99 protein-coding genes, 3 tRNA genes, 1 other RNA gene and 1 pseudogene (2 of these 104 cut by a window edge) are annotated in these 114120 nt (G+C 71.7%); 53 read left to right on the top strand and 51 right to left on the bottom strand.

From position 1 onward, the window contains the following. On the top strand, window positions 1-356 hold the 3' portion of the coding sequence (locus AC5L30_RS13965) for a nucleoside deaminase (RefSeq protein ID WP_327036568.1). Its footprint begins 91 nt before the window's first position; 356 of the gene's 447 nt are visible here — the last part of the coding sequence; its start codon lies beyond the left edge, outside the window; its stop codon occupies window positions 354-356. A 14-nt stretch (window positions 357-370) separates the two neighbouring features. Here AC5L30_RS13965 and AC5L30_RS13960 read toward each other — a convergent pair whose 3' ends face one another. Further along, on the bottom strand, window positions 371-1525 hold the full coding sequence (locus tag AC5L30_RS13960; protein WP_494867632.1) for a sensor histidine kinase: 1155 nt from the start codon (window positions 1523-1525) through the stop codon (window positions 371-373). After that, window positions 1522-2178 carry a response regulator transcription factor gene (locus tag AC5L30_RS13955; RefSeq protein WP_181518658.1) on the bottom strand — a complete coding sequence of 219 codons (657 nt, stop codon included), beginning with the start codon at window positions 2176-2178 and terminating at the stop codon, window positions 1522-1524. Before AC5L30_RS13955 ends, AC5L30_RS13960 begins: the two co-directional genes overlap by 4 nt. Window positions 2179-2319: 141 nt before the next feature. Here AC5L30_RS13955 and AC5L30_RS13950 point away from each other — a divergent pair, with 141 nt between their 5' ends. From AC5L30_RS13950 to AC5L30_RS13935, 4 genes are all read left to right on the top strand, one after another. Beyond that, on the top strand, window positions 2320-2832 hold the full coding sequence (locus AC5L30_RS13950; RefSeq protein ID WP_494867630.1) for a hypothetical protein: 513 nt from the start codon (window positions 2320-2322) through the stop codon (window positions 2830-2832). Between the two features lie 68 nt (window positions 2833-2900). Then, the gene (locus AC5L30_RS13945) at window positions 2901-3920 is read left to right on the top strand and encodes a peptidoglycan-binding protein (RefSeq protein WP_494867678.1); all 1020 of its coding nucleotides are present in this window, start codon (window positions 2901-2903) and stop codon (window positions 3918-3920) included. Beyond that, complete coding sequence (locus tag AC5L30_RS13940) at window positions 3917-4612, top strand: ABC transporter ATP-binding protein (RefSeq protein ID WP_494867628.1); 696 nt, start codon at window positions 3917-3919, stop codon at window positions 4610-4612. Before AC5L30_RS13945 ends, AC5L30_RS13940 begins: the two co-directional genes overlap by 4 nt. Next, window positions 4612-5811 (top strand): ABC transporter permease, encoded by a 1200-nt coding sequence (locus AC5L30_RS13935; protein ID WP_494867626.1) that lies wholly within the window; start codon window positions 4612-4614, stop codon window positions 5809-5811. The genes AC5L30_RS13940 and AC5L30_RS13935 overlap by 1 nt, the downstream gene beginning before the upstream one ends. Before the next feature lie 123 nt (window positions 5812-5934). Here the strand turns inward: AC5L30_RS13935 and deoD are convergent, their stop codons facing one another. Next, window positions 5935-6642, bottom strand: coding sequence for a purine-nucleoside phosphorylase (gene deoD / locus AC5L30_RS13930; RefSeq protein ID WP_074315244.1), 708 nt, complete (start codon window positions 6640-6642; stop codon window positions 5935-5937). A gap of 75 nt (window positions 6643-6717) precedes the next feature. Between deoD and AC5L30_RS13925 the strand changes: the two genes are divergently transcribed. Further along, a tRNA-Ser gene (locus tag AC5L30_RS13925) sits at window positions 6718-6804 on the top strand. A gap of 56 nt (window positions 6805-6860) precedes the next feature. Here AC5L30_RS13925 and AC5L30_RS13920 read toward each other — a convergent pair. Together AC5L30_RS13920 and AC5L30_RS13915 are read right to left on the bottom strand one after the other, a co-directional pair. After that, window positions 6861-7610 (bottom strand): SDR family oxidoreductase, encoded by a 750-nt coding sequence (locus tag AC5L30_RS13920; RefSeq protein WP_494867624.1) that lies wholly within the window; start codon window positions 7608-7610, stop codon window positions 6861-6863. Between the two features lie 426 nt (window positions 7611-8036). Next, window positions 8037-8972, bottom strand: a complete 936-nt coding sequence (locus tag AC5L30_RS13915) for a TetR/AcrR family transcriptional regulator C-terminal domain-containing protein (RefSeq protein WP_494867622.1) — start codon at window positions 8970-8972, stop codon at window positions 8037-8039. 182 nt (window positions 8973-9154) lie between these two features. Here AC5L30_RS13915 and AC5L30_RS13910 point away from each other — a divergent pair, with 182 nt between their 5' ends. Further along, window positions 9155-10768 carry a carboxylesterase/lipase family protein gene (locus AC5L30_RS13910; RefSeq protein WP_494867620.1) on the top strand — a complete coding sequence of 538 codons (1614 nt, stop codon included), beginning with the start codon at window positions 9155-9157 and terminating at the stop codon, window positions 10766-10768. Window positions 10769-10820: 52 nt separating this feature from the next. Here AC5L30_RS13910 and AC5L30_RS13905 read toward each other — a convergent pair whose 3' ends face one another. The 3 genes from AC5L30_RS13905 to AC5L30_RS13895 form a co-directional block, all read right to left on the bottom strand. After that, window positions 10821-13256, bottom strand: coding sequence for a hypothetical protein (locus AC5L30_RS13905; protein WP_494867618.1), 2436 nt, complete (start codon window positions 13254-13256; stop codon window positions 10821-10823). A 156-nt stretch (window positions 13257-13412) separates the two neighbouring features. After that, window positions 13413-13907: a hypothetical protein gene (locus tag AC5L30_RS13900; RefSeq protein ID WP_494867616.1), complete on the bottom strand. Its 495-nt coding sequence runs from the start codon at window positions 13905-13907 to the stop codon at window positions 13413-13415. A 77-nt stretch (window positions 13908-13984) separates the two neighbouring features. Next, window positions 13985-14554, bottom strand: coding sequence for a hypothetical protein (locus AC5L30_RS13895; RefSeq protein ID WP_494867614.1), 570 nt, complete (start codon window positions 14552-14554; stop codon window positions 13985-13987). A 141-nt stretch (window positions 14555-14695) separates the two neighbouring features. Between AC5L30_RS13895 and AC5L30_RS13890 the strand changes: the two genes are divergently transcribed. Continuing rightward, window positions 14696-15343: a DUF1349 domain-containing protein gene (locus AC5L30_RS13890; protein ID WP_494867613.1), complete on the top strand. Its 648-nt coding sequence runs from the start codon at window positions 14696-14698 to the stop codon at window positions 15341-15343. A 180-nt stretch (window positions 15344-15523) separates the two neighbouring features. Here the strand turns inward: AC5L30_RS13890 and AC5L30_RS13885 are convergent, their stop codons facing one another. Both AC5L30_RS13885 and AC5L30_RS13880 read right to left on the bottom strand, forming a co-directional pair. Next, window positions 15524-15967, bottom strand: a complete 444-nt coding sequence (locus AC5L30_RS13885; RefSeq protein ID WP_494867612.1) for a hypothetical protein — start codon at window positions 15965-15967, stop codon at window positions 15524-15526. A gap of 402 nt (window positions 15968-16369) precedes the next feature. Further along, window positions 16370-16454, bottom strand: a tRNA-Ser gene (locus tag AC5L30_RS13880). A gap of 82 nt (window positions 16455-16536) precedes the next feature. Here AC5L30_RS13880 and ffs point away from each other — a divergent pair. Then, window positions 16537-16626, top strand: an RNA gene (gene ffs / locus AC5L30_RS13875) — signal recognition particle sRNA small type. 201 nt (window positions 16627-16827) lie between these two features. Continuing rightward, the gene (locus tag AC5L30_RS13870; RefSeq protein ID WP_494867611.1) at window positions 16828-19713 is read left to right on the top strand and encodes a DNA polymerase III subunit gamma and tau; all 2886 of its coding nucleotides are present in this window, start codon (window positions 16828-16830) and stop codon (window positions 19711-19713) included. A 61-nt stretch (window positions 19714-19774) separates the two neighbouring features. On the opposite strand, the gene AC5L30_RS13865 is transcribed toward AC5L30_RS13870, so the two are convergent. Further along, complete coding sequence (locus AC5L30_RS13865; protein ID WP_494867609.1) at window positions 19775-20446, bottom strand: DUF998 domain-containing protein; 672 nt, start codon at window positions 20444-20446, stop codon at window positions 19775-19777. A 202-nt stretch (window positions 20447-20648) separates the two neighbouring features. On the opposite strand from AC5L30_RS13865, the gene AC5L30_RS13860 reads away from it, so the two are divergent. The 7 genes from AC5L30_RS13860 to AC5L30_RS13830 all read left to right on the top strand — a co-directional run bounded on the left by AC5L30_RS13860 (window position 20649) and on the right by AC5L30_RS13830 (window position 27763). Then, window positions 20649-20957 (top strand): YbaB/EbfC family nucleoid-associated protein, encoded by a 309-nt coding sequence (locus AC5L30_RS13860; RefSeq protein ID WP_007466279.1) that lies wholly within the window; start codon window positions 20649-20651, stop codon window positions 20955-20957. Between the two features lie 8 nt (window positions 20958-20965). Beyond that, complete coding sequence (gene recR, locus AC5L30_RS13855; RefSeq protein ID WP_238657997.1) at window positions 20966-21559, top strand: recombination mediator RecR; 594 nt, start codon at window positions 20966-20968, stop codon at window positions 21557-21559. Window positions 21560-21872: 313 nt separating this feature from the next. Further along, window positions 21873-23534, top strand: a complete 1662-nt coding sequence (locus AC5L30_RS13850; RefSeq protein WP_494867607.1) for an ABC transporter substrate-binding protein — start codon at window positions 21873-21875, stop codon at window positions 23532-23534. 85 nt (window positions 23535-23619) lie between these two features. Continuing rightward, complete coding sequence (locus AC5L30_RS13845) at window positions 23620-24624, top strand: ABC transporter permease (RefSeq protein WP_030328131.1); 1005 nt, start codon at window positions 23620-23622, stop codon at window positions 24622-24624. Beyond that, on the top strand, window positions 24621-25583 hold the full coding sequence (locus AC5L30_RS13840; protein ID WP_494867606.1) for an ABC transporter permease: 963 nt from the start codon (window positions 24621-24623) through the stop codon (window positions 25581-25583). The genes AC5L30_RS13845 and AC5L30_RS13840 overlap by 4 nt, the downstream gene beginning before the upstream one ends. Window positions 25584-25649: 66 nt before the next feature. Next, window positions 25650-26663: an ABC transporter ATP-binding protein gene (locus AC5L30_RS13835; RefSeq protein WP_494867605.1), complete on the top strand. Its 1014-nt coding sequence runs from the start codon at window positions 25650-25652 to the stop codon at window positions 26661-26663. Then, entirely contained in the window at window positions 26660-27763 is a 1104-nt protein-coding gene (locus AC5L30_RS13830; protein ID WP_494867604.1) for an ABC transporter ATP-binding protein, read from the top strand. Before AC5L30_RS13835 ends, AC5L30_RS13830 begins: the two co-directional genes overlap by 4 nt. Before the next feature lie 24 nt (window positions 27764-27787). On the opposite strand, the gene AC5L30_RS13825 is transcribed toward AC5L30_RS13830, so the two are convergent. Next, window positions 27788-28177: a hypothetical protein gene (locus tag AC5L30_RS13825; protein WP_387173827.1), complete on the bottom strand. Its 390-nt coding sequence runs from the start codon at window positions 28175-28177 to the stop codon at window positions 27788-27790. Then, on the bottom strand, window positions 28153-28809 hold the full coding sequence (locus AC5L30_RS13820) for an HNH endonuclease family protein (RefSeq protein ID WP_494867603.1): 657 nt from the start codon (window positions 28807-28809) through the stop codon (window positions 28153-28155). Before AC5L30_RS13820 ends, AC5L30_RS13825 begins: the two co-directional genes overlap by 25 nt. A 107-nt stretch (window positions 28810-28916) precedes the next feature. On the opposite strand from AC5L30_RS13820, the gene AC5L30_RS13815 reads away from it, so the two are divergent. Next, the gene (locus tag AC5L30_RS13815) at window positions 28917-30410 is read left to right on the top strand and encodes an MFS transporter (protein ID WP_494867602.1); all 1494 of its coding nucleotides are present in this window, start codon (window positions 28917-28919) and stop codon (window positions 30408-30410) included. A 29-nt stretch (window positions 30411-30439) separates the two neighbouring features. Here the strand turns inward: AC5L30_RS13815 and leuA are convergent, their stop codons facing one another. From leuA to AC5L30_RS13800, 3 genes are all read right to left on the bottom strand, one after another. Further along, window positions 30440-32191 (bottom strand): 2-isopropylmalate synthase, encoded by a 1752-nt coding sequence (leuA, locus tag AC5L30_RS13810; protein WP_494867601.1) that lies wholly within the window; start codon window positions 32189-32191, stop codon window positions 30440-30442. 470 nt (window positions 32192-32661) lie between these two features. Beyond that, window positions 32662-33192 (bottom strand): nitroreductase family protein, encoded by a 531-nt coding sequence (locus tag AC5L30_RS13805; RefSeq protein ID WP_494867600.1) that lies wholly within the window; start codon window positions 33190-33192, stop codon window positions 32662-32664. 84 nt (window positions 33193-33276) lie between these two features. Beyond that, window positions 33277-34065, bottom strand: coding sequence for a hypothetical protein (locus tag AC5L30_RS13800; RefSeq protein ID WP_494867599.1), 789 nt, complete (start codon window positions 34063-34065; stop codon window positions 33277-33279). Window positions 34066-34323: 258 nt separating this feature from the next. Between AC5L30_RS13800 and AC5L30_RS13795 the strand changes: the two genes are divergently transcribed. After that, complete coding sequence (locus AC5L30_RS13795) at window positions 34324-35589, top strand: aspartate kinase (RefSeq protein ID WP_151491046.1); 1266 nt, start codon at window positions 34324-34326, stop codon at window positions 35587-35589. Between the two features lie 5 nt (window positions 35590-35594). Next, window positions 35595-36656 (top strand): aspartate-semialdehyde dehydrogenase, encoded by a 1062-nt coding sequence (locus AC5L30_RS13790; protein WP_494867598.1) that lies wholly within the window; start codon window positions 35595-35597, stop codon window positions 36654-36656. A 102-nt stretch (window positions 36657-36758) separates the two neighbouring features. Here AC5L30_RS13790 and AC5L30_RS13785 read toward each other — a convergent pair whose 3' ends face one another. Next, window positions 36759-38168 (bottom strand): GGDEF domain-containing protein, encoded by a 1410-nt coding sequence (locus AC5L30_RS13785; RefSeq protein WP_494867596.1) that lies wholly within the window; start codon window positions 38166-38168, stop codon window positions 36759-36761. 225 nt (window positions 38169-38393) lie between these two features. On the opposite strand from AC5L30_RS13785, the gene AC5L30_RS13780 reads away from it, so the two are divergent. Further along, the gene (locus AC5L30_RS13780; RefSeq protein WP_494867595.1) at window positions 38394-39173 is read left to right on the top strand and encodes a phosphodiesterase; all 780 of its coding nucleotides are present in this window, start codon (window positions 38394-38396) and stop codon (window positions 39171-39173) included. Window positions 39174-39183: 10 nt separating this feature from the next. After that, the gene (locus tag AC5L30_RS13775; RefSeq protein ID WP_494867594.1) at window positions 39184-39834 is read left to right on the top strand and encodes a histone deacetylase; all 651 of its coding nucleotides are present in this window, start codon (window positions 39184-39186) and stop codon (window positions 39832-39834) included. Window positions 39835-39879: 45 nt separating this feature from the next. Here AC5L30_RS13775 and AC5L30_RS13770 read toward each other — a convergent pair whose 3' ends face one another. Further along, the gene (locus tag AC5L30_RS13770) at window positions 39880-40677 is read right to left on the bottom strand and encodes an alpha/beta fold hydrolase (RefSeq protein WP_494867592.1); all 798 of its coding nucleotides are present in this window, start codon (window positions 40675-40677) and stop codon (window positions 39880-39882) included. A 279-nt stretch (window positions 40678-40956) separates the two neighbouring features. Between AC5L30_RS13770 and AC5L30_RS13765 the strand changes: the two genes are divergently transcribed. After that, window positions 40957-42684, top strand: a complete 1728-nt coding sequence (locus AC5L30_RS13765; RefSeq protein ID WP_494867590.1) for a bifunctional metallophosphatase/5'-nucleotidase — start codon at window positions 40957-40959, stop codon at window positions 42682-42684. Between the two features lie 180 nt (window positions 42685-42864). Here AC5L30_RS13765 and AC5L30_RS13760 read toward each other — a convergent pair whose 3' ends face one another. Next, entirely contained in the window at window positions 42865-44148 is a 1284-nt protein-coding gene (locus tag AC5L30_RS13760) for an MFS transporter (RefSeq protein WP_494867588.1), read from the bottom strand. Window positions 44149-44298: 150 nt separating this feature from the next. Here AC5L30_RS13760 and AC5L30_RS13755 point away from each other — a divergent pair, with 150 nt between their 5' ends. Further along, the gene (locus AC5L30_RS13755) at window positions 44299-44772 is read left to right on the top strand and encodes a hypothetical protein (protein WP_494867587.1); all 474 of its coding nucleotides are present in this window, start codon (window positions 44299-44301) and stop codon (window positions 44770-44772) included. 81 nt (window positions 44773-44853) lie between these two features. On the opposite strand, the gene AC5L30_RS13750 is transcribed toward AC5L30_RS13755, so the two are convergent. From AC5L30_RS13750 to AC5L30_RS13740, 3 genes are all read right to left on the bottom strand, one after another. Next, on the bottom strand, window positions 44854-45678 hold the full coding sequence (locus AC5L30_RS13750) for a class I SAM-dependent methyltransferase (RefSeq protein WP_494867586.1): 825 nt from the start codon (window positions 45676-45678) through the stop codon (window positions 44854-44856). 180 nt (window positions 45679-45858) lie between these two features. After that, a tRNA-Pro gene (locus tag AC5L30_RS13745) sits at window positions 45859-45935 on the bottom strand. 84 nt (window positions 45936-46019) lie between these two features. Next, window positions 46020-46913, bottom strand: a complete 894-nt coding sequence (locus AC5L30_RS13740; protein WP_494867584.1) for a metallophosphoesterase — start codon at window positions 46911-46913, stop codon at window positions 46020-46022. Between the two features lie 25 nt (window positions 46914-46938). Between AC5L30_RS13740 and AC5L30_RS13735 the strand changes: the two genes are divergently transcribed. Next, the gene (locus AC5L30_RS13735; RefSeq protein ID WP_030328082.1) at window positions 46939-47394 is read left to right on the top strand and encodes a GatB/YqeY domain-containing protein; all 456 of its coding nucleotides are present in this window, start codon (window positions 46939-46941) and stop codon (window positions 47392-47394) included. A 115-nt stretch (window positions 47395-47509) separates the two neighbouring features. On the opposite strand, the gene AC5L30_RS13730 is transcribed toward AC5L30_RS13735, so the two are convergent. Next, window positions 47510-49939, bottom strand: coding sequence for a penicillin-binding protein (locus tag AC5L30_RS13730; protein ID WP_494867583.1), 2430 nt, complete (start codon window positions 49937-49939; stop codon window positions 47510-47512). A 407-nt stretch (window positions 49940-50346) separates the two neighbouring features. Between AC5L30_RS13730 and AC5L30_RS13725 the strand changes: the two genes are divergently transcribed. Further along, window positions 50347-50667 carry a WhiB family transcriptional regulator gene (locus tag AC5L30_RS13725; protein ID WP_030328078.1) on the top strand — a complete coding sequence of 107 codons (321 nt, stop codon included), beginning with the start codon at window positions 50347-50349 and terminating at the stop codon, window positions 50665-50667. Window positions 50668-50673: 6 nt separating this feature from the next. Here the strand turns inward: AC5L30_RS13725 and bagB are convergent, their stop codons facing one another. The 3 genes and pseudogenes from bagB to AC5L30_RS13710 form a co-directional block, all read right to left on the bottom strand. Beyond that, a complete protein-coding gene (gene bagB, locus AC5L30_RS13720; RefSeq protein WP_494867581.1) occupies window positions 50674-51825 on the bottom strand; it encodes an ATPase BagB in 1152 nt (383 codons plus the stop codon). A gap of 53 nt (window positions 51826-51878) precedes the next feature. Beyond that, on the bottom strand, window positions 51879-52856 hold the full coding sequence (gene bagA / locus AC5L30_RS13715; protein WP_494867579.1) for an ATPase BagA: 978 nt from the start codon (window positions 52854-52856) through the stop codon (window positions 51879-51881). A gap of 26 nt (window positions 52857-52882) precedes the next feature. Then, a pseudogene (locus tag AC5L30_RS13710) lies at window positions 52883-53470 on the bottom strand (Rv0361 family membrane protein); the annotation flags it as partial. Between the two features lie 577 nt (window positions 53471-54047). Between AC5L30_RS13710 and AC5L30_RS13705 the strand changes: the two are divergent. From AC5L30_RS13705 to AC5L30_RS13675, 7 genes are all read left to right on the top strand, one after another. After that, window positions 54048-54530: a hypothetical protein gene (locus AC5L30_RS13705; RefSeq protein ID WP_494867578.1), complete on the top strand. Its 483-nt coding sequence runs from the start codon at window positions 54048-54050 to the stop codon at window positions 54528-54530. A gap of 44 nt (window positions 54531-54574) precedes the next feature. Further along, window positions 54575-54730, top strand: coding sequence for a Sp36 family protein (gene sp36, locus AC5L30_RS13700; RefSeq protein WP_007466198.1), 156 nt, complete (start codon window positions 54575-54577; stop codon window positions 54728-54730). Beyond that, the gene (locus tag AC5L30_RS13695; protein WP_145789716.1) at window positions 54727-55188 is read left to right on the top strand and encodes a RidA family protein; all 462 of its coding nucleotides are present in this window, start codon (window positions 54727-54729) and stop codon (window positions 55186-55188) included. Before sp36 ends, AC5L30_RS13695 begins: the two co-directional genes overlap by 4 nt. Before the next feature lie 123 nt (window positions 55189-55311). After that, complete coding sequence (locus AC5L30_RS13690) at window positions 55312-56148, top strand: MBL fold metallo-hydrolase (protein WP_494867577.1); 837 nt, start codon at window positions 55312-55314, stop codon at window positions 56146-56148. Then, window positions 56145-59798 carry an adenylate/guanylate cyclase domain-containing protein gene (locus AC5L30_RS13685; protein ID WP_494867576.1) on the top strand — a complete coding sequence of 1218 codons (3654 nt, stop codon included), beginning with the start codon at window positions 56145-56147 and terminating at the stop codon, window positions 59796-59798. Before AC5L30_RS13690 ends, AC5L30_RS13685 begins: the two co-directional genes overlap by 4 nt. Window positions 59799-60015: 217 nt before the next feature. Next, window positions 60016-60519 carry a hypothetical protein gene (locus AC5L30_RS13680; protein WP_494867575.1) on the top strand — a complete coding sequence of 168 codons (504 nt, stop codon included), beginning with the start codon at window positions 60016-60018 and terminating at the stop codon, window positions 60517-60519. Window positions 60520-60549: 30 nt separating this feature from the next. Further along, window positions 60550-62049, top strand: a complete 1500-nt coding sequence (locus tag AC5L30_RS13675) for a serine/threonine-protein kinase (protein ID WP_494867574.1) — start codon at window positions 60550-60552, stop codon at window positions 62047-62049. On the opposite strand, the gene AC5L30_RS13670 is transcribed toward AC5L30_RS13675, so the two are convergent. Continuing rightward, window positions 62036-62377 carry a hypothetical protein gene (locus tag AC5L30_RS13670; protein ID WP_494867572.1) on the bottom strand — a complete coding sequence of 114 codons (342 nt, stop codon included), beginning with the start codon at window positions 62375-62377 and terminating at the stop codon, window positions 62036-62038. The genes AC5L30_RS13675 and AC5L30_RS13670 overlap by 14 nt on opposite strands. Before the next feature lie 167 nt (window positions 62378-62544). Between AC5L30_RS13670 and AC5L30_RS13665 the strand changes: the two genes are divergently transcribed. Both AC5L30_RS13665 and AC5L30_RS13660 read left to right on the top strand, forming a co-directional pair. After that, window positions 62545-63486, top strand: a complete 942-nt coding sequence (locus tag AC5L30_RS13665) for a transporter substrate-binding domain-containing protein (RefSeq protein ID WP_494867570.1) — start codon at window positions 62545-62547, stop codon at window positions 63484-63486. Further along, window positions 63483-64697 carry a hypothetical protein gene (locus AC5L30_RS13660; protein ID WP_494867568.1) on the top strand — a complete coding sequence of 405 codons (1215 nt, stop codon included), beginning with the start codon at window positions 63483-63485 and terminating at the stop codon, window positions 64695-64697. Before AC5L30_RS13665 ends, AC5L30_RS13660 begins: the two co-directional genes overlap by 4 nt. Window positions 64698-64861: 164 nt before the next feature. Here the strand turns inward: AC5L30_RS13660 and AC5L30_RS13655 are convergent, their stop codons facing one another. From AC5L30_RS13655 to AC5L30_RS13615, 9 genes are all read right to left on the bottom strand, one after another. Then, window positions 64862-66025, bottom strand: coding sequence for an acyl-CoA dehydrogenase family protein (locus tag AC5L30_RS13655; protein WP_494867567.1), 1164 nt, complete (start codon window positions 66023-66025; stop codon window positions 64862-64864). Beyond that, entirely contained in the window at window positions 66022-68064 is a 2043-nt protein-coding gene (locus AC5L30_RS13650) for an acetyl/propionyl/methylcrotonyl-CoA carboxylase subunit alpha (RefSeq protein ID WP_494867565.1), read from the bottom strand. The genes AC5L30_RS13655 and AC5L30_RS13650 overlap by 4 nt, the downstream gene beginning before the upstream one ends. A gap of 69 nt (window positions 68065-68133) precedes the next feature. After that, complete coding sequence (locus AC5L30_RS13645) at window positions 68134-69735, bottom strand: acyl-CoA carboxylase subunit beta (protein WP_494867563.1); 1602 nt, start codon at window positions 69733-69735, stop codon at window positions 68134-68136. After that, on the bottom strand, window positions 69732-70928 hold the full coding sequence (locus AC5L30_RS13640; protein WP_494867561.1) for an acyl-CoA dehydrogenase family protein: 1197 nt from the start codon (window positions 70926-70928) through the stop codon (window positions 69732-69734). Before AC5L30_RS13640 ends, AC5L30_RS13645 begins: the two co-directional genes overlap by 4 nt. Further along, window positions 70925-72601: an acyclic terpene utilization AtuA family protein gene (locus AC5L30_RS13635; RefSeq protein WP_494867559.1), complete on the bottom strand. Its 1677-nt coding sequence runs from the start codon at window positions 72599-72601 to the stop codon at window positions 70925-70927. Before AC5L30_RS13635 ends, AC5L30_RS13640 begins: the two co-directional genes overlap by 4 nt. Beyond that, on the bottom strand, window positions 72598-73395 hold the full coding sequence (locus AC5L30_RS13630; protein ID WP_494867557.1) for a TIGR03084 family metal-binding protein: 798 nt from the start codon (window positions 73393-73395) through the stop codon (window positions 72598-72600). Before AC5L30_RS13630 ends, AC5L30_RS13635 begins: the two co-directional genes overlap by 4 nt. Window positions 73396-73432: 37 nt before the next feature. Then, the gene (locus AC5L30_RS13625; protein WP_494867556.1) at window positions 73433-74038 is read right to left on the bottom strand and encodes a TetR/AcrR family transcriptional regulator; all 606 of its coding nucleotides are present in this window, start codon (window positions 74036-74038) and stop codon (window positions 73433-73435) included. Between the two features lie 133 nt (window positions 74039-74171). Then, window positions 74172-74915: a metallophosphoesterase family protein gene (locus tag AC5L30_RS13620; protein WP_494867555.1), complete on the bottom strand. Its 744-nt coding sequence runs from the start codon at window positions 74913-74915 to the stop codon at window positions 74172-74174. Window positions 74916-75026: 111 nt separating this feature from the next. Beyond that, on the bottom strand, window positions 75027-75704 hold the full coding sequence (locus AC5L30_RS13615) for a Crp/Fnr family transcriptional regulator (protein WP_007466162.1): 678 nt from the start codon (window positions 75702-75704) through the stop codon (window positions 75027-75029). A 143-nt stretch (window positions 75705-75847) separates the two neighbouring features. On the opposite strand from AC5L30_RS13615, the gene AC5L30_RS13610 reads away from it, so the two are divergent. From AC5L30_RS13610 to AC5L30_RS13585, 6 genes are all read left to right on the top strand, one after another. Further along, window positions 75848-76555 (top strand): adenosylcobinamide amidohydrolase, encoded by a 708-nt coding sequence (locus AC5L30_RS13610; RefSeq protein ID WP_494867553.1) that lies wholly within the window; start codon window positions 75848-75850, stop codon window positions 76553-76555. A gap of 11 nt (window positions 76556-76566) precedes the next feature. Further along, window positions 76567-77745: a CapA family protein gene (locus AC5L30_RS13605; protein ID WP_494867551.1), complete on the top strand. Its 1179-nt coding sequence runs from the start codon at window positions 76567-76569 to the stop codon at window positions 77743-77745. 41 nt (window positions 77746-77786) lie between these two features. After that, entirely contained in the window at window positions 77787-78575 is a 789-nt protein-coding gene (gene nth, locus AC5L30_RS13600; RefSeq protein WP_494867550.1) for an endonuclease III, read from the top strand. Then, window positions 78572-79243, top strand: coding sequence for a TlpA family protein disulfide reductase (locus tag AC5L30_RS13595; protein WP_494867549.1), 672 nt, complete (start codon window positions 78572-78574; stop codon window positions 79241-79243). Before nth ends, AC5L30_RS13595 begins: the two co-directional genes overlap by 4 nt. Next, window positions 79240-79932 (top strand): NUDIX hydrolase, encoded by a 693-nt coding sequence (locus AC5L30_RS13590; protein ID WP_494867548.1) that lies wholly within the window; start codon window positions 79240-79242, stop codon window positions 79930-79932. Before AC5L30_RS13595 ends, AC5L30_RS13590 begins: the two co-directional genes overlap by 4 nt. A gap of 63 nt (window positions 79933-79995) precedes the next feature. Next, window positions 79996-81174: a MarP family serine protease gene (locus AC5L30_RS13585; protein WP_494867547.1), complete on the top strand. Its 1179-nt coding sequence runs from the start codon at window positions 79996-79998 to the stop codon at window positions 81172-81174. Window positions 81175-81192: 18 nt separating this feature from the next. On the opposite strand, the gene AC5L30_RS13580 is transcribed toward AC5L30_RS13585, so the two are convergent. From AC5L30_RS13580 to eccCa, 4 genes are all read right to left on the bottom strand, one after another. Beyond that, entirely contained in the window at window positions 81193-81900 is a 708-nt protein-coding gene (locus AC5L30_RS13580; protein WP_494867546.1) for a phosphatase PAP2 family protein, read from the bottom strand. A gap of 37 nt (window positions 81901-81937) precedes the next feature. Then, a complete protein-coding gene (locus tag AC5L30_RS13575) occupies window positions 81938-82729 on the bottom strand; it encodes a phosphatase PAP2 family protein (protein WP_494867545.1) in 792 nt (263 codons plus the stop codon). A gap of 52 nt (window positions 82730-82781) precedes the next feature. Then, window positions 82782-84122, bottom strand: coding sequence for a type VII secretion-associated serine protease mycosin (mycP, locus tag AC5L30_RS13570; protein WP_494867544.1), 1341 nt, complete (start codon window positions 84120-84122; stop codon window positions 82782-82784). A 74-nt stretch (window positions 84123-84196) separates the two neighbouring features. Further along, complete coding sequence (gene eccCa / locus AC5L30_RS13565) at window positions 84197-88177, bottom strand: type VII secretion protein EccCa (protein ID WP_494867543.1); 3981 nt, start codon at window positions 88175-88177, stop codon at window positions 84197-84199. A gap of 101 nt (window positions 88178-88278) precedes the next feature. Between eccCa and eccD the strand changes: the two genes are divergently transcribed. Further along, complete coding sequence (gene eccD, locus AC5L30_RS13560; RefSeq protein ID WP_494867542.1) at window positions 88279-89682, top strand: type VII secretion integral membrane protein EccD; 1404 nt, start codon at window positions 88279-88281, stop codon at window positions 89680-89682. Window positions 89683-89713: 31 nt separating this feature from the next. Here eccD and AC5L30_RS13555 read toward each other — a convergent pair whose 3' ends face one another. Continuing rightward, entirely contained in the window at window positions 89714-90220 is a 507-nt protein-coding gene (locus AC5L30_RS13555; RefSeq protein ID WP_109816465.1) for an inorganic diphosphatase, read from the bottom strand. Window positions 90221-90753: 533 nt separating this feature from the next. Here AC5L30_RS13555 and dacB point away from each other — a divergent pair. From dacB to tilS, 3 genes are all read left to right on the top strand, one after another. Beyond that, complete coding sequence (gene dacB, locus AC5L30_RS13550) at window positions 90754-92223, top strand: D-alanyl-D-alanine carboxypeptidase/D-alanyl-D-alanine endopeptidase (protein ID WP_494867677.1); 1470 nt, start codon at window positions 90754-90756, stop codon at window positions 92221-92223. Between the two features lie 92 nt (window positions 92224-92315). Next, the gene (locus AC5L30_RS13545) at window positions 92316-93386 is read left to right on the top strand and encodes a zinc-dependent metalloprotease (RefSeq protein ID WP_494867541.1); all 1071 of its coding nucleotides are present in this window, start codon (window positions 92316-92318) and stop codon (window positions 93384-93386) included. A 10-nt stretch (window positions 93387-93396) separates the two neighbouring features. Beyond that, the gene (gene tilS, locus AC5L30_RS13540; RefSeq protein ID WP_494867540.1) at window positions 93397-94389 is read left to right on the top strand and encodes a tRNA lysidine(34) synthetase TilS; all 993 of its coding nucleotides are present in this window, start codon (window positions 93397-93399) and stop codon (window positions 94387-94389) included. A 110-nt stretch (window positions 94390-94499) separates the two neighbouring features. Here the strand turns inward: tilS and AC5L30_RS13535 are convergent, their stop codons facing one another. Further along, the gene (locus AC5L30_RS13535) at window positions 94500-95462 is read right to left on the bottom strand and encodes a GlxA family transcriptional regulator (protein WP_494867539.1); all 963 of its coding nucleotides are present in this window, start codon (window positions 95460-95462) and stop codon (window positions 94500-94502) included. A 99-nt stretch (window positions 95463-95561) separates the two neighbouring features. Between AC5L30_RS13535 and AC5L30_RS13530 the strand changes: the two genes are divergently transcribed. From AC5L30_RS13530 to folE, 4 genes are all read left to right on the top strand, one after another. Then, a complete protein-coding gene (locus AC5L30_RS13530; protein WP_357253067.1) occupies window positions 95562-95750 on the top strand; it encodes a hypothetical protein in 189 nt (62 codons plus the stop codon). A gap of 100 nt (window positions 95751-95850) precedes the next feature. Next, window positions 95851-96426 carry a hypoxanthine phosphoribosyltransferase gene (gene hpt / locus AC5L30_RS13525; RefSeq protein WP_030328005.1) on the top strand — a complete coding sequence of 192 codons (576 nt, stop codon included), beginning with the start codon at window positions 95851-95853 and terminating at the stop codon, window positions 96424-96426. Between the two features lie 530 nt (window positions 96427-96956). Further along, the gene (gene ftsH / locus AC5L30_RS13520) at window positions 96957-98975 is read left to right on the top strand and encodes an ATP-dependent zinc metalloprotease FtsH (RefSeq protein ID WP_494867537.1); all 2019 of its coding nucleotides are present in this window, start codon (window positions 96957-96959) and stop codon (window positions 98973-98975) included. 35 nt (window positions 98976-99010) lie between these two features. Beyond that, window positions 99011-99676 (top strand): GTP cyclohydrolase I FolE, encoded by a 666-nt coding sequence (gene folE / locus AC5L30_RS13515; protein ID WP_030328001.1) that lies wholly within the window; start codon window positions 99011-99013, stop codon window positions 99674-99676. A gap of 145 nt (window positions 99677-99821) precedes the next feature. Here the strand turns inward: folE and AC5L30_RS13510 are convergent, their stop codons facing one another. Both AC5L30_RS13510 and AC5L30_RS13505 read right to left on the bottom strand, forming a co-directional pair. Continuing rightward, window positions 99822-100541: a hypothetical protein gene (locus AC5L30_RS13510; RefSeq protein WP_494867535.1), complete on the bottom strand. Its 720-nt coding sequence runs from the start codon at window positions 100539-100541 to the stop codon at window positions 99822-99824. Between the two features lie 28 nt (window positions 100542-100569). Continuing rightward, window positions 100570-103131: an FtsK/SpoIIIE domain-containing protein gene (locus AC5L30_RS13505; RefSeq protein WP_494867533.1), complete on the bottom strand. Its 2562-nt coding sequence runs from the start codon at window positions 103129-103131 to the stop codon at window positions 100570-100572. 195 nt (window positions 103132-103326) lie between these two features. Here AC5L30_RS13505 and AC5L30_RS13500 point away from each other — a divergent pair, with 195 nt between their 5' ends. Next, complete coding sequence (locus AC5L30_RS13500) at window positions 103327-103881, top strand: hypothetical protein (RefSeq protein WP_494867676.1); 555 nt, start codon at window positions 103327-103329, stop codon at window positions 103879-103881. Between the two features lie 6 nt (window positions 103882-103887). On the opposite strand, the gene AC5L30_RS13495 is transcribed toward AC5L30_RS13500, so the two are convergent. The 7 genes from AC5L30_RS13495 to AC5L30_RS13465 form a co-directional block, all read right to left on the bottom strand. Then, on the bottom strand, window positions 103888-104487 hold the full coding sequence (locus tag AC5L30_RS13495; RefSeq protein ID WP_494867531.1) for a hypothetical protein: 600 nt from the start codon (window positions 104485-104487) through the stop codon (window positions 103888-103890). Window positions 104488-104500: 13 nt separating this feature from the next. Further along, the gene (locus AC5L30_RS13490) at window positions 104501-105679 is read right to left on the bottom strand and encodes a M23 family metallopeptidase (protein WP_494867529.1); all 1179 of its coding nucleotides are present in this window, start codon (window positions 105677-105679) and stop codon (window positions 104501-104503) included. Further along, window positions 105676-106233: a hypothetical protein gene (locus AC5L30_RS13485; RefSeq protein WP_494867527.1), complete on the bottom strand. Its 558-nt coding sequence runs from the start codon at window positions 106231-106233 to the stop codon at window positions 105676-105678. The genes AC5L30_RS13490 and AC5L30_RS13485 overlap by 4 nt, the downstream gene beginning before the upstream one ends. After that, a complete protein-coding gene (locus AC5L30_RS13480) occupies window positions 106230-108161 on the bottom strand; it encodes an MFS transporter (RefSeq protein WP_494867525.1) in 1932 nt (643 codons plus the stop codon). The genes AC5L30_RS13485 and AC5L30_RS13480 overlap by 4 nt, the downstream gene beginning before the upstream one ends. Window positions 108162-108258: 97 nt before the next feature. Beyond that, window positions 108259-111675, bottom strand: coding sequence for an ATP-binding protein (locus AC5L30_RS13475; RefSeq protein ID WP_494867524.1), 3417 nt, complete (start codon window positions 111673-111675; stop codon window positions 108259-108261). A gap of 70 nt (window positions 111676-111745) precedes the next feature. Continuing rightward, window positions 111746-112108, bottom strand: coding sequence for a hypothetical protein (locus tag AC5L30_RS13470; protein WP_053654782.1), 363 nt, complete (start codon window positions 112106-112108; stop codon window positions 111746-111748). Window positions 112109-112121: 13 nt separating this feature from the next. After that, complete coding sequence (locus AC5L30_RS13465) at window positions 112122-112436, bottom strand: hypothetical protein (protein WP_074315118.1); 315 nt, start codon at window positions 112434-112436, stop codon at window positions 112122-112124. Between the two features lie 356 nt (window positions 112437-112792). Between AC5L30_RS13465 and folP the strand changes: the two genes are divergently transcribed. The 3 genes in view from folP to folK are tightly spaced (each overlapping or abutting the next) and all read left to right on the top strand, a layout consistent with a single transcriptional unit that may run on beyond the window. Continuing rightward, window positions 112793-113689: a dihydropteroate synthase gene (folP, locus tag AC5L30_RS13460; protein ID WP_494867521.1), complete on the top strand. Its 897-nt coding sequence runs from the start codon at window positions 112793-112795 to the stop codon at window positions 113687-113689. Then, entirely contained in the window at window positions 113686-114054 is a 369-nt protein-coding gene (gene folB, locus AC5L30_RS13455) for a dihydroneopterin aldolase (RefSeq protein WP_494867520.1), read from the top strand. Before folP ends, folB begins: the two co-directional genes overlap by 4 nt. Beyond that, window positions 114051-114120, top strand: the 5' portion of a protein-coding gene (gene folK / locus AC5L30_RS13450) for a 2-amino-4-hydroxy-6-hydroxymethyldihydropteridine diphosphokinase (protein WP_494867518.1). The gene runs 458 nt beyond the window's last position; 70 of the gene's 528 nt are visible here — the first part of the coding sequence; the start codon lies at window positions 114051-114053; the stop codon falls past the right edge of the window. Before folB ends, folK begins: the two co-directional genes overlap by 4 nt.

The following is a 114120-nucleotide window of genomic DNA, read 5'->3' as shown; positions in this document are numbered from 1 at the left end:
TCTACGGGCCGGACGGCACCGAGTTGGCCACCGGACGCAACGAGCGGGAGCTGACCGGCGACCCCACCGCCCACGCCGAGGTGCTGGCCCTACGCCGAGGCGCCGAGCGCACCGGCCGGTGGCGGCTGGACGGCTGCACCCTGGTGGTCACCCTCGAACCGTGCACCATGTGCGCCGGGGCGCTGGTGCTGGCCCGGGTCTCCACCGTCGTGTTCGGCGCGTGGGAGCCCAAGACCGGCGCGGCCGGATCGCTCTGGGACGTGCTGCGGGACCGTCGGCTCAACCACCGCCCCGAGGTCTACGGCGGGGTGCTGGAGGCCGAGACCGCCACCGTGCTGCGCGCGTTCTTCCGCTGACACCGGGCCGCCGCTCAGGCCGGCGGCAGGGTGACCGTGACGATCAGACCACCCGCCGGGCGGGGCTGCGCCTCCGCGGTGCCGCCGTGGGCCCGGGCCACCGCGCGGACGATGGACAGCCCCAGCCCGAAACCCCGCGCACCGACGACCCGCTCGCGCGACAGCCGACGGAAGGGTTGGAACATCGTCTCCACGTCGTAGCCGGGGATGACCGGGCCGGTGTTGGTCACCGTGAGGGTGGGTCGGCCGTCGACCAGCCCGGTGCGCACCTCCACCCAACCGTCGGCGGGCAGGTTGTGCCGCAGCGCGTTCTCCACCAGGTTGAACGTGAGCCGCTCCAACAGCACCGGGTCGCCGCTGGTCGGCGCCGGGGCCAGGGCCCGCCGAACCCGCACGTCGGGTGCCTGCTTCCCGGCCTGATCAGTGGTGTGCGCGCAGACCTCGGCCAGGTCGACCGGCGTACGCTCGGTCAGCTCGTTCTCCGAGTCGGCCAGGGTCAACAGGCCGTCGATCAGCCGCTCGTGCCGTTCGTTGACCGCCAGCAGCGACTCGCCCAACCGCCGGGTCTCCGCCGAGGCGTCCGGGCGGGTGACCGCCAGCTCCACCAGGGCGCGGTTGAGCGCCAGCGGGGTACGCAGCTCGTGCGAGGCGTTCGCCACGAACCGGCGCTGCCCGTCGAAGGAGCGGTCCAACCGTTCCAGCATCTCGTCGAACGTGTCGGCGAGTTCGCGTACCTCGTCCGGAGGACCGGTCAGCGCGATCCGCTCGTGCAGGCCACGGCCGGCGGTGTCCGCGCCCGCGATCCGGCGGGCCGTGCCGGTGATCTGGTGCAGTGGCTGCAACGCCCTGCCGGCGAGCAACCAGCCGAACGCGATCGCCACCGTCGACACCACGATCAACGCGATGCCGCCCTGCGTGAGCAGCGACTCCAACGCGTTGCGCTTCGCCTCGTCCTGCACCTCCTGCACCAGGGCGCGCAGGTTGTCGATGTTCTGCCCGCTGGGCGTCGTGGGGGTGGTCTTCGGCAGGTCGCGCAGTTTCACCCCGAACGGCTGCGGCATCCGCTGATCCACCAGCACGTACGTGACGGCGAGCAGGACCATGCCGGCCAACAGGAACAGCCCTCCGTAGATGAGGGTGAGCCGAGCGCGGATCGTCAGGCGTTTCATCGGATCTGATACCCCGCCCCGGGGACCGTCTCGATCACCGGCGGGTCGCCGAGTTTGCGGCGAAGCTTCATGACGGTCACCCGGACGACGTTGGTGAACGGGTCGATGTGCTCATCCCAGGCGCGTTCCAGCAGATCCTCGGCGGAGACCACCGCGCCGTCGGCGCGGAGCAACTCGGCCAGCACCGCGAACTCCTTGCGGGACAGCGCCACGTGCCGGTCGTCCCGGCGTACCTCGTGTCGGGCCGGGTCGAGCTGGATGCCGGCGCGACGCAGCGTCGGCGGTGCCGCCGGGCGGGACCGGCGGGTCAGCGCGTGCACCCGGGCCGAGAGCTCGACCAGGGCGAACGGCTTGGTCAGGTAGTCGTCGGCGCCGAGTGCCAACCCCGCCACCCGCTCGCGGACCGCCGCCGACGCGGTCAGCATCAGCACCCGGGTCTCCCCGCCCGCGTCCACGATCGCCCGGCACACGTCGTCGCCGTGCACCACCGGCAGGTCCCGGTCCAGAACCACCACGGCGTACTCGTTGACGCCGAGCCGTTCCAACGCGGCGTCCCCGTCGTACGCCACGTCGACCGCGAACGACTCCCGACGCAACCACTCGGCGATGGCGTCCGCCAGCACGTTCTCGTCCTCGACCACCAGAACTCTCACCCCTCCATGGTGCTCGGGGTGCGGTAACGGCGGCATAACCGCCGACGGTAACGCCGGGGATACGCCCACTGCCGTGCACTGAATGCCACGTTCGGCGAACCGCGCCGGACCTGAGCGGAAGCGGACACCATGCGACGACAGATGCTTGCGATCCCCGTCCTGCTCGCCCTGGCACTGTCCGGGTGCGGAGCGGCAGGCGACGACGGCGGCGGAGTCGCCACCGCCGGTGGGGCGAAGGCCGAGGCCACGGCGAGCGGCACGCCGGTCAGTGACTCGGACCGGCAACTCGCCTTCGCCCGGTGTATGCGGGAGAACGGGGTGGACCTGCCCGACCCGGAGCCGGGCAGCCGTCCCGGCTTCCGGTTCGGCGCGGGCGTGGATCAGCAGAAGGTCCAGGCGGCCATGGAGAAGTGCCAGGACAAGCTGCCCAACGGCGGGCAGGGACCGCAGCTCAACCCCGAGCAGGCCGAGCAGATGCGCACCCTGGCCAAGTGCATGCGGGAGAACGGGGTGCCGGACTTCCCGGACCCCGACGCCGACGGGCGGGTCCGGGTCGGGGCGGGGGGCAACGCGATCAACATCGGAGATCCGGCCATGAAGGCCGCGCTGGAGAAGTGCCGGCAGCACGCGCCGCAGTTCGGGGGTGGCCGGTGACCGGCACCATCCGACGCTCGCGGCTGCGCGCCGCCGTCACCGGCGGCGTTGTTCTGCTCGTCGCCGCCATGGGCGTGGTCGCCGCGGTGGGCTTCGGTGGCGGTGCCGACGGGGGCCGCGCCCAGGCCGGGGGCGCGCCACCCGCCACCGCAACGGTCACCCGGCAGACCCTCGCCGACTCGGAGACCGCCGACGGTGAGCTGGGGTACGGCACGACCCGTACCGCCACGGCGAAGCTCAGCGGCACCGTCACCGCGCTGGCGGCGACCGGGTCGACGGTACGGCGGGGCAAGGCGCTCTACCTGGTCGACAACGAGGAGGTGGTGCTGCTCTACGGCGGGCTGCCCGCGTACCGGACCCTCGCCCCCGGGGTGGAGGGTGCCGACGTCACGCAGTTCGAGCGCAACCTCGAAGCGCTGGGCTACACCGGCTTCACTGTCGACGACGAGTACACCGACGCCACCGCGGACGCCGTCCGGGACTGGCAGGAGGACCTGGGTCTGACCGAGACCGGTCGGGTCGAGCCGGGGCGGATCGTGTACGCCGACCGGGAGGTCCGGGTGGAGAGCCACCAGGCCGACGTCGGCGATCTCACCCAGCCCGGCCAGGCGGTGCTGACGTACACCGGCACCAGCCGGGTGGTCACCGTCGAGTTGGACGTGGACGACCAGCGGTTGGCCAAGCGCGACGCGAAGGTCAGCGTCCGGCTGCCGGACGGCAGGGCGGTGGCGGGCACGATCAGCACGGTCGAGACGGTCGTCCAGGCCGGCGCGGCCGGCGCCAACGGGCAGCCCGGCGACGCCGAGACGAAGATCGAGGTGACCGTCGCGGTGACCGACCCGAAGGCCCTCACCGGCTTCGACCAGGCCAGCGCGGACGTCACCTTCACCGTCTCGGAGCGTCGTGACGTGCTCACCGTGCCGGTGGCGGCGCTGTTGGCGCTCGCCGAGGGCGGCTACGGCGTCCAGGTCGCCGAGGGCGACGCGAGCCGGGTCCTCGCGGTGACCACCGGGTTGTTCGCCGAAGGCCGGGTGGAGGTCACCGGTACGGGTCTCACCGAGGGCACGACGGTGGTGGTGCCGACATGAGCGGCGAGGTGATCGTGCTCGACCGGGTCAGCAAGCGGTACGCCGGCGGCGTCGTCGCGTTGGACGATGTGTCGCTGCGGATCGGCCACGGCGAGTTGGTCGCGATCGTCGGCCCGTCCGGCTCGGGCAAGTCGACCATGCTGCACCTGATCGGCACCCTGGACCGACCGTCGTCGGGCAGCGTGCTCATCGACGGGTACGACGCGGCGAAGCTGACCGACCGGGAACTGTCCGCGCTGCGGGCCACCCGGATCGGCTTCGTCTTCCAGCAGTTCCACCTCGCTCCCGGCGTTCCGGTCGTGGACAACGTGGCCGACGGGTTGCTCTACTCCGGCGTACCCCTGAGGCGGCGGCGCGACCGGGCGGAGGCCGCGTTGGTCCGGGTTGGCCTGGGCCACCGGCTGGGGCACCGGCCGCACGAGCTGTCCGGCGGGGAACGGCAGCGGGTGGCCGTGGCCCGCGCGGTGGTCGGCGAGCCGGCGGTGCTGCTCGCCGACGAGCCGACCGGCAACCTCGACTCCCACTCCGGTGCCGGGGTGTTGGAGTTGCTGCACGATCTGCACCGGGCCGGCACCACCGTCGTGGTGATCACCCATGACCGGGAGATCGCGGGGAGCCTGCCCCGGCAGGTGCGGATGCGCGACGGCGCGGTGCGGTACGACTCGGCCCTCACGTCGGGCGGGGTCGGCTGATGGCGACCCTGACCCCGGCCCGACTGGGGCCGGCGGACGTCCTGCGCGTCGGCGGGGTGGGGCTGCGGACCCGTCCGCTGCGCGCGTTCCTCTCCGCGTTGGGCATCGCGATCGGCATCGCCGCGATGATCGCGGTGGTCGGCATCTCCTCGTCGTCCCGGGCCGAGCTGGACCGGGCGCTCGACGCGCTCGGCACCAACCTGCTCACCGTCGAGCCGGGCAACACCCTGTTCGGCGCGGACGCGCAACTGCCCGAGGCGTCGATCGCGATGATCGGGCGGATCGGCCCGGTGACCGAGGTGTCCGCGACCGGGCAGCTCGCCGACGCCAAGGTGTACCGCTCGGACCGGATTCCGGCGGCGGAGACCGGTGGCATCGCCACCCGGGCGGCCCGGCTGGACCTGCTCGGCACCGTCGGGGCCGAGATGGCCACCGGCACCTGGCTCAACGAGGCGACCGCCCGCTACCCGGCGGTCGTACTCGGCGCCACCGCGGCGCAGCGGCTCGGGATCACCACGGCGGACCCGCAGGTGCAGGTGTGGCTGGGTGGGCGGCCGTTCACCGTGGTCGGCACCCTCGCCGCCGCACCGCTCGCCCCGGAGTTGGACACCTCGGCGCTGATCGGCTGGCCGGCGGCGACCGAATACCTGAGCTTCGACGGCCACCCGACCACCGTCTACACCCGGGCGCAGGAGTCGCAGGTCGAGGCGGTCCGTTCGGTGCTCGCCGCGACCACCAACCCGGAGGCGCCGAACGAGGTCGAGGTGTCCCGGCCCTCGGACGCGCTGGCCGCCGCCGAGGCGACCGACGACGCGTTCACCGGCCTGTTGCTGGGCCTGGGCGCGGTCGCCCTGCTGGTCGGTGGGGTCGGTGTGGCGAACACCATGGTGATCTCGGTGCTGGAACGCCGGGCCGAGATCGGCCTGCGCCGGTCACTCGGCGCCACCCGCGGTCAGGTCCGGACCCAGTTCCTCGCCGAATCGCTGCTGCTCTCCGCGTTCGGCGGGATCGGTGGGGTGGTGCTGGGCATCCTGGTCACCTCGGGTTACGCGCTGTCGCAGCACTGGCCGACCGTGGTGCCGGCCTGGGCGATGCTCGGCGGGGTGGGCGCGACCCTGGTCATCGGCGGCTTCGCCGGCCTCTACCCGGCGGTGCGCGCCGCTCGCCTCTCACCGACCGAGGCGCTGGCCGCCGTCTGAAGCCGCTGCCTCTGCCTGACCGGGCCTGGTCAGGTGGGGTGCGAAAGAGCGGTATGACTCTGAGGCATATTTATACCTCTGAGTCATACCGCTCTCGGCAGTGACGCCGTCCGCCGGAACGGATCAGGCGATGATCGTGTCGAGGGCGATCTCGACCATCTGGCTGAAGGTCTGCTCGCGCTCCTCCGAGGTGGTCTTCTCGCCGGTCTTGATGTGGTCGCTGACGGTCAACACGGTGAGCGCGCGGGCCTTGAACCGGGCGGCGATCGTGTACAGCGCCGCCGACTCCATCTCCACCGCAAGCACGCCGTAGTCGGCGAGGGTGTCGTAGAGGTCCGGCCGGTCGGTGTAGAAGGCGTCCGCTGCCAGGATCGGCCCGACGTGCATGGTGATGCCGCGCCGCTCGGCCACCTCGACCGAGGTACGCAGCAGCCCGAAGTCGGCCACCGGGGCGTAGTCGATCAGCCCGTCGAAGCGCATCCGGTTCATGTTCGAGTCGGTGGACGACCCGATCGCCGCCACCACGTCCCGCAGTTGCAGGTCGGTGCTGAGGGCACCACAGGAGCCGACCCGGATCAGCGTCTTCACGCCGTACTCGTTGATCAGCTCGTGGGCGTAGATGGAGGCCGACGGCATGCCCATGCCGGAGCCCTGGACGGAAACCTCGACGCCGTTCCAGCGGCCGGTGAAGCCCAGCATGCCCCGAACCGTCGAGTAGCAGGTGGCGCCCTCGAGGTAGGTCTCTGCGATCCACTTGGCCCGCAGGGGGTCACCCGGCATCAGGACCCGCTCGGCGATCTCGCCCGGCTTCGCGCCGATGTGCGTACTCATGGCAAAGATCCTGCCAGGCCGGCCCGGGCGATACCGGTTCGGCGTCGGAACCGGCGGTCCTGTACCCTCGTCGGCGGTGGCGTGTCCGAGCGGCCTAAGGAGCACGCCTCGAAAGCGTGTGAGGGTTAACGCCCTCCGAGGGTTCAAATCCCTCCGCCACCGCTCTGAGATGCAGAAACGCCCGGTCGATCCGCGAGGATCGACCGGGCGTTTTCGCGTCAGAGCTGTTGCTCGCCGCCGTCGACGACGAGCTCGCCGCCGGTCATGAAGCTGCTCTGGTCGGAGGCGAGGAAGAGCGCGGCGTTGGCGATCTCGTCCGGGTGTGCCATGCGCTGCATGGGTACGCCCGAGGCGATGGTCTGGAGCAACCCGGGGGCCTCCGCGGGGCTGGGCGCGAGGCCCGCGAGCCCGGGGGTCTCGGTCGAGCCGGGCACCAGGGTGTTGACCCGGATCTTCCGGCCGATCAGTTCGGCGGCCCAGGTACGGCCAAACGAGCGGATGGCCGCCTTTGACGCGGCGTAGACGCTGAACGCCGGGGTGCCGTTGCTGGCGGCGGTCGAGCCGGTCAACACGATCGAGGCGCCCTCGTTGAGCAGGGGCAGGGCCTTCTGCACGGTGAAGATGGTGCCGTAGATGTTGGTGTCGAAGGTGTTGGCGACGTGCTCGATCGTGATCGAGTCGAGCGAACGGAACTCCCCACCGCCGGCGTTGGCGAACACCACGTCCAGCCCGGCGCCCCGCTCCTCGATCGCCCGCATCACCCGGTCCAGGTCGTCGAGCTTGCTGACATCGCTGGCGATGCCGGTGACGTTCGCGCCGATGCTGGCGACGGCCTCGTCCACCGGGCCCTTGCGGCGGCCGGTGACGAAGACGTACGCGCCTTCGGCGGCGAAGCGGCGGGCGGCGGCCAGGCCGATGCCCGTGGTACCCCCGGTGACGAGGGCGGTCTTGCCGTCGAGCTGTCCCACGATGGATCTCCTTTGTCGGGATGTGGTCGTGTGCGGCCGGCCGGGCCTGAAGCAGGTTCTGTACCGAGCGGTACATATCCGAACGTAGCAACCCTCGACGGGGTCCACAAATTTCTGTACCAATCGGTTCTGGCCGCCGATAGATGTGCGGAGAAGAGGTGGTGGGCTGTGCCACAGCGAGGGCGACCACGGGGCTTCGACGCCGACGAGGCGCTGGAGCGCGCGGTGGAGGTGTTCTGGCGTCAGGGATACGAGGGCGCCTCGGTGAACGACTTCGCCGAGGCCATGGGCATCAACAAACCCAGCTTTACGCCACCTTTGATGGCAAGGCGGAGCTGTTGCGCAAGGCCGTGGCCCGCTACGCCGAAAGGGACATGGGGTACGCGAGGGACGCCTTCGCCCAACCGACCCGCCCGGTCTGAGCGGTCACCGTTCGAGCAGCGCCGCCACCCCGTCGAGCAGTCGTTGCAGGCCGAATTCGAAGAGGCTGTCGACGTTGAGGTCGACCGCTGTCCGGCTGAGCCGGGCCAGATGCGGAAACTCGCCCGCCGCGAACAACCCATCGAACACGTCGGCCTGGGCCGCCATCCACTCGTCGTCGGTCAGGCCGGTGTCCTGCTCCGCCTCAACCCCCCGCTCCAGGTTGATGGCGGTGCCGCGAACATGGTTGGCCAGTGCGACCACCAGGTGGAGCTGGGTGTGCTGGTCCAGGCCGTGCCGGGCGAGGGCACGCAGCGCCCACTCGGTGTGCGCGACGGCGTGCGGTGCCATCAGAGGGCGGGTCAGCGAGACGACCTGGGCCAGCCAGGGATGCCGCCGGTAGATCGACCACTGAAGTCGGCTGAGCAACTCCAGTTGGGCTCGCCATCCGGGCGGGAACGTGCGCGGCAGTCGATGCGCGGCGAAGGCCGCGTCCGCCATCAGCACGAGAAGCTGCTCCTTGCCCCGAACCTGCCGGTACAGCGACATGGTGGGGACGTCCAACTCCATCGCGATGCGCCGCATGCTCAGCGCCGGTAACCCCTCGGCGTCGGCGATCGTCATCGCGGTCCGCACCACCTGGTCGCGGGTCAACCCTTGGACAGGCAGCCGCCGAACACCGGCCGGTGCTCCGCGACTCGGCGTGGTCGGCGCAGCGCCGGTCACCACCATGCCCACACCCGGCACCGCCCGGACCAGGTTCTCCTGCCGAAGCGCGGTGAGCGCCCGGCTGGCGGTCGCCATGGCGACGCCCCACTCCCGGACGATCTGCCGGGTGGACGGCACCCGATCGCCCGGGCCCAACTCGCCCGCCAGGATGCGCCGTCGCAATTCCCCGACGATGCGCAGATAAGGGGGAGTGGTCTCGCCGATCTCTGTCACGATCGCCTCCCGCCGGCCTCGCGGTGACCGTAGCGCACTAGAGCACCGGCCGGCGCCCTGCCGATGGTCGCGCCCTTCCTGCCGCGGCGTACTAGAGCTCCCTGGTCGGGTGGTTGCCAGCTCGACATGCTCAGCGCAGCCCGGTGCGTACGCCATACCGGCGTCGACGAAATGGGGAGAGCATGAGACGTGATCCGTACCCCCGATGGGCCGTCGCCTTGGGCGCTGTCGTCCTCGTCGGCCCGGCGATGGCCGTCGGTCCGGCGGCGGCCGACGACGACCGCCGGAGCGCTGCCGTCGTTCGGACCGACCAGGGCGCGGTGCGGGGGACCGTCGCGGCGGACCACCGGTCGTTCCAGGGCATTCCGTACGCAAGCCCGCCACTGGGCACGCTGCGCTGGACCCCGCCGCAACCCGGTCCGACGTGGACCGGAGTACGCGACGCGACCCGGCCCGGTGCCGCCTGCGCGCAACTGCAGGGGCTGCCGATGGACGCACCCTCGGAGTCCGAGGACTGCCTCTACCTGAATGTCACCACCCCGCGCTCCACGGCACGAACGCCGCGACCGGTCATGGTCTGGTTGCACGGCGGGGACTTCCGGTTCGGCAGCGGCGACGGGTACGGCGGGCAGCGGCTGGCGGCCGGTGGTGACGTCATCGTCGTCACGGTGAACTACCGGCTCGGCGCGCTCGGCTTCCTGGCGCATCCGGCACTGGCCGAACAGGACGGCGCCACCGGAAACTTCGGATTGCAGGATCAGCAGGCCGCGCTGCGCTGGGTACGGCGCAACGTGGCGGCCTTCGGCGGCGACCCGGGCAACGTCACTTTGTTCGGCCAGTCCGCCGGGGCGACCAGCGTCTGCGCGCAGCTCGCCGCGCCCGCCACCGCTGGCCTTTTCCACCGCGCGATCATGCAGAGCAACTCGTGCGCCAACCCGGTCCAGACCCGGGCCGAGGCGGTCCGGGCGGCCCAGGAGTTCGCGCGGCGGATCGGCTGCACCGACCCGGCTGTGGTCGCCGCCTGCCTGCGCGGACGTACCCCTGCCCGGCTGATCGAGACGGTTGGCTATCCCGGCGCGGGTGTCGACCTCGGCCCGGTCGTCGACGGCCACACGTTGCCGGTGGACCCGGCCGAAGCGTTGACCACCGGGAGGCTGCATCGGGTGCCGGTGATGACCGGGATGAACCGGGACGAGTCCCGGCTCGTGGTGTGGGGGATGGAACGGGTCGGGCTCAACTGCCCGGAGCCGCCGAAGCCGGACCAGGAACCGGAGTCGTGCCCGCTCACCGACGACCAGTACCGCGACCAGGTACGCGCCATGTTCGGTGACCGGGCCGAGAAGGTGCTGGCCCGCTATCCGCGCGACGAGGCGCAGCCGGCCAGCGCGACGTTGGGTGCGGTGCTGACCGATCACGACTACGCCGAGCCGGTCTACTCCGCGGCGATGATGTTCGCTCGGCGGGTGCCGACCTTCGCGTACGAGTTCGCCGACGAGTACGCGCCGTTCTTCACCGCGGGACCCGAGCCGACGTTCCCGGCCGGCGCGTACCACTGCGCCGAGCTGCCGTACCTGTTCACGGTCGACTACGCCGAGGCGCTCACGCCGACTCAGCGGCGGCTCTCCGACGTCATGGTCCGGACCTGGACCGACTTCGCTCGGACGGGTCGGGCGGGCTGGCCTCGACTGGGCGGCGGTTCTTCCTACGTGCGGCTGCTGACCGGTGACGGCGGGTCGGGAACGAGCGATTTCGCGACGGCCCACTCGTACGACTTCTGGCGGTCGCTCGCCCGTTGACGACGGTGTCCGGCGAGCCGGCTCTCCGAGTGAAGAGCCGGCTCGCCGCCCGTCACGCGCCGGGGTTGCTGGCGTCGCGGTGGGTCAGCTGGTACGTGGCATCGACGCCGTCCGCCTCCAGGATCACCGTGACCGGTCCGTCAGGTAGCGAGCAGGAGATGGTCCGCTCGATGGCGTAGCCGGTCGGGCCGCAGTAACGACGCCCCTCCGAGTCGTACACCGACAGACGAGCGTCACCGGTGCCGTCGGTCCGCTTCCACGTGATCGACTCCGTGGCGGCGCGTGCGTCGGCCGGGATCGAGAAACAGACCCCGAACCGGTCCGCACCCGTCGTCACCGTGGCACCCGTCGCACCCGCCGGCAGCGTCGGGCAGGCGGGTGGGCCGTCGGTACGTGCGAACGCGAGCGAGTACGGCCCGTCCGGGGCACCGTCGCGCGAGTTGAGCACGGCGAGGAACGGCGCCTGGCCGGTCAGCTCGCAGTGGTACTGGCGCAGCGCCCAGGAGGAGTCACACATGAAAGCCCCGGTGGAGTCGATCACCGTCACGTCGGGTGAGCCGGCTCCGGTGGCGTCGCCCGGTAGCAGTTCGCTGATGAGGGCGCCGGAAGGGCTGCTCAGCTGGAGGCAGTCGAACTGGGCGGGGGTGGTGAGCTGCCCCCGTACCGGTGCGTCCTGCCAGCCGGTGTCGGACACCGGCCGGCAGTCGGACGGCAACCACGGCAACACCGCGAGGTGGTACCGCAGGCTCTCGCCGATCACCGAGTCCAGGGTGCCGCCACCGAGCACGAGCGTGTACCTGCCGGCGGCGGGAACCTGACATGACATATCCGTGCACACCCGGTGTCCGGTGCTGTCGTAGACGTTCGCGTACTGCCGGTGGTTGTCTTCCCCGACGGCCTTGACCCGGTAGGCGCCCGCAGCGGGAAGATCCAGGACGCGGCAGCGGATGCCGCCGAGCGGGCCGGCCGGGGCCGCGTTGTACGCCCCGGGCGTGACCGTCGGGCAGCCGGTCGCGTCCGAGAGGCTGCGCACCTGCATCCGGTAGGTCAGGTCGGTGTCCTCCGACTCCCATCGGGAGAGGTAGGAGACGACCCGGAAGGTCCCGGTCGACGGAAGGACACAGCCGTCCTCCCCCTCCGACGTCTCGGCGCACACCACGCCGCCCTGCTCGTCGACGAGCCAGGAGGAGACGTCGTTGTACCGGTCCGGGGTCCGGTAGACCATGACCCGCTCACCGGCCTCGCCGTGGAACGGCTGGCAGTTGGTCTGCACCGCCGAGGTCTGGTGCATCGTCAGGGTCGGCTGGTCCCAACCGAGCCCGGTGGGGGCGGTGCAGCCTTCGGTCTGGTCGAGCCGGGCCACCGCCACCCGGTAGGTGACCGGTTCCCAGTTCCAGTTCTGCGCCACCAGCGTGTAGGAGCCGGCCGCCGGTGCCGCGCAGGATCGCGCCGAGTCGAACTCCGTGCACACCACCTGTCCCGCGTTGTCGTACACCCGCCAGTTGAGGTACTGGTTCGCGTACTGATCCATCCGAACGACCAGCGGGCCCGGGGTGGTGACCCGCAGCGCTTGGCAGCTGATCCCCTCGTTCGGTGGCGCGGTGCCGGTCCCGACCGCCGCGCCCGGGTCGCCGAACGCGGTCAGGGGCAGGGCCGGGCAGCCGACGGACCGCGAGAGCCGCGGCATCTTGAGGGTGTAGGCGGCCTCGTTGCCGTAGGTCTCCTGGAGGAAGAGCCGGTACGGCCCGGGCCCCTGGAGCGTGCACTCCGTGGGGTAGCGCACCGAGCAGACCGGCTGGAACTGCCCGTTCAGGATGCCGCCCTGGATGTCCTCGGCGCCGCCCGGGTCGGCCAGGTGCAGGACCGTGCCGGCGGGCTGCTGGAACGTGAAGCAGCGGGCGGCCAGGCCGGCGGGCAGCGTGCCGCTGCGTCCAACGGAGGCGAAGGAGAAGAAGCTCTCGGGCAGACTGGCGCAGGTGGAGGGGGTTCGCATCGACTCTGCCGACAGCGAGTAGGCGCCCGTGCCGGTGTTGTAGCTGAGCGCCACCGTCACCGTGTAGGTGCCCGCGGCGCCGAGCACACAGTCCGTCAGGTATGAGCTGACATAGCAGGTGTGGGTGCCATCGGCGCCCTTGACCTCGGCCCCGACCCCGTCACCCGAGATCGCTCGAAGCCGGACGTACAGGGTGTCCTGGTCAACCGTCGAGGTGATCGTCCACGTGTGCTGTGCGGCGCCTGCGATCGACGCGCAGTTCTTGACCTTGCCAAGCGGAAGCTGTCCGCCGCAGGTGGCGGACGTGCTGCCGACCTTCGCCGGAGTCTTGTTGGCCGGGGCCTGAGCCGAGGGGGTGACCGCCGCTTTCGCCGGCACGGTGGCCGGGCGCGGCTGCTCGGTCGTCACTGCCGGTCGCGCTGACGGCTCCCCTGTCGGGGCGGCGGTGGCAGGACCGGCCAGCAGGCCCGCGCCGGCGGCGCTGAGGGCGGCCACGGCCGTCCACCTCGCCAGGTGTCTCCATAGTGGATCAAGCATGGTTGTACGCACGTTCAACTCCCCGTGAGAGTCGCGCGATCTGCGCGAGCGAGGAGATAATTCCACGGAGGTCAATCGCCGACAATCGGCTTGTCAGGCCCTGTGGCTGGCGGTTCAGCAGGGGCTGACGCCCTCGTCGAAAAGGCGGCGGGCCCAGTCCGCGTACCCGGCGATGGTTTTTCGGACAGTGCGCCCGTCGTGCAGGAACAGGTACGCGCGATCGCCGCTGCGGGCGAGTAGCCCGTCGAGGCGGTGCGTCCCCTGTGGAGCGCGTAGTCGGCTGACCTCTGGATAGCGGTCCCAGACCTGGTCGACCGGTGAGCCCGCCGTTATGCCCTCCGGCGTCCGCATCGGGTCGCCGACCCAGAGCAGCACGAGTCTGTCCTCCATGAAGACCGGGCTGACCGTGTCGTGGCCGGCGAGCACCAGCCCGCAGGCGTCCAGGCTGGTACGCAGGATGCCGCGTCGGGTCAGCTCGTCCTCGGTGGCGCCGAACTCGATGTTCCGCAGGCCGTTCAGGTCAATGATCTCCACGCTGCCGGCGGGCCGGCTCTCCGGGATCGGCCCGGTTGGCGGTACGCCGCTGCCAGCGATCGAGGCAGCCGTCATCAGCATGGCAATAAACGCAAATTGTCGCAATTTCATGGAATCCCCCAGTCCCCAACGGAACGGGGGCGTTCAGGTTGCTACCGGTCCCCGTATTTTTGGTTTTCCCACTGCTCGACCAGTTCGTCCCAGTAGTCGGCGCTGAGTCGACGCCGTCCGTGCGCCAGCCAACCGTCGGTGTTCCGCTCCAGGTGCAACCCCAGCTCGGCGAACGGATCGATCCAGGTGCCGGGCTCGACACCGAGCTGGGTCAGCGCAGAGTTGATCGGCCATTGCTCGCGCGGTGCATCCAATTCGTCGTCGAAACGAGGACCCCAGGACAGCGACCCACCCAGCCACACCGCAGCCGATTGGTAGCCGACGCCGCCACCGAACTCCGCCTCCAGATAGGCCACCGGTCCCGACTGTGACCAGCGGGTCAGTAACTCAAGCAACGCCGGCGACAACACCAGGCCGAACGGGTGCTCGGCGCTGCGGTCGTCCGTCGCGAAATCCGGCAGCGACCCGGTCAGCTCCACCACCAGTTGCGGGGTGACCGGCAGCAACGCGAAGTCCTGGCGCAGCTCACCGAGGACCGCGTGATCCAGCTCGACGGTCTGCTCGCGGAGTAACTCGACATCCGCGACCACCGCGCTGAGCTGGTAACCCATGGGAACCTCCCGTCGTCCACAGCCTGTGGATAGAACATGTGTACGACGGAATGTCGGCCCGTCGGTGCCTGGCACGGTACCGGGGTCTCGCCCCACGAGCGGGGCATCGGCGAGCAGGGCGACGGTTGTACGGTCCTGACCATGGCCAATCAACTGAGCGTCTCCGGTGTGCCGTTCCCGCTCGTGCCCTCGTCCGCCGAGCTGTGGCGGGTCGATGAGGCGGCCGGCACCGTGGCGGTCGAGGCGCAGCGGCACACGGACATCTTCATCGACCCCAGCACCGGCTCCGCCGAGGCGGCCGAGACCACCACGGTCAGTGCCGGGTCGACGCTCAACGCGGCGACGCTGCTGGGGGACCTGCCGACGGGGGACTTCCAGTTCAGCGCCCGGGTCACCGTGGGCTTCGCCGCCACCTTCGATGCCGGAGTGCTTCTGCTGTGGCTCGACGACCGGCGCTGGGCCAAGCTCTGCTTCGAACTCTCGCCAGCAGGCGACCCGATGATCGTGTCGGTCATCTGCCGAGGCGTCGCCGACGACGCGAACGCCTTCGTCGTACCCGACCGGTCGGTGTGGCTGCGGGTCTCCCGGGTCGACGGGGTCTACGCGTACCACGCCTCGGTCGACGGTGAGACCTGGCAGCTGATCCGCGTCTTCCTCCTCGACCCCGACACGTCTCGTGACCGGATCGGCTTCGCGGGCCAGTCCCCGACCGGTGAGGGGTGCGGCGTGACCTTCGACGAGATCACGTTCCGGGCAGAGCGTCTGGGCGATCTCCGCGACGGCTCCTGACCTAACTGCCGCGGTGGGCGTGTGACCGGGCGCAGGTCAGGCGCGCCGGGAGAGCTGGCTGACGAACGCACGCCAGGGCGACTGCCTGAACGCGGTGTCGCTGACCGACGGGAGAGCCGGCGCCATTCGGAGTACCCACGGACCTCCGAAGCGCGCCGGCCCGCGGCCCTGTTCGTCCGGTCAGCCGTCGATGCTGGGCCATTCAACACTCGAGCAGCTTGGCTGGATCAGGTTGTCCTTCCCGTCGACCAGGCAGATCTTGAGCCCGATGACCTCGTTCTTCGCGACGTTGTTCGGGAAGATCGTGTACGGGTCGTAGATGACCGAAGTCCACGCGCCGTTGCCGTTGTACTTCGTGCCGAGGTACTTCCCGTGCAGCCACGCCCAGACCTGCACCCCGTGGCCATCGGCGGCGATGTCGCGGATGACCAGATAGTCGTCGTTGTCACCGCCGCCGGCCGCGCCGGGGCCGTAGTCGACGAAGTCGACTACGCCGCCCCCCTGGAGGGTGTAGACCGTGTAGTCGTCGTTGCCGGCGGCAGCCGCCGGGTTCGCGGTGGCCAGGATCGCGGTCAGCGCCACCGTCAACGGCAGCAGTACCCGCCTGGCAAGGGCTCGTGTCATGTCCGTCGCACTCCTCTGCATCGCTCGCTCCGGCCCTTCGATCGGTGCCGACTGGCTTGATCATTGCGATGCCGGCTTGTCCAGACCTTCGACAAACCTTGAACGCCGAGGTCACGAGATCCGCGAACGGGACGCCAACCTGGAGGTCGCCAGCCTGCGGTGGTGCACGCTGGGCGGCGCACGGATGTAACGGCTGCCAACTCCACGGCGCCAAGGGTGCGGTCATCGGTCCGGTCCTCGTTGACGAGGAAGCGACCTGGTCCATCGGCGGCGCTGAGCTGGAGGCGTGGTTCTCGGCGCAGGGCGCGGGGCACGTCCAGGTGGTGGGCTGACGCCTGCGCACAGACGACTCAGGGCCGGTCCCCGTGGGGCCGGCCCTGTCGTTCGTGCTGCTCAGGCGAGCGGAGGATACGAGATTCGAACTCGTGAGGGTGTAAACCCAACACGCTTTCCAAGCGTGCGCCCTAGGCCTCTAGGCGAATCCTCCGCGAGCCAGAATACAGGCCCGTGTCGGGCGGGCCACCCCACCACCCCCTGAAGATCGACGGGCGGTCGGGTAGGCTGGGCGTCACCTCCCGTGCGGCGGTATCTCGTGAACCTCCCCAGGGCCGGAAGGCAGCAAGGATAAGCGAGCTCTGCCGGGTGCACGGGAGGCCTTTTTGTCTGTGGGCCGGTTGATCCACTCGGCATCCATGATGTCGCGGTGTCCCGGCCACGCGGACACCGCGGTTTCCAGGAAGCCGAGTTGATCCGGCCCTGGCGGCCCGGTCGATCAGCACGGCATCCGCGGCGCCGGGGTGGTGGGTGGTCACCCGCGCCCGACCGGCGCAGAATGGCTCGGTCGAGAGGAGGCGGGACGAGTGACGCTGGCGCTCTACCGCAAGTACCGGCCGCGTACCTTCGCTGAGGTCATCGGTCAGGAGCACGTGACCGAGCCGCTGTCGCAGGCGCTGCGCAGCGGACGGCTCAACCACGCCTACCTCTTCTCCGGCCCCCGTGGCTGCGGCAAGACCACCAGCGCCCGGATCATGGCCCGCTCGCTCAACTGTGAGCAGGGCCCCACCCCCGAGCCGTGCGGCAAGTGTGACTCCTGCCGCTCGCTGGCCGCCGACGGCACCGGCTCGATCGACGTGATCGAGATCGACGCGGCCAGCCACGGCGGTGTCGACGACGCCCGCGAGCTGCGCGAGCGCGCCTTCTTCGCGCCGGCCAGCAGCCGCTTCAAGATCTACATCATCGACGAGGCGCACATGGTCTCGACCCAGGGCTTCAACGCCCTGCTCAAGCTGGTCGAGGAGCCCCCGGAGTACGTCAAGTTCATCTTCGCCACCACCGAGCCGGAGAAGGTCCTCGGCACGATCCGGTCGCGGACCCACCACTACCCGTTCCGGCTGTTTCCGCCGAAGGTGGTCCGCCCGTACCTGGAGCAGCTCACCCAGGCCGAGGGCGTCGCCGTCGAGCCGGCGGTCTTTCCGCTGGTGGTCCGCGCCGGTGGCGGCAGCATGCGGGACAGCCTCTCGGTGCTCGACCAACTCATCGCCGGTGCCGGCGCGGAGGGGGTCAGCTACGCACGGGCCGTCGCGCTGCTCGGGGTCACCGACTCGGCGCTGATCGACGAGATGTGCGACGCGCTGGCCGCCGGTGACGGCGCGGCCGCGTACGCCACCGTCGACCGGGTCGCCGAGGCCGGGCACGACATGCGCCGGTTCGCCTCCGACCTGCTGGAACGGCTCCGCGACCTGATCGTGATCCAGCAGGTGCCGGACGCCGCCGCGAAGGGTCTGATCGACGGCCCGGCCGACCAGATCGAGCGGATGGCAGCCCAGGCTTCGCAGCTCGGCTCGGCCACGCTGTCCCGCTGCGCCGACATCGTGCACAACGGGCTGGTGGAGATGCGCGGCACCACCGCGCCCCGCCTGCTGCTGGAGCTGATCTGCGCCCGGATGTTGCTGCCCGGCGCGGACGACTCCACCGGCGGCCTGCTCCAGCGCCTGGAGCGGATGGAACGCCGGCTCACCCTGGGCGGCACCGACGCGGCGTCGGCCGCTGCCGGCTCCGCGCCAGCCACCAACCCAGGGGTACGCCCACAGCCAGCCACCCCGGTCCCGGCTGCCGCCACCCCGGCACCCGCGAACGCCCCGACCTCCGCACCGCCGTGGGCGGTCGACCCGGCAGCGTCCCCGACCCAGGGCGCTGCGGCCTCGGGCACTTCCGCCTCGGCCGCTTCGGTCACCGGGGCACCCGCCTCGCCCGCTCCGACCTCCGGTGCGCCGGCCTCGTACGTCTCGGCGGCCGACTCGCCGATCCCGGCGTCCCCCGGTGCGTCGACCGCCCCCGCTGACCAGGCCGTACCCGTCTCGCCCGCCGGGCCGGCCCCGCGTCGCGTGGTGCCACCGTCGGCGGTGCTGCCCGACCCGGCCACGCCCGCGCCGCCCCGACCGGGCGCGCCGGCCGCCGCGCTGGACGCGGTCGCGGTCCGCCGTGTCTGGCCGGACGTGGTCGGCAAGGTCAACCGGACCAACAAGCGGATCGCCGCACTGATGCGGGACGCGGTGGTCCGCGAACTCGACGGCGACATGCTGGTGCTGACGGTGAAGTCCACCGTGCTGGCCAAGATGATGGCCGACCACGCGGCGGTGCTCACCGACGCGCTCTACGAGGAGTTGGGCGGGCGCTGGCAGATCCGGTGCGAGGTGGCCGGTGAGCGCGGTGGCGTGTCGCTGTCCGGCTCACCGCGCCCGCAGCCCGCCTCCCCGGCCCGACCGGCCGCACCGCCAGCCACGCCGGAGACGCCGCCCGCCGCGACCCCGGCTGCCACCACCGGCCCGACGAGCGCGCCGCCCGCCCCAGCGCCAGGCTCGAACGCCGCGCCAGGCTCGAACGCCGCGCCAGGCTCGAACGCCGCCGGGCCGGGTGGTGCCGTACCCAACGCCCCGACCGCAGTTGCCGGTCCGACGAAGGCGCTGCCCACCGCGGTGAACCCGACCGGCGCTGCCGGCCCGGCTTCGCGCGGCGGTGTCGGCGCGGGCTCCGGCGGTCACGGTGCTGGTCGGCAGGGCGCAGCGCCGTCCGCCCCGGCCGCGGACGACGAGGACGACTGGCCGGAGGCGGCCCGCCCCGGCGGCGGTGCCCCGACCGCCGAGGCGACGGATGACGAGGACTGGCCGGAGGCCGCCCTACCCGGCGGCGCGTCGGTCGGGAACCAGGCGAGCCCTGGCGGCTCCCACTCGGCAGCGGCGTCGACCGGCGCGAACGGCAGCGCCGCGAACGGGAGCGACCCCAACGGCGGCAGCGACAGCGGTGGCCCCAACGGCACCGGACCAGGCGGTTCGGGTGGCCCCGGGGCCCCGGCCGGTGGCGGTAAGCCGGGCGGGCGGGGTAACCCGACACCGGCGGCCCGGCAGCCGGCGTCAGCCGGTGGCGCGCCGGTGAGCAGCGCCATCGCCGCGGCTCGCGCGGCGGCGGCGGGGCGCGGTCCGCGTACCGGAGCGGCAGCCCGGCCTGTCGCGGACGCCGAATGGGCCGGCGAGCCGCCCTACGACCCGGACTTCGACGGTCCGGCGCGGGCCGGTCGGCCCGGCGGCGCGGCGTCGGCCCCGGCCTATGAGGGGTTCGACCCGGGCGACGAGCCGTTGGACGAGATCATCGACGAGAAGACCGCGCGGGAATCCAGCGAGGAGCAGGCAGTACGGCTGCTCCGGGAGACCTTCGGCGCCGAGAAGATCAACGAGATCGACGCCCGCTGACAACTCCGCCCCGACTCGGCGATCTTGCAGTTTCGGTCGCCGTCCTGCGCAGAATGCTGGCTTATGTCGAGGCAGAAAGTGCAAGATCGCGCGGGGAGGGGGTCTCGGCTAGGAGGACGCCGAGGTAGCAGGCCCAGAGTGGGAAGGGTAGGACGGCTACCCGTTCCATGCCGCCTACCCCGATAGCTAGGCCCTGTTGGGCGGCGAACAGCGTGGTCCCGGCCAGCGCGATGAGCCCGGCGGTGAGGGTTAGCCGTCGCCACCTGCCGAGCGCCGTGTTGCCTGGTGCGAAGCCGGCGAGGAGCAGGCCGATGTTGCCCATCCCCATGATCAGGAATGCGCCGAGGACGTGCAGGTTCTCGTCGACGTCGGCCGGGTAGAGGGCCGCGAGTGCGTATCCGCCGGTGGCCAGCAGCAGCAGTGTCTGGGCCGAGCGCACCACCGGGCCGTGGCCGAGGATCCGCCAGGTCAGCAGGAGCCCGACGGCGAGCAGTACGGCGGTGGCCAGTGTCGCGGTGTTCATCAGTGCGTGCCACGGCGAGCAGACGTAGCGGGGGCGGGTGGTGTCCCAGATGCCGCAGTGGGCGTTGCCGAGGTCGCTGATGTTGTGGGTGGCCCAGCTGTAGGCCGGCTCGCGCCACCGCAGCCCGGTGATCAGGCTGGCGACGAGGAAGATGGGCGCGGCCGCGAGCCAGCACAGCGCGCCTACCCGGCCGGTGCGGTTGAGGTTCATGCCACGAGCAGACCAGTGCGACGGGTCCGGGTGCACTACCCCCAGATGGCCGGTTCGGGGTAGGGGTAGCAGTACCCGGAAGGCTCGGCGTGGACGGACGCACCGGGCGGGGCGAGGTCGGTCCCAGCGGATAGGCTGAGCGGCGGTCGAGCAGACGAGTGCGAGAAGGAGCCATCCCGTGCGCCCAGGTGGACAGCCGAACATGCAGCAGATGCTGAAGCAGGCGCAGAAGATGCAGCAGCAGATCGCCGCCGCCCAGGCCGAGCTGGCCGAGGCCGAGCTGACCGGCACCGCCGGTGGTGGGCTGGTCACCGCGACCGTCTCCGGCTCCGGTGAGCTCAAGGCCATCAAGATCGACCCGAAGGCTGTCGACCCGGACGACGTGGAGACGCTGGAGGATCTGGTCGTCGCGGCCGTGCACAACGCCGCCGAGGCGGCCCGGGAGCTGACCGAGCGCAAGATGGGCCCGGTCGCCGGCGGCATGGGCGGCCTCGGCCTGCCCGGTTTCTGAGCCGGCAGATGTACGAAGGTGCCATCCAGGATCTGATCGACGAGCTGGGTCGGCTGCCGGGCGTGGGCCCGAAGAGTGCTCAACGGATCGCGTTCCACGTCCTCTCGGCGGATCCGGCCGACGTCAACCGGCTGGCCGGCGCACTGCGCAAGGTCAAGGAGCTGGTGCGGTTCTGCACGACCTGCTACAACGTGGCCGAGTCCGAGCAGTGCCGGATCTGCCGCGACCCGCGCCGCACCGAGGAGGTGCTGTGCGTGGTCGAGGAGCCCAAGGACGTGGTGGCCATCGAGCGGACGGGTGAGTTCCGCGGTCGCTACCACGTGCTGGGCGGCGCGATCAATCCGCTGGAGGGGATCGGCCCGGACAATCTGCGCATCCGGGAGCTGATGATCCGGCTCGGTGGCGGCGGGGTGCGGGAGTTGATCCTGGCCACGGATCCCAATACCGAGGGCGAGGCGACCGCCACCTACCTGGCGTTGATGGTGAAGCCGATGGGCATCTCGGTGACCCGGCTGGCCAGCGGGCTGCCGGTCGGCGGCGATCTGGAGTACGCCGACGAGATCACCCTCGGTCGGGCCTTCGAGGGGCGCCGCGCGGTCTGATCCCCTGACGTACGGCCGGTGGCCGGCGCCCGGATGGGTGCCGGCCACCGCTGCGTCTCTGCCCGGAAATGATCTGACACCTGTGCCCTCATCGGGGCTGTTCGACGTAACAGTTTGGCATCGCGGGTGCTGATTGATCGGTTTTTGCCGGTGTTTACCTAAGAATCGAATGTCAAGCGGCGGTTGAGGCACGATCCGATACCAACCGTCCACTCAGCGGTTTCCGGGTGGACGCATCGGGAGCTATGGTCACCGCCATCGGTGACCCCTGTCACCACGTTGTCCGTACCCCCAAGGACGAGGTGAAGCACACATGCGTGCACCCAGGCCGAAGGTCGCGATCGCGGCCATCGCGGTCGCGGCCCTCGCGGTAGCAGGCTGCGCCGAGAGCAACCGCGACGACAAATCCGGCGGTAGCAAGAAGGACACCCTCGTCTTCGGCGTCGCCGGAGACCCGAAGGTGCTCGACCCGAGCTTCGCCAGCGACGGTGAGTCGCTGCGCGTGGCGCGTCAGGTCTTCGAGACCCTGGTCCGACCGGAGGAGGGTGGCACGAAGGTCACCCCCGGCCTGGCCGAGTCCTGGACCCCGGACGCCGCCGGCACCACCTGGACCTTCAAGCTCCGCTCGGGCGTGAAGTTCCACGACGGCACCGACTTCAACGCCGAGGCCGTCTGCGTCAACTTCAACCGCTGGTACAACGCCAAGGGCCTCATGCAGAGCCCGGACGTGACCGCGTACTGGCAGGACGTCATGGGCGGCTTCGCCAAGAACGAGAACGCGGATCTCCCGCCGAGTCTCTTCAAGTCCTGCGCCGCCAAGGACGCCACCACTGTGGACCTGTCCTTCACCCGGGTCTCCAGCAAGATCCCGGCCGCGCTGATGCTCCCCTCGTTCTCCATCCACAGCCCGAAGGCGCTGCAGGAGTTCGACGCGAGCAACGTCGCGGGCACCGCCGAGGACATCAAGTACCCGGCGTACGCGACGGAGCACCCGACCGGCACCGGCCCGTTCAAGTTCAAGACCTGGGACGTCGCCAACAAGACGCTGACCCTGGAGCGCAACGAGGACTACTCGGGCGCCAAGGCCAAGCTGAAGACCCTCATCTTCAAGACGATTTCGGATGAGAACGCCCGCAAGCAGGCGCTGCGCTCCGGTGACATCCAGGGCTACGACCTGGTTGGCCCGGCCGACGTCGAGCCGCTGAAGAGCGAGGGCTTCAACATGCTCACGCGCCCGGCGTTCAACGTGCTCTACCTGGCGATGAACCAGAAGGGCAACCCGAAGCTCGCCGACATCCGCGTCCGGCAGGCCATCGCGTACGCCCTGAACCGTCAGCAGTTGGTCACCTCCAAGCTGCCGCCGGGCGCCAAGGTCGCCGACAACTTCATGCCGGACACCGTCGAGGGCTGGAACGGTGACGTCACGAAGTACACCTACGACCCGGCCAAGGCGAAGGCGCTGCTGGCCGAGGCCGGCGCGTCGAACCTGACGCTGAAGTTCCACTACCCGACCGAGGTCACCCGGCCGTACATGCCGAACCCGAAGGACATCTTCGAGTTGCTCTCGGCGGACCTGAAGGCCGTTGGCATCACCGTCGAGGCGATCCCGCTGAAGTGGAGCCCGGACTACCTGAACGCCACCACCTCGGGTAGCAAGCACGACATCCACTTCCTGGGCTGGACCGGTGACTACGGCGACGCCTACAACTTCATCGGCACCTTCTTCGACCGGCCGAAGGACGAGTGGGGCTTCAACAACAAGGCCCTCTTCGACCAGTTCAAGGACGCGGACGGCACCGCCGACATCGCGGCCCGGACCGAGAAGTACAAGGCCCTGAACAAGGCCGTGATGGACTTCCTGCCCGGTGTACCGATCTCGCACTCGCCCCCGGCGATCGTGTTCGGCAAGGACGTGACCGGCGTCAAGGCGAGCCCGCTCACCGACGAGCGGTACGCGACCGCCGAGTTCAAGTAAGTCCTGATCTGACGCAGCAAGGAACGCGGGCGGGCGCTGTCGCACAGCGCCCGCCCGCAACCCTCCGCACCCCTTCGAGGCCGCCGTGTTCCGGTTCATTGTCAGGCGCCTGCTTCAGCTGATACCCACGCTGTTCGGGCTCTCCCTCCTGCTCTTCATCTGGCTCCGCCGACTTCCCGGCGGCCCCGAGACCGCCATCCTCGGCGAGCGCGGCACACCCGAGATGCGGGCCGCGATCCGCCGCAACATGGGGCTCGACGAGCCCATCCTGGTGCAGTACGGCCGTTTCGTCCGGCGGATGATCAAGCTCGACCTGGGCACCTCGACCTCCACCAAGCGGGCGGTCACCACGGAGTTCATCGAGCGCTTCCCCGGCACCGTCGAGCTGACCATCACCGCGATGATCATCGCCATCGGCGTCGGCATCCCGCTGGGCTACCTGGCCGCCCGTCGTCGCGGCCGTTTCCTGGACCACGCGTCCGTGGGCGGCTCGCTGATCGGCATCTGCATCCCGGTCTTCTTCCTGGGCTACGTGCTCAAAGCGATCTTCTCGGAGAACCTGCACTGGTTCCCGTCCAGCGGCCGGCAGGATCCGACGCTCGGCGCGACCCGGGTCACCAACTTCTTCGTCCTGGACGGGTTGATGACCCGTGAGTGGGACGCCGCCGCCGACGCGCTCTGGCATCTGGTGCTGCCCGCCATCGCGCTGGCCAGCATCCCGCTGGCGATCATCGTCCGGATCACTCGGGCGAGCGTGCTCGAGGTGCTCAACGAGGACTTCGTCCGGACCGCCGAGGCGAAGGGCCTGACCGAGCAGACGGTCCGTCGCCGGCACGTGCTGCGCAACGCCATGCTGCCGGTGGCCACCTCGATCGGTCTGCTCGCGGGCGGCCTGCTCTCCGGCGCTGTGCTGACCGAGACCGTCTTCGCCTTCAGCGGCATCGGAGCGTTCGTCGCCGAGGCCATCGGCCAACGCGACTATCCGGTGCTGATGGGCTTCATCCTGATCATCGCGGTGGTGTACGTGCTGGTGAACCTCCTGGTCGATCTCTCCTACAGCTTCATCGACCCGAGGGTGAGGGTGCGATGACACTCAGCCCAGGCAAGAAGCGCGAAAAGATCGACCGGCTCTCCGAACTGGCTGCTCGGGACGACGAGCGGGGCGTCAGCCTCTGGCAGGAGGCGTTCCGCCGGCTGCGTGGCAACCCGGCCGCGATCGTCGGCGCGGTCATCCTGGCGCTCTTCGTGCTGGTCGCGGTGGTCGGCCCGTTCCTCGTGCCGTACGCGCCGACCGACACGATCGGCATCCGGGAAGGGCTGATCAAGCCGGGTGTCATTCCCGGCCCGACCGGCGAGCACTGGTTCGGTTACGACCACCAGGGCCGGGACGAGTTCAGCCGGATGATCGTGGGGGCCCGTCAGACCCTGCTGGTCGGCGTGGTCTCCACCCTGATCGGTCTGGCGATCGGCGCGCTGATCGGTGGCGTCTCCGGTGCTGCGGCCGGTCTCGGTGGCCGGTGGGGGCGGTGGATCGACACCACCCTGATGCGCTTCATCGACATGCTGCTGGCGATGCCGAGCCTGCTGCTGGCGGTGAGCATCGCCGCCCTGCTCGGGGCCAGCCTGACCACGGTGATGATCGCGGTCGGCGTGGTATCGGTGCCGGTCTTCGCCCGGCTGCTGCGCGGCTCGATGATCTCCCAGGCCAACAGCGACTACGTGCTGGCGGCGACCTCGCTCGGCGTCAAGAAGTCGAAGATCGCGCTGACCCACGTGGTGCCCAACTCGCTCGCCCCGGTGATCGTGCAGGCCACGCTGACCCTGGCCACCGCGATCATCGAGGCCGCGGCGCTCTCCTTCCTCGGCCTCGGCAACCCGGACACCGCCGTACCGGAGTGGGGGGTCATGCTCGCCGACGCGCAGCAGTACCTCGGCATCCGGCCGTCACTGGCGATCTACCCGGCGGTCGCGATCATCATCACCGCGCTCGGCTTCACCCTGCTGGGTGAGGCGATGCGCGAGGCCCTCGACCCGAAGCTGCGGAAGTAGGCCCGGAATGTGTGAAGCGCGAGGAGTGAGCTTGCGAGCCCCGCAGTCGCGAACGGAGGGCCGGTAATGGCACTGCTCGAAGTTGAAGATCTTTCCGTCACGTTCGCTCGCCGCGGCCAGCGGGCCGTGCACGCGGTCGACGGGGTGTCCTTCTCGGTCGACGCCGGTGAGGTGGTCGGCCTGGTCGGCGAGTCCGGCTGCGGCAAGAGTGTCACCTCGCTCGCGATCATGGGTCTGTTGCCCAAGCAGCCCGGCCTGCGGGTCGGCGGCAAGGCCGTCTTCGACGGCACCGACCTGCTCCAGCTCGACGACCGGTCGCGGCGGGACATCCGGGGTCGGGACATCGCGATGATCTTCCAGGACCCGCTCTCCTCGTTGAACCCGGTGATCCCGATCGGGTTGCAGGTGACCGAGGTGCTCACCCGGCACCGGGGGATGAAGGGCGAGGCCGCGGCGAAGGAGGCGGCGGCGCTGCTGGACCGGGTCGGCATCCCCGACCCGAAGCGGCGGCTCAAGGAGTACCCGCACCAGCTCTCCGGTGGGATGCGCCAGCGTGCGCTCATCGCGATGGCGGTGGCCTGCCAGCCTCGGCTGTTGATCGCCGACGAGCCGACCACCGCGCTGGACGTCACCATCCAGGCCCAGATCCTGGAGCTGCTCAAGGAGCTGGTCCGGGACTCCGGCACCGCGCTGTTGATGATCACGCACGATCTCGGCGTGGTGGCGGGCATGTGCGACACCGTCAACGTGCTCTACGGCGGCCGGGTGGTGGAGACGGCCCGCCGTCGTCCGCTGTTCCGCCAGCCGCGGCACCCGTACACCGTGGGTCTGCTCGGCTCGGTGCCGCGCCTGGACGCCGGGCGGGGCGAGAAGCTCAACCCGATTCCCGGTTCGGTCCGCGACCTGCTGCCCTGGCCGGACGGTTGCGCGTTCGCCCCGCGCTGCGCCCGGCGGGTCGACGAGTGTGTGGGTGAGCCGCCGGAGCTGGTGCACGCGCACGACGGACGGAGCTACCGGTGCGTCAACCCGGAGCCGGTGCCGGGCCTGGTGCCCGCCCCGCGCGAGGAGGAACCAGCATGAGCGAGAACGACATCCTCGTCGAGGTGCGCGACCTGAAGGTGCACTTCCCGATCAAGCGGGGGGTGCTCTTCGACCGGGTGGTCGGCCAGGTGAAGGCCGTCGACGGGGTCGACCTGAGCATCGCCCGGGGCAAGACGTACGGCCTGGTGGGTGAGTCCGGCTGCGGCAAGTCCACGTTGGGTCGGGCGCTGCTCCAGCTCACCCCGCCGACCGCCGGCGAGGTCAGCTTCGACGGCGTCGAGCTGACCACGCTGCCCTCCGGCAAGCTGCGCAGCATGCGTCGCCGGATGCAGATGATCTTCCAGGACCCGATGTCCAGCCTGGACCCCCGGCAGAACGTGGAGTCGATCCTGACCGAGGGCCTGCAGACCCACGGGATCGGCACCGACCGCACCGACCGTCGACGGATCATCGGCGAGACCCTGGACGCGGTCGGGTTGCCCCGCTGGGCGCTGTCCCGCTACCCGCACGAGTTCTCCGGCGGGCAGCGGCAGCGCATCGGCATCGCCCGCGCGCTGGTGCTCGGGCCGGAGCTGATCGTCGCCGACGAGCCGGTCTCGGCGCTCGACGTGTCGATCCAGGCCCAGGTGGTCAACCTGCTGGACGAACTCCAGGACAGCCTGGGGCTGACCTACCTGGTGATCGCGCACGACCTCGCGGTGGTCCGGCACATCTCCGACACGGTCGGCGTCATGTACCTGGGGGCGCTGGTTGAGGAGGCGCCGAGTGACCGGCTCTACACCGAGCCGCTGCACCCGTACACCCGGGCGCTGATGTCCGCGGTGCCGGTGCCGGACCCGGACGTGGAGGACCGCCGGGAGCGGATCCTGCTCGCTGGTGACCTGCCGTCGCCGGCCAACCCGCCGTCCGGCTGCCGCTTCCACACCCGCTGCCCGTGGGCGCAGCCCACCCGCTGCGCCGACGAACGACCGGTGCTGCGGGAGATCGGCGCCAGCCGGGTGGCCTGCCACTGGGCCGAGCAGATCGCCAGCGGCGAGCTGCGCCCGCACGGGGTCAGCGCGCAGATCGTCCGACCCGAGGGCGAGGGGGACGCGCCGGCCGTGGTCTCCGCGCCCACCGAGCCCGGCTCGTACGTCTGAGACTGGACGCGGTGCCGGCGCTCGTCAGCCCTCGGGGCGGTTCAGCAGCCCCACCGCGACGCCGTGCACCGCGTCCAGCCCAGCCGGATCGGCCAGCGTGACCGAGGTGCCGGTCACCGCGTACCACTCGTCCGCGTCCTTGTACTGCACCCGCAGGGTGACCTTGCCGTCCGCGTACTCGGTGCGCAGCGTCAGGTCACCGGTGACGACGCCGACCTCGTCGGTCATCACGCCGCCGGGGCCGGGCACGATGTCGGTGGTGCGGCTCTGCGGGCCGGCCGCGCCGCCCGAATCCGCGACCATGCCGGCACCCGGCACGGCGGCGGGGGTCTCGGCGGTGCCGTCGGCGGTCATGCCGGCGGCGGACGGGCCGCTCTCTCCGGCGGCGGTCACGAATCGCTCCCCACTGAACAGCCCTCCAACATGTCGGTCAGGGCGGCCTTCTCGGCGCTGGTCACCGTCAGCCGCCAGTGATGCTTGACCGTCACCCAGTCCTGGGCGTACTTGCACCAGTAAGACCGGTTTGCCGGCTTCCACTGGGACGGGTCCTGGTCACCCTTTGCCCGGTTCGAGGAGGCGGAAACCGCGAAAAGCTGCGGACGGGTGGTGTCGTTGGCGAAATCGCCACGCTTCGCGTTGTCCCACTCGTCGGCACCCGAGCGCCACGCGTTGGCCAACGGCACCATGTGGTCGATGTCCACGTCGGAGGGATCCGAGAAGCTGCGACCGTCGTACACGCTCTCCCAGCGCCCACCGACCACGTTGCAGCCGGAGAGCTTCACGTCCTTGCCGTCGCGCTGGAGGATGCTGTCCCGGACATCGCAGTTCTTGCCGGTGTCCCGCCAGTGCGGGAACCGCTCCCGGCTGTAGCCCTTCATCGAGCCGGCGGTAGCGACGGTGAGCTGGCTCAACTGCTCCGCAGCGTTGCCGCCGTCGTTCGGCGGCGGTGTGGTCGGCTCATCCTGCGGGACGCAACCGGCCACGCCGAGCGCCAGCGCCGCGGCAAGCGCGGCCACCGCCGCTCGCGGTCCTGATCTGGTACGCACAGACGACACCTCTCCAGCTTGGGGGCTCCCGGCGATTGCGCACAGTACCCGGGAACGGTTTCGGCGTTTCGTGGCGTCTCCCACATGATGCAAGGCAGATTGGTGGGATGACCGCACCCGTACCGGCGACCGCCCTCCGGATGGGCACCACCGCCGGCCGGGGCACGCTGCTCGCCGCCGTACTCGCCTCTGGCATGGTCTTCCTCGACAGCACCGTCGTCAACGTGGCGCTGCCGAAGCTCGGGCAGGACCTCGGCGCGAACGTGGCCGATCTCCAGTGGACCATCAACGGCTATCTGCTGATGCTGGCGGCGTTCGTGCTGCTCGGCGGCGCGCTCGGGGACCGCTTCGGCCGGCGACGCATCTTCCTCATCGGCGTGCTCTGGTTCACCGCCGCCTCCGTGCTGTGCGGGCTGGCCCAGGGCACCGGTTGGCTGATCGGGGCCCGGTTCCTCCAGGGCGCCGGTGGCGCGCTGCTCACGCCCGGGTCGCTCTCGGTGCTCCAGGCGAGTTTCCATCCCGACGACCGGGGCCGGGCGATCGGTGCCTGGGCCGGGCTGTCCGGGGTGTCCACCGCGCTGGGCCCGTTCATCGGGGGCTGGCTGATCGACGCGCTCTCCTGGCGCTGGATCTTCTTCCTCAACCTGCCGATCGCCGTGCTGGTGCTGCTGGCCGCCCTGCGCTGGGTGCCGGAGAGCCGGGACGAGAGCGCCTCCCGGACCCAGGGACAGGGTGCGGCCCGACGGCGGTTCGACGTCGCCGGAGCCCTGCTCGGAGCGCTCGCGCTCGCCGGCGTCACCTACGCCCTGATCGACGCGCCGGCCCGCGGCTTCGACTCCGCCGAGGTGCTGATCGCGGCCCTGGTCGGGGTGCTCTCCGCGGTGGCCTTCGTGCTGCTGGAGCGGCGGCGTGGCGACGCCGCGATGCTGCCCACCGGGCTGTTCAGCAGCCGACTCTTCTCGGTGCTGAACCTCTTCACCGTGGTCGTCTACGCGGCGCTCGGCGGCTTCACCTTCTTCTTCGCCGTCTACCTCCAGAACGTGGTCGAGTGGTCGGCCTTCCGCACCGGCATCGCGCTGCTGCCGATGACCCTGCTGCTGTTGGTCGGGTCCGCGCGAGCCGGTGCGCTGTCCGCACGGATCGGCCCACGGCTGCCGCTCGCCATCGGACCGGTGGTCGCCGCGGTCGGTCTGCTGCTGCTGCGCGGCGTCGGACCGGGCGCGTCGTACTGGCGGGACGTGCTGCCCGGGGTGCTGCTCTTCGGCATCGGATTGACCCTGGTGGTGGCGCCGCTGACCGCGTCGGTCCTGGCCGCCGTGCAGGACCGGTTCTCCGGGGTGGCCAGCGGCTTCAACAACGCCGCGTCCCGCGCCGGCGGCCTGCTCGCGGTGGCGGCGCTGCCGCTGCTGGTCGGGCTCTCCGGCGGCGGGTACGAGCAGAAGGCCGAGCTGACCGACGCGTTCCGGGCCGCGATGGGGTGGTGCGCCGGGCTGCTCGTGGCCGGCGCGGTGCTGGCCCTCGTGCTGGTCCACCGACCGCCCCGGCAAGCCCCGCCGTCCCAGCCCTGCCACTCGCTGCCCGCCGCGACACCCCCGAAGTAGGGAGCCACCTCGGAGGTGTCGCGCGTAGGTCAGCGGCGGGCGCGGTTGACGGCGCTGGTTACCGCCTTGATCGACGCGGTGACGATGTTGGCGTCGGTGCCGACACCCCAGACCGTCTTCCCGTCCACCTCGCACTCCACGTACGCGGCAGCCTGCGCGTCACCACCGGAGGAGAGCGCGTGCTCGTGGTAGTCGAGCACCCGCACGCCCACCCCGACCGACTGGAGCGCGTTGACGTACGCGTCGATCGGGCCGTTGCCGACCGCGGCGAGGGACCGCTGCTCGCCGCCCACACCGACCTGGGCCTCGATCTCGACCTTGCCGTCCGCCGTGCCGATCGTGTAGCCGGCCAGCCGGACCGCCGGGTCGGGCTGGTGGTCGAGCAGGTAGTGCGTCGCGAAGATCTCCCACATGGCGGCCGGGTCGACCTCGCCACCGTCGTGATCGGTGACCTGCTGCACCACCCCGGAGAACTCGATCTGGAGCCGGCGCGGCAGGTCCAGTTGGTGCTCGCTCTTCATGATGTACGCGACGCCGCCCTTGCCGGACTGCGAGTTGACCCGGATGACCGCCTCGTAGGTGCGGCCCAGGTCCTTCGGGTCGATCGGCAGGTACGGCACCGCCCAGGTGTGCTCGTCGACCGGTACGCCGGCCGCCTTCGCGTCGGCGGCGAGGGCGTCGAAGCCCTTCTTGATGGCGTCCTGGTGCGAGCCGGAGAAGGCGGTGTAGACGAGGTCGCCCGCGTACGGGTGGCGCTCGTGCACCGGTAGCTGGTTGCAGTACTCGACAGCGCGCCGGATCTCGTCGATGTTCGAGAAGTCGATCATCGGGTCGATGCCCTGGGAGAAGATGTTCAGCCCCAGGGTCACCAGGTCGACGTTGCCGGTGCGCTCACCGTTGCCGAACAGGCAGCCCTCGATCCGGTCCGCGCCGGCGAGCAGGCCCAGCTCGGCGGCGGCCACGCCGGTGCCGCGGTCGTTGTGCGGGTGCAGGCTCAGCACCACGCTGTCCCGGCGCGGCAGGTGCCGGTGCATCCACTCGATCGAGTCGGCGTACACGTTGGGGGTGGCCATCTCGACGGTGGCCGGCAGGTTGATGATCAGCGGTCGGTCGGGGGTCGGGTCGATCACGTCGATCACCCGGGAGCAGACCTCCAGCGCGTACTCCAGCTCGGTGCCCGTGTACGACTCCGGCGAGTACTCGTAGAAGATCTCCGTGTCCGGGGTGTGGATCTCCGCGTACTTCTGGCAGAGCCGTGCCCCGGTGGTGGCGATGTCGGCGATGCCGTCCCGGTCCAGGCCGAAGACCACCCGCCGCTGGAGGGTGGAGGTCGAGTTGTAGAAGTGCACGATGGCCCGCTTCGCGCCGCGCAGCGACTCGAACGTCCGGTCGATCAGGTGCTCCCGGCACTGCGTGAGCACCTGGATGGTGACGTCGTCCGGGATCATGTCGTCTTCGATGAGCTGCCGGACGAAGTCGAAGTCGGTCTGGCTGGCCGACGGGAAGCCGACCTCGATTTCCTTGTAGCCCATCTGGACCAGCAGCTGGAACATCCGGCGCTTGCGCTCCGGCGACATCGGGTCGATCAGGGCCTGGTTGCCGTCGCGGAGATCCACGGCGCACCAGCGGGGGGCGGCCTCGACGGTGCGGGTGGGCCAGGTGCGGTCCGGCAGTTCGACCCGGAACTGCTCCCGGTACGGCTGGTAGCGGTGGAACGGCATCCGGCTGGGGCGCTGCCGGGCGATCGGATCGGTCTCAGCGTCGGTGACAGGTTGAGCCATCTCAGAGTGCTCCCTGGAACATGTGGCGTCAGCAGATCGGAAGGTGTCGGCGAAGTGCCGGGCGGCGATGCGCGGCGGTGCCGAGAGGAAGTTCGGATGTGCTGGACGGCGCGATGCGACTCCGCGACGAGGTGCCGGCCGGTCAGGCCTCGTCGCGGCGGCTAAGGAGGAGAAGCGCCTGCCACATGACCAGGTCACCCTACGTGATGGAACGGGGGGTGGAAAGACAGGTCCGGACTATGGGACCGGGGTCATGGCCGGCGTCGTGGCCTCGGCAGCCAGCCGCGGCGTCCGTCAGGCCCAGGCCACCACGGGTGTGATCGCCAGCCCGACCAGCGCGAAGATCGCTCCCGTCGGTAACCAGAACGCCGGGGATGTCTCCCGGTTCCGACAGGGTCGACACGTCCTGCACCGCAGCACCGACGCCGCGAGGGCCCCGGTCCGGGCCGGCCGGGCGGGCGAGCCCTCGATCAGCGCAGCAGCAGGTCGGCGACCGGACGGCGGCGACGCAGGCCGGTCTCCCGGGCGCGCAGTTCGGCCGGGAGGGCGAACGGGTCCCCGAGTCGGCCGACGGCGGCGACCACCAACGGGCGGACGCCGCCGGGCAGGTCGAGTTCGGTGGAGAGGCCGGCCCGGTCGAACCGGGTGAGCTGGTGCACGTGCAGGCCGAGCGCGGTGGCCTGCACGGTCAGGTGGGCCATCGCCTGCCCCAGGTCGTACGCGGCCCGCTCGGTGTCGAGGCCGGTGTGGGCGCCGACCACCAGAGTCGCGGCGTGCCGGATCCAGATCTGGTCGTCGACCGGAAGGTTGATCAGGATCCGTTTCCAGGTCTCGTCGTCGCGGTGGCCGAGGGCGAACCGCCAGGGCTGCCCGTTCTCCGCCGACGGGGCCCAGCGCGCGGCCTCCAGGAGCGAGGCGGACTCTTCCGGGGGCAGCTCGGCGCTCGGGTCGAAGGCTCGTGGACTCCAGCGGTAGGCGAGCAGCGGGGTGAGATCGGCCATACGACGGATCGTCCTGTATGGGTGATTCGCCCCTCGGGTGGGGGTGGGTGAATGTGGGCAAGAGCACCCGTAACGGGACGAAGATCAGGGCGTTCCCGCGCCCGGGCTCCCCGACGGGTCGGGGGTCGGCGGCGCCGCGGTGTCGAGCGGCTCCCGGTCGACCACCACCGGGCCGGCCAGCTGCACGGTGGCCGGCGCCGGGCCGGGTGGAGCGGCCAGCCTCAGCGTCCCGGCCCCGGTCCGGACGCCGGTCGGCGTGCCGTCCCCGTCGTAGCAGTAGATGCCCACATCCAGCGGGGCGTTGAGCGACGCCGAGGTGGAGTCCACCGAGTAGCAGGTGCCGGTGAGGCCCTCGGGCGCGTTGGCCGGGGCCACCGCCAAGGGGGCGCGTCGGTCGGTGAGCACGTACAGCCAGTCGGTGAGCAGATGCTGGACCCGGGGGTCGGACCGGCGCGGGATCGCGTCGTCGCGATCACCCAGGCGTACGCAACTCGCCGACTCGGTATGACCGGTCGACGGCAGGGCGCACTGGAACAGCCCGTCGGCCGTGCTGGCCATCGAGACGTCGGCGGTGCCACCCAACGCGCCCCCCGGCACGTCCACCCGCCAGCTGCCGTCGTTCGCGCTGGTGAACACGACGGTGCGATCCGGCTGGCCCGCCTGGCTGTACACGTACTGGGCCACCAGGTGACGGTCCTGAGCCGCAGCGGCCAGCGCGGCCAGCTCATCCCGCGCGGCGTCCACCTCTACCGGCCCCGGATCGGCGGGCGGCGGGGTCGGCGGTTGCTCACTGGTGCAGGCGGCCAGGAGCGTCGGCAGGGCGAGGACGAGCGGCCCGAGCACGCGGCCGGCCGAGCGGATGAGGTCGGGCACCGGCCCATTCTGGTGGGTGCGGGCGGTTGGTGGGTGCCGACGCGTACCGGGTTCGTTCCGGCGTGTCGGGCGGGGCGTCCGCGCGTACCGCCCGACCTGGTGGGACCGGCTTGGCCGGGCCCGGGCGGGCCGGATGGTGGGATCACCTGACCCGGCCTCGTGACCTGCCGGATACCCTCATGGGGTCTGACACGCGCCGCCGGCCCCGGTTCCGGCGGCGTCGGCACGCTCAGGGTCGCTGGGAGGGAGTGCACTTTCGTGGCACTCGTGGTGCAGAAGTACGGCGGGTCCTCCGTCGCCAACGCGGAGCGGATCAAGCGGGTGGCCGAGCGCATCGTCGCCGCCCGCAAGGCCGGCGACGACGTGGTGGTGGTGGTCTCGGCGATGGGCGACACCACCGACGAGCTGCTCGACCTGGCCAACCAGGTCAGCCCGCTGCCGCCGGGCCGCGAGCTGGACATGCTGCTCACCGCCGGGGAGCGGATCTCCATGGCCCTGCTGGCCATGGCCATCCACAACCTGGGGTACGAAGCCCGCTCGTTCACCGGTTCGCAGGCCGGCGTGATCACCACCTCGGTGCACGGTCGCGCCCGGATCATCGACGTCACCCCCGGGCGGCTCAAGGGCGCGCTCGACGAGGGGTCTGTGGTGATCGTGGCCGGCTTCCAGGGCGTCTCGCAGGACACCAAGGACGTCACCACGCTGGGCCGCGGTGGTTCGGACACCACCGCCGTGGCGCTCGCCGCCGCCCTGCACGCCGACGTCTGCGAGATCTACACCGACGTGGACGGCATCTTCACCGCCGATCCTCGGATCGTGCCCAACGCCCGGCACATCCGGCACATCACCTACGAGGAGATGCTGGAGCTGGCCGCGTGCGGCGCGAAGGTGCTGCACCTGCGTAGCGTGGAGTACGCCCGGCGGGCGGGGTTGCCGATCCACGTCCGTTCGTCATACTCGACCAACACCGGCACGATGGTCACCGGATCGATGGAGGACCTTTCCGTGGAGCAGGCACTGATCACCGGGGTCGCGCACGACCGCAGCGAGGCCAAGATCACGATCGTCGGGGTGCCCGACGAGCCGGGTGCCGCCGCGCGGATCTTCGACACCGTCGCCGGTGCCGAGATCAACATCGACATGATCGTGCAGAACGTCTCCACCGAGGGCACCGGCCGGACGGACATCTCGTTCACCCTGCCCAAGGCCGACGGTCCTACCGCGATGGCGGCGCTCAGCAAGATCCAGGAGCCGGTCAAGTTCAAGGGCCTGCTCTACGACGACCACGTCGGCAAGGTCTCGCTGATCGGCGCGGGCATGCGCTCGCACCCCGGCGTGGCTGCCGGCTTCTTCGCCGCGCTCGGCGCGGCCGGGGTCAACATCGAGATGATCTCCACCTCCGAGATCCGGGTCTCCGTGGTCTGCCGGGACACCGACCTCGACGCCGCCGTCCGCGCCATCCACGACGCGTTCGAGCTGGGTGGCGACACCGAAGCCGTGGTCTACGCGGGGACGGGTAGGTAGCGCCGATGACGGCGCTGCCCACCCTTGCCGTGGTCGGGGCGACCGGTGCCGTCGGCACCGTGATGTGTGAGCTGCTCACCGGGCGGCGCAACGTCTGGGGTGAGATCCGGCTGCTCGCCTCCGAGCGCTCCGTCGGGCGCCGGGTGCGCTGCCGGGGCGAGGAACTCGTCGTCCAGGCGCTGACCCCCGAGGCTTTCGACGGGGTCCAGGTGGCCATGTTCGACGTGCCCGACGAGGTCTCCGCCGAGTGGGCGCCGATCGCTGTCGCCCGGGGCGCGATCGCGGTCGACAACTCCGGCGCGTTCCGGATGGACCGCGACGTCCCGCTGGTCGTTCCGGAGATCAACCCCGAGCAGGTCCGCAACCGACCCCGGGGCATCATCGCCAACGCCAACTGCACCACCCTCGCGATGATCGTCGCGGTCGCGCCGCTGCACCGCGAGTACGGCCTACGGGAGCTGGTGCTCGCCTCCTACCAGGCGGTCTCCGGAGCCGGTCAGTCCGGCGTCGACATCCTGCACGACCAGCTCACCAAGGTCGCCGGCGATCGGGCACTCGGCTCGCGCACCGGCGACGTACGCCAGGCGGTCGGCGACGACCTGGGCCCGTTCCCGGCACCCATGGCGCTCAACGTGGTGCCCTGGGCCGGCTCCCCGGCGGACGGCGGCTGGTCGTCGGAAGAGATGAAGATCCGCAACGAGTCGCGGAAGATCCTCGGCCTCCCCGACCTCAAGGTCTCCGCCACCTGCGTCCGGGTGCCGGTGGTCACCGCCCACTCGGTCGCCGTGCACGCGGTCTTCGCCACCGAGGTCGACGCCGAGGGGGCCCGCGAGGCGCTCCGCAACGCCCCTGGGGTGATCCTGGTCGACGACCCGGCGGCCGGGGAGTTCCCGATGCCGATCGACGCCGTCGGCACCGACCCGTCCTGGGTCGGCCGGATCCGCCGCGCCCTGGACGACCCGCGCGCCCTCGACTTCTTCGTCACCGGCGACAACCTCCGCAAGGGCGCGGCCCTCAACACCGCCCAGATCGCCGAACTCCTCGCCAAGGAACTCCGCACCGCCTGACCGCTCCCCGCCCCACCCCGCTGCGGCGATCTTGCAGTTTCTGCGCCGGCACAGGGGATGAGAGCGACAAAACGGCGACCGAAAGTGCAAGATCGGCGGGGGTTAGGCGGCGGAGAGTAGGACGCCGTCTCGGCCTTGGCGTTTCACCGCGTAGAGGGCCTGGTCGGCTCTCTTCAAAGTGCGGTCGGGGGTCTCGCCGGGGCGCGGTAGGGCGACGCCCACGCTGATCGTGCGGCCGATGCGTCGGGCCGCCTCGGTCAGCCGTTCGGCGATCCGAACCGCCTCCTCCGGGCGGCTCACCTCGATCACCGCGACGAACTCGTCGCCGCCGATCCGGTACAACTCGTCCCCGTGCCGCAGCGCACCCTCCAGCGCCCGGGCCAACCCGACCAGCACCCGGTCGCCGGCCTGGTGGCCGTACGTGTCGTTCACGGTCTTGAAGCCGTCCACGTCGATCGCCAACAGGGCCGTACGCCCGGGGGTGGCCGCCGCGATCCGCTGCCCGAACGGGCCGGTGTGCCGCAAACCGGTCAGCGGGTCGGAGCTGGCCTGCTCCCGCAGGCGGACCAGCGTGCGCAGTCGGTCCACGCTCGTCCAGGCCTGCCCGGCGAGCAACTCCATCAGGCTGACCGTGGTCGGGTCCGGGCGCAGCGCCCGTTCGTCGGCGACCAGCAACACCCCGCCGGCCTCCGTCGGCCCGACCGGCACGGCGACCAGCGTGCGGACCCCCGCCCGGGTCAGCGGCCGGTAGTCCTCGGTCGGCGGATGTCCGGCCTCGCCCAGCGTGTACCCGGCGCCGTACCGGTGTGCCCGGTCGACCATCCGGTCCAGGGCGGCCGGACCCGCCCCGGCCAACTCGGCCCGGATCCGGGTCTCCAGGTCACTCGGCGTCGCCGGGGACGGGCCGAGCTGACCGCCGATCAGCAGCAGCGCGGTGGAGAGCGTGGAGACCTCCCGGGCGGCGCGAGCCGCGGCCCCCATCACCTCCCCCTCGGTCGGCGCGGCGGAGAGCGCGGCGGCGTGCCGGAGCAGCTTCTCGCTGCGGCTCTCCGCCGGTGGGCCACCGAGGGCGGCGATCCGTGCGCCGAGCCGGTCGGCCAGCCGCTGCGCGGTCTCCCGCCACGGCTCCAGGTCGGTCGGCTCACTCCATTGCAGGTCGAGTACGCCGATCGCCCGGCCCGTCGGATCCAGCACCGGTACGCACAGCTCGGCGGTCACGTCCGGGCGTACCGGTAGGTAGTCCGGGTCGACGGTGACGTCCGGAACGGCGGCGGGAACGCCGGTGGCGTACACCCGGCCGACGATGCCGGTCCGCGCCGGCACGGTGGCGAAGACCTGCCAGGCCCCGGTCGCCGCGACGCAGCGCAGGCGGTCGTGGACCGCGAGCAGCACGGAGATGGTCGCCGGGGTGTGGCGGGACAGCGCGGTGACCGTCCATCGACACGCCTCCGGCGTGCTCGACGCCATCGGCAGGCGAACGGTGACGTCACGGATGACTCGCTGATGATCCACTCGCACGTCGTTCCAGGTAGGGGAGGGGCCCGGCCGACGCCGAACCGCTCGATCAAGCGTACTCACGATGGCGGGGAGCCAGCCGGGCTTCGTACACACGTGCTATCCACAGGCTGTGGACGCAGCCTGTGGACGCGTGCCCGCCAGCGCCGCGCCCTCAACTCGGCCCCCGGGAGGCCGCGCCCGGCGATAGCGTGGAGCACCCGGCGCCGAGGAGGCGAGCCCATGCTCATCGCCCAGCTCAGTGATCCGCACCTGACCACCGGCCTGCTCGCCGCCGAACCGGCCGCCGGGTTGCACCGAGCGCTCGGCCGGGTGCTGGCGTTGCGACCCCGACCGGACTGCGTGGTGATCAGCGGCGACCTGGCCGACCACGGCCAGCCCGACGAGTACGCGGCGCTGCGCGAGGTGATCGGCCGGTTCCCGCTGCCGGTGCACCTGACCACCGGCAACCATGACGACCGGGAGTCCCTGCTCGACGCGTTCGGCGGCACCCCGTGGCTCGGCGGCGGCTTCTCGGCCTACTACCACGTCGACCACGAGGCGGCGTCCGTCGTGGTGCTCGACTCGCTCGTCCCCGGCAGCGACGGCGGCCAACTCGGCGAGGAGCAGCTCGGCTGGCTCGACGGGGTGCTGGCTGGGCGGCCCGAGGTGCCCGCCGTGATCTTCCTGCACCATCCGCCGGTCGCGGTCGGCATCCCCGCAGCGGACTCCATCCGGCTCGCCGACGGGGACGCGCTCGCCGAGGTGATCGGCCGGCACCGGCACGTCGTACGGGTCGGCGCCGGCCACCTGCACCGCCCGGTCACCACGGCGTACGCGGGCACGGTCCTCACCGTGGCACCCAGCACGTGGAAGCAGAGCACGCTCACCATGAGCGCCGACGAGCAGATCGGTTGGGTCGCCGAGCCCACCGCCTTCCTGCTGCACGCGGTCGAGGCCGGCGGCTGCGTGACCCACACCGTGCAGGTGAGCCACTCCGCCGGGCGGACCTGCGGCTTCTGAGGGCGCCGTCGTGCTGGTCTGGTACGTCTCGTACGGCTCGAACATGCACGCCGCCCGGCTGGGCTGGTACATCGGTGGTGGCTGCCCACCCGGCGGAAAGCGGACGTACCCGGGCTGCCGCGACCGGCGTCCACCGAGCCGGTCGGCGCCCGTGTCGCTGCCCGGCGGCATCTACTTCGCCGGCGAGTCCGGTGCCTGGACCGGCGGCATGGCCTTCTACGACCCGCACCTGCCGGGCGAGGCCGCGGCCCGCGCCTACCTGGTCACCCTGGAGCAGTTCACCGACATCGCGGCACAGGAGATGTACCGCCCGCCGGGCGACAGCGCCGACCTGATCCCCGCGACCGGCGCGGCCATCGACACCGCCGTCACCGACGGACGGGCCACGCTCGGCCCGGGACGGTACGAGACGCTGGTCTGCCCGGGCAGCCGCGACGGCGTACCGATGCTCACCTTCACCGCCCCCGAGGGGGCGTCAGCCGCGCGGTGCCGACCACCCGCGCCGATCTACCTCGGCATGATCGCCCGGGGGCTGCGCGAGTCGCACGGCTGGCCGGCCGAGCGGATCGCCACCTACCTCGCGGCCCGGCCCGGCGTGGCGGGCGCCTGGCCACCGGACGCCGTGGCCGCCCTGGTCGACGAGGCGCTGGTCAACGGCTGATCCGCCGGCTTCCTGCCGCTTGGGCGGTGCGCTGTCGAGGTGTCGTCAGCCGAGCAGGAACTCGCGCAGCGCGGGGGCCAGGGTCGTCGGTGGTACGTCGTGATAACCGCCGTCGAGGCTGACGGACCGGCCCCCCGGGACCGCCTCGGCCGCGGCCCGACTCGCGTCCCGCAGCCACTGTGGACTGCCGGTGCTGTCCAGCGCGAGGGTCGGCACGGTGATGCCCGCCAGCCGGTCTGCGGGGAGTCGCCCTCCGGCGGTGATGATCGAGTCGTACACCAGGGTGTGCGCGACCGCCGTCAGGCCACCCCACATCGGTTGCGACCGCATCCCGGTGATCTGCTCGGCCGGCAGCCCCACCGAGGCGCTGAGAAAGGTCTCCACCGCGCCGTCCCGGTCGTCGGCGGCGATCAGCTCGATGAGCTGCGGGGTGATGTCCTTGCGGACGCCCACGTGCGGGCCGACCTGGAACGGTGGCTCGAAGATGACCAACTTGGTCACCGGCAGGCCCTGTGCGGTGGCCAGGGCGGCCAGGACCGCGCCGGAGGAGATGCCGTAGACGGCGGCGGAACCACCTGCCGCCGCGATCAGGGCAGCCAGGTCGTCGATCTCGCGGCCGACCTCGTACGGCGCGGTGTCGCCGCTGTAGCCCCGACCCCGACGGTCATAGCTGAAGGCGGTGAAATCCGGTGCCAGCGCCGCGCCCAGGTCGCGGGTCGCGTGGCGATCGCTGAACGCGCCGCCGACCAGGATGACCGCCGGCCCGGCACCGGACCGCTCGAACGCGATCGGCGTGCCGTCGACCGATCGCACCTGCTCCGCCACGGGTGTCGTTCCGCTCACGATGCCGCCCCCAGTCCTCGTTGATTGTCCCGTCCTTTCTAGACCCTGGGTCCGACGTTGTCCGGCAGACCGCGTTAAACGGTGATCGATAGCAACCTCCGCGTACGCGCTGCTCCGATGCGCTGCCCGGGTCGACCGGTGGGCGTCCGGATGAGAGGCTGTCTGGGCGGGGGCCATGCTCAACCACCGTCATCCGCGACCCTTTCGACGGCGTCCGTCGGCGGCCCCGGTCGACCCAGAGGCCGGGCACCGTACGCGCCGATTCTCACGAGGAGATCCATGTTCATACCCGGGATGCGTCGGGGCGCTGTTGCCCTGACCGCGCTCGCGGTGGCCGCTTTCGGCGCGGTCGCCACCAGCCCTGAGCAAGCCGACGCGCGGCCGAAGCCGGTCGACGTCACCCTGCTCGCCCTCAACGACTTCCACGGCAACCTCGAACCGCCGAGCGGGTCCAGCGGCACCATCGCCGGGCAGACCGCGGGCGGCGTCGAGTTCCTGGCCACCCACCTTGCCGAGCTGCGCGCCGCCGCCAAGAAGAAGAACACCATCACCGTCGCCGCCGGTGACCTGATCGGCGCGTCCCCGCTGCTCTCGGCCGCGTTCCACGACGAGCCGACCATCGAGGCGCTGAGCATGGCCGGGCTGGACTACGCCAGCGTCGGCAACCACGAGTTCGACGAAGGCGCCGCCGAGCTGCTGCGAATCCAGAACGGCGGCTGCCACCCGGTGGACGGCTGCATCGACGGCACCCCGTACCGGGGGGCCGGCTTCCAGTACCTGTCCGCGAACGCCTTCAAGACCGCGACCGGCAAGCCGCTGATGGCGCCGTACGCGATCCACCAGGTGCAGGGCGTCAAGGTCGGCTTCATCGGCATGACCCTGGAGGGCACCCCGCAGATCGTCAGCCAGGAGGGCGTCGCCGGCCTCAGCTTCGCCGACGAGGCGGACACCGCCAACCGTTACGCTCGCGAGCTGCGCCGCAAGGGCGTGGAGGCGATCGTCGTGCTGCTGCACGAGGGCGGCGCCCAGGCGTCGACCGGCGGCATCAACGACTGCGTCGGCTTGGCCGGGCCCATCGTGGACATCACCAACCGGATGGACCCGTCGATCGACGTGGTGGTCAGCGGACACACCCACCAGGCGTACAACTGCGACATCAACGGCAAGTTGGTCACCAGCGCCAGCTCGTTCGGTCGCCTGATCACCGACATCGACCTCAAGATCGATCGTAGGAGCGGGGACGTCATCTCCGCCGCCGCGAACAACGTCGTGGTCACCCGCGACGTGGCCCCGGACCGGAGGCAGACCGCGCTGATCAACCGGTACAAGGAGGTGCTCGGCCCGGTCGCCGACCGGCAGGTCGGGGTGGCCGCCACCGCCCTCCCCACGACGCAGGAGAACCTGCTCGGCACCTGCTCAGCGCAGGTGCCCAACTCGTGCGGGGAGTCCCCGATCGGCAACCTGATCGCGGACGCCCAACTGGCCGCCACCGATGAGGAGCAGGGCGCGGTCGCCGCCCTCATGAACCCGGGCGGGGTGCGGGCCCCCCTGGATGCCGGCCCGGTCACCTACGGGGAGGCGTTCACGGTGCAGCCGTTCGCCAACAACCTGGTGACGCTGGACCTGACCGGCGCGCAGCTCTACTGCGTCCTGGAGCAGCAGTTCGTCACCGGCCGCACGTTGTACCCGTCGGCCACTCTGGGCTACGTGGTCGACCTGAACGGCACCAGCGCCACCGCGGCCGAGCCGTGCGCCGGCACCCGCGTGGTCCGGGGCAGTCTCACCATCGGCGGCACCGCCGTCGACACCGCCGCCACCTACCGGGTGACGGTGAACAACTTCCTGGCCGGCGGCGGCGACGGCTTCAGCGCCCTCACCGGCGGCACGAACCTGGTCACCGGCCAGATCGACCTGGACGCCTTCGTCGACCACCTGACCGCCCAGTCGCCGGTCTCCGCGCCGACGCTGGACCGGATCCGCACCACCGCCGAGGTCCCCGCCGCCTGACGGCCGACCCCGCGATCATCGGGCCCCGGAGCACCAGCTCCGGGGCCCGACCCGTCCGCGCCGCGCCTCGCGCTTGTCCGTGCCTCGCGCCCGCGCCCCGCCCCTGCGCTTGCCCGCCCGCGCCCTGCGCTTCCGGCGGGGCGGCGCGGGCATGTCACCGGCCGCGCGGGGTTTTCGAGGTCAGGCGGGGGCGGGCGCGGTGGTGGGCGACGCCGGGGCGGTCGCTGCGAGGCCGTCCTGCTCCCTGGTGAGCAGCCGGCGCAGGGAGAGCGCGACCAGCGAGGCGACCAGGCAGCCGCCGACCACGGTCGCCACCCAGACCATGCCGTTGGCGGCGCCGATGAGCGGGCCAGCGGTCACCGGGCCGATCACACCGCTGATTCCGAAGATCATCGAACTCATCGCGTTGTACCGACCGCGCAGCTCGTCGGTGGCGAGGGCGTTGGTCAGCGCGGGCATCACCGGGGAGAGCATCGTCTCGCCGAAGCCGAAGATCGCCGAGCAGAGCACCACGCACAGGGCGGCCAGCACGGCGTTCTCGCCACTGACCAGGCCGGCCGCGCCGAGAACCAGCCAAGCGGCGGCGAACACCGCTCCCACCACGGCCAACGCCCTGGTACGGCTGCGCCCCTCGATCCGGCGGATCACCAACAGTTGCGCGAGCACGATCATCACGGTGTTGGCCGCGAGCGCCCAGGCCACGACCCGGGGGTTCACCTCGGCCACCCGCACCGCGTACGCGGCGAAGCCCACCTCCACCTGCGCGTACCCGCAGGTGGTGAGGATCAGCCCGAAGATCACCAGCCGCCGGAACGGGCGGTCACGGAGCACCGTCAGGTAGCCGCCGGGCGATGGCTCGTCGACGCCCCGGCGTTTGCCGAGTCGGTGGCCCACGCCGGGCAGGGTGAGCAGGATGAGCGCCGGCATCAGGTAGGTCACCGCGTCCAGCAGGTAGATCGCCTGGAAGGTGCCGGGCCGGGCGGTGTCGACGATCGCGCCGGAGGTCATGCCACCGATGCCGATGCCGAGGTTGAGCAGGGCGAAGTTCAGCCCGAAGACCCGTTGCCGTTCATCGTCGTCGGTCAAAGACGCGAGGATGGTGTTCTGCCCGGACCAGATCGCCGAGCTGCCGATGGCGATCACCGTCATCACCAGCAGGGCCGATCCGGTCGAGTGGACCAGCGCCAGCGAGCCGGTGCCGATCGCCTCGATCACCAGGCAGGGCACCACCACCCGGCGGGCGCCGATTCGGTCGATCAGCGTCCCGCCCAGCGGCGACAGAGCCAGGGTGACCACGCCGTACCAGCCGATCACCAGCCCGGCACGGGTGTCGGTGAGCCCGCGTACGTCGGTCAGATAGATGAACAGGAACGGCAGGGTCAGACCCCGCCCGATCGCCGACAGCAGAGTGCCGAGGAGGATCCGGCGAGCTTCCGAACGGCGAGGCAGGGCACGACGCAGCATGCCGGCATTCTGTTCGGTGGGTCCGACGCCACGCGAACCCTTTTGACCATGCCTCGCGGTGACCGGGACCGTCGGGTGACCAATCCCACGTTGATCCACTCGGCTTGATCGCGGTCGGTCGGTGTCCGCCAGGTCTGCGATGCTGGCTCGATGACCGGCACCTGGCGACATCTGCCCGCTACCGCCCGCACCATCGCGGTGACCGCCACGACGGCCGTCGCCGCAGCCCAGGCACGCGACGATCGGGCGTACGACGAGGCGGTCAGCGGGCTCGCCGCGGACGAGCGTTCCGGTCTGGTGCTCGGCGCGGTGGTCCGGTTGTTGCTGGAGGAGAGCCACCCGGACGGGTTGACCGGCGACGACATCCGCCAGGTGTTGACCCACTGCGTACAGGAGTCGACGCGGTGGCGAACGGATGTCGACCCGCACGTGGTGCTCGTCCTGCTGGCCGGCGCGTTGGGGGTGTACGACCCCGAGGGCGACGAGTCACCACCGGACGCCGCGGCGCTGGCCCGACACGCCCCACTGCTGGTGGCCGACCTGTTGGCGGCGACCGGCGTGCCGCTGGACGACTACCTGGCCGCCGCGTTCGCGGAGATCGAGCGCACCGAGCGGCAGGACTGAGAACGAGCGCACTGAGCGGCAGCACTGAGCGGCAGGACTGAGCGGCCCGCGCCACGTCGAACGGCGTGGCGCGGGCGTGCGTCAGGCCGGGTCGGGGGTCCGCTGCGCCACGACCTCCAGGTACTCCGCCGGGATGCGGACCGTGGCGTCGGTGGCGCGGTTGTGCGTGCGAACCAACTCCACCAGATCGGCGTGCAGGTCCGGTCGGCGCTCCTCGGGCAGCGCCTCGAACGCCTTCAACGTCGGCCCGTAGTTGGCCCGGAAGAAGTCGGCGAACTCCTCCGGGGTGCCGAAGCGGAAGACGAACTCCCGGCGTACCGCCCGCAGGTTGCCCATGGCCGCGCCGAGCAACTCGCGGACGCGGTCCTCGTCGCCCCACTCCACCGGGGGGCGCAGCCCCGCCGGTGGCGGCACATGCCGACCCACCGTGCGGAAGAGGTCGCCGATGAAGCCCTGCGGCGTCCACGACGCCAGTGCCACCGTGCCGCCGGGCCGGCAGACCCGAATCAGCTCGGCCGCCGCCCGCTCCTGGTCCGGCGCGAACATCACGCCGACGACGGAGAGCACCGCGTCGAAGGACGCATCGGCGTACGCCAGGCGCTCGGCGTCGCCGGTCACGAACGTGACCGGAAGTCGTTCCGCTGCGGCGCGGGCCTGGCCGCGTTCCAACAGTTCGGGTACGTAGTCGACGCCGGTCACGACGCAGCCGCAGCGGGCGGCGGCGATGGCGGCGTTGCCGGACCCGGTCGCCACGTCGAGGACGCGGGCGCCGGCCGACAGATCGGCGGCGGTTACCAGAAGCTCGGAGATCGGGTGGATGAGCGCGGCGACCGCGCCGTAGTCACCGCTGGCCCACGTCACCTGCTGGCGTGCCTTCACGGCGATGAAATCGGGTGCGATGGTCATCGGTGGTCCCCCTCGGACAGTGTGGTGTGCCACTGACGTTAGGGGCGGCAGCACCCGAGGGGATCGGTAGAAACACCTATCTTGGCAGCTCAAGAGCCGATCAAAGGGCTGTCGCGATCGGCTCGGGACGCCAGATGTGCCGGAGGGCACATCCACGGATCGGATGTGCCCTCTTGCCTCTGGTCGGGGTGGCCGGATTCGAACCGACGACCTCTTCGTCCCGAACGAAGCGCGCTACCAAGCTGCGCCACACCCCGAGGCGTGCCGACAAATAGTAGCCCACCCGCCCCGATGGTCAAACTCGGTACCCCCGCCGCCCAGGCCAGCAGGCGGCGCAGCGGTCAGCGGGGGATGAGGGTGAGGATGCTGGCCTCCGGGGGGCAGGCGAAGCGGACCGGGGCGGTCGGGTGGGTGCCGAGGCCGGCGGAGACGTGCAGCCAGGAGTCCGAGCCGGGCCAGCGGTGCAGGCCGCGCGCCATCGAGCGGGGCAGGCCGCAGTTGGTCACCAGTGCCCCGAAGCCCGGTGCGCAGACCTGACCGCCGTGGGTGTGGCCGGCCAGCAGCAGCCCGAAGCCGTCCGCCGCCATCTGGTCGAGCACCCGGGGCTCGGGTGAGTGCGTCAGCGCGATGGAGAGGTCCGCCGAGGAGGACACCGCGCCGGCCACCGAGGGGTAGTCGTCCCGGTCGATGTGCGGGTCGTCCACGCCGATCAGGTCGAGCTGTCGGCCACCGGCCTTCAGCATGGTCCGGGCGTTGTTGAGGTCGGCCCAGCCGGCGCCGGTGAAGACCTGACGCAGCTCCTCGTAGGGCAGTTCGACGCCTTCGGTGTACTCGCGGTCGGGCAGGAAGTAGGTGAAGGGGTTCTTCAACACCGGCCCGGTGTAGTCGTTGGAGCCGAACACGAACGCGCCCGGGTAGTCCAGCAGCGGTTGCAGGGCCCGCAGCACCCCGGGCACCGCGCCCGGGTGCGCCATGTTGTCCCCGGTCACCACCACCAGGTCGGGGTCGAGGGCGGCCAGCGAGGCCACCCAGCGCTGCTTGCGCGCCTGGTCGGGCATCATGTGCAGGTCCGACAGGTGCAGCACGCGCAGCGGCTCGGCGTCGGCCGGGAGCACCGGCACGTCGTACCGCCGCAGGGTGAACATGTTGCGCTCGACGAGCGACGCGTACGCGAGCGTGGCCGCGCCGATCGTGGCGGTTCCGGCGGCGAGCCGGAATAGTGTGCGCTTTCGCATGGCGTTCAGGGTAGTTTGACCGTCCATGAGCACGCTGAAGGACCGCCTCACTGCCGACATGCGTTCCGCGCTCAAGGCGCGCGACGAGCTGACCACCTCCACGCTGCGGATGGCCCTGGCTGCCGTCGGCACCGCCGAGGTCGCCGGCAAGGCCAAGCGCGAGCTCACCGATGACGAGGTGCTCGCGGTGCTGACCAAGGAAGCCAAGAAGCGTCGGGAAGCGGCCACCGCCTTCGCCGACGCCGGCCGCGCCGAGCAGGCCGCCAAGGAGAGCGCCGAGGGTGAGGTGTTAGACCGCTACCTGCCCAAGCAGCTCTCGGACGCCGAGCTGACCGAGCTGGTGTCCGGGGCGCTCGCCGCGGGCGGCTTCACCGGCAAGGCCCAGATGGGCCCGGCGATGAAGGCGGCCCAGGCCGCGGTGGCGGGCCAGGCCGAGGGTGGCCGGGTGGCCGCCGAGGTACGCCGACAGCTCGGTCTCTGACCCAGCAGGATCAGCGACGCGGCCGGACTGGTTGTCCAGCCGCTCGCTGGTCCGGACAGACGAAACGGGCGGGCACCCGAGGAGGGTGCCCGCCCGCTCTGTCCTACTGGTCGGCTCAGCCGTTCGGACGCCCGTTGCCGGGTCGTCCGGGTTGGTTACCGGGTGGGCCGCCCGGTGTGCCGTCGGTGTTACCCGGCGTACCGCCGCCGCTGCTGACCTCGATGGTGACCACGCCACCCTTGATGGTGCGTCCGTCCGGGCTGGTGCCGGCCGCGTCGCCCGCCTTGCAGGAGGACGGCACCCTCGCGCTGGAGACGACCGGCTCGAAGCCGGCGCCCTTGATCCGGGACTTCGCCTGGTCCACCGAAACGCACTTCACGTCGGGGATGCTGCGCTGGTCACCCTCGGAGATCTTCTGGCCCGGCGGCTCGAACTGGATCCGCGGCTTACCCTTCATGGCGTCCCGCAGCGTCTCCCACACCGGCGGGTTGATGCCGTCCTTCTCCGCGTGCTTCATCTTCACGTTGGTCTGCGGCCAGTCCGGGTCGGCCATGATGCCGGCGACCGAGTACTGCTTGGTCATCGCGACCAGCGCGGCGGTCTTCTCCGAGTCGGTGGTGCCGGACTTGCCGGCCACCGGGTAGCCGACGTCGCCGCGGACGTTTCCGGCGGTCGCTCCCGCGCACCGGGAGGACGACGACTTGTCACCGACCGGGCATCGGGCCGCGTCCACCGCGGCACGGGCCACGTCGGTGCTGAACCGCTTCTCGCAGCGCGGGTTGGCGATGTCGAGCTTGTTGCCCTCCGGGTCGCGGATCTCCTGCACCGGGATCGGTTCGCAGTACTTGCCGTCCGCGGCCAGGGTGGCGTAGGCGTTGGCCAGATCCAGCGGGGTGGTCTGCGAGACGCCCAGGGTGAAGGCGCCCCACTGGTGCGCACCCTTCTCCAGGTCCAGGTCTTCCTGGGACCGGAAGTTGATGCCCAGCCGCTTGGCGGCCTTGACCACGTTCTCGGCGCCGACCTGCTGTTGGAGCGGCACGAAGTAGGTGTTCACCGAGCGGCCGAACGCGCTCCACATGTTGTGTACGCCGGCCATGCTCTCGGTCGAGTTGGTCGGGCAGTAGAAGCTGGTCCCCGGGCAGGCGGCCGGGCCAGGCCGGATGATGTATTCCGACCGGAACTGCTTGGGCGCGTTGATGGTGTGGCTGAGCGGGATGCCCTTTTCCAGCGCCGCGACGATGGTGAATATCTTGAACGTCGATCCGGCCTGGTAGCCGGTGATGCCGTCACCGCCGGTGAGCAGCGGGTTGACCGTCGCCGGGTAGTTGCCCCGGATCTTCTTCTTGCTCTTCGCGGGATCGCTGGAGATCTTGTTCTTCGGGTTCTTCGGGTCGTCGAGCTTGAACTGCCGGTTGACCGCGAGCGCCCGCACCCGGCCGGTGCCCGGCTCGACCACCGCGACCATGGCCGCTTCCTTGCTGTTCACGCTCTTGGCCTTACGGACCGCCTTGTCCGCGGCGCGCTGCGCCTGGATGTCGATCGAGGTCACGACGTTGTAGCCGCCGCTCTTCAGCCGGCGTTCCCGGTCGTACCTGGTCGAGCCGAACGTCTCCTGATCCATCCACCAGCGGTAGAAGTAGTCGCAGAAGAAGCCCCACTCGTTGACGTTGGCGGCGACGCAGCCGTTCGGGGTGCGCTTGTCCTTCACCACCAGTTCGGTCGCCTTGGCGGCGTCCGCCTCCTGCTGGGTGATGGCCTTGATGTCGACCATGTTCTGGATGACGTAGTCGCGCCGGTCCTTGGCGAGCGGGTAACCCGCCTCGGTGGTCGGGTCGTTCGTCGTCGGCGCCTTGACCATGCCGGCCAGCAACGCCGCTTCCTCGATCTTCAGCTTGCTCGGCGGCTTACCGAAGTAGACCTGGCTGGCGGCGTAGATGCCGTACGCGCCGTTGCCGAACGAGGCGAGGTTGAGGTAGCGGGTGAGGATCTCGTCCTTGGAGAATTCCTTGTCGACCTGGAGGGCCAGCCGCATCTCGCGGAGCTTGCGGGCGCTGGTGTCCTCGGTCGCCGCGACGACGTCCGCCGGGTGGGTGGCCGAGTAGGCGATGGCCAGCCGGACGTACTGCATGGTCAGCGTCGAGGCGCCCTGCCGGCCGGAGCCTTCGCTCTGGTTGTTGACGAACGCGCGGGCGACACCGTTGATGTCGACGCCGTTGTGCTTGTAGAAGTCATGGTCCTCGGCCGCGATGATGGCCTTCTGCATGGCCGGCGAGATGTCGGCGAGCTTCACGTCCCGTCGGTTCTCGTCGTACATCGTCGCGAGCGGTGTCTTGCCGTCCGAGGCCAGCAGGTAGCTGATCTGTGGCGCGCGGGCCACCGTCAGCTCCGTGGGCAGGGCCCCGAATGTCTCGGCGCCGGCCTTCGCGGCCAGGCCGGACATCGCTACCGCGGGGAAGGCCGCCGCAGCGACCACCACGCCGGCCAGCAGGCCACACACGAGTAGCGATGCGGCGTTGGTCAGCACATTGTGGTCACGTTTCCGCATCCAGGTCACCTCGACAGGGTACGCGAGTAGGGAACGAGGGGCGCTGGGGCGTTCTTTCCCCATTTCCTGCGCGCGCTGCCCTCGTTGTGCTAAACGCACGACCCCCGGTGCTTGGTTGCGTGTGACCTGGCGTGAGTCTCCTCCGATTCAGTGAGGCGGCGCAGCGTTATCGCTGACCTCGGCGGGGTAACCGGCAGTCGAAGGCCCGGGAAGCCGGGAGTGTCCGGAATGATGGATTTCGTCGACAACGTTGCGTAATCGGTCGACTACAGAGCATGATGGGGGCGGCGACAGCGCCACATGTCGTCCGCGCCGCCTTGGGGAAGGCAGGCCGGGCGATCGGGGGGAATTGCCGGCTGACGTGCATCGACGAGGTCGGTAGGTACTGCAAGGGGGGACGTGTACACATGGGCATGATCACTGACTGGCCGTCGCTGGCGGCATGTCAGAACGGGGACCCGGACGCGTTGTTCGTACAGGGCGCCGAACAGAACGTGGCGAAGCGGATCTGCCGGAGCTGCCCAGTTCGGTACGAGTGCCTGGCCGACGCGCTGGACAACCGGATCGAGTTCGGTGTGTGGGGCGGCATGACCGAACGCGAACGGCGGGCGCTACTGCGTCGTCACCCGCAGGTGACGAGCTGGCGCAAGATGTTCGAGGCCGCGATGAAGAAGAACAGCAAGGACAAGGCCGGCAAGGACAAGATTCTCGTCAGCGCGGCCAACTGACGCCGGTCAGAGCCGGCTGATCGCCGCGCCGATCGTCCGTAGCCCGTCGACGTCGTGCACGTCGGCGGGCTGCGCCGTGACCGAAACCGCCGGCACGGCCGGGAACGCCTCGGTGAAGCGCGCGGCGACCTGCTGCTCGCGTACCGCCTGGCGGGCCAGCGTCGCGTGTGCCCGCAGCACGTCGGCGGTGGCCTCATGCCCACCCAGCTCGGTCAGCCGCTCGGCGGCGACCCGGCTCTGCTCGGCGTCCAGCTCCGGGACCGCCGGGCGGTGCACACGGTTGAGCACCAGGCCGGCCAGCGGCATCCGCTCGTCCCGCAGCCGGCCCGCGAAGTAGGCGGCCTCCCGGACCGCGTCCGGCTCCGGCGTCGCGACCAGCAGAAAGGCCGTCTCCCGCGCCTGGAGGATGCGGTACGTCTGCTCGGCGCGCTGCCGAAAACCACCGAACATCGAATCCAGCGCCGCCACGAAGCCGGACAGGTCGGTGAGCAGCTGTGCGCCGAGGACCTTCTGCACCACCTTCGAGAACATTCCGAACGAGGCCGTGACCAGGCTGAACATGCTCCGGCCGCCGCTGCGCGCCGGGGCCAGCAGCAGGCGCAGCATCCGGCCGTCGAGGAAGCGGGAGAGTCGAGCCGGCGCGTCCAGGAAGTCGAGTGCCGAGCGGGACGGTGGCGTGTCCACCACGATCAGGTCCCATTCGCCCCGGGCGTGCAGCTGGCCCAGCTTCTCCATCGCCATGTATTCCTGTGTGCCGGCGAAGGTCGAGCTCATCGCCTGGTAGAACGGGTTCGCGAAGATCTCCGCGGCCTTCGTCGGGTCGGTGTGCTGCAACACCACGTCGTCGAAGGTGCGCTTCATGTCCAGCATCATGGCGTGCAACTCGCCACCGCTGCTCTCGACGTCGATGCCCTTGACCTGGCGAGGGGTGTTGTCCAGCTCGGTCAGGCCCAGCGACTGGGCCAGCCGGCGGGCCGGGTCGATGGTGAGCACCACCGTGCGCCGGCCGTGCTGCTCGGCGGCCCGTAGCGCCAGCGCCGCGGCCGTGGTCGTCTTTCCCACTCCGCCGGCACCGCAGCACACGATGATCCGCACGCCCGGGTCGGCGAGGATCTGGTCGACGTCCAGCTGCGGCGCCGCGTCTTCGGAAGGCACCAATCGAGCGTATCGGGCCGGTGGGTCCACGCGCCCGTGCTGCGCTCAGGTGTGAGTCATTCGGCGCGGACGAGGGCCTGGGCCAGCGTCGCGAGCCCTGCCCGGTCCACCCCGTCGGGCAGCAACGGCAGCTCGACCATCGGCAGCCCCAACTCCACCAGGTCGGCGCGGAGCGAATCCTCCAGTTCGCGCCGGATGAGCTGGTCACGTGCCTCGTCGTGCAGCCCGGCCACGATGTCCCGATCGGCCGGCAGCCCGGCGGCGACCAGCCCGCGCTTCAACTCCGCGGCGGTGACCGCCGGTCCGGCGGGCAGCGGGGGTCGGACGCCGTTGACGAGCACCTTTCCGACGCCGAAGCCGAGGGCGGTCAGGTCGGCGATCGCGTCGACCGTCTCCTGGATCGGCATCTCCTCCAGCAGCGTGACCACGTGCACCGCGGTCATCGGGGACCGCAGCAATGCGGCGACCCCCTCGCTCTGGGTCTTGATCGGGCCCACCTTGGCCAGCCGGGCGGTCTCCGCCGTCACGTTGAGGAACCGGCCGATTCGCCCGGTCGGCGGGGCGTCCAGCACCACCGCGTCGTACGCGCGCCGCTGCCCGGTGGTGCGGGTGGTGGCCTCCTTCACCTTGCCGGTGAGCAGGACGTCCCGCAGGCCGGGCGCGATGGTGGTGGCGAAGTCGATGGCGCCGAGCTTGCGTAGTGCCCGGCCGGCCGCGCCCAGTTTGTAGAACATGTCCAGGTACTCGAGCAGCGCCTCCTCGGCGTCCACCGCGAGTGCGCGCACCTCACCGCCGTCCGGCGCGTCGGCGAGGTGCCGCTCCTCGTAGGGCAGCGGGTCGATGCCGAACAGTTGGGCGATGCCCTGCCGACCTTCCACCTCGACCAGCAGGGTGCGCCGGCCACCGGCGGCGAGCGCGAGGGCCAGCGCCGCCGCCACGCTGGTCTTACCGGTGCCGCCCTTGCCGGTCACCACGTGGAGGCGGGCGGGCCATCCGGTACCGGCCGGGTCGATCGGGCGCTCAGCTGCACACACCCGTCGAGCCTATCCAGGCGTGGCGGTCAGGCGACCTCGCAGACCCACCAACCCGTCTTCTGCACCACAGTGAAGCGCAACTCCTGGTCGGCGACCTTCTCGTCGGCCGTGGTCATGGTGAGCCGGGTGGAGACGGTGGCCCGTTCGCCGGTCTGGTTGTCCACCTTCGGGGTGGTCCACCGGAAACGCGGGTTCTGGTAGGTGGAGGCGTACTTCTCCACCTCGGCCACCTTCGCGGCGATCTTGTCGTCGTCCCGGGAGGCGGCGCAGACCCGACTGGCCGCCTTGGTCGCGTCGCGATCCTTGTAGACCGCGGTGAGGAACTCGTCGACGGCGACCGCCGGCTCCTTGGCGCCCTCGCCGGTCTCGGCATCGCGCAGGGTCAGGAAGGCCACCACGCCGCCGCCCACGCAGAGCACCATGATCACGACCAGGGCGATCGCCGCGATCAGCAGGCCCCGCTTTTTCTTCGGCTCGGTCGTGCCCTGGTAGGGCGGGTAGGCCGGCGGGGGCGGGGGGATCGACGACGGGTTCGGGGTGCCCGGCTGGGTCGGTACGGCGGCCGAGGTGGGGCCGCCGGGCCCTTCTGGCTGCCCGACACCGGTGGGCGACCCGGGGAAGGCCGGCTGGCCGGTTGGCTGACCGGGGAAGGCCGGTGCGGTGGGGGCGGCGGGGAGCGCCGGCTGGGCAGGGGATGTGGGGAGGGCGAGCTGCCCGGGCGGCGGGGCGGGGGTTGGCTGGCTGGGGATGGCCGGCGCGCCGGGCTGACCGACGGGACCCGGGTGGGCCGGCGGGTGAGCGGGTGTGCCGGCCTGGTCGCCGCTGGGCGGGTGGGTCATGTCGTTCCCCCAGGGGTGCGGCGCCCGCCGCCACCCCTGGCGCCGAGCGTGATCGAGCGGGCGGCCGGGCGCTGCGCGACCGTCCGACCGGAAGGGTAGCGGTCGATGACCGGATCGGTTCGCCCCTGCCTGCCAGGCGGTCCAGCGATCCGGTGAGCGGTACCCGCGGCGGTTCTGGTGTCAGGCTCCCGACCTGCGGTGTGTCGCATATGTGACTGTTGGTGGCCTCTTGTGCGCGTCCTGTTGGCGGGACTGCGGCCACAGACCTACCTTCGTCCCGGTGCGGGGGTCGGAACGGACGAATGGGTCCGGGCCGGAAGCATGGTCCGAGAGGTACGACCGGAGGCAGTGCATGCGCGACGCGGACAACATCCCTCGCACCCAGTTCCCGACGAACGACCGGCCCCGCCGGCCCGGGTCCGTGGTCGAGGCCGGCGGGCAGGTCACCAACCAGCCGATCAACGAACGGTCGTACCGCCGGATGCCGGAGCAGGCGGAGACCACCCGGGTGCCGAGCCAGCCCGCCGAGCGGACCCGCGACGACGACGAGCCCGGCTTCGTGATCCACCTGCCGATCCGGGTGCCGAATCTGGCGGCGGCGACCGTGCTGGCCGGTCGGGTCGCGGTGTCCCTGGGCTTCCTGCCCGAGCTGGACGCCGGCGAGACCACCGTGTCCAACGCCGACGACCAGAACAACCGGCACCGGGTCTTCTGTGACCTGCTGCTGCCCGACCGGTCCCGCTGCCCCCAGGGGTACGAGCACGAAGGGCGCTGCGGGGAGCTGCCGGCAGCGTCGGAGCAGCGTCCCGTACCTCGTCCGGCCAGCGGACCGTAGGCTGTCCCTCGAACAATTCCGCACCGAGAGGGAGCCCTTCAGCGATGCAGAAGTGGGAATACTCCACGGTCCCGCTGCTGGTCCACGCGACCAAGCAGATCCTCGACAACTGGGGCGAGGACGGGTGGGAGCTCGTCGCCGTGGTCCCCGGCCCGAATCCGGACCAGCTGGTCGCCTACCTGAAGCGGCCCAAGGCGTGAGCAACGGTCCGCACGCGAAGCTCGCCGAGCTCGGTCTCGAACTGCCCGAGGTCGTGCCGCCGGTGGCCAGCTACGTCCCGGCCGTGCAGTCCGGGCAGCACGTGTACGTTTCCGGCCAGTTGCCGATGGCCGAGGGCAAGCTGTTGGCGACCGGCAAGGTCGGCGCCGGGATCTCCGCCGAGCAGGCGAAGGATCTGGCCCAGCGGTGCGCGCTCAACGCGCTGGCCGCGGTCGACTCGCTGGTCGGCCTGGAGAACGTGGTCAAGGTGGTCAAGGTGACCGGTTTCGTGGCCTCCGCGCCCGGCTTCACCGGTCAACCCGCCGTGATCAACGGCGCTTCCGACCTCTTCGGCACGGTCTTCGGGGAGGCCGGCCGCCACGCCCGCAGCGCGGTGGGCGTGGCCGAACTGCCCCTCGACGCCCCGGTCGAGATCGAACTGATCGTCGAGGTCGCCTGACGCGTCCCCATCGCCCCGCGATCTTGCACTTTCTGCTCGGACGAAAGCCCTGAACCGGGATGAATCAAGAGCCGCAAGTGCAAGATCGTGGGGTGTGGCGGGCGGGGTCGTACGATCGCAGCCATGAGCGGGCACGTGACGGGGGCGGTGGCGGCGCTTGCCGACGAGCTACCCCGCTGGGTTTCACTGCTGCGTGCGCCGAACCCGGGGCCGATGACCCTCGACGGCACCAACACCTGGGTGCTGCGCGCCCCGGCAGCCGAGTACGCCATCGTGGTCGACCCGGGGCCGGCCGACGAGGGGCACCTGACCCGGATCGCCGAGCACGGCCCGGTCGGGCTGATCCTGATCACCCACGGCCACCCCGACCACACCGAGGGCGCCGCCCGCCTGAGTGAGCTGCTCGGCGGCGTGCACGTGCTCGCCGTCGACCCGGCGCACACCATCGGCGGCGAGCCGCTGACCGAGCCGGGCGAGCACTTCGGCGGCTTCGGTCTGGACATCGGTCTGCTGCGGACGCCGGGGCACACCGCCGACTCGGTCTGCTTCCTGGTCGAACACGGCGACGAGCGGGTGGTGCTCACCGGTGACACCATCCTCGGCCGGGGCACCACCGTGGTCGCCCACCCCGACGGGCACCTCGGCGACTACCTGACGAGCCTGGAGCTGCTGTCCGCGTACCGGGGGATTCCGGCGCTGCCCGGGCACGGCCCGGCGCTGGCCGACTGCGCCGCCGCCGCCGACTTCTACCTCGCCCACCGCCGGGCGAGGCTCGACCAGGTCCGGGCGGCGGTCGCCGCCGGCGCCCACACCCCGGCCGACGTGGTGGCGGTGGTCTACGCCGACGTGGACCGCTCACTCTGGTGGGCGGCCGAATGGTCGGTCCGTGCCCAGCTGGAGTATCTGGGCGTCGACACCGGGGAATCCGCGCCCGGGGTCAGTGGGTTGGAGCACATGTGACCTGCCCCGTGTGTGGAACCGTTGCCGTTCCCGGCGCGCGGTTCTGCCACAACTGTGGTGCCGCGCTGCCGGCCGCCGCCACGTTGCCGGCGGCCGAGCGCCGGGTGGTCACCGTGCTCTTCGGTGACCTCTCCGAGTTCACCTCCTGGTCGGAGGACCTCGACCCGGAACGCGTCGGCGCGGTCACCGACCGGGTGCTGGCCGCCCTCGCCGGTGCGGTGAAGACGTTCGGCGGGCACGTCGACAAGCTGACCGGCGACGGCATCATGGCGGTCTTCGGCGCCCCGGTGGCGCACGAGGACGACGCCGAACGCGCCGTCCGGGCCGCCCTGTCCATGCAACGGGCCGTCCGCCGGGTGCTCGACGACGAACGGGGCGGCGGCGCGCCACTCGGGCTGCGGGTCGGGCTGAACACCGGCGACGTCATCGCCGGCATCCAGGCCGCGATTGAATACACGGTCATCGGCGACACGGTGAACACCGCGGCCCGGCTCGCCGACGCCGCCGCGGTCGGGGCCGTCTACGCCGGTGGACGCACCGCCGCGGCCACCAGGCACGTCTCCTCCTGGCGGGCGCTGCGCCCGCTGCGGCTCAAGGGCAAGCGGGACCCGGTCGAGGCGTACGAGCTGCTGGGTCTGCTGGACGCGCCGGGCACCCGCTCGGGGCTCGGCGACGAGGCGCCGTACGTCGGCCGGGAGACGGAGATCGGCCGGGTCGCCGGCCGGCTCGCCGAGGTGATCGACCAGGGCGACCCACGGGTGCTGCTGATGACCGCCGAGGCGGGCATCGGCAAGTCCCGGTTCGCCGCCGAGGTGGAACGCCTCGCCGCCGGGTACGACGTCGGTGCCGGCCGGTACGCGGCGCACACCGGGGCCCGGGTGCTCTCGGTGCGCTGTGCCGCGTTCGGGGAGCGGCGACGGCTCGCGCCCCTGGCCGACCTGGTGCGGGCCGCCGTCGGTCTGCCCAGCGATGCCTCCACAGCGCTGACCCGCCCGGCGGTGGAGGAGCGGCTGCGCCGGCTCGGGCAGCGACTCGCCCGCTCCGGTGCCCAGACCGCGCCGATCGCCACCGACCAGCTGCTCGCCCTGCTCGGCTACGCCGAACTCCCGGCGCACGGTGGCACCGACAGCGGCGAGTGGGGCGGATCGGGCACGCCGCCCGCGGACGCCGAGGTGGTGCCGAACGCGGTCGCCGACCTGCTCAGTGGGCTCGCCTCGGAGGCGCCGCTGGTGATCGTGGTGGACGACCTGCACGATGCCACCGCCGAGACGATCAGCGCCCTCGGGTTGACCCTGTCCAGGCTCACCGGCCCGGTGCTGGTGCTGTTGCTCGGCCGCCCCGAGTTGGTGCGTACCGCTGGCGTGTTGACCCGGGTCGCGGACGCCGAGGTGCACTCGCTGCCGCCGCTGCGCGGTGCCGACGCGGCCCGGCTGCTCACCAGTTACCTCGGCGGTGGCAAGTTGCCACAGGCCGACGCCGACCGGTTGCTCGCCACCGCGCAGGGCAATCCGTTCTACCTGGCTGAGCTGGTCACCCTGCTGATCGAGCGGGGAGCGCTCACCACCGAATCAGTGCGTGGTGTGGGTGCCGCGTCAGCGCGGGGTGCCGCGGTGGAGCGGTCCGGCTCCGGCGATCGGGAGCAGAGCGGGTCGGCCGGCTGGCGGCTGGTGCCGGGTTCGTTGGGCAGCCGACTGCTCTCCCGGGACCTCGCCGCCGTGCTGGCGGCCCGGATCGATGCGTTGCCGCCGGACGCCCGCTCGGTGCTGCGCGACGCGGCGGTCACCGGTGACACGGTGCCGACCGGCGCGCTGGAGGCGATGCGGGAGCAGCGGGCCGGGCGCGACGGCCGACCGTCGGCCGTGGTCGCCGTCGAACTCGACCGGGCGGTCGAGGAGTTGCTGCAACGCCGGATGCTGCACCGTTCGCGTACCGGCTACTCGTTCGCCACACCGCTGATGCGGGAGGCCGCGTACGCCGGGGTGAGCAAGGCCGAGTTGGCCGAGCGGCACGCCGCGCTGGCCCGCTGGGCGGCGCCGCCGGACGAGGCCACGTCCAGCACGGTGGGCGGGTTCACCGACGAGGCCCGGGACGACTTCGTGGCGACGCACGTCGAGCGGGCCGCCACGCTCGCCGACGCGGTGAAGCTGCGCCCGGACGCGCCAGCCCGGGCGGTGGTTCCGCTCGGCGTCGCCGCGCTCGGCCGGGCCGCCCGCCGGTCGCTCTCCGCCGGTGAGCCGGCGATGGCCGTCGAGTACGCCGAGCGCGCCACCGAACTGGCCCGCGACGGGGTGCCGGCAGCCGATCAGGTGGTGCACGCGCGGGCGTTGCTCCAGGTCGGCCGGGTCTCCGACGCGTTGGCGTACGCGGAGAAGATCGCCGCTAACGCGGGGGACGAGGCCACCCGGGTCAGCGCCCTGCTGCTGGCGGGGCAGGCCCAGGAGACCCTCGGCGATCAGGGTCGGGCGGTGACCGCCTGGCAGGAGGCGTTGCAGGTGGCCACCGAGGGTCGGTTGCCCACGCAGCGCGCCACGGCGATGCGCCGGCTCGGCATGGCCGACTTCGTGGCGGGTCGGCTGAGTCAGGCGAGCAGCCGGTTGGCGGCCGCGTACCAGGTCAGCCTCGGCGCGCAGGACCGGCGCGGGCAGGCGTGGTCGCTGCAGAACCTGGCCTGGGTGACCACCACCCGGGGTGACTTCGCTGGCACCGACGCGGTGCTCGGCCGGGCGGCTCGGCTCTTCGCCGAGCTGAAGGACCCGTACGGGCGGGCCTGGCTGCGCGGCACCACGGCGTTCGCCCGGCTGCTCGCGGGCCGACTGCGGGAGGCGTGCCGGATGGCGCAGGTGTTCCTGCCGTTCGGCGAGCGGGTCGGTGAGGCGTGGGCGGTGGGCACGTTGCGGGCGGTGGCGGCGTTCGCCACCGCCGAGCTTGGTGACCTGGCCGAGGCGGATCGGGAGGCCCGGCGGGCGTACCGGGAGTTCGCCGCCGCCTCCGACGACTGGGGGCGCGGGTTCGCCCTGGTGGTCCGGGCGGTGGTGGCGCGCGGGTTGGGCGAGCCGGAGCACGCGGCGGACCTGCTCACCGACGCCCTGGCGTACGCGGAGCGCACCTCGCATCCGCTGCTCACCGGAATGGCCGGGACGCTACGCGGCTTCGTCGCGTTGGACATGGGCGACTGCGAGACGGCCGAGCAGGTGGCCCGCTCGGTGCTGACCGCCGTGGAGCCGCACAACCCGCAGGCCCCGGCGCAGGTGGCGCCCCGGGTGTTGCTGGCGACGGCCCGTCTCGCCGCCGGCGACTCGGCGACCGCGGTCGGGCTGCTCGCCCCGGTGGCCACGGCCGCCGCGAACGCACCCTCGCTGCTCTTCTCCCGCCGCCAGACGATGGCTCAGTACGCGGCGGCGCTGCTCGCTCACGGTCAGCGGGAGCAGGCGTTGGACTGGGCCCGCCGGGCGGTCACCGCACCGGCCGAGGACGTGCGCAGCCAGGTGATCGCGGCGAGTGTGCTGGCCGAGGCGTTGGCCGCCTGCGGGCGCCCAGCGGAGGCGCTGTCCTGTGCGGAGGAGGCGGTCCGTCTGGCGTACGCGACCGAGCAGCGCAGCGAACGTGCCGCGGCCGACGCTCTCCGTACCCGCCTCGCCGCTCTGGTCTGACCCTCCGCTGCCCCTCCCCCACCTTCCGCTGTCGATCAAGAGGTTTGGGTCATAATCCGGGTCGCCGGTGACCGAAAGCTCTTGATCAACGCGACCCGGGGGCGGGGTGCAGGTTTTGTCGGTTCTGGGGATGTGGTGGTCGGGGTGAGCGGCTAGCGTGTCACCACCGCGTACGGGTCCACAGTGGTGACCGTCGCCGTGCCTGGGGAGGCCGTTCATGAAGCTGCCGCGATCCATCGCGGGCTGGACCATCGCGGTCTTCGGCGTGTTGGCGCTGGTGATGGGCGCGGTGGGGCTGCTCTGGCCGGAGGCGCAGCTACGCATGCTCGGGTTCGAGGTGCCGGAGACTCGGGCCGTCGGTGACCACACCGGGACGTTCCTGCTGGCGTCCTCGATGGCGGCCTTCAACATGGGCGTCTACTACCTGCTCGCCACGGTGACCGAGTGGCGGGCGTTCTACCGCTTCACCGTGGTCTTCCGACTGGTCACGTTCACCGTGTTCACCATCGCGGTGCTGGCCGACATCGCTCCCGACCGGTTTTTCGGGGTGGCGGCGTGGGAAGGGCTGGGTGCCGTGGCCACCGCCATCGGTCTGCGTCTGGATGCCCGCCGGGGCATGGCGGCCGGCGGGGTCGGATCGTCCGAGGGTGCCGGGACGGCTGCGGTCGCCGAGGAGGGTACCGGTCCCGCCGGTGCGGCTCCGGCGGACGCGGTGCGCTGAGCCATCGGTCGGGTTGGGTATTTTCGAGCGGTGACCGACACCCCGACCGGCGGCGTACCAGTGCCGATCGTGCCCGGTCTGACTGATTTGCGGGTCTTTGCCCGTGGCGGGTACGCGACCGTCTACCAGGCCACCCAGATCTCCGTGGGGCGCGAGGTCGCCGTCAAGGTGGAGAACCGGACGCTGGACAGCGAGCGGGATCAGGCCCGCTTCCTGCGCGAGGCACGGGCGGCCGGCCGGATGTCGTCCCACCCGCACGTGGTGGACCTCTTCGACGTCGGGGTCACTGTCGATCAGCACCCCTACCTGATCATGGAGCTCTGCGACGGCTCGTACGCCGAACGGATGCGCACCTCGCCGCTGGGCCCGGTGGAGGCCCGCGACCTGGGCATCAAGATCGCGGACGCGCTGGCGCACTCGCACGCCGCCGGGGTGCTGCACCGGGACGTGAAACCGGCCAACATCCTCTACTCGCCCTTCAACTCGGCGGTGCTCGCCGACTTCGGGCTCGCCGTCCTCGCCGAGCACCGGGACGCCTCGGTCACCCTGGAGGTGCTCACCCCGGCGTACGCGCCGCCGGAGATGTTCAGCCACAGCCCGCCGTCGCCGGCCGTCGACGTGTACGCGCTCTGCGCCACCCTCTACGCCGTGATGCACGGCCGGCCACCGCGCTGGCAGTCCGAGCGCAACCCGAGCCTGGTCACCGTGCTGGAGATGTTCAACCAGCCGCTTCCGGCCCTGCCCGGCGTGCCGGACGAGCTGATCGACGTGCTGCGCGCCGGCATGGCCAACGACCCGGCCGAGCGCCCCTCCGCTCTGGAGTTGCACGACCTGCTCACCAACCTGCCACTGGGCTCGCCGGCGGCACCGGTGAGCGGCGCTCCGGTCAGCGGTGGCGCGACGCTCTCCGGCCCGTACGCAGCCAGCAGGCCGGTGCCCCGGCCGCCCATCGAGGACACTCAGCGAGCGGTGGTCCCCAGCGGTCGGCGTTGGCGGCGCTGGCTCTTCGGCGGCGCCGGGGTGCTCGCGCTCGCCGCCTCCGCGACCGCCGGGGCCTGGGTCGCCGACCGGGCGCCACCACCCGCCCCGTACCCGTCGGCCACCCAGATCGCCGCACCGGCGACCGGGCCGCTGCCCGGCTGCGCGACCGGCACCGGTGGGCCCACGGCGCTGCCCGAGGGTGCCCGATGCCTGCCCGAGCTGGAATGCTTCGGCCCGATGCGGATCCGCGGCAGCCGCGCCGAGGCGGCTCGACTGTCCTGCGCCGGCCGACACACCTGGGAGACGTACGCCGAGGGCATCCTGCCGGTGTCGCTGGTCGGTGCCGACTACGACGAGGTGGCCGCCGCTGAACCGGTGCGGCAGGTGTGCAGCCTCACCACGTTCCGCTTGACCACCGGGATCGCCGAGGCGACCGGCTGGCACCTGGAGGTGCTACCGCCGGTCGAGGGCAGCATCGACCGGACCTACCGGTGTTTGGCCGGACGCGGCGTGGACGCGCTCACCGCGCCGACGCTCACCGGCCGCTGAGCCCGTTCGACCCGCGTCGACGATCACGCACCGCACGCAACGCGTCCCGGCTGTCCAGGGCGTCGAGGGTGTCCGCGTCAATCCCGTACGGCATCAGCTCGGGCGGCCCGAGGGCTGCCGACCGGTCCGCCGGCTCCGGATCGTCGACCTGACGCGCGGCGGAGACGGCGACACCGGTAATCATGGTCATCAACACGCAGAGCAGCGCAAGGACCACGCCGAGTAGATCCTGTCGGCGCCACACGACCAGCATGACCAGCGGCGCAAGGGCTCCCAGCGCCGCGAGCACCGCCACCGTGCGCGCATCGGGTCTGGACAATCGGCTCACCCGTCCAGCATGTCGTGACGAGGCCGGCTGTCAACCGCTGAGCCGGCCGCCGCGCCGATCGGCGTCGATCCGAGCAACCGCCCGACATGGCCCCCACCGCCCACACGGATTGGACGGAAGCGGCTACTCTCGGTGTCCCGCAGGCTCTTCCGGCAGCGAGGTCGCCCATGAACTCAGGCAGTTCGCAACCCCGGCTCCGCTCGGTCGCGTCGACGCTGGCGGTCGCCCTCACTCTCGTGCTCGCCGCCGCGGCCGGTTGCGACAGTCGGAAGGAACCGGACCTGCCGTCGGTGCAGGAGAAGATGCGCGAGACGCACATCTACGGTCAGTCGAAGCTGCGCATCGGTGTCGCCACCAACGAGCCGCTGATGGGTGAATTGCGAAACGGCCAGCACATCGGGTTCGACGTCGAGATCGCCCGGTACGTCGCGGCCTCCCTCGGCTACGAGGGGGAGCAGCGGCTGGAGTTCGTGTCGATCTCCACCGAGGACCGCATCCCGTCGCTGCAAGGCGGCACCGTCGACCTGGTGGTGTCCAGCTTCTCCATGACGGAAGACCGTAAGCAGCTGGTCAGCTTCGCCGGGCCGTACTTCGTCACCACGCAGGAGGTGATGGTGCCGGTTCGACTCAAGGACAAGGTCCGCACCATCGAGGATCTGCGCGACCCGGCGTACAAGGTCTGCACCAGCGGCGGCTCCACCACCGAGGCCGAGTTGGAGAAACACCAGGTCAAGACGTTCGTGGTCAAGGACGTCGGCGACTGCGTCGACGGCATCCGGAAGGGCCGGTACGACGCGGTCAGCTCCGACGAGTCGATCCTCGCCGGTTTCCTGGCCAGCTTCCCCAAGGAGTTCGAGATCGTGGACATGCCGTTCGGCACCAGCGAGTTGCTGGGCATCGGCGTGCCGATCGGTGATCCCGCCCTGCGCGACCTGGTCGCGTTCTTCCTTCAAAAGAGCTACGAGCAGGGCCGCGACGGAGATGCCAGCCCCTGGCAGACCGCGTACAACCGGACGCTGGGCCCCTGGCTGAAGGCCGAGAAGCGCCAGCCGCAGCCGCTGGAGGTGCCGAAGCTGGTCGACTTCGACGACAAGGCGCCCGCGAAGTGAGCGCGGCGCCGACCGCCACCGGCGGCGACGGGCCGGTCCCGCCGCCCCGCACCTCCGTGCCCGGCGGTGTCGCCGACGCGCCGACAATCGACGGTACGGCCACAGCGTCGCCTGCGGCCGACCGGCCGGCGGCCGACGCGCGGGGTGAGATTGCCTGGCCGGCCGCCGTACCGGTCGCCGAGCCGGGCGAGCCGGTCGTCGCCGAGGTCGAGCCCGGGCGGGTCCGCTGGGATCCGGCGGAGCGGCGCGCCCGCGCCAGCCAGTCTTTCTGGACAGCCGTGGTGGGCGTACCCGCGATCTTCTCGGTGCTCCGCCTCGGCGTGGAGGCCGGCGGGGAGCTCCAGACCACGCTGCTGCTGGTGGCCAACGTCGGGCCGGTCAACCTGCTCGCCGGCTTTCTGACCACGGCGGCCCGGCTGCTCTCCACCGGGCTGGTCGCCGTTTTCGCGCTCGGCGCGGTGCTGGCCGTCAGCGCGGACCGACTTCCGCCGGGCACCCGTCGCCGCCCGCTCTTCGCCCGCTGGGCCGACATCACCCCGGCCTGGGTGGTGCTGGCCAGCTTCCTGCTCGCCCTCATCACCTGGCCGCTGCTCTACCTGCCGCTGCTGTTGCCGGCGTTCGTGGCCGCGTTCCAGCTGCGCCCCGCCCGGCTGCACGAGCGGGTCGTGCCTCGGCTGCTGCTGATCGGCGCGCTGCTCGCCGGGTACGGCTGGCTGATGCTGCCCACGATCCGCGACGCGATGCGGCAGGGCGACGAGTGGCTGGTGCTGGCGCTCATCGTGGTGCCGCCGCTGCTTGCCCTGTTCATCGCGGGGCCGCTGCCGGGCATGGTGATCCGGCCGCTGGCGTCGGTGACCGAGGTGGCGGTGCTCGCCACCCTGGTCTGGGCCGCAGTGCCGGTGATCAGCACACCGGTGTTGCCGCTGACCGTCACCACCGTGGGCCCGGAGAGTGGGCCCACCGAGGACGTACGCGGGCACGTGGTCACCACCGACGACGTCAACATGGTGATCCTTCAGGAGCGGGGTGGCGTCCGGTACGTCCCGGTCGATCTGGTCCGCGCCCAGGTGCTCTGCCCGAGCGAGGAGGAGTTACCCCGCCACCAACTGCGTATTCACGACTTCCACGTCGAGGATTCACTGTTGGAGGGCATGGGTCGTCGGGTCCGCCCGGTGCACCGCATCGACGCCGCCTGCCGTACCCCGGCCTGACCGCCGTCGGCGCGCCGCCCGCGCGTGGTCGACTCGGTTTTCAGGAAGTCGGGGTATCGCTGGCCCTCGGACACCGCGGAATCGAGGAAACCGAGCCGATCTTGCAGCGTGGGCTGGGCGACCACGGTCCGCCGCGCCCGGGCGGGCGGGCGCGGCGAATCGGGTCAGTACGACTTGTCCTGACCGAGGACGTGTTGGGCCACGAAGTTGAGGATCATCTCGCGGCTGACCGGGGCGATCCGGCCGGCCCGGACCGCGCCGAGCAGGGTCGCCACCCCGTACTCGGTGGTCATACCGGCCCCGCCGAGCACCTGGACGGCGGTGTCCACGGCGAGCGCGGCGGCCTCCCCGGCGGCGTACTTGGCCATGTTGCCGGCCACCCCGGCCTCCAGGTCGCGGCCGGCGTCGTACAGGGTGGCCGCCTTCTGGATCATGAGGCGGGCCAGCTCCACCTGCACCGCCGCGTGTGCCAACGGATGCGACACCCCCTGGTGGGAGCCGATGCTCCGACCACCCCAGACCTTGCGGGTGGCGGTGTACTCACTGGCCCGCTCGATGGCGTACCGGCCGGTGCCGGCGCCCATCGCGGCCACCGTGATCCGCTCCGGGTTGAGCCCGGCGAAGAGCGCCGGCAGCCCGGCGTCCAGCGACTCACCGAGCAGCGCGTCGGCGGGCACCCGCACGTCGTCCAGGTAGAGCAGGAACTGGTTCTCCGGAGACACGATCTCCATGTCCAGCTTGGACCTGGTCAGCCCGGCCGCATCCGTCGGCACGAGGAACAGCGCCGGCTTGAGCTTTCCGGTGGCGGAATCTTCGGTGCGGGCCACCACCAGCACGTGACCGGCCTCGTCAACCCCGGAGATGTAGCACTTGCGACCGTTGAGCAGCCAGTCGTCGCCGTCGCGGCGAGCCACCGTGCCGAGCCGGTGGAAGTTGGAACCGGCCTCCGGCTCGGTGATCGCGAAGACGATCTTCTGGGAGCCGTCGGCGAGACCCGGCAGGTGCCGCTTGCGCTGCTCCTCGGTGCCGTGCCGGCTGAGCACGGTCGCCGCGATGGCGGGGGAGACCACCAGCAGCAGCAGCGGGCAACCCGCCGCCGCCAACTCCTCGCAGACGATGGCCAGCTCGGTGATGCCGCCGCCCCCGCCGCCGTACTCGGTGGGGATGTTGACCCCCAGGTAGCCGAGCCGCCCGGCCTCCGCCCACAGTTCGGTGGTGTGTTCGCCGGCCCTCGCCTTCTCGACGAAGTAACCATGGCCGTAGCGGCGGCCCAACGCCCGTACGGCGTCGCGCAGCTGGTCCTGTTCGGGGGTGAGGTCGAAGGTCATCGGGGGTCCTTTTCGTCGACAACGGCCAGCACGGCGCCCGTCTGCACCTGACCGCCGGTCGGCACCGGCAGTGCGGCGACCACGCCGTCGATCGGGGCGAGCACGGGATGTTCCAGCTTCATCGCTTCCAGCGTGAGCAGCGGATCGCCGGCGGTGACCCGCTGGCCGACCTGCACGTGCACCCGGGTCACCACGCCGGGCAGCGGCGCGAGCAGCGACCCGGCCGCCACCGCCGCGGTGGGCAGCGGGAGGCGAGGCAGCTCGGCCAGGCTCGCCGCCCCGTCCGGGCCGTCCACGAAGACAGCCGACCCCGCCCGGTGTACGCGGTACCCGCGCCGAACCCCGTCGACGTCGAGCACCACCCGGTCCGGGGTGGCCTCGACCAGCGCCACGGTGGGCGCGCCCGCCGACCCGGCGGTGTCGGCCGCTGTCGGTCGTTCGGCAGCGACCTCGGCCACAGCCGCCGACGTGTTGGACCAGTCGGCGAGTCGGCCGGTGCGGTCCAGGCGGTAGCGGATCTCAATCTCGTCACCGTCCGGCCCGACGAACCGGGCGGTCTGGGGGACGGCGGGCACGTTGCGCCAGCCGGAGGGGAGCCCGGAGAGCACCGGTGCGGTCGCTCGGCGGTGCGCGGCACCCGCCAGCGCGGCGGCGAGGGCGGTGAGTGGGACCTGGTCGGCGGGGAGGAGCGGGGTGAAGACCTCCGGGTGCCGGTCCAGGAAACCGGTGTCGATCTCCGCAGCCCCGAACTCCGGGCTGCGCAGCACGCGGACCAGCAGATCGCGGTTGGTGGCCACCCCGTGCAACTCGGCCCGGGCCAGGGCATCCGCCAGGGTCCGGGCCGCCTCGGACCGGGTCGGTGCCACGGCGATCAGCTTGGCGAGCAGCGAGTCGTAGTGCACGCCCACCACCGAGCCGGCCACCACACCGGAGTCGAGCCGCAGACCCGCCCGCTGGATCCAGCCGAACTCGCGGTCCACCCCCGGCACGCTGAAACGGTGCAGAGTGCCCGTGGCGGGCCGCCAACCCTGCGCCGGCTGCTCGGCGCACAGTCGTACCTCGATCGCGTAGCCGCGTGCGGCGGGGTAGTGGCTGTGCTCGGGCAGCGGGGCGCCCTCGGCTACCAGCAACTGCAGACGAACCAGGTCCAGCCCGACCGGGGTGACCAACTCGGTGACCGGGTGCTCCACCTGGAGTCGGGTGTTCATCTCGAGGAAGAAGAACTCGCCGGTCGGCGCCAGCAGGAACTCGACGGTGCCGGCGCCCACGTAGTCGACCGCCCGTCCGGCAGCCACGGCTGTCTCGTGCAGCCGATCCCGCAGCTCCGGCGGAACAACCCCGGGGGCCTCCTCAATGATCTTCTGGTGTCGGCGCTGGATCGAGCACTCCCGCACCCCGAGGGCGGCCACCGTGCCGTGCGAGTCGCCGAAGATCTGCACCTCGACGTGCCGGCCACGCTCGACGTACCGCTCGATGAAGACCGTGCCGTCGCCGAACGCGGCAGCCGCCTCCCGGCTGGCGCTGGCGGTGGCCTCGGCCAGTTCGTCCGCGTCCCGCACGATCCGCATCCCACGCCCGCCACCACCGGCGGACGCCTTCACCAACACCGGGAAGTCGGTGACCTCGTTGGCGTCGGTCCAGCTCGGCAGCATCGGCACGCCCGCCTCGGCGAGCAGCGCCTTCGCCGCCAGCTTGTCGCCCATCGCGGCGATCACCTTGGCCGGCGGCCCGACCCAGGTCAGCCCCGCGTCGGTCACCGCCGCCGCGAACTCCGCGTTCTCGGCGAGGAAGCCGTAGCCCGGGTGGACCGCGTCCGCACCGGCCTTGCGGGCCGCGTCCAGGATCAGATCCGCCCGCAGGTACGTCTCGGCCGGCGAACTCCCCGGCAGGCGTACGGCCCGGTCGGCCTCGGCCACGAACGGCGCGTCGGCGTCCGCGTCGGAGTACACGGCGACGGTCTGCACGCCCATCGCCCGGCAGGTGGCGAAGACCCGGCGGGCGATCTCGCCCCGGTTGGCCACGAGCAGTCTGTTGATCATGGTCCCCTGAGCCTGCCTTTCGTTCGCGACTGCGGGACTCCGCTTCGCTGCGTTCCTCGCGCTCACGGTCTACATCCGGAAGACGCCGAAGCCGTCGGCGCCCTTCACCGGTCCGTTGTGGATCGCCGAGAGGCAGAGCCCGAGGACGGTCCGAGTGTCCCGGGGGTCGATCACCCCGTCGTCGTAGAGCCGGCCGGAGAGGAAGAGTGCGCCGGACTGCGACTCGATCTGCTGCTCGACCATCATCCGCATCGCCGCGTCGGAGTCCTCGTCGTAGTCGCGCCCCCGGGCGGCGGCCGCCTGCCGGGCCACGATCGACAGCACCCCGGCGAGCTGCGCCGGGCCCATCACCGCCGACTTGGCGTTCGGCCAGGTGAACAGGAACCTCGGCTCGTACGCCCGGCCGCACATGCCGTAGTTGCCGGCGCCGTACGAGGCGCCCAGGTTCACCGTCAGATGCGGCACCGTCGAGTTCGACACCGCGTTGATCATCAGGGCGCCGTGTTTGATGATGCCGCGCTGCTCGTACTCCGTGCCGACCATGTAGCCGGTGGTGTTCTGCAAGAAGATCAACGGGGTGTCCGAGGCGTTCGCGAGCTGGATGAACTGGGCGGCCTTCTGCGCCTCCGCGCTGAACAGCACCCCTCGGGCGTTCGCCAGCACCCCCACCGGGTACCCGTGCAGCTCGCCCCAGCCGGTCACCAGCGCGTCCCCGTACGCCGGCTTGAACTCGTCGAAGTCGCTGCCGTCGAGGATCCGGGCCAGCACCTCCCGGGGGTCGAACGGCACCTTCAGGTCGGCGCTGGTGATGCCGAGCAGCTCCTCCGGGTCGTACTTGGGCGGCTGCGGCACCGCCGTCCGTGGCGACGGGCCCTGCTTGCGCCAGTTCAGCCGGCGGACGCACTGCCGGGCCAGCCGGATGCCGTCCCGCTCGTCGGCGGCCAGGTAGTCGGCCAGCCCGGACGTGCCGGCGTGCATCGCCGCGCCACCCAGCGACTCGTCGTCGGTGACCTCACCGGTCGCCATCTTCACCAGCGGCGGACCGGCCAGGTAGACCTGTGACCGATCCCGAATCATGATCACGTGGTCGGACATCCCCGGCACGTACGCGCCACCGGCAGTGGCGTTGCCGAAGACCACGCTGACCGTGGGGATGCCGGCCGCCGAGAGCCGGGTGAGGTCACGGAACACCCGACCACCGGGGATGAAGATCTCCGCCTGGGTGGGCAGGTCCGCCCCGGCCGACTCGACCAGGTTGACCATGGGCAGCCGGTTGGCCAGGGCGATCTCACCGGCCCGTCGGGTCTTCGCGAGCGACCACGGGTTGACCGCGCCGCCGCGTACCGTCGGGTCGTTGGCGACGATCAGGCACTCCACCCCCTCGACCACCCCGATACCCGTGACCACGCTGGCCCCGACCGGGAAGTCCGAGCCGTACGCGGCGACCGGCGACAACTCCAGGAACGGGCTGTCGGGGTCCACCAGCAGCTCGATCCGCTCCCGGGGCAGCAGCTTGCCGCGGGCGTGATGCCGGGTCACGTACTTCTCGCCGCCACCCGCCCGCGCCTGGTCCAGCGCGGTGTCCAACTCGGCCAGCCGCTCCAGCAACGCCGCCCGGTTCGCCAGGTACGCGGGCGCGGACGGGTCGACCGCGCTGTCCAGGGTGGTCATAGGCCCATGCCTTTCGCGATGATCTCGTTCATGATCTCGGTGGTGCCGCCGCCGATGCCGAGGATCCGCGCGTCGCGGTAATGCCGCTCCACCTCGGCGTCGCGCAGGTAACCGAAGCCACCGTGCAACTGCAACGCCTGGTCGACGACGTGGTCGCAGGCGGCCACCGCCACGTTCTTCGCCATCGCCACCTCGGTCACCACCGGCTCGCCGGCCGCGACCCGGCCCGCCACCCCGTGCACGTACGCCCGGGCCGCCTCGGCCCGCGTGTGCATCTCCGCCAACCGGTGCCGGATCAGCTGCCGGCTGGCCAGCGGACGCCCGAAGGTCTCCCGGTCCCGGCACCAGCGCACCGTCAGCTCGACGCAGCGCTGCGCGGTCGCGTACGCCTGGGTCGCCAGCGAGAGGCGTTCCGCCGCGAAGTGCTGCATGATCGCCAGAAAGCCGGTGTTCTCCGCGCCGATCCGGTTGGCGACCGGCACCCGCACGTCCGCGAAGGACAGTTCGGCGGTGTCCGAGCAGTGCCAGCCCAACTTCTCCAACCGGCGTCCCACGGTGAACCCGGGCGACCCCTTGTCGATGACCAGCAGGGTGAGTTCACCGCTGCCCGGGAAGTCGGTACACACCGCGGTGGTCACGAAGTCGGCCCGGTGCCCGCTGGTGATGTACGTCTTCGACCCGTTCACCACGTAGTGGTCGCCGTCGCGGCGGGCGGTGGTGCGGATGCCGGCCACGTCCGAACCGCCGTCCGGCTCGGTGATGGCCAGCGCACCGATCATCGTGCCGGACAGGGTGGGCCGGACGTACCGCTCGATCAGGCTGTCGTCGGCCGGGGACGAGACGCCGCCGAGCCGACCGCCCAGCGAGCCACCGGTGCGGGCACCGGCCGCAGCGACCATGTGCGGCAACGCGATTCCGTGCGTGAACAGGGCCGCCACCAGCCCGGACGAGCCACCGGAGCGGATCAGCTCCTCGGTCACGATGATCGAGTCGAGCAGGTCACCGCCGCTGCCACCGACCGACTCCGGAAAGCCGATGCCGAGCAGGCCGAGCTTGGCGGCAGTCGCGTGCAACGCCCGGGGCACCTCCCCGGCCCGCTCCCAGTTGTCCAGGTGCGGCAACACCTCCCGGGTCACGAACGCCCGGGTCAGTTCGCGCAGCTGCCGGCGCTCCGGGGTGTCCACGATGCTCATCGGGATGCCCCGGTCGGGACGTCGGCCGGCAGGTCGACGATCCGGGCGCGCAGCAGCTCGCCGAGCGCCTTGGCCTGCGGGTCGAACCGGGTGGACGCGGCCACCCCCGCGCCGAGCAGACCCTCAATCACGAAGTTGACCGCCCGCAGGTTCGACAACTCGTAGCGCCGTACCGGCAGCGGCGCGGTCTCCGGCAGCAGCTCGGCCAGCCGCTCGACGGTCAACCAGGTCCGCAGCCACGCGTACCCGGCGTCGGAACGCGCCCAGACACCAAGGTTGGCGTCCCCGCCCTTGTCCCCGGAGCGCGCGCCGACCACCTCGCCGAGCACCGCGCGCCGGGTCGGGCCGTCGACCGCCGGGTCGCCGCCCGGGGCGGTCTCGTCCTGCGAGGTGGGGGCGGTGCGGATCGGCGGGTCGATCGGCACCCGCTCGCCGCCGGGCAGCACCGCGACGTGCGCCACCGCGTCCTGTGGCACCGCGTCGGCGGTGAAGACGCCGTACGGTGTCGCGTCGCCGGGCAGGGTGGTCAGCGTGCAGCCCGGGTACGAGGCCAGGGCCAGCTCCACCGCGGCGGCCGAGAAGGCCCGCCCGGCCCGCGCCTTGTCGCCGTCGCGCAGGTGTACGTGCAGCAGGGCGCTGGCCGCCTCGGTGTCGGCGGCGTCCGGGTGGTCGGTCCGGGCCAGCGTGAACTCCAGCCCGTCCTTGCCCACCGCCTCCTCGATCTGCCCCCGGACCAGGGTCGCCTTCGCCTCGATCTGCAGACCGCAGAGGACGAACGTCATCGAGTTGCGGAAGCCGCCGAGGTTGTTGACGCCCACCTTGAGCGTGGGCGGTGGCGGCGTGCCCCGTACCCCGGAGACCCGGACCCGGTCCGGCCCGTCGGGGTGCAGCGTCACCGTGTCCAGTCGGGTGACCACGTCCGGCCCGAGGTAGGACGGCCCGCCGATCTCGTAGAGCAGTTGGGCGGTGACCGTCTCCACGGTGACCGCGCCGCCGGTGCCCGGATGCTTGGTGAGCACGGACGAGCCGTCGGGGTGCACCTCGGCGATCGGGAATCCGGGCCGATGACCGCCGTCGGGCAGCTCGGTGAAGAAGCTGAAGTTGCCGCCGGTGACCTGTGCGCCGCATTCGACGAGGTGCCCCGCGACGGTGGCCCCGGCCAGCTCGTCGAGGTTGTCGCGGCCCCACCCGTACCGGGCGATGGCCGGGCCGACCACCAGCGACGCGTCGGTGACCCGGCCGGTGACCACCACGTCCGCACCGGCGTCGAGGCAGGCGGCGATCCCGAACGCGCCGAGGTAGGCGTTCGCGCTCAACGCGTCCGGCCGCTGGATCGTGTCGCCCTCGACGTACCCGATTCGGGCCGACAGGCCGAGCCGGTTGGCGAGCTTCTCGATGGCGGCGGCCAGGCCGGCCGGGTTCAACCCGCCGGCGTTGGTCACGATCCGTACCCCTCGGTCGAGGGCGGTGCCGAGGCAGGTCTCCAGTTGCCGCAGGAACGTCTTCGCGTAGCCCAGGTCGGGGTCGCGCAGGCGGTCCCGGGCGAGGATCAGCATGGTCAACTCGGCCAGATAGTCACCGGTCAGCACGTCCAGCTCACCGCCGTCGAGCATCTCCCGCCAGGCGGTGAACCGGTCGCCGTAGAAGCCGGAGGCGTTGCCGATGCGGATCATGCCCGTACCCCGTTCCGGCCGGCCGGCTGCCGGCCGTCACCCGGCGGCCCGGCGAAGGCCTGCGCCACGTCGAGCCACTCGTCGGCGACCGGCCCGGTGGCGACCAGCGCGAGGTCCGCGCGGTGTCGGCGCTGGGTGACCAGCAGGCAGAAGTCCCTGGCCGGCCCGCTGACCCGGTCGGCGGCGTCCGCCGGACCCCAGCTCCAGCTGTCGCCGCCGGGCCCGACCAGCTCAACCCGGACCGGCCTCGTCGGTGCCTCCCGGCCGTGCGCGGCGAAACCGTGCCCGAGGGTACGCACGCCCAGGTGCGCCACGTGCCGGAGTCGGTCGCTGTCGGGGCGGACCACGTCGAGGGCGTCGGCCACGTCCGCGCCGTGCGCCCAGGTCTCCATGATCCGGGCGGTGGCCATCGAGGTGGCTGACATCCGGGTGCCGTACCAGGGCAGCTTGCCGCCGGCCGGAACGGCGGCCAGTGCGTCGACGAGCGCGGTTCGCCCGGCCCGCCAGCGGGGCAGCAGCTCGGCCGGCGGGGCGAGGAACTCCTCGGCGCCGACGTCGACGAGTCGGGTCACGTCCGGCGCGGAGGTCACCGTCGCGTAGAACGCCTCGGGATCGGTGGCGGCCAACAGCGCGACGTGGTCGGTCCAGGCGAGGTGAGCGATCTGATGCCCGATGCTCCAGCCCGGCGCGGGGGTCGGCCTCGCCCAGTCGGCCGCGGGCAACGGCGTCACCAGGGCGTCCAACTGGGCGGACTCGTCGGCCAGGTCCGTGAGCAGGTCGCTGAGGTCGACCATGGTGCCTCCGGTCGGTGGTGGCCGGTGCGGCCGGCGGTCAGGGCGTGAGCAGGGTGGCGAGCTGGCGCTTCCAGGTGGTCAACAGGGCGGTACGGCGGGCGGAGTCGTCGCTGAGCAGGTTGGCCACCCCGAGCCCGCGGAGCAGATCGAGCGTGGCCTGCACCGCCTCGCGGACGCCGGGTCGACGCTCGTCGACACCGAGCAGGGCGACGGTGAGCCGGTGCATCTCCCGCCCGACCGTCGCCTCCAGCGGCACCAGGGCGTCCCGGAGCTCCCGATCGGTGCGGGCGGCGACCCAAAGCTCGAGCGCGGCCACGAACAACGGCCCGGTGAACGCCACGGCGAGCAGGTCGACCACCCGGTCCAACCGCTGTGGGCCAGCCGGCAGCGCCTCGGCCTCGGTGCGCAACTCGTCGGCCCGGCGCTCGGCCAGATGCGCCACGGCGGCCGTCACCAGCGCTGCCTTCGTCGGGTAGTGGTGCAGCTGGGCCCCACGCGAAACACCGGCCCGGGCCGCGACGACGGTGGTCGTGGTGCCGGACCAGCCGTGCTCGATCAGGCAGTCGACGGTCGCCTCCAGCAGCCGGGCCTGGGTGGCGCGGCTGCGTTCCTGCTGAGGGACGCGCGTCGATGCGGGGGGCACGGGGACAAGCCTGGGGCCTACGAAACAAACAGTCAAGACTGACTTTTTCTAGGCCCGCGACGCTCGGGTGGACACGGCTGGGGTCGCGGCCCGATCCTGGCTGCCGGCCCGGTCTCGGCTGTCGGCTGTCGGCTCAGCGGCCGTCGCGGGGGCCGAAGACGGTCAGCGCGTCGGCGTCGCTGTGCTGGGAGCGCAGGTACTCGTCGGCCCAGGCGGCGGCGTCGGGGAAGGTCGACTCCGCCGCCACCCGGGCGCAGGCCGCGTCCACGTCGAAGGCGGTGCGGCGCAGTTGAACGCCCGGCCCGAGCAGTGCCCACCACGCGCCCGCGCCGCCGTAGGGCATGCCGATGCTGCCCGGATTGACCACCAGACGCCGGTCGACCAGCCGGGCGAAGGGCATGTGCGTGTGGCCGCAGACCACCGTGGAAACCTCGGCGGGAAGACCGTCGAACACCTCCGCCCAGCGCGCCATCCGGGAGTCGACGAGCACGACCTCCTCGTCATCGCGGGGCGTCGCGTGACAGAACAGCGTCGAGCCGAGACCGTCGATCTCCAGCGTCGCCGTCGCCGGCAGCGCGGCGAGCCGGGCCACCTGCTCGTCCCGCAGTTGCCCGGCGGCCCAGTTCGACACCTCGATCGAGGCCGGCCGGCCGGCCCGGGCCTCGACCAGCTCGCGGTCGGCGTTGCCGCCGACCCAGCACACCCGGTCGCCCAGGCCGGCGAGCACGTCCAGCACCTCGACCGGTTGCGGGCCCGCGGCGATGTCACCGGTGAGCACGATCAGCTCGGCGGCGGCGACGTCCGGCTCGGCCAGCACGGCCTCCAGCGCCGGCAGGACGCCATGGATGTCGGAGAGCACGGCAACCCGGTTCACCATGGCCCCCACCATCACCGCCAACACCGCCCCGAGGCCAGCGATTCTGCGCCAGGCAGATGACAACGTCCCCGCCCACCGTCGGTGACGGCAGGCGGGGACGTTGGGTGCTGCTCAGACGCGGGCGCGACGGGCCAGGCGCTCCGGGTCCAGAATGATGATGCTCTTGCCGTCCAGCCGAAGCCAGCCGCGTGAGGCGAAGTCGGCCAGCGCCTTGTTGACGGTCTCCCGGGAGGCGCCGACGAGCTGGGCGATCTCCTCCTGGGTGAGGTCGTGGGTCACCCGCAGAACACCGCCGTCGCGGGTGCCGAAGCGACCCGCCATCTGCAGCAGGTTCTTGGCGACCCGGCCCGGCACGTCCGTGAAGATCAGGTCGGCGAGCGAGTCGTTGGTCCGGCGCAGCCGCCGGGCGAGCACCCGGAGCAACTGCTCGGCGATCTCCGGGCGGTTGTTGAGCCACGGCCGCAGCGCCTGCTTACGCAGCCGCACCAGCCGGGTGTCGGTCACCGCGGTGGCGGTTGCCGTACGCGGACCCGGGTCGAAGAGCGACAGCTCACCGACCATGTCCGACGGCCCCATCACCGCGATCAGGTTCTGCCGGCCGTCGGCCGCGCGGCGACCAACCTTGATCTTCCCGGACAGCAGGATGTAGAGGCTGTCACCGGGCTCGCCCTCATTGAAGACGATCTCGCCCTTGCGGACCTCGATCGTCTCCATCTCCTTGGCGAGCGCCTCGGCAGCTTCCGGGTCAACACCCTGGAAGATCCCGCTGCGGGCCAGTACCTCGTCCATTGCGCACCTCCGGTTGCGCGTGCCGTCCGTCGGCCGGGGCCGCCGTCCGCTGATCCCCTCGCGCGCCGCCAAGTCTAGGCGCACGTGAGCTTGAATCAGAGGTCGCCCCTGGAATCTTGATCGGTGGGCGTAACCTGCCCGACGTGCTGAGCGAGCCGATTCTGACCAGCCGCGCCGAGGACGGCCGGAACGTTCCGCTGCTCGTCTGGCGCGCGGACGTGCCCCTGCGGGCGGTCAGCAGTGGCCCGCTGGGCGGTGGCATCGGGCTGCGGCGGTGGGTGCTGAACGCGACCGTATCGATGTCGTACGACCGGGAAGACCCCGCGGCGCACCTGGCCTCGCTCGCCGCTGAGCTGGCCCTCGACGGGCCCGGGGTCGGTCTGCTGACCGGCGTCGACGTGACCGAGGTGGTGGCGCGGACCGACACCGGGGTGCGGGCCTGGGTGACGGTCGGGCTCGGCACGCCGGTGCCCGCGGCCGCGCCGACGCCGGCCGCGCTCGCCCAACGCGTCGGCACGGTCAACATCGTGGTGTACGTGCCGGCGCGGCTCGCCGACTCCGCGCTGGTCAACGCGGTGGCCACCGCGACCGAGGCGAAGACCCAGGCGATCACCGAGCTGGGCGTGCCCGGGACCGGCACCCCCACCGACGCGGTCACCGTGCTCTGCCCGGTGGACGGGCCGGAGGCCGCGTACGGTGGGCCGCGCTCCGCCTGGGGCGCCCCGCTCGCCCGAGCGGTGCACGCGGCGGTGCTCGCCGGCGGCGCCCGGCCGGTCGTGCCGTGGTCTGAGCAGCTCAGGGGCGGAAAGTCCAACCGATCGGCTGTCGTCGGCGGGTTTAACGACCGGTAGGGTCGCGGGCGATGTACGCTCCCGCCCCCCTCGCGTCCCGCCCGCGCCGCCGCGTCGCCCTCGGCCTCGCCGCGCTGCTGGCCGCTTTCGTCGTGGCCGGCTGCGCCGACTCCGGTGGTGGGGCACCCGTCTGGCAGCCCGGTGCGGGAGGTGGCGGCACCGGCGCGCCGGTCTCCACGGCCGGCCCGAAGACCACCGGGCCCGCATCCACCGGTCAGGGTGGCGCGATCTCGCTCTCCGCCACCGGCGACATCATCATGGGCAACGCGCCCAGTCGGCTGCCCGCCGCCGGCGGCAAGGGCTTCTTCAACTCGGTCACCGAGGCGCTCAAGGCCGACCTGGTGATGGGCAACCTGGAGGAGCCGCTGACGGTCGACACCGGCACCGGCAAGTGCGGGGCCAACTCCACCCGCTGCTTCCAGTTCCGGGCCCCACCGGAGTACGCCGCGCACCTGCGCGACGCCGGCTTCGACCTGCTCAACCAGGCCAACAACCATGGCTACGACTACGGGCCCAAGGGCTACGAGAACACCCAGAAGGCACTGAAGAAGTACGACCTGGAGCACACCGGCGCACCGAATGAGATCACCGTGGTCGACGTCAAGGGCGTCAAGGTCGCGGTCGCCGGCTTCTCGTCGTACGTCTGGTCCAACAGCCTCGTCGACATCGCCAAGGCGAAGGCGGTGGTCGCCAAGGCCGCCACCATGGCCGACCTGGTGGTGGTGCAGGTGCACATGGGCGGCGAGGGCGCCGACAAGACCCGGGTGAAGCCGGGCACCGAGATGTTCCTGGGCGAGAACCGGGGCGACCCGGTGAAGTTCTCGCACGCCATGATCGACGCCGGCGCCGACCTGATCGTCGGGCACGGCCCGCACGTGCTGCGCGGGATGGAGTTCTACCAGGGGCGTCTGATCGCGTACAGCCTGGGCAACTTCGCCGGCGGCGGCAACTCGCTGAGCAACGACGGTCGCCTCGGCTGGGGCGGGGTGCTGAAGGTGTCGCTCAAGCCGGACGGCAGCTGGGCCGGCGGCTCGTTCACCTCGACGTACATGAACTCCACCGGCAAACCGACGATGGACCCGGACGACCGGGGCCTGGGTCTGGTCACCGAGTTGAGCCGCGCCGACTTTCCCAAGGGCGGCGCCCGCCTCGACGGGCAGGGAAAGATCTCGCCGCCAACCGCCGGCTGACCGGACGAGGACCGTCCGGGGTGCGACGTAGGCTGGCCGTCGTGACCAGTAGCCCTCCCGGTGCCAGCGAGACCGATCTCGGGCGCAAACGCCGCGCCCGCAAGATCGGCCGGGTGCTGGCCGAGACGCATCCCGACGCGCATTGTGAGCTGGACCATTCCAACGCCCTGGAGTTGGCCGTCGCCACGATCCTCTCCGCGCAGTGCACCGACAAGAAGGTCAACGAGGTCACTCCGAAGCTCTTCGCCCGCTACCCGAGCGCTGCCGCGTACGCCGGCGCCGACCGGGGCGAGATGGAGGAGCTGATCCGGCCCACCGGCTTCTACCGCAACAAGACCGACTCCCTGCTCAAGCTCGGTCAGGCCCTCCTCGACCGGTACGACGGCGCGGTCCCGGGCCGGCTCGTCGACCTGGTGACGCTCCCCGGCATCGGCCGCAAGACCGCTAACGTGATCCTCGGCAACGCCTTCGACGTCCCCGGCATCACCGTCGACACGCACTTCCAGCGGCTGGTTCACCGGTGGCGGCTGACCACCGAGACCGACCCGGTCAAGATCGAGCACGCGATCGGCGCGCTGTACGACAAGCGCTACTGGACCATGCTCTCGCACCGGATCATCTTCCACGGGCGACGGGTCTGCCACGCCCGCAAGCCGGCCTGTGGCGCGTGCACCCTCGCGAAGCTCTGCCCCTCGTACGGCACCGGCCCGACCGAGCCGGCGGCCGCCGCCAAGCTGCTCAAGGGCCCTCGGGCGCGCGACCTCGCGGTGGCCGCCGGCGTCGACCCGGAGTTGGTGCCCGCGCAGGCGATCACGGCGGAGGTGCCGTGAACCGCCGCTTCGCCCTGGCCGTCCTGCCGCTGCTGCTGGCCGTCACCGGTTGCACCAGCGGCACCGCCGACGACGAGCCAGCCCCCCGTCCGGCCGCAGCTGAGCGACCATCCCCGTTCCGGGACTGCGCCGCGCTGAGCACGGCACCCACGGCCGCGCCGTCCGGCTCCGGTACGGCGACCCCCGCGTCGCCGGGCACGGCGACCCCCGGCACGTCCGGCCCGACGGCCCCGTCCGCCGGCGGGTCCGCGCTCCCGGAGCTGACGCTCTCCTGCTTCACCGGTGGTGCCCCCGTCGTGCTGCGGGAGGTGGCCGGGCCGGCGGTGATCAACGTGTGGGCCTCCTGGTGCCCGCCGTGCCGCAAGGAGCTGCCCGCCTTCCAACGCCTCAGCGAGCGAACCGCCGGTCAGCTCCAGGTGGTCGGGGTCAACAGTCGGGACAGCCGCAGCGGCGCCCAGTCCATCGGTGAGGACTTCGGCGTCCGGTTCCCGATGCTGGTGGACCAGGGCGAGGCGCTCCAGCGCGAGCTGAAGCGCAACGCCATTCCGCTGACCCTCTTCGTCGCCGCCGACGGTCAGGTCCGGCACATCGACGCCAGCGGCGCTCTCGACGACGCCAAGCTCGCCAAGCTGGTCCGCCAGCACCTCGGCCTGGCGGTGCCGGCGTGACCCGTCGGCCACCCGAATGGGTCGAGCCGTTGCTGACCCGGCTGGGCACCGCCCGCGCCGAGGACTTCACCCGGCTGACCACCCCGGCCGAGGGCGGTCGGGAGAGCGCCGTGCTGGTGCTGCTCGGCGAGCAGCCCGGCGCGGGCCCCGACGTGCTGGTCCTGCAACGCGCCGCCACCCTGCGCAACCACGCCGGGCAGCCAGCCTTCCCCGGGGGTGCGGCCGACCCGGAGGACGCCGACGTCCGCGCCACCGCCCTGCGCGAGGCGAACGAGGAGGTGGGCCTCGACCCGGCCAGCGTGACCGTGCTGGCCGAGCTGCCGAAACTGTGGATCCCGGTCAGCGACTTCGTGGTCACGCCGGTGCTGGCCTGGTGGCACGACCCGCACCCGGTGCACCCACGGGAGCCGGCCGAGGTGGCACACGTCGCCCGCCTGCCGGTCAGCGAACTGGTCGATCCGGCCAACCGGCTGCGGGTCCGCCACCCGAGCGGCTGGATCGGGCCGGCGTTCTCGGCGCGCGGGATGCTGGTCTGGGGCTTCACCGCCGGGGTGCTCGCCACCCTGCTCGAGATGGGCGGCTGGGCCCGTCCGTGGTCACCCGGCCGGGTGGTGGAGCTGCCGCCGACCGGGGCGACCCCGGCACCGTCCGCCGGCACCGACGAGGCTGACGAGAACGCCCTGCGCTGACCGCGCGGTCACCTTCCGCAAGCGATGGTCATCCGGCGGGCACACTGCCCGTACGCTTGACCCGTGTCCGTCGTGGATCTCGTCCTGCTGCTGCTCATGCTCGTGTTCGCGATCAGCGGATACCGCCAGGGTTTCGTCATCGGCGTCACGTCGTTGTCCGGCTTCTTCCTGGGTCTGCTGCTGGGTCTCCAGCTCGGGCCGCTGTTCGCCAGACAGTTCGTGGACGCCGGCACCCGCGTGCTGATCTCGCTCGTGGCCATCTTCGGGCTGGCGGTGGTCGGGCAGGCACTCGCCGGTTGGCTCGGCTCGCACCTGCGCAAGACCATCACCAGTGACGTGGGCAAACGGATCGACGACGTCGGCGGGGCATTCGTCTCGCTGTTCGCGGTGCTCCTGCTCGCCTGGTTGGTCGCGGTGCCGCTCGGCTCGTCCTCGGTGCCCTGGCTCGCCGCTTCGGTCCGCAACAGCGCGTTGATCACGGTGGTCAACCAGGTCCTGCCGGAGCGGGCCCACCAGTTGTCCACGGCGCTGGAGGACACCGTCGACACCGACGGGTTCCCGGACGTCTTCGGTGACCTCGCGCCGACCCGGGCCCGGCAGGTCGACCCGCCGGACCCGGCGCTGGCCGGCTCGCAGGTGGTGGTCAGCGGCCAGCAGTCGGTCGTCAAGGTGCTCGGCTCCGCGCCCAGCTGCTCGCGCCGGATCGAGGGTTCCGGCTTCGTCTACGCGGACGACCGGGTGATGACCAACGCGCACGTGGTGGCCGGCACCCGCTCGGTCGCCGTGGAGTTGGGCGGCGAACGGTACGACGGCAAGGTGGTGGTCTACGACCCCAGCCGGGACCTGGCGGTACTGCTCGTACCCGGGCTGCCCGGGCCGTCCCTGCGGTTCGCCGCCGGCAACGCGGGCAGCGGCTCCGACGCCATCGTGCTCGGCTTCCCGCTCGACGGCCCCTACAACGCGCAGTCGGCGCGGGTTCGGGACGTCGACCGGATCAAGGGCCCGGACATCTACTCCTCGGCCGAGGTGACCCGGGAGATCTACACGATTCGGGCGCTGGTCCGCAGCGGCAACTCGGGCGGCCCGCTGCTCTCCGCCAACGGCCTGGTGCTCGGCGTGATCTTCGCGGCGGCGTCCGACGACCCGAACACCGGCTTCGCGGTGACGGCGGCCGAGGCCCGTCCGGTGGCGTTGGCCGGGGCCGAACGCAACCGGCAGGTCGGCACCGGCGAGTGCACCTGAGCGTCGCCGCGGGGTGGCTCAGTTCCGGGCCGGCAGGGCGCGACCCCCAACCGTCGGCAGCTTCGCCCGGCCCCACCGTAGTCCTCGGTCCAGCACGGCACGAGCCATGATCGCGACGCAGGTGCCGCCGTTGAGGAAGGACGCCACCACGTCGCTCGGGTGATGCATTCCCCGGTACATCCGGGTCAGGGCCACCCCCAGCGGCACCATCAGCAGCAGCGTCCACCAGGCGACCTTCGCGCCGCTGCTCCGTGCCCGCAACGCCATCAGCACGGCGATGCCGACGTAGAGCGCCACCGCCGCGGAGGTGTGCCCGGACGGAAAGCTCGACGTCGGTGGCGAGACGTCCATGTGTTCCACCGCCGGCCGCCGCCGGTCGATCGCCAGCGTGGTCAACAGGAACACCAGCGCCTGGGCGGTCACCGCCGCGCACAGGAACAGCGGCTCGCGCCAACGCTTCAGCCAGAGCCGCAGCGCCAACGCCACCAACACGGTGACCACGACGATCATCTGAGTGCTGGCCAGCGTGCTGAACACCAGCGAGATGTTGTTCCAGTCGCCGGTGCGGCCGGCGGCCAGTTCCCGGTTCACCGCGTCCTCCGCGGTGAATGGCCAGGTCCGGGCGAACACCCGGGTGACCAGCACCCCGAGCAGCACCATGAGCCCGAGCAGGAGGGACACCGGCAGCAGTACCCGCCGGACGATCTGGACCACGGTCTCGGACATGGGTCGGCCAGTACCCTGCGGGCCTCGTCGTCACTCCTCAGACCGCTCCCGGCTGCCGCTCGACTTCGGGCGCGACGCCGTCGCGGGTCGGCCGGACCGGCCGGAGACCGGTGTGCGCGCGCCAACTGGTGAACGCGGCGGTGGTGGCCGCCACCACCGCCACACCGAGCAGCCATCCGCCCACCACGTCGCTGGTGAAGTGCACGCCGAGCGCCACCCTGCTCAGTCCGGTCACCACGGTGAGCAGCACCGCCGCGACCCAGAGCACGGTCCGCGCCGCCCCCCGCCCGGCGTGCGGAAGGAACACCAGCAGCAGCACCCCGGCGGCCAGGGTGGCGTTCAGCGCGTGCCCGGAGGGAAACGAGTAGCCGACGGCCCGGGCCACCGGGTCCAGCAGCTCCGGCCGGTCCCGGCCGACCAGCAGCTTGAGCAGCGGGCCGACCAACCCGCCGACGACCATGGTGGTGGCCGCCCAGAGGGCCAGCCGGCGGGCTCCCCGGCGCAGCAGCCAGACCACCAGGAGCAGCGCGACGGCGCGTAGTGGCATCGGTGCGAACACCTCGGTCCAGACCCGCATCAGCATGACCCAGGCCGACTGGTCCTGCGCGTAGCCGTGCAGCGCGTCGGTGACCTCCGTGTCCAGCCGACGCAGCGGTGCCCAGGCGTCGAGCACCAGCAGTGTGAGCAGCGTGAAGGGCACCAGCAACAGGAACGCCGCCGACGCGGCCAGAGTGAGCCGCAGCCCCAGCGCGTGGTCCGGGTCGAACCGGCGGTGCCGCCAGGAGGGCTGACCGGTGGGGGCGAGGGCGGGCGGCCGGTGCGTACTCATGGGTCCGTTCTACCCGGCCGGGCGGCCGGTCAGGCCTGCCGGTCGGTCGCGGTCAACGGGTCCGCTGGCGGAGCCGGCGGATCATCAGGGCCGCACCGCCGGCCAGAGCGACGAGGAGCACGACCGTGGTCCACAACTGCTCCGGCGCGGACGTGTCCTGACCGCCCGCCGCCCGAGCCGTCCACCGGCTCTGCTGGCCGGAGGCCGCGAGACCGAGTGGGTCACTACCGGCACCGGCCACCGGGTCGTCGTCGACCGAGCCGGGCGCCGGACCGAAACCGGTCACACCCGGTGACGTCTGATCGTCCAGCGGGTTGGCGGACACCGGCGGCACCTGAGCGGTCAACGCGGCCACCGGGTCGATCACCCCGTACCCGAAGCGGTCGTCCCGGCCGGTGGGGCCCAGGTCCCGGGCGGTGGCCAGCAACCGGTTGACCACCTCACCCGCGGGCATCTGCGGATAGCGGGACCGGACCAGCGCGGCCGTCGCGGCCACCAGTGGCGCGGCGAAGCTGGTGCCCTGCACCCGCCAGTACCCGCCGGGGGACTTGGCGCCGACCAGCCCGCTGGCGGGAGCGGTGAGCACCGTCGCCCGGCCGGTGATCGAGCCGGACCACAGGTTGTCGCTGCTGCGTTCGAGACCGGAGACCGCGATCACACCCGGCTCCCGAGCCGGATACCAGACCTTGGAGTTGCTGGAGGTGGCCAGGTTGCCGGTGCAGGCGATTACGACCACGTCCCGGACGAACGCGTAGTCCAGGGCAGCGGCCAGGGCCGGGCTGTCGCCGCTGCCGCCCAGCGACAGGTTGATCACGCGGGCGCCGTTGTCGACCGCCCAGCGGACGCCCTGCGCGACGATCAGGGCGTCGTCGTAACGGTTCTCCTCGTCGAGCACGCGGACCGGCAGGATCCGGGCGTCCGGTGCCAGGCCGACCACACCTCGCTTGTCGTCGCTGCGCCCCGCGATCAGGCCGGCGACCGTGGTGCCGTGGCCCACCGGATCGGGGCCCGGAGCGCCGCCGGGGCCGACCAGGTCCTTGCCGGGCAGCACCTGGCCGACCAGGTCGGGGTGAGTGCCGTCCACTCCCGAGTCGACCACCGCCACGGTCACGCCCCGGCCGGTCGAGCTTCGCCACGCCGTCTCGGCGCGCAACTCGTCGAGCTGCCACTGCTCGTCGCGGACCTGGTCGGTGCGGGCGATGGTGTCACCGGGGGCGAACGCCATCGGCGCGCCGGCGAGCTGTCCGCCGTTCGTGGGCGCGACGACGGGCACGGCCGCCGCGGTCGGGGCCACGACGGCGAGCGCCGCGGCCACGCCGAGCAGCGCCCGGCCGGTCGCTCGTCGGGCCGCTGACGGACCGCTGTACCGCACCCCAGTCACATCCTCAGCCATCCATCCCGACGGAACCATGACGATCGGAGATTACCGGTTTCCCCACCCGTCACGGGAAGAACCGGCGAGTCAGGTCATTGCGGCGGCAGTTGCGCCAGCTGAACAAGGCGTACGCCCTCCCGCCGGGTGACCAGTCGACCACGCCCCGGCGGCAGCGGTCCGGGCCGCACCGGCCCGACGAGGGCGCCCTCCTCGGGGCTGCCCGCCATCACCAGGCCGGCGGTGGAGAGCTCCCGCAGACGCTGCACGATCGGCTCGTACTGGGCGCGGCCCGCCCCACCGGACCGGCGGGCCAGCACCAGGTGCAGCCCGATGTCCCGGGCGTGCGGCAGGTGCTCCTCCAGTGCCCGCAACGGGTTCGCCGGCCCCGCCGCCACCAGGTCGTAGTCGTCCACCAGCACGAACAGCTCCGGCCCGGACCACCAGGACCGGTCCCGCAGTTGCTGCGGGGTGACCTCTGGTCCGGGGGCCCGCCGCTCCAGGTAGCCGGCGGCCGACTCGACCAGGTCGGCGGTGTGTGCCGCGGCGGTGCCGTACCCGATCAGGTGTGGCGTCTCGATGGCACCCAGCAGGCTGCGCCGGTAGTCGACGAGGATCACCCGGGCCTGCTCGGGAGTGAACCGGGTGATGATCGACGTGGCCAGCGCGCGCAGGAACGACGACTTGCCGCACTCCGAGTCGCCGAAGACCACGAAGTGTGGCTCGGTGGCGAAGTCGAGCAGCACCGGGCGCAGGTCCGCCTCCGCGATCCCGATCGGCAGCCGCAGCCCGGTCGTCGACGCGAGGTCCAGTTCGGCGTACGGCAGCACCGGTGGGAGCAGTCGCACCCGGGGCGCCGGAGGGCCCGCCCACCCGTCGGCGGCCCTCTTGACCAGATCGGCGGTGTCCCCACCGGAGGTACCGAGGTGAGGCAGCGCGGTGAGGAAGTGCAGGCCCTCCGCGGTGACCCCTCGGCCGGCGCGCTCCGGCACGTTCGCGGCCGCACGTCGGGCCACCAGTGAGTCGGCCGGGTCACCGAGGCGCAGCTCCAGCCGGGAGCCGAACAGGTCCCGGATCGCCGGCCGGAAATCCAGCCAGCGCAGGGCGGTGGCGACCACGTGCAGCCCGTACGACAGGCCCCGGGTGGCCAGGTCGGTGACGAGTGGCTCCAGGTCGTCGTACTCGCCGCGGATGGTGCTCCACCCGTCGATCACCAGGAACACGTCACCGTACGGGTCAACGCCCGGCTGACCCGCCGTCCCCGCAGCGGCTCGACGCTGCCGGTACGCGGCCATCGACTCCACGCCCAGTTCGGCGAAGCGGCGTTCCCGGTCGACCAGCAGGGTGGTCATCTCGCCGACGGTGCGGCGAACGGCGGTCGGGTCGGCGCGGCCGGTCACCCCGCCCACGTGCGGAAGGTCGCGCAGCGCGGCCAGCCCGCCGCCACCGAAGTCGAGGCAGTAGACCTGCGCCTCGGCCGGTGTGTGGGTGAGCGCCAGCGCGCAGATCAGCGTGCGCAGGGCGGTGGACTTGCCGCTCTGCGGCGCGCCGACCACCGCGACGTGCCCGGCGGCGCCGTCCAGCGCCAGCCAGAGCAGGTCCCGGCGTTGCTCCAACGGTTTGTCCACCACCGCCATCGGCACGCCGAGTGCGCCGTGCAGCTCCGGGTTGCCCACGGTGAGCCCGCGCTGGGGATGCACCTCCACCGGACCGAGCAACTCGTCCAGGGCCGGCGGTTGACCGAGCGGCGGAAGCCAGACCTGGTGCGCCGGCGGGCCCTGCCCGACGAGCCGGTCCACCAACAGGTCGAGCAGCGTCCGACTGCCCTCCTCCTCCACCACGACGGGCGCGACCGGGGCTGCCGGTTCGGGCATTGGTACGACATGGGTGGTGAAGGTGAGCAGCTTCGCGCCCCCCTCGGCGGCCACGCCACCCGACGCGGCCCGCCGGCGGACCGCACCGGAGACGTACGCGGCCTTGAAACGGGCCAGCGGGTCGGTGCCGGCGCGCAGGTAGCCGTGCCCCGGCGAGCGGGGCAGCTCGTGGGCGTCCGCCACGCCGAGCACCGTCCGGGACTCCAGCGCGGAGAAGGTGCGCAACCCGATCCGGTACGAGAGGTGGGTGTCCAACCCGCGGAGCCGGCCCTCTTCCAGGCGCTGGCTGGCGAGCAGCAGGTGCACGCCGAGCGACCGACCCAGCCGGCCGATCTGCACGAACAGGTCGATGAAGTCGGGCTTGGCGGAGAGCAGTTCGGAGAATTCGTCGCAGATCAGCAGCAACGACGGCAGCGGGGCCAGCGGGCTGCCGGCTGCCCGGGCCCGCTCGTAGTCACGCACGCTGGCGAAGTTGCCAGCCCGCCGCAGCAACTCCTGGCGGCGGACCAACTCCCCGTTGATCGCGTCCACCATGCGGTCGACCAGAGGCAACGCGTCGGCCAGGTTGGTGATCACGGCCGCGGTGTGCGGCAGCCGATCGAACGAGGTGAAGGTGGCACCGCCCTTGAAGTCGACAAGCACGAAGTTGAGCTGCTCGGAGCTGTGCGTGGCGGCGAGCCCCAGTACCAGCGTGCGGAGCAGCTCGGACTTGCCGGAGCCGGTTGCCCCGATGAGCAGGCCGTGCGGGCCCATGCCGTCCTGGGCGGACTCCTTGAGGTCCAGCTCGATGGCGCCGCCGTCCGCGCCCACCCCGATCGGCACCCGCAGCCGGTCCCGTGCAGAGCGCGGCAGCCAGCCCTGTTCCGCCGTGAAGCTCTCCGGGTCACCGAGGCCGAGCAGCTCGGGAAGGCCCAGGTCGGCGTGGAGCGGGGCGTCCGGCCCGCGTGCCGCGCCGGCGAGCCGCAGTGGCGCCAACCGTCGGGCGACCGCCTCGGCGTCGGCCAGGTCCAACTGGTCGGCGGTGCCCACCTCGGCGTGCCCGTCGGACGACCACGAGTGCAGCCGCCGGCCGTGCAACTCCAGCAGCAGCGCGTACCGGTCCAGCAGTCGGGGCGGCGGGGTGTCCAGGTCCAGCACGGTGACCGCGTCGATGCCGCCGTCGCCGGTCAGGTCACTGGCACCGGTCAGGTCGCCGCCGTCGAGGACCACCACCACGTGCGGACCGTCGGTGGCCGGGCCGGCCGGGCTGAACCGGGACCGGGTGGCCAGCACGTCGGCCAGCAGCGACTCCAGCTCGGCGGCGGAGCTGGTGACCAGCCGTACCGGACCGAGCGCGTCGGTGCGGCCGGGATGGTGGGCGTGCGGGAGCCACTTCACCCACTCCCAGCAGGCCCGGCGCTCCGGCCCGGCGCAGACCGCGACGAGCAGTTCGTCGGGGGCGTGGAAGACCGCCAGCTGGATCAGCACGGCCCGGACCAGCGCCTGCGCCGCCGGGTCGCCGGTGGGTGGCCCGCCGGTGGTCGGGCTGGCCGTCCGGCGCCCGGCGGGTCGCACGTGCACCCGGGCGAAGCTACGCAGCGACAGCGCCACCGGCAGGTCCGGCACCACGGAGTACGCGTCCAGGAAGCGGCGTAACGCGCCGGCGGTCATCGGCTCAAGCTCCTCCAGCGGTCGGGTGACCGGTGGGACGAGTGGGGTGGCCAGGGTCTGCGGCCCGACGGCGACCCGGACCACCGCGAAATCCGGGTCGGCGGGGCGTCGCTCCCAGACCCGGTGGCTGTCCACGGTCGACCAGAGCCGGCCCGGATCCGGGTGCCGGTAGTAGAGCCCGGCCCGTTGCTGGCCCGCGGTCCGCCGGACCCGCCGCCGCAACGTGGCCAGGTGGCGCAGGTACTCCCTGCGGGCGGCCATCATCTCGGACTTCTTGGGAGTGCCGGAGGCGCTGCCCCAGGACGTCACCAGCATCGCCAACGAGGAGAGCCCGAACATCCCGCCCACCACGTACGAGTAGGCGCCGCCGCCCCGGCCGAACATCATCGCCATGGCCACCGTGCCGCCGAGCATGGGCAGCAGCATGAGCAGCTGCTGCCACCGTCCGCCGGTCACCACGGGGATCTCCGGTGGTGCCTCGACCGACAGCTCACCGGCGGGAATCTCCGGGGCTGGTCGGCGCGGTGGGCGCTTGATGACGACGGTGGACACTCGGCCTCCTGACAGCGCTGGGTAACCCGAGCCTGGCTCATGGTAGGTAAAGTCCTGTCGTCCGCGCAGCCTCCGATCCCCCTTGATATGGAGACCAGTCGATGACAACCGGGCTGGCACGCGTCACCATCAGCGCGCCGCAACGACGGGTGGACGTCGCCCTGCCGGAGCAGGTGCCCCTGGCTGAGCTGCTGCCCGACGTGCTCCGGCACGCCGGTGTCGGGCTGGCCGACGACGGCGAGCAGCACGGCGGTTGGGTGCTCCGCCGCACCGACGGGGCGTTGCTGGTGACGGCACAGGCGCTGCTGCCGCAGGGGGTCCGCGACGGTGAGGTGCTGCACCTGGTGCCGGCCCGCGCGCACTGGCCCGAGTTGGAGTACGACGACGTCATCGAGGCGATCGCCGACGGTGCTCGCCGCCGCGGCGGCGCCTGGTCGCCCACCGCCACCCGGGCAGCCGGTCTGGCCGGTGCCGCCGTACCACTCGCGGTCGGACTGCTCGCCCTGCTCGCCGGTGGCCCGACGCACCGGGCCGGTTGGCTGGCGGCGGTCGCGGTGGCGCTGGTACTCACCGTGGCCGGCACGGTGGCCTCCCGCGCCAACGGCGACGGCGCCGCCGGGGCGACGCTCGGCGGCTACGCGCTGCCCTACGCGTTCACCGCCGGCGCCCTGGCCGTCGGCTCCGGTGATCCGGTCGGGCCGGTCGGGCCGGCCCGCTGGGTGGGCGCTCCCGAACTGCTGGCCGGCTCGGTCGCGCTGCTGCTGGTGGCGTTGATCGGCCTACTCGGGGTGGCCAGCCGGCTGCGGGTCTTCGTGGCCGGTGTCACGGTCGGCCTGGTCGGCGCGGGGGCCGCGCTCGGTGGGCTGGTGATGACCACGGCCGGTACGGCGGCGGTGCTGCTCAGCGCACTGGTCTTCGCCATCGGCGTGATCCCGCTGCTGGCCATCCGGCTGGGCAAGCTGCCCCTGCCGCCGGTCACCCTGCCGGCCTCGACCCCCGCCGAGGAGCCGGAGCGGGCCCGGGATCTGCCGGACCGGGGTCGCGTGCACGCCGCGGTGATCCGCACCGAGGAGATGCTCACCGGGATGCTGATCGGCCACGCGCTGCTGGCGGCGGCGGCAGCGGTCGTGCTCGTGGTCGCCGGCGGCACGGCGGGTCGGTTGCTGGTGGCGGTCACCTCGGCGGTGCTGCTGCTGCGGTCGCGGCTGTTCGTGGCGCTGCGACACCGGGTGCCGACGGTGCTCGCCGGTTTGGCCGGCTACGCCGTGCTGGGTGCGGTGCTGGTCGGTCGGGCCGACGGGACCGGGCGGTTGGTGCTGGTCCTCGGCGGGGCGCTGCTGGCCCTGGTGGCCGTCGCCAGCGGCACCGGGTACGCCCGTCGGCCGGTCTCGCCGTACCTCGGGAGAATCGCTGACCTCACCGACACGGCCCTGGTGGTCGCCGTGGTGCCGATCGCCTGCGCGGTGCTCGACCTGTACGACCGGGCCCGAGGGTTGCTCGGTTGAGCGACCCTCGGGCCCGGTGCGTCAGTGATCGTCAGTGGGCGGACTCGCCGCGCGCTTCGGCGTCCCTGGCCCGCTGGTAGGAGGCGTGGATCTCGGCCTCGGCCTCGGTGCGGCCGACCCAGGTCGCGCCCTCCACCGACTTGCCGGGCTCCAGGTCCTTGTACACCTCGAAGAAGTGCTGGATCTCCAGGCGGTCGAACTCGCCCAGGTGGTGGATGTCGCGCAGGTGCTCCTGGCGGGGGTCCTCGTAGGGCACGCAGAGGACCTTGTCGTCCCCGCCCTTCTCGTCGGTCATCCGGAACATGCCGATGGTGCGGCAGCGGATCAGGCAGCCCGGGAAGGTCGGTTCGGGGACCAGCACGAGCGCGTCCAGCGGGTCGCCGTCCTCGCCGAGCGTTCCCTCGATAAACCCGTAGTCAGCCGGGTACTGGGTGGAGGTGAAGAGGGTGCGGTCCAACCGGATCCGGCCGGTCTTGTGGTCCACCTCGTACTTGTTCCGGTGACCTTTGGGGATCTCAACCGTCACGTCGAAATCCATCTGCACGCTCCCTCGTCTGCCCACGCTGGCTAACGGAACCAATGGCGGCCCTCCGGACAGGTGAATGCCCACCCGCCGACTCCGGCCGCCGCATAGTCTTCGGACCGAAGTAGTGTCACCCAAGCCGATTTTCGCTGGGGGAGGAGGGGGTCGTGGGGAGGGAAGATTCACACTACCGCCCGGACGGGGGCTCCGCGCACGGTACCGGACGATCCGGCTCCGGCAGTGCCAAGGGGCGGGTCCCGGTGCCGGAGGCGCACCTCCCACGGGCGCCCGAACCACCGACCCCGGCACCGGAGACAGTGCCCGAGCGGCCCCCACCGCTGCCCTGGCGCCCGCTCGCCGTGTCGGCATCACCCACTCCGAACAGCGGTCACTTCCCGGTAGCCGGCGGTGAGCGGCCGGTGAGCGGCCCGCCGCACGGCAGTGCCACGGTCCCGGTCAGCCCTGCGCCGGTCAGCCCGTCGTTCGGTCCTGGGCCGGCCGCCCCCGGCCCCGGGCAGGTCCCCCCGTTGGGCCCGCCGATCTCCGCGCTGCCGGCACCCGCCGGCGCCGCACCCGCACCCGCACCCGCCGCGCCGCGCCGCCGGAGGCGGCTGCCGGTGGTGTTGGCCGTCGTGCTCCTGCTGGTGCTCGCCAGCGTCGGAGTCGTGATCACCCGTCCCGGCCCGGTCGCCGGGTGGCTGGGCGACGACGCCGGCTCCGGGCCGAACGCGGTCGGCGTGACCCCGGAACCCGCCCCGTCGGACGTGCTGGCCGGCCCGGATCCGAACGCGCCGGTGCCCACCCCGGACGGGGTCCGGGCCGTGCTCGATCCACTGGTCGGCGTCGCCGCCCTGGGTGACCGGGTCAACGTCTCGGTCGCCGACGTGATCACCGGTCAGACGCTCTTCGTGAAGGGGGCGGACGACGGCACCGTTCCGGCCTCCGTGACCAAGCTGGCGACCGCCGTGACCGTGCTGGCGGCCCGGGGGCCCGGCTACCGGATTCCCACTCGTGCGGTGGCCGGCGCGAAGGCCGGCGAGGTGGTGATCGTCGGTGGCGGCGACCCGACCCTCGCGATCGACAAGAAGGGCTACTACCCGGGGGCGGCGCGCCTCGACGACCTGGCGGCCCAGGTGCGTACCGCGCTCGGCGGCACACCCCCGACCAGCATCGTCGTCGACGGCTCGGTCTACTCCGGCCCGGTCTACGGCCCTGGCTGGGACGACGACATCCCGACCGGCGGGTCGGGCGGCGCGATGACCGCGTTGATGACCGACGGCGCGCGTACGGACCCGGGCGTCGAACACGGGTCCGCCCCGCGGTTCGCCGAGCCGGACCTGGCCGCAGGCAAGGCGTTCGCCCGGTTGCTCGGTGTGCCGACCGACGCCGTGAAGCGTGGCACGGCCCCGCCTCAGGCGGCGGCCGGTGCCAGCCCGGCGCCGGGTACCGAGCTGGGCGTGGTGCAGTCTCCGCCGCTTATCCGGCTGGTCGACGTCATGATCAGCGAGAGCGACAACCTGGTGGCCGAAGCGCTGGCCCGGCAGGTCGCGTTGGCCCGCGGTCAGCCCGCCTCGTTCGACGGGGGTGCCGCCGCCATGGACGCCGAGGTGGCGGAGTTGGGCCTGCCCGCCGACGAGATCAGCGTCTCCGACGGCAGCGGCCTGTCCCGTCTCAACCGGATCAGCCCGTCGCTGCTGACCGATCTGATCCGGTTGGCCGCCAGTCCGGACCATCCGGAGTTGGCCGGCGTCTTCGGTGGCCTGCCGGTGGGCGGTTGGTCCGGGACGCTGAACGAGCGCTACCGCAACACCGCGGGCACCGCCGTGGGCGCGGGCAGCGTCCGGGCCAAGACCGGCACCCTGACCGGCGTGCACTCCATCGCGGGCCTGGTCACCACCGCCGATGGCCGGCTGTTGACCTTCGCGGTGCTCACCGACAAGGTGCCGGGTGACCGGGAGACCGCCCAGCCGGCGCTGGACCGGATCGCCGCCGCGCTGGCCGGCTGCGGCTGCGGCTGACCGTCGCCGAACCGGGGTGACGCGGTCGCCATCGGTGTCGATCGAGGGCGCGAGCCCGGGCCGGGGTGTCGCGGCGCGGGTACGGTGGGTCCATGGCGCAGTTCGTGGACTGGGATCTGGCCGCCGCCACGGCGGGGGCGTTGAGCAAGTCTGGCCCCCGCGTGTCGTACGCCGAAGCCACCGACGTGGTCGGCGACCTGCGCCGGCTGACCGACGAGGCGGCCGGGCACGTGGCCGACTACACGGGGCTGCGGGCGCAGGTGTCGCATCCGCCGGTCCGGGTGGTCGATCGCCGTGACTGGGCCGCGACCAACATCGCCGGGCTCCGCGAGGTGATCACTCCGCTGGTGAGTCGGCTCTCCGGCGACAAGCAACCGGGCGCGTTGACCGAGGCGATCGGGTCCCGGCTGACCGGGGTACAGGCCGGGACGGTGCTGGCGTACCTCTCCGGCCGGGTGCTCGGCCAGTACGAGGTCTTCTCGGCCGACCCGGGTCAGCTGCTGCTGGTCGCACCGAACATCGTCGAGGTGGAGCGCAAGCTCGGCGCCGACCCTCGGGATTTCCGGCTCTGGGTGTGTCTGCACGAGGTCACCCACCGCACCCAGTTCACGGCCGTGCCGTGGATGCGGGCCTACTTCCTCGGCGAGGTGCAGGCGTTCGTCGACGCCTCGTCCAGCGGGAGCGAGCACCTGGTCGAGCGGTTGCGGCGCGGGGTGGCCACGTTGTCCGAGGCGGTCCGTGATTCGGAGAGCCGCACCAGCGTGCTGGACATCGTGCAGACCCCGGCGCAGCGGGCCGTACTGGACCGGCTCACCGCGTTGATGACCCTGCTGGAGGGGCACGCCGAGTTCGTGATGGACGGCGTCGGCCCGCAGGTGATCCCGAGCGTCGAGCGGATCCGGGCGTCGTTCAACCGACGCCGGGAGGCGGGCAACCCGCTGGAGAAGGCGATCCGCCGGCTGCTCGGGGTGGACGTCAAGATGCGCCAGTACGCCGAGGGGCGCAAGTTCGTGCACGGCGTGGTGGAACGCGTCGGCATGGAGGGCTTCAACTCGATCTTCAACTCGCCGCTGACCCTGCCTCGACTGTCGGAGTTGGGTGACCCGGACGCGTGGGTCGCCCGGGTGCACGGCCCGGCCGGCACCATCCCGGCCGCTGGCTGACCACCCGCCGGTGGCCGCGCTCGCTCCGCCGGTGGCCGCGATCCGGGTGGCGGTCCGCCGCGCCCTGGCCGGTCTGCCGTCCGGCGGTCCGGTGCTGGTCGCCTGCTCCGGTGGCGCCGACTCGCTCGCCCTCGCGGCGGCCACCGTCTTCGTGGCACCTCGGCTGGGCCGCGCCACGCTGCTTGTCAGCATCGACCACGGCTTGCAGGACGGCTCCGCGCAGCGCGCGGAGGCGGTGGCGGCCTGGGCGCGTGAGATCGGGTTCGGTTCGGCGACGGTGGTCCGGGTGGAGGTTGCCGGGCGTCCCGGCGGCCCGGAGGCGGCCGCCCGCGAGGCCCGCTACCAGGCGCTGACCGAGGTGGCCCGGCAGCAGGACGCCGTCGCGGTGCTCACCGGGCACACCCGCGACGACCAGGCGGAGACGGTGCTGCTGGCGCTGGCCCGGGGCGCCGGCCCACGAGGGCTGGCCGGGATGCCGGCCCGGCGGGATCTGGGCGGGGTGCCGCTGCTGCGCCCGCTGTTGGAGATCGGCCGCGAGCAGACGCGCGCCGCGTGCGCGGTGCTCGGGCTGAGCCCGTGGCAGGACCCGCACAACACCGACCCGTCGTACGCCCGGTCGAGGGTGCGGGCCGACCTGCTGCCGGCGCTGGTGCGGGCGCTCGGACCGGGCGTGGTGGACAACCTCGCGCGTACCGCCCGGCTGGTGGCCGCCGACAACGCCGCGCTCGACGAGTTGGCGGGGACGGCGCTGGCGGCGGCCCGGTGTCCCGATGGAGGGCTGTCCGTGCCGGCGCTGCTCGGCCTGGTTCCCGCCGTACGCGGCCGGGTGCTGCACTCCTGGGCCCGTGAGCTGGGCGCGCTGCCCGGCGCCCTGTCCCATCGGCACGTCGCCGCTCTGGACGCCCTGGTCACCGATTGGCGCGGTCAGGGTCCGGCCGACCTGCCCGGCGGTGTCCGCGTGCGCCGCCGGGCCGACCGGTTGGCCCCGGCGGGCCCCACCTGACCTGACCAGCCTCCTTTGCGCTGCTTCAACCCGCGCAACACCCCGGGCCGTCGGGTGTTTCCTGGGGTGAAGCAGAGCAACGGGCCGTGTGGGTGCTCGGCCGGCCGGTCTCAGCCGCTGTGCGCCCGATCCCGGAAGGTGGTCCGGTAGCTGTGCGGGGTGGCGCCGACCCGGCGGCTGAAGTGGTGGCGCAGCGCGGCCGCGTCGCTGAAGCCGGACTGGTCGGCGACCGCCTCCACGCTCAACGGGGTCTCCTCCAGCAGCCGGCGGGCGAGCAGCACCCGCTGGTTGGTGAGCCAGTCATGCGGGGTGGTGCCGGTCTCGGCGCGGAACCGGCGGGCGAACGTGCGGGGCGCCATGCCGGCGCGGGCGGCCAACTCCTCCACGCTGATCGTCCGGTCCAGGTGACCCATCAGCCACTCCAGCACCGGTTCGAGGGTGGGCGCCTCGGGCGCCTTCGGGATGGGTGCCTCGACGTACTGGGACTGGCCGCCGTCGCGGTGTGGCGGGACCACCATCCGTCGAGCCAGCCGGGTCGCGGTGGCCGAGCCGTGCTCCTGGCGGATCAGGTGCAGGCACGCGTCGATGCCGGCCGCCGTGCCGGCGCTGGTGAGTAGCCGACCGTCCTGGACGTAGAGCGAGTTGCAGCGCACCTGCGCGCGCGGGTACCGGCGTTGCAACTCGTCCACGTACCGCCAGTGGGTCGTGCACTCGCGGTCGTCGAGCAGCCCGGCCTCGCCGAGCAGGAAGGCTCCGGAGCAGACGCTGAACAGGTGCGCTCCGCGGGCGTCGGCCCGGCGGAGCGCGTCGAGCACCGGGCCGGGGACGGTGGTGCCCTGACTGTGCGCGGGAATGGCCACCAGGTCGGCCTCGTCGACCGGGCCGAGGTCCGCGTGTGGGGTGAGGTGGAAGCCGGAGGAGGTACGGACGGGAGCGCCGTCCGGGCTGCACACCTGGAAGCGGTAGGCGGGAAAGCCGTCGGCTGTCCGGTCGGTGCCGAACACCTCGGCGAGCACGCCGAGCTCGAAGGGGGCGACCTGGTCGAGGGCGAGGACGGCAACGGACCGCAGCATGTGACGAGGGTAACCCGACAGGTGGCAGTAAATCGATGACCAATGGCATTCCTGCCACTGTCCGGTCGGTTCGAGTGGGCGCAGACTGGTCTCAGTCCGGTGCGCACCGGCGGCGAAACCGACAGCAATCATGCGAAAGCGAGCGCCGCCATGGAGTTCCTGCTCTTCCTCCTGTTCCTCGTCCTGCTCGTCGCCGCCTCGGCGGCCGGCCTCACCGTCGACAGCCACGATTCGGCCGACTGGAAGCCCAGCGACGACGGCCGCCGCTGGCGGTCCCGCACCAACTGATGTGATTAGCGTTATTTGTGCAGAAAATCCTTGGCGGGACCGCGCCAAAAGGTGCGGCCCCGCCGACGGAGGCCATCCGACGTACGGCAGGCTAGGAGTCATGGCTGACGGCTCCTGGTACGACGCCGACATCGACCACGTGATCATCTCCGAGGCGCAGATCCGCGAGAAGACGGCGGAACTGGCCAAGCAGGTCTCCGCCGACTACGCCCACGTGGGCGACGGGCTGCTGCTGGTGTGCGTACTCAAGGGCGCGGTGATGTTCATGGCGGACTTCGCCCGGGCGCTGGGCCGTAACGGCCCGCCGGCGGAGCTCGACTTCATGGCCATCTCGTCCTACGGCCAGGGCACCACCTCGTCCGGAGTGGTCCGCATCCTCAAGGACCTGGACCGGGACATCGCCGGCCGACACGTGGTCGTGGTCGAGGACATCGTCGACTCCGGGCTCACGCTCTCCTGGCTGCTGCGCTACCTCGAGTCGCGCTCGGCGGCGAGCGTCGAGGTGGTTGCCCTGTTCCGCAAGCCGGACGCGGTGAAGGTGCCGGTCCCGGTGAAGTACGTCGGCTTCGACATCCCCACCGAGTTCGTGGTCGGCTACGGCCTCGACTTCGGTGAGCGCTACCGCGAGCTGCCCTACGTCGGGGTGCTCAAGCCCGAGGTCTACGCCCGCTCCTGACGCCGGCCCCGACCGGCCGGGGCAGCCCGCCTGGCGGCATGAGCCCGACTCGCATCGGCATCCATCAAGCCGACGTTCAGCGCGCTCTCAGCTGATGCGGTTACCGTGTAACCCGGTGGCCCGGAGGTTACTCCGTGCTCGACCCCCTCGATCGCGTGACCGGGCGCTCGGGTGGCCGAGCCGGACTCCCCGCCACGCCGGCTTCACCCGGACTCGCCGTACGTTGGCTGCGGGGCTGGTGGGCCTGCCCACGGTGTGTGCCGTCGATGTCGAAGGCGCGCCGAGTGCGCAGGCTCGCAGGCTCGTTGCTGGCGTACGAGGTCTTTTGATGGTGCACGACTGCGGGGCTCGCAAGCTCACACCTCGCGTACACGGTGTACCGTCGAATGACCGCGGCGCGGCAGTTTTCGCGCCTCGGGGTCGAGGCCGGCCCGCACGGCGGCTCCGGCCGCCGCTCATCGCGGCGACACCATCAGACGGTCAGGACGTCGATCAGGAGGATGCGGGCGCCCCCGGCGCTCGACAACAGTATGGAACGTACGCGTTTCTTCCGCCGACCGGTGGTCTGGATCATCCTGGTCATCCTCGGCGCCGTTGTGCTCAGTCAGCTGTTCACCAGTGGTCCCAGCTACCACCGCGTGGACACTTCCGTTGCGCTCGATCAGTTGCACACCGCCAAGATCAACAAGGTCGTCTTCCAGGACAAGGAGCAGACGCTCCAGCTGGACCTGGCCCAGAAGACCAAGTTCGGCAAGACCGAGACCAACAAGATCGAGGCCCAGTTCCCGTACCAGGTCGGCGACGAGATCTGGAACGAGGTGCTGGACGCCAAGGCGAACAACCGGGTCACCGGCCCGGCCGACGCCAAGGTCTCCTCGGACAGCATCTGGGTGAGCCTGCTGGTCAACCTGCTGCCGATCGCGCTGCTCGTCCTCCTGCTGCTGTTCTTCATGTCGCAGATGCAGGGCGGCGGCTCCCGGGTGCTCAACTTCGGCAAGTCCAAGGCCAAGATGATCACCAAGGACACTCCGAAGACGACCTTCGCGGACGTCGCGGGTGCCGAGGAGGCCGTCGAAGAGCTGTACGAAATCAAGGACTTCCTGCAGAACCCGGCCAAGTACCAGGCCCTGGGCGCCAAGATTCCGAAGGGCGTGTTGCTGTTCGGCCCGCCCGGCACCGGCAAGACGCTGCTGGCCCGCGCGGTCGCCGGCGAGGCCGGGGTGCCCTTCTACTCCATCTCCGGCTCCGACTTCGTGGAGATGTTCGTCGGCGTCGGCGCCAGCCGGGTCCGTGACCTGTTCGAGCAGGCCAAGACGAACGCCCCGGCGATCGTCTTCGTCGACGAGATCGACGCCGTCGGCCGGCACCGTGGTGCCGGCATGGGCGGCGGCCACGACGAGCGGGAGCAGACGCTCAACCAGCTGCTCGTCGAGATGGACGGCTTCGACACCAAGGGCGGGGTCATCCTGATCGCGGCCACCAACCGACCGGACATCCTCGACCCGGCGCTGCTGCGCCCGGGCCGGTTCGACCGGCAGATCCCGGTGGACGCCCCCGACATGGAGGGCCGCAAGGCCATCCTGCGGGTGCACGCCAAGGGCAAGCCGTTCACGCCCGACGTCGACCTCGACGCGGTGGCCCGTCGCACGCCGGGCTTCAGCGGCGCCGACCTCGCCAATGTGATCAACGAGTCGGCCCTGCTCACCGCTCGCAAGGAGCAACGGGCGATCACCAACGACTCGCTGGAAGAGTCGATCGACCGGGTGGTCGCCGGTCCGCAGCGGCGGACCCGGGTGATGAGCGACCAGGAAAAGAAGATCACCGCGTACCACGAGGGTGGTCACGCTCTGGTCGCCTGGGCGCTGCCGCACGCCGCGCCGGTGCACAAGGTGACGATCCTGTCCCGTGGCCGCTCGCTGGGCCACACCCTGGTGCTCCCGACCGAAGACAAGTACACCCAGACCCGCGCCGAAATGATCGACACCCTGGCGTACGCGCTGGGTGGTCGCGCCGCTGAGGAACTGGTCTTCCACGAGCCGACCACCGGCGCCGGCAACGACATCGAGAAGGCCACCCAACTGGCCCGCGCGATGATCACCCAGTACGGCATGAGCTCCAAGCTCGGCGCGATCAAGTACGGCACCAGCGGGGACGAGCCGTTCCTCGGCCGAAACATGGGCCACGAGCGGGACTACTCGGACTCGGTGGCCGCCGAGATCGACGGCGAGATGCGGGCACTGGTTGAGCTGGCGCACGACGAGGCCTGGGAGATCCTGGTGGAATACCGGGACGTCCTGGACAACATCGTGCTCGAGCTGATGGAGAAGGAGACCCTCTCCACGGCCGACATGGCGCGGATCTGCTCCCGGGTGGTCAAGCGCCCGCCGCTGGCGCCGTACAACGGCTTCGGCAAGCGTCAGCCGTCCACCGAGCCGCCCGTGCTCACCCCTGCGGAGAAGGACAAGCTCAAGGCGCAGGCCCAGGCCGACGGCGCGCAGGCGTCGGTCGGTGGCGGGGCGCCGTCCAACAACTCGGACGGCACGCACTGAGCAACGACCCGACGGCCAGCTCCCCACACCGGGAGCTGGCCGTCTCCGCGACCGAACCCGACGGCGACGACGAGCTGGACTACGTGGCCGCGCGGCTGATCAGCGGCAAATTGACCGGCCGCCCCGTCGAGGACGCGGTCGACCTCGGCCGGATCGAGAAGGCCGTCCGCGAGATTCTGATCGCGGTCGGCGAGGACCCGGACCGCGACGGACTCCAGCAGACCCCGGCCCGGGTCGCCCGCGCGTACGCCGAACTCTTCGCCGGCCTGCGGGTCGACCCGGCCCAGGTGCTCAGCACCACCTTCGAGGCCAACCACGAAGAGCTGGTCATCGTCCGGGACATCGACGTGATGAGCCTCTGCGAGCACCACCTGCTGCCTTTCCGGGGCAGCGCGCACATCGGCTACATCCCCGGCCCCGACGGGCGGATCACCGGCCTGTCCAAGCTGGCCCGACTCGTCGAGGTCTTCGCCCGTCGACCGCAGGTGCAGGAGCGGCTCACCTCCCAGGTCGCCGACCTGCTGATGAGCAAGCTCGCACCACGCGGCGTCGTCGTCGTGCTCGAGTGCGAGCACATGTGCATGGCGATGCGTGGCATCCAGAAATCCGGTGCCAAGACCATCACGTCGGCCGTTCGCGGGATACTGCAGACGGACTCCAAGTCGCGGGCCGAGGCGATGGCGCTGATCATCCCCCGCTGACACCCGGACGCACCACGGCCGGCCGACACCCCTCCGGGACGGCCGGCCGTCGCGTTACCGCACCCGCGGGGTTGCTCCGGCTCGGCGGTTCCGGCTCGGCGGTTCCGGCCAAACCGTTCCGGCCGGCGCGTTTCGGCCGGGCCGATCAGCCAGCGAGCAGGGCCAGCAGCAGACCGGCCGTGGCCAGCACCGCTGGCACCAGGCACACCAACGCCCCAAACCGCACCGTACGGTCCAGCCGCTCGGTGGGGCTGACCCGGAACAACCGCCCAATGCCGATCCAACCGGCGACGAGCGCGACCGCCGGCATCGGCAGCCCGCAGATCAACGCCGCCACGCTGGCCGGCCCCGCCCCCGTCGCCGCCAGAACCGCGACCTGGATCAGTGGCACCAGCAGCGCAAACGGCCCGTACACCAGGAGGTTGCGCGCTCGCGCCGGCCACGACCCCGGCCGGATCCGGCGGCGCGCGGCCAGCGCCGCATCCGCCGACTCGGCCCAACCCCGCGCGGTCCGCAGCGCCGCCAGCACGGCCGCCGGGCCACCCGCCATCGACCGGGCCGCCTCGGTCAGCTCCGGCGGCGACGGCACCAGGGAGATCGCCGGTACGCCCAACTCGCGCAGCCGTTCCTGCTGACTCGCCAGCCCGGTCCGGACCACCGTCAACTCCTCCCGAGCGGCCTCCGCCGACCGGGCCTGCTCACCGGCGGCGGCAGCCGCGCTACGGCGTACCCCGTCCAACTGGCGGGCGGCCGCAAGGTACTCCGCCCAGGCCGTGCTGGGCTGGACCGCCGGCGGCATAACGTCACCGGTCGCCGCACCGGCCCGCTGCCGCACCGGCCCGGTCACCGTCGCGTCCGGATTCACCTCGACACCCCCCACGCGCGCCACCCGATCAGCCGGCCTCGTCGGCGAACGGCACCAGAACGGTGCCCCGCTCGCCCGGACCGTCCCAGAGCACCGCCCGGTCGGGGCGCACCTGCCACTCGACCGGCCGACCAAAGACCGCGGTGAGCTGCGCGACCGGCACGTCCAGCACGGCCACCGCCGCCAGCTTGTCGACCTCGCCCGCCGGCTCGAACAACGCGGCGAACGGCGGCACCGCACGCCACCAGCCCAGCAGATGTCGCCCCGCCGGCGGCCCGTCCCGCAGGAGCGACCGCAGCCGGTCCACCGGCAATTCCCGAGGACCCGGCCGGTCCAGCCCGAAGACCACCAGGTAGGTCGGCAGGTCGTCGTCCGCGTCCGCGAGCAGCGTCGGCAGATCCACCAACTCGGCGGAATGCCGGGTCGCCAACTCGGCCGTCAACGCCTCCGCCAACGCCCGGGCGCCCGGGTCCGGTGCCGCCACCAGGAAACGGGCGCAGCCCGGTGCGTGGTGAGCCGACGTGCTCCGGGCCGCCGTCGCCAACAACCCGCCCGCCGCGGTGCCCGAGCCCAACACCGCGAGGTTTCGTCCCGCCGCCGGCCCCAACGGCACGGCGACCGTCGAGCGGGCCACATCCACCGCCCGGCCCAACAGGGCGGCCGGCCCGTACGCCTGCCCCGCCAGGGCCGCCCGGTGGCGCGGATCGTTGCCCAGCAGCGGCCGGGCGTAACCCGCGAAGACCACCGGCGGCACCGACCCGGCCGGCCGGGCCGCCCACAACTCGTGCCGCAGCTTCTCCACGACCTCCGGATGATCCTGCGGGTCCGGATGACGGATCAACCGTTCGTGCCCCCGGGTCGCACCCCGCGGGCCGCCGAGCCCGCCGGCCGTGTTCACCACCGCGCTGCCCACCGGCAGACCGGCCGCCGAGTCGTTCGTCGGCTCCAGCACCGGACTGCCACCCGGCAGCGCCACCCGCACCGGAAACTGCCCGAGCACCGAATCCCGATGACCAGCATCGGCGCGCGCACTCAGCCCCAACTCGCCCGCGCCGGCCAACACCAAATGCACGCCGTACGCCCGACCGGCCCGGGCCAGCCCGTCCAACTGGGCGGCCACCTCGGCGGCCAACCGGTCCCGCTCGGCGAAGAGCAGCGGCACATTGTCCACCACACAGACGATCCGCGGCAGCGGCTGATGCTGACGCAACTCCGCGAAGCGTTGCCCCCCAGCACGGGCGCCCGCCTCCGTGCGGCGCTGAACCTCGGCCGCCAACTCGTCCAGCAGATCCCGGACGTACTCCCGGTCGGCGGCCATCGCGGCCGCGCGTACCTGGGGAATCCACGACCGGTCCCGCTCGGTCTGCAAGAACTCCACGAAGGACTCGCCGTCGCCGAGATCCGCCAGGTAGAACGCCAGGTCGTCCGGGCCGTACCGGGCGGCCAGGCCGAGCAGCGCGGTGGTCAGGAACGCCGCGCGGCCCGCCGCGGACCGGCCACTCACCAGCCAGTGCGGGGTCAACTCGGTGAAACCCAACGGCACCGAACGACCCCCGGCATCGCCGACGGTGGTGGTCAACCCGTCGGCGGAATCCGACTCCCACAGCCGCTCACCCGTCGGCGGCAGCAGAGCACCCAACGCCAACCGGGAACCCGCCTCCACCTGCTCGGCGAGCCGCCGACAGACCGCATCGACCAACTCGGCCGGCGGGTCCAGCTCGACGAAGACCGGCGAGTTCAAACCGCCCGGCGGATCGGCGCCCGGCCCGCCGAACGACGCGCCCGGCGGGTCGCCCAGCAGCGCGTACGCATTACGCAGCGCCAGCGACGTGGTGTGCGGCAGCGGCGCCCGGGCCGAGTAGGGGCCGGCGGGAGGCCAACCCGCCACCACCAGGTGCAGCCCAGCGGCCGGCCCCTGCTCGGCCAACGTCTCGATGCGCGCCAGATCGGTCGGGCCGGTCGACTCCGGCAGCGCGGCCACCACCAGCAACAGCGTCCGATCGTGACGACGCCGCCCACTCGCCCCCGGCGTGACCCACTGCTCCGCCTCGGTCAACACCGCGCGCAGACCCGTCACGTCCACCGCCGGCGGCGGCAGCAGGCCAGCATCCGCGAGCGCTCCGAACGGCGTCAGCACAGCCCCGGTGGCATCCACCGCGCGCACCAGCAGGGCACCCGCCGGTGCCGCACCCAACAACCGCAGGAGTACGGCCCGGAGCAACCCGGCCACCCGAGGCTCCCGCGCGTCAACGTCCACACTGAGGTGACCGGTGCCGACAAGGGGCACCAACGCGGGGAAGCGAGCGTCGTCCAACGGCGCCGCCGTACCGACCCGAACGAACGGCGGCGGACCATCACCCGCCGGTGAGTTCACGCTGAGTGAATCCAGTGCCGCGCCCGCCCAACCCGGAGCCAGCACGACCGCAGCCGTCCGCAGCCGGTCGGCAACCTCGTACTGACGGCGCTGATCGGCCGGAGCCGGCCGCGTCTCGTCCAGGATCCCGGCAGCTGCCGTCGCGACAGCCGTCGCCCGACGGTGCAGGGCTGCGGCGCGGTTCGTCCGAGCCTTCGGACCGGCCACCGCGTCCACCCCCTCTACCCGAGGTTGGCAACCCCTCCCAAAGCAGAGACGGTATCCCAGCCGAGGCCGCACCTCCGGGAGGTGCCTCGGCGCTGCGCCGGTGTTGTCGTGGATCTCACCGGTGGGGAGGAGGCCGTCACGATCCGCTGGATCTGAGGCATTGGCTCCGGAGCGTCCAGCCGTTAACTTCAGGAGGTGGAATCAGTGCAGCCCCCCGCCGGTTCCCAGGTCTCCCGCGTACCGGCCCAGCGGACACCGTCCGAGCAGCTGCCGCCCGCCCCGGCACCGCCGGCACCGCAGCCGCCACGCCGCCGGATGCGGACGGTGCTCACGGTCGTCGCCGGCGTGCTCGCGCTGCTCTGCCTCGGCGGGGTCGCAACGGCCTACGTGTGGTACGACCGCGCCTCGACGCCCGACCGCAGCACGCCGGACGTTGTGGTGGCTAACTACATTCAGTCATTTCTGGCGGACCGAAACGACGCGAGGGCAAGTGAGTTTGTCTGTCAGGGCGGTACGGATATCGGCGGTCTGCGGCTTCTTCGGGAGGATTTGGTAGCGCGTGAACTCCGTTTCAGCACCAAGATTTCGACAAGCTGGGAGAATTTCACTGTTCAGCGGCAGGGCGACACCGCCAGGGTCGAGGTCGACCTCATCCTGTCGGCCTTTGTGGACGGGATATCGCAGAGCGACCGCCAGCGTTGGCGATTTGAGACACGGCACGAAGACGGCTGGCGGGTGTGTAAGGCCGAGCGATCTTGAGCAGACTTACTCGATCCAAAGCAGGTGAACCGGAACCTCCAGGGTGGTCGGTGACTGACTGCGCCAGGCCCAGCGATACCACTCCACCTCGGGTGTGATTCGCACGCAGATGTCCCCTTCGGCACCCGAGTAGGTCTCGGTGACCGCCCGAAGGTCGCGGTGCTCCAGGCCGCCCTCGACGTGCACCACCCGCCGACCGGTGACCGCGTCCGCTTCGAAGACCGGTGTGGGGGTCCGGTGTGCCGGGCCGTCCAGCGAGACCAACCGGATGCCCGTGTCCCGGGCGCTCTCCACCGCCGGTCGGCTGCCGACGGTCTCCACCCAGACCCGCTCCACCGGCACCAGCGGTGCGAACACCTCGACCTGGTCGGCTTCGGCCCGGTACCACTCGTGCTCGGGGATCACCGGCACGTAGGTTCGGGCGCTCTGCACCACCCGGTCGTCCGCGCGCAGGTCGCCGCGCCAACCCAACCCGGGCAGCCCGACCAGCACCCGTCGCCCGCGTAGCTCCACGCGCTCTGTCGCGGGGATTATGGCGAGCGGTCTCGGCGGTTGCGGGGCCCAGTCGGGCTGGTCGGCGAACGGGTCAGGCAACGGTCCGGTCATACCCGTGGTGGCCTCACTCAGCGGCGCGCAGCGGGGCACCCCGCTCGCGCATGAACGGGACCGGGTTCACCGCGCCAGACGCGTTGCGGTCGTTGCGCAGGTGCACCTCGAAATGCAGGTGCGGGCCGGAGGAGTTGCCACTGCTGCCGACCTTGCCGATCACCTGCCCGGCCGTCACGATCTGGTCCTTCTTGACGAAGGGCTGAACCACCATGTGGCAGTACCGGGTGATGTAGCCACCGGCGTGTAGCAGGTCGACGAACCAACCACAGCCCTTCTTGCCGGGGAATCCGTCCACGTTGCAGTCCTGTCGGCCGCGGTAGTCCTCGTCGCAGGTGGAGACCAAAACCCGACCGGTCGCTGCCGCGCGGATCTCGGTGCCCTTGGCCGCACCGATGTCGACTCCGTTGTGGCTGGGTCGGCTGGCGGTGCGGAAACCGGAGCCGACACTGCCGGGGATCGGCGCGGTCCAACCGGAGGCGGCGATCTGGCCGCGCTCGGCCGCGTTGCACACCGCCTTGCCGTTGATCTCGACGGTGCGGGCCGCACCGCCAGCCAGCGCGTCCACGATCCGGCTGGCTACCTCTTCATGCTTGGCGTACGCGTCCGGGTAAGCGCTGACCTGCACCCGCTGCGCGACCACGGTGAGTGGCCGGCGTTGCCAACCCTCCACCTTGACGAGCTTCTCGTAGAACTTGCGGGCCGCGTACGCGGGGTTCAACCGCTCGGCGACAGTGCCCCATCCCGGCCGCTGCTGGAACAGGCCCAGCGAGTCGTGGTCCGCGCCAACGCCCTCGTGCGGCAGGGCCAGGGACGCGGGTACGCCGCTGTTGGCCAGATTGCGTAGGGCGGACTCCTGCATTGCGGTGGCGAGGGCGACCACCCAACCTCGCGAGGGTACGCCCATGTCCTGGCCGACCTTGATGATGATCGCGGCATTGCGGACCTGGGTGTCGCCGTACTGGGCGAATCGCGGCAGCTTGCCCGCGATGTTCACCGCTCGGACCGGCCCGCACTCCATGCCTGCCATGGTGTCGCCGTTCTCGGCGTCGTCGCCTCCGAGCCCGGTGAGGAAGAACGCCGCGGTGCCGCCGGTGCAGCAGAGCAGGAGCAGCATCCCGGTGAGCACCGCGGCGACCACACCGAGCCGGAGGGGCCCCCGCCGGGTTCCGGCGTTACCAACGTCGCTCATGGCCGCTCCCAGTCCAGAACGTCGACCAGCCAACCATCGTCGGAGGTGACCAGCTCCAACCGGAGCCCGCCGGCATCAAGGGGGAGCAGCAACTCGACGAACGTCTCGGTCCGCTCTCGCATGGTTGGCGGACCCGTGACCTTCTCGGCGGGCACGCTCTCGGGCTCGGCGCCGGTCAACTTCTCCCTCAGCGCCGGCGTGGAAAGTGGCCGCAGGCCAGCCTGCCACTCTTCGCTGGTCATCCCCGGACGGCCCAGCCATGCCTTGGCGAAGCGGTCGGCGGTCTGTTCGGGCGTTCGGGCGCCGGGCGACGTCACGGGTGACGGCGGGGCCGCACTGTTGAGTAGACCGTCGTCGCCGGCCGTCGGGTCCACGGTGATGATCGGCCCATCCGGACGGCTGCTCAACCCATCCGCGGAATCGGCCGGGTTGGAGATCAGCCGGGCCGCCCCGAGCACGCTGACGACCACCATCCCGATCAGCAGCGCAACGCCCAGTCGGGACCGCAGCGCTCGAGTGAAGAGGAATTCCAACGCCCGTCGCATGACCGTCACCTCGCCTCTGAGCGCACCCGAGGTCCGGCGCGATCCGGTGCTCGCTCGGTGGAGCCCGGGCGGTAGACCACGAACGACGGGTTCTCAGCCGGTACATCCGGCTCGGTCCAGGTCGCCGGCTGTCGGCGTCGGGGCTGCGGGGCGACCGGGCGGCTCCGACCTCGACCCTCCGCCGTCGGCGTCTCCTCGGACCCCTCTCGACCGTCCGGGCGCACCGCGTCTGCGCGTCGGCCTTCGGCCGCAGCGGTCGGCACCGGGACCGGGTCCTCCCGCCGTGCCTCCGGCCGTAGCCGGGTTTGCAACGCGTCGGGTGACCGTCGACGTCCGCCCACCGGCTCGGCGGTGCCGCCCGGCTCGGCCACGTCCAGCCGAGCGGCGGTCCGCATGTCGCGGAAGAACCGGCGGTGCCAGGACCCGGCCGAACTGACCGCTTCGCTGCTGTCCTTGCCGCCAAGTTGGGTGATCCGCCGGTACGGGCGCAGCAGCAGCCATCCGACCACCCCGCAGAGCCAGACCAGCACCACCTGAAGCCAACCCGGCAGGGTGGGTGTGCTCATGATCAAATCAACTGCGAAGAGGTAGATCGCGGCGCCGGTGCCGAAGATGGCAATGTTGAACACTGCGGCAACGACCGCATTGGCCAGCCGGCGCAGCCCGGCGCTGGCCGGTCGGAGTAGACCGATCGTGCCGAGAATCGGGGCAGCGATCACCGCCCACCGGAAGATCAGGAAGCCGAGTAGCACAAGTACTGATGCGGTGAGGTCGAACATCGCGAAGAGCACGGCCGCGAGCACCGCGATGAACCCGGAGCCAATCCGGTCCATGTCGCGGGTTCCCGTCAGGAACTCGTAAGCCTCCGGGTCTTCGGTCTTGATCTGCTCCGCGACCGTCATCCACTGCTGCTGTTTGGCCTTGATTACTACATCACGAGTGGTGGGATTGGAGCGGACTGATTCCGCCTCACCCCAGCTTAGCGATTTGGCCTCGTAGAGTGCCCGGCCGTATTTCTTCGCGGTCTCGCTATCGGCTGACCCAAGTACGCCACGCAGCCAGTTGCGGTAGAGCATCGACTCGGTAGCTGTGTCGCTGGCCCGGACGGCCGGTGGCCGCTTGTCGACACAGGCGTCCGGGTTGGGAAGTACACACTTGTCGGTCGGGATATCTTTTGACGCCGGACCTAGTGCATCATGCACGACGCCGAGCGAGGTGATCAGGGTGCCGTCGGCGATGTTCGCCGACTTTACCGGCCAGGCGGCCAGCGCGGTGACCGCCACCATCACCAGTAATGCCCACCCTGCGGTCGTCATCGCATTGCTCATGTCTGATTGGCGGGAGCGCCAGAGCAGGTAGAGACCCACCACGCAGAGCGTGATAATTCCGAAGACGCTGAATACCTTCTCGTATACGCCTTTGGTGGCCTTCTCCACCAGCGGGTCGGCCCAATTCCACATCGAGCGAGGATCCCAGGCCCGTTCTCGCAGGGCGTTCGAGGCGCCTATGACCGCTGTGGCGATCATGAGCTCACCGTTGGCGACGGTGGTGGTGAATTTGTAGTCAGGATGGAGAATGGTGGAGGCGCAGCCACCCTCCACGTTATAGGTATTGAAGCTGTAACCGCCGTAGCCGGAATCGCTGTAGATGCCCTTTGGCCCGGGCAACTTGGACGAGTCCGGGCGGGAGGCGAACCAGCCGGCAAGGCCAGAATCCGGCGCGGACGGGACGGGTGGCTTCCGGCAGTCAATTTCGGCCTGGCTGACCTGCTTCAGCTTCGCCAGGCAGGCGCGGAGGTCGGCTTGCCATTCGGCGGTGGTGCAGAGGTCGGCGCGGGCCTGGGCGGTGGGCGGCGCGGCTGCCGCAGCCTCCGCGCCGATCAGCGGCCAGGTGAGGCTGGTCCCGGCCAGTACGCCGAGGGCGAGCAGGAACGACATGACCCTTGCCCAGGCCCTAGGGCCTGGGTCGCGACCCTCGACCCGCCTGGACTTCGCCTCGGCTTGACCGAGGACCTTGACCCAGGCCCTAGCCATGTCACGCCTCCAGATCCGGCAGGGGGATGCTCGGCAGGACGCCGGCCGCTGCGGCGATCGCGGCGGGCGTCGTGTCGAGGTGGTCCAGCAGCCCTTCGACGTACGAGACGTCGACTCGGACCTTCTGCACCCGGCCGTCGACGTCGCGCATCACGAACTCGCGGAAGCCGAGACGGCTGGACGAACTGGTGTCGGCGGCGGAGAGCGAGGCGAGGGTGGCCTCGTACCCGTCGTTGACCGGCACCCGCAGCAGCCGCAGCGCTTCGGAGGCGATCTCGGCGTCCTCGGCGATCCGGCCGACGAAGACGGTGGAGACGAGGTTCTGCACGTCGAGGCCGAGGATGTCGCGCGGGTTCTGGGAGGCGACCAGCGCGGCCAGGTTCCACTTGCGGGAGTCGCGGGCGAGCCGGACCAGGAAGGAACGCCCGGACCGCCAGCCTTCCATGAAGTGGGCCTCGTCGAGGCCGACGAGCTTGCGGGACGACATCGAGCCGCCGTAGCAGCGCCGGACGGCGAGCCGGTGCGCGGTGTGCAGCATCGGCAGGGCCAGGGCCTCCTCGGCCGACCAGTACTCACGTTCGATCTTGAGGTCGGGCAACCGTAGCCCGGCCATGGTGATCACGGTGAGTGCCGCGTCGGCACCGAGCAGCCCTTCCGGCGGTCGGCCGAAGAAGAGCATGGCCAGTGGCATCTCGGCGGTGTCCAGCAGGAGGTTGGCCAGTTCCTTCCCGGCGTCGTCGTCGAGGCGGCCGAGGCAGCTCACCACGTCGTCCAGGGTGGAGGTCTCCTCGGCGGGAACCTGGCGGACGGCGTGCCGGAAGAGGGTGGCGGTCGACGCCTCCCTGGCCACCTGCGGCGGGACGAGCATCATGCAGATGTCCTGGACCAGCATCCGCCGCTCGGCTCGGGCGTTGGAGACCGCGATCTCGAACTCCCGGTCGCCGGCGGCCCCGGTGCCGAACTCGGAGCGCAGCGGCGTCGGGATGAGCGAGTAGGGCGCCAGGGTGCCGTGCTCCGAGCCGGTCAGGTTCAACACCCGGGAGTACGGCCGCAGTTCGGGCATCGCGCAGAGGCGGGCCAGCGGGCCGGACGGGTCGAGCAGGGTCACCTGGACCCCTCGGCGGGCGGCCAGGTAGCCCAGGGCGCCGAGCAGGGTCGACTTGCCACCGCCCGGTTCGGCGACGAAGACCGCGAGCCCGGAGCGTTCCCGGACCTCCATGGGGAAGTGCAAATCGAGGAAGACCGGGCGGCGGCAGGTGCCGGCGGTACGGCCGATCAGGTCGCCCCGCCGGTCGCCCACGTTCGAGGCGGCCTGGGGGAGCGCGGCGGCGAGCAACGGCACCGGCATGCGACGGACGTAGCCGGTGTTGGCGATCGGCTCGCCGGGGATGAACTCGCGGGCCAGCCAGTCCTGGTTCTTCGGGTGCTGGAGCGAGATGCGCAGCTCCCGGGAGTAGAGCTGGATGAGCCGGCGGGCCCGCTCCAGGCATTCCTCCCTGGTCCGACCACCGACCGCGATCCGGTGCCAGCCGTGCGCACGGGCCGAGTCGACGGGCAGACCGGTGGTCATCTCGTCGCCGATCACCAGGGCGCGCTTGGCGAGTCGTTCCAGCTCAGGGGGTGCGTCGATGCCGTGTTCGGCGTAGTCGAGCTGTTGTGAGCGGATCATCCGCAGCCGGTGTTCGAGATTGCGGAAGGAGTCGCCGGAGCCGAGGATGTCGACGCGGGTGGAGATTTCCATCGGCCAGGGCAGCCGCTCGTGGAAGTGCAGCCAGGGCTCGTGTCGTTCCGGGATCTCCAGCGGCTCCATCCGGCCGACCGCGAGCACGGCCACGTGCCGCTCCTCGCCGGTCATCCGATTGACCAGCTTGACCGTCGAGCCGTACGGGGTGCGGTAGCGCTCGACCTGCTCGGTCATGGCGAGCAGGTCGCCGCGCTCCCAGCGCCCGTCGGTGACGGGGGAGAGGGTGCTCGGCGGCGACATGCACAGTGCCACCGAGCGGTAGAGCAGCCACTCCAACTCCTGGGCGGTGACCCGCCGGCCGCGCATGCCGAACGCGCCGAGCACCTCGTCGAACTGCTCCACGGTGCGACCGAGTTTGCGGCGTTCCCCATCGGCGGTGCCCCGGCCGAAGGTGCGCAGCAGCCGCTCGGTGAGCGAGTCGCCGAGCGAACGGCGGGCGAAGGTGACGCCCAGGTAGGTCTGCCCCTCGGCGTGGTTGACCGCCATCAGGTGTCGTTGGGCGGCGACCAGGTGATCTGCCCAGCCGGTGGTGCCGGGTACGTCGGGCAGCGGTGCCGAGGTGTGCGTGTCGATCGTGCGGGCCCACTCGTCGGCGGGGAACGGCCGGGTGGTGCGGCGCAGGTGCAGTCGGAAGCCGGCCAGGCCGGCGTACTGCTCGGAGATCGCCGACAGCAGCGCCTCGCGTTCGGCGTCCGGCCGGAACGCCCAGCGGACCTCGGGAAGCCAGTACCAGGCGGTGACGGTGTTCGGCGTGAAGGTCAGGTGGCCGGCGATCTCGGTGATGGCCAACTCGACCGACGGATCCCGATCCCCGAATTTGATCTTCGGGGCGCGAACCCGGGTCGGCTTGACCGGTCGGTCCGATCGGCTCGCGGCGCGTTGGCGGGATGGGGCGATCTCCCTGCCGGTGGGCTCGGTGCCGGTGCCCCTGGGCCGGTCGGGGTCGGTGGTCCGCCGCGCCGTGCGCTCCAAGGCTGGCCGATCGGTGGCCGCGATGCTGGCCGGCTGCTCGGCCGGTGCCGTAGGCCGGGCCGGTTGAGCCGTCGGCGTGGCCGTGGGCCGGCTGTCCGGCAGCGGGCCGACCGTCCGACCAGCGAGGCCGGTGGTCGCCGCTGGCGAGCCACGGCCGGTGGACGGGCCGGGCTCATCCGGCGGACGCAGCATCGGCCGCCGATCGCCGGCCTGATGCGGCACCCGGGACTCGCTGGCCGGGTGGCCGCCGCCGTGGCGTGGCTCGACGGGTCGGCCACCGCTGCCGGGCTGGTCGGCGGGCGTCCACGGTGGCTCCAACTCGGGAACCGCGCGGGCTGGTGCCGGGCTGGCGGCGGGTGGCGGCTGATGCGGGATCGCCGGCTGCTCGCGGGTGCTCGGGCCGGCCGTGACGGCTCGTGCCGTACCGGGTCGGCCTCCGCCGCCGAAGAGGTCCAGGAAGGGGGAGTCGATGTCGGCGTTCTCGCCGGCCGACACGGCGGTGGGCTCGGCCGGTGGCGTCCGGCGAGGGACCGGCCGGGGCGCCTGGAACACACCGACGGCACCGTGGCCGGGCGACGTCACCAGCGCAGGGTCGAGGGCAACCTGGTCCTCATCCTCGGTGTAGTCGAATGAGTGCGCACGGTGACCTGCCGGCGCGCCCGGGCGGCCGGCCGGGGAGCCCGGCGTGGAGGAGCGGCTCATGCGACCGCCTCAGCGACCGTCGGCAGGCCCTTACCCGCGTCCTGTGACGGACCGTTCGACGTACGTCCGGTCATGCCAGCTCCTCCCGAATCCTGATCCGGCTGCCGACCAGGCGCGGATCGCGCTGCTCGACCGCAGGCTCCCGGGTGCGTCGCCAGTCGGTCAGCGCGGTGCGGATGACCACCCGCGCCGGCCGATCGGGGTCGACGTGCCGGAAGATGAACGACGTGGTCACGATGGCGAGCGCGATCTCCCAGGCTGGAAAGAGCTCGACCGTCAACGTGAACAGCCAGTGGATGAACATGTAGAGGGGGACCAGCAGCATGAAGAGCCCGTACTGGGCGTAGGGCAGGTGGACCGGAAGGGTGTAACCGGGCGGCCCGAGGTAGACCAGGCGGGCCCGGTAGATGTCGTCGTCGGTGCGCAGCCGCATCTGGTGAACGCGCCTATTCGAAGATCAGGTCGATCAGGTAATCGCCGACGAAGAAGAGTGTTGCCGCGCCAGCGATGAAGGCGAGCCCGACGATGGCGATCGCGGAGCTGGTCAGCACCTTGGAGATCTCGCCTCGGCTGGCACGGCCGATGAAGATGACGCCCAGGACGGCGAGCAGGATCGGCGCGATCTTGCTGGCGAAGAAGGTGACGACACTGTTGGTGTCGATCCCCTTCGGTGCCGGCTCCGCGAGTGGAGTCGACGCCAGGGTGGAGAGCGCGTGGGCGACGCCGGACGACGCCGTCTCCATGAGCTCGAAGGCGATCACTGGAACCTCCCCATAGCGCGGCCGGCGGTGCCGCGGCGGTGCAATAGGCAAGCCTTGCGGGAAAAGTGCTCCACAGGGCATGGCGTTCTTGACCCTGTGTTCGTTACTCACCACGGAGGGTGGCGAGGTTTGGGCGGATTTTCCCCGCTTCGGCCCTCCCTCCAAGCTTCGCCATCTCGATGCTGGCCAATTCCAAAGCGTACGGGCCGCCCCGGATTGCGACAAGCCGCGAAGGGGCTGCCTGATACTGCCCGGATGACCGATCGTACACCCGTTCTAATCGGCACGTCAGGGGCGGTGGCGCGGGGCCGACCCGGGTCGCTGGGCGCCGCTGCCGCGACCGGTACCGTCTACTCGTGACCGATCTGGTGCGGGCTCCGGGCCCGGTGGTGATGGGCGTCCTCAACGTCACACCGGACTCCTTCTCCGACGGCGGACGGTACGCCGACCTGGACGCCGCCGTCGGACACGGCGTCCGTCTGCGCGACGCCGGCGCGCACCTGATCGACATCGGCGGCGAGTCGACCCGCCCGGGTGCCGAGCGGATCGACGCCGCGACCGAGGCCGAGCGGGTGTTGCCGGTCATCCGCGAGCTGACCGCCGCCGGCGTGGCAGTCAGCGTCGACACCAGCCGCGCCCGGGTCGCGGAGGCCGCCCTGGCCGCCGGCGCGGCGGTGGTCAACGACGTCTCCGGTGGCCTGGCCGACCCGGACATGGCCCGGGTGGTCCGCGACGCGCACTGCCCCTGGGTGCTGATGCACTGGCGTGGCCACTCCCGGGCCATGCGCGAGCTGGCCACCTACACCGACGTGGTGGCCAACGTCCGGGCCGAGTTGGCCCAGCGGATCGACGCGGCGCTGGCCGCCGGGGTGGCCGCCGACCGCCTCATCGTCGACCCCGGGCTGGGCTTCGCCAAGACGGCCGCGCACAACTGGGAGCTCAGCGCCCGCCTGCCGGAGCTGCTGGAGCTCGGCTACCCGCTGCTCTTCGGGGCGAGCCGCAAGTCGTACCTCGGCGGGTTGCTCGCCGCGCCGGACGGTACGCCGCGACCGACCGCCCAGCGGGAGGCGGCCACCGTGGCCACCAGCGTGCTGGCGGTCGCCGCGGGCGCCTGGGGGGTACGCGTGCACGACGTGCAGGCCACCGCCGACGCGCTCGCCGTCTGGGCCGCGACCGGCAGCCCGCACCTGGCTGTGCCGTCGCGCGACGAGAAGCGAGCGCAACACGATCACGAACATGAGGTACGGCGATGACGACGGACCGGATCCACCTGACCGGCCTGCGGGCACGCGGCCGGCACGGGGTCTACGACTTCGAACGCGTACAGGGGCAGGACTTCGTGGTCGACGCCGTCCTGGAGCTGGACCTCGGCCCGGCCGCCGCCAGTGACGACGTCACCGCCACCGTGCACTACGGGGAGCTGGCCGAGCGCCTGGTCGCGGTGGTGACCGGCGAGCCGGTCAACCTGATCGAAACCCTGGCGGACCGACTCCTCGCGGTCTGCCTGGCCGACGAACGGGTCGACCTCGCGACGATCACCGTGCACAAGCCGGAGGCTCCGGTGCCGCACACCTTCACCGACGTGGCCGTCACCATGACCCGGGCGCGGGCCCGGTGACCCGGGCGGTCCTCTCGCTCGGCAGCAACCTGGGCGACCGTCTGGAGCACCTGCGCGCGGCCGTCG

The organism is Micromonospora sp. BQ32, assembly GCF_059358895.1.
Note: the sequence above shows the minus strand (reverse complement) of the source record. Positions and strands in the feature narration are given on the sequence as shown.

Excerpts from the sequence above, each read along its gene's own strand:
- AC5L30_RS13960 (WP_494867632.1), bottom strand. The coding sequence starts at position 1,525 with ATGAAACGCCTGACGATCCGCGCTCGGCTCACCCTCATCTACGGAGGG.
- AC5L30_RS13950 (WP_494867630.1), top strand. The coding sequence starts at position 2,320 with ATGCTTGCGATCCCCGTCCTGCTCGCCCTGGCACTGTCCGGGTGCGGA.
- AC5L30_RS13945 (WP_494867678.1), top strand. The coding sequence starts at position 2,901 with ATGGGCGTGGTCGCCGCGGTGGGCTTCGGTGGCGGTGCCGACGGGGGC.
- AC5L30_RS13940 (WP_494867628.1), top strand. The coding sequence starts at position 3,917 with ATGAGCGGCGAGGTGATCGTGCTCGACCGGGTCAGCAAGCGGTACGCC.
- AC5L30_RS13935 (WP_494867626.1), top strand. The coding sequence starts at position 4,612 with ATGGCGACCCTGACCCCGGCCCGACTGGGGCCGGCGGACGTCCTGCGC.
- deoD (WP_074315244.1), bottom strand. The coding sequence starts at position 6,642 with ATGAGTACGCACATCGGCGCGAAGCCGGGCGAGATCGCCGAGCGGGTC.
- AC5L30_RS13910 (WP_494867620.1), top strand. The coding sequence starts at position 9,155 with ATGAGACGTGATCCGTACCCCCGATGGGCCGTCGCCTTGGGCGCTGTC.
- AC5L30_RS13900 (WP_494867616.1), bottom strand. The coding sequence starts at position 13,907 with ATGACGGCTGCCTCGATCGCTGGCAGCGGCGTACCGCCAACCGGGCCG.
- AC5L30_RS13895 (WP_494867614.1), bottom strand. The coding sequence starts at position 14,554 with ATGGGTTACCAGCTCAGCGCGGTGGTCGCGGATGTCGAGTTACTCCGC.
- AC5L30_RS13890 (WP_494867613.1), top strand. The coding sequence starts at position 14,696 with ATGGCCAATCAACTGAGCGTCTCCGGTGTGCCGTTCCCGCTCGTGCCC.
- AC5L30_RS13885 (WP_494867612.1), bottom strand. The coding sequence starts at position 15,967 with ATGACACGAGCCCTTGCCAGGCGGGTACTGCTGCCGTTGACGGTGGCG.
- AC5L30_RS13865 (WP_494867609.1), bottom strand. The coding sequence starts at position 20,446 with ATGAACCTCAACCGCACCGGCCGGGTAGGCGCGCTGTGCTGGCTCGCG.
- AC5L30_RS13860 (WP_007466279.1), top strand. The coding sequence starts at position 20,649 with ATGCAGCAGATGCTGAAGCAGGCGCAGAAGATGCAGCAGCAGATCGCC.
- recR (WP_238657997.1), top strand. The coding sequence starts at position 20,966 with ATGTACGAAGGTGCCATCCAGGATCTGATCGACGAGCTGGGTCGGCTG.
- AC5L30_RS13850 (WP_494867607.1), top strand. The coding sequence starts at position 21,873 with ATGCGTGCACCCAGGCCGAAGGTCGCGATCGCGGCCATCGCGGTCGCG.
- AC5L30_RS13840 (WP_494867606.1), top strand. The coding sequence starts at position 24,621 with ATGACACTCAGCCCAGGCAAGAAGCGCGAAAAGATCGACCGGCTCTCC.
- AC5L30_RS13835 (WP_494867605.1), top strand. The coding sequence starts at position 25,650 with ATGGCACTGCTCGAAGTTGAAGATCTTTCCGTCACGTTCGCTCGCCGC.
- AC5L30_RS13830 (WP_494867604.1), top strand. The coding sequence starts at position 26,660 with ATGAGCGAGAACGACATCCTCGTCGAGGTGCGCGACCTGAAGGTGCAC.
- AC5L30_RS13815 (WP_494867602.1), top strand. The coding sequence starts at position 28,917 with ATGACCGCACCCGTACCGGCGACCGCCCTCCGGATGGGCACCACCGCC.
- leuA (WP_494867601.1), bottom strand. The coding sequence starts at position 32,191 with ATGGCTCAACCTGTCACCGACGCTGAGACCGATCCGATCGCCCGGCAG.
- AC5L30_RS13805 (WP_494867600.1), bottom strand. The coding sequence starts at position 33,192 with ATGGCCGATCTCACCCCGCTGCTCGCCTACCGCTGGAGTCCACGAGCC.
- AC5L30_RS13790 (WP_494867598.1), top strand. The coding sequence starts at position 35,595 with ATGACGGCGCTGCCCACCCTTGCCGTGGTCGGGGCGACCGGTGCCGTC.
- AC5L30_RS13780 (WP_494867595.1), top strand. The coding sequence starts at position 38,394 with ATGCTCATCGCCCAGCTCAGTGATCCGCACCTGACCACCGGCCTGCTC.
- AC5L30_RS13765 (WP_494867590.1), top strand. The coding sequence starts at position 40,957 with ATGTTCATACCCGGGATGCGTCGGGGCGCTGTTGCCCTGACCGCGCTC.
- AC5L30_RS13760 (WP_494867588.1), bottom strand. The coding sequence starts at position 44,148 with ATGCTGCGTCGTGCCCTGCCTCGCCGTTCGGAAGCTCGCCGGATCCTC.
- AC5L30_RS13755 (WP_494867587.1), top strand. The coding sequence starts at position 44,299 with ATGACCGGCACCTGGCGACATCTGCCCGCTACCGCCCGCACCATCGCG.
- AC5L30_RS13750 (WP_494867586.1), bottom strand. The coding sequence starts at position 45,678 with ATGACCATCGCACCCGATTTCATCGCCGTGAAGGCACGCCAGCAGGTG.
- AC5L30_RS13740 (WP_494867584.1), bottom strand. The coding sequence starts at position 46,913 with ATGCGAAAGCGCACACTATTCCGGCTCGCCGCCGGAACCGCCACGATC.
- AC5L30_RS13735 (WP_030328082.1), top strand. The coding sequence starts at position 46,939 with ATGAGCACGCTGAAGGACCGCCTCACTGCCGACATGCGTTCCGCGCTC.
- AC5L30_RS13730 (WP_494867583.1), bottom strand. The coding sequence starts at position 49,939 with ATGCGGAAACGTGACCACAATGTGCTGACCAACGCCGCATCGCTACTC.
- AC5L30_RS13725 (WP_030328078.1), top strand. The coding sequence starts at position 50,347 with ATGGGCATGATCACTGACTGGCCGTCGCTGGCGGCATGTCAGAACGGG.
- AC5L30_RS13705 (WP_494867578.1), top strand. The coding sequence starts at position 54,048 with ATGCGCGACGCGGACAACATCCCTCGCACCCAGTTCCCGACGAACGAC.
- sp36 (WP_007466198.1), top strand. The coding sequence starts at position 54,575 with ATGCAGAAGTGGGAATACTCCACGGTCCCGCTGCTGGTCCACGCGACC.
- AC5L30_RS13690 (WP_494867577.1), top strand. The coding sequence starts at position 55,312 with ATGAGCGGGCACGTGACGGGGGCGGTGGCGGCGCTTGCCGACGAGCTA.
- AC5L30_RS13680 (WP_494867575.1), top strand. The coding sequence starts at position 60,016 with ATGAAGCTGCCGCGATCCATCGCGGGCTGGACCATCGCGGTCTTCGGC.
- AC5L30_RS13665 (WP_494867570.1), top strand. The coding sequence starts at position 62,545 with ATGAACTCAGGCAGTTCGCAACCCCGGCTCCGCTCGGTCGCGTCGACG.
- AC5L30_RS13655 (WP_494867567.1), bottom strand. The coding sequence starts at position 66,025 with ATGACCTTCGACCTCACCCCCGAACAGGACCAGCTGCGCGACGCCGTA.
- AC5L30_RS13650 (WP_494867565.1), bottom strand. The coding sequence starts at position 68,064 with ATGATCAACAGACTGCTCGTGGCCAACCGGGGCGAGATCGCCCGCCGG.
- AC5L30_RS13645 (WP_494867563.1), bottom strand. The coding sequence starts at position 69,735 with ATGACCACCCTGGACAGCGCGGTCGACCCGTCCGCGCCCGCGTACCTG.
- AC5L30_RS13640 (WP_494867561.1), bottom strand. The coding sequence starts at position 70,928 with ATGAGCATCGTGGACACCCCGGAGCGCCGGCAGCTGCGCGAACTGACC.
- AC5L30_RS13635 (WP_494867559.1), bottom strand. The coding sequence starts at position 72,601 with ATGATCCGCATCGGCAACGCCTCCGGCTTCTACGGCGACCGGTTCACC.
- AC5L30_RS13630 (WP_494867557.1), bottom strand. The coding sequence starts at position 73,395 with ATGGTCGACCTCAGCGACCTGCTCACGGACCTGGCCGACGAGTCCGCC.
- AC5L30_RS13620 (WP_494867555.1), bottom strand. The coding sequence starts at position 74,915 with ATGGTGAACCGGGTTGCCGTGCTCTCCGACATCCATGGCGTCCTGCCG.
- AC5L30_RS13615 (WP_007466162.1), bottom strand. The coding sequence starts at position 75,704 with ATGGACGAGGTACTGGCCCGCAGCGGGATCTTCCAGGGTGTTGACCCG.
- AC5L30_RS13605 (WP_494867551.1), top strand. The coding sequence starts at position 76,567 with ATGTACGCTCCCGCCCCCCTCGCGTCCCGCCCGCGCCGCCGCGTCGCC.
- AC5L30_RS13580 (WP_494867546.1), bottom strand. The coding sequence starts at position 81,900 with ATGTCCGAGACCGTGGTCCAGATCGTCCGGCGGGTACTGCTGCCGGTG.
- AC5L30_RS13575 (WP_494867545.1), bottom strand. The coding sequence starts at position 82,729 with ATGAGTACGCACCGGCCGCCCGCCCTCGCCCCCACCGGTCAGCCCTCC.
- mycP (WP_494867544.1), bottom strand. The coding sequence starts at position 84,122 with ATGGCTGAGGATGTGACTGGGGTGCGGTACAGCGGTCCGTCAGCGGCC.
- eccD (WP_494867542.1), top strand. The coding sequence starts at position 88,279 with ATGACAACCGGGCTGGCACGCGTCACCATCAGCGCGCCGCAACGACGG.
- AC5L30_RS13555 (WP_109816465.1), bottom strand. The coding sequence starts at position 90,220 with ATGGATTTCGACGTGACGGTTGAGATCCCCAAAGGTCACCGGAACAAG.
- AC5L30_RS13545 (WP_494867541.1), top strand. The coding sequence starts at position 92,316 with ATGGCGCAGTTCGTGGACTGGGATCTGGCCGCCGCCACGGCGGGGGCG.
- AC5L30_RS13535 (WP_494867539.1), bottom strand. The coding sequence starts at position 95,462 with ATGCTGCGGTCCGTTGCCGTCCTCGCCCTCGACCAGGTCGCCCCCTTC.
- hpt (WP_030328005.1), top strand. The coding sequence starts at position 95,851 with ATGGCTGACGGCTCCTGGTACGACGCCGACATCGACCACGTGATCATC.
- ftsH (WP_494867537.1), top strand. The coding sequence starts at position 96,957 with ATGGAACGTACGCGTTTCTTCCGCCGACCGGTGGTCTGGATCATCCTG.
- AC5L30_RS13495 (WP_494867531.1), bottom strand. The coding sequence starts at position 104,487 with ATGACCGGACCGTTGCCTGACCCGTTCGCCGACCAGCCCGACTGGGCC.
- AC5L30_RS13490 (WP_494867529.1), bottom strand. The coding sequence starts at position 105,679 with ATGAGCGACGTTGGTAACGCCGGAACCCGGCGGGGGCCCCTCCGGCTC.
- AC5L30_RS13480 (WP_494867525.1), bottom strand. The coding sequence starts at position 108,161 with ATGTCGTTCCTGCTCGCCCTCGGCGTACTGGCCGGGACCAGCCTCACC.
- AC5L30_RS13475 (WP_494867524.1), bottom strand. The coding sequence starts at position 111,675 with ATGAGCCGCTCCTCCACGCCGGGCTCCCCGGCCGGCCGCCCGGGCGCG.
- AC5L30_RS13470 (WP_053654782.1), bottom strand. The coding sequence starts at position 112,108 with ATGCGGCTGCGCACCGACGACGACATCTACCGGGCCCGCCTGGTCTAC.
- folB (WP_494867520.1), top strand. The coding sequence starts at position 113,686 with ATGACGACGGACCGGATCCACCTGACCGGCCTGCGGGCACGCGGCCGG.